We start from the raw sequence: 108392 nt of genomic DNA, 5'->3' as shown, positions 1-108392 counted from the left end.
TCCTCCGTTTTGGTGTAGCGGTTGGCCCACCAGCCTATGTAGGCCAGGAGGGCGAGGTACACCAGGAATCCGAGGAGAATTCCGCTGTTCATGCCTTACCCTCCTCCTTGAGCTGTTTTATAAGGTCCTCGTCGTAGGCCAGAATCTCGTCGTCCACGTAGTACTCCTTGCCTGTTATTCTGTCCCAGTAGCCGTAGAGCAGCATTGTCAAAATTCCAAGAAACGTTGGCACAAGCAGTGTTGCCCAGGCTTCACCACTCAATCCCATTCTAACCCACCTCAATACACCGATGTCGATTAAAGGACATCAGCTCACTAGTATGTGTTGACGAATATAAATTTATTGGTTTAATTATTCCGGATGTTAGATGTGGCGTTCTAAAATTGTGACAAAACATGCGCAATCGTTAATAATATATCCTTATGTATATTGAACGGTGCTGGAATATGAAGGTCAGCATAATGAGGCCTATATTCAGACCTGAGGACGTCTCGAATCCCAGCTTTGTGCTGTACCCGTACCACATCTTCCACCTGAAGCTCTTCTACAAGCGCCTGGGCAGAAGCGACCGCGTTCTCGATTACTTTGCCTACGTGGACCTCTACCGTCTCGGGGCGGAGAGGGGGGACGGATTCATAGACCTCTACGAGTGGGACGTGGAGGAGAGGAGCGTCATGGAGCCGCTCGTTGATTACGAGGAGGCGAGGATGAAAGCCTTTGAAAGCGCGATAACCTGGGGCAACTCAAGGGTTGTCTCGTGGTGGCTTCCGAGGATAGAGGTGGTGAGGGACGAGAGGGCCTACAAGGTTTTCTGGATCTACGAGAAAGATGGCGAAAAGCTCATCATGGACAGCCTCGACGGAAAGGAGTTCAGCCTTGAGACAATCGTCGGGAAGGACGGAAGGAAGTGTAAAGGAGCATGGTGCAGGTAAGCGAAAGACGGACGAGCTCCGCTCTCATCTTCTCCAAAAGAGCGTCGAGGTTGACGTTGGCCCGCAACGGACACCACCCGGTTTAGTATGACGTGAGAATATTTGGGGGTTTCGCTCGCTCCTTTGGACTTTGTATGGATCTTAATGTTCATTATTACCCAATTTTTTGGGCACGTTAAAAGCCCCTTGTAATGGGCTTTCTAATCTCCTCTTGGGCCATTTCAAAGCTTCCAAAACACTTAAATACTGGATTTTTTAATCTTAAAAAATGTGGTGGACGGCATGAAGCCCTTTCCAGAAACCCCGATAATTAAAATTGAGGAGCTGTATGGCAGGGAGGGGGAAGTTTCCCAGTTGCGTCGGCTCGTCCTCGAAAAGAAACGGTGGGTGGCGATCATAGGGCCAAGGGCCGTTGGGAAGACCAGCCTCGCAAGGGCGTTCGCAACCCAATATTCTTCCGCAACGGGTAAACCCGCGGTTTATTCAAACTTTGCCGGCATTCACAACTTTACCGAATTTGTTGAGAGGTTCGGGCTGGACGTAATGAATTTGGTGCACGAGAATAAACTCAAGCTCAGGAGGGTCTCTTTAGGTATTAAGTTCTTCGAAGCGGTTCTCGAAAGGGAGAAAAACATTCCCATAGCCCCTAGGAATCCCGCGGCCCTCTTTGATGAAGTCATGAGGGCTCTTCCCGAGGGGAGCCTGCTCGTATGGGATGAGATTCAGGACATGCGGAGGGAAAGAAACAAACTCCTCGCAGCACTGTGGAGGCTTCATAACGTTCTGGCGGAGAAAAGGCCCATAATAATCTTCACGGGCTCCGCCATGGGGCTCTTCAAGAAGCTTCTGAATCCCGAATACGACGATTACCTCTATGGACGTGCTCCGGTAAGGGTGGACGTTGAGCCTTGGGACGTTCAAACTGGGGTTGAGTTTTTAAAAAGAGGCCTCCTTGCGGCGGGAAACGTGGATTTTTCCATTGACGAGCTTCGGGAGGCGTCTATTAAACTGGGTGGTTTTCCAGGTTACCTATCATCTTACGGCAGAGGGAGGATTGATGGGCTGACCCACAGGAGGGCCCTTAAAAACGCCCATGAAGAAGCCGTTAAGAGGGCTATGAGTGAACTCAGGAGTTTTGTCAGATTGCGCCCACAAAGGGAGTATCAAAGGAAAGTGATAGCGCTCTTAAACGCCATGGGTGAGGGAGTTTCCAGGCCATCGTCACTTGCGAGGCTGTCTGGATTGACGGAAGTCAGCGTCGTTAACACGCTTGAGACCCTTCTGGAAATGGGGATAGTTGAAAAGGAATCCAAGAGCAAGGTGGTGAGCATCTACCGGTTCAAATACGGCTTTTATCAGGAGGCGGCCTTGAGAATCAGGGCGTAGCTAAAAAGAATCCAGAATTAACTTTATGTCCTCCCTTGCCTCCTCCAATGTGTAGTTTATCGGGACGTCCCGTTTCCTCAGCTCATAGAGAAATTCCCTCACGCTAAGGCCGGCGAACTCGGTGGCCTTTTCGAGGCTCAGCTTACCCTCCCGGTAGAGTTCTATGGCCGCGAGCAGAACCAGTTCTCTCCGGCTTTGGGCCGAGGAAGTCACGAAACGCCTCCGGTGTTACGCTCTTCATAACCTAACCTGAGTTATGTTCGCGGCGAGATATTTAGGGGTTTCGCTTTCCTGTTGTCCTGGATTCTGGGCATGTTGCCTCCCTGGAAATGTTCACTTTCAGAATCTGGGCTTTATTTGAGGCAAGAAGTATCGGTGAACAACCCTGTCCGGACCCCCTGTGTTACATGGGGCCCTGTTGTTCGGTCTTATCCTTTGGGTTTTGGTATTCTTAGCGTTATTTGTATGCTTCTCTCTGAGACCTAGGGAGAAAAGAAACCCTTACCTCGCGTGAATCTCCACTATGTCCCCGTCCTCAAGCACGTGGTCGGCCCCAACACGCTGGCCAGGGAACTTCACGCTCTTGCCCCAGACTCTAGCATAGCGGAAGTTCTTGGCGAAGTCCTTGTGGATCCTTTCCGCTAAATCCATGACGGTCGAGCCCTTCTTCAGCGGCACCGGCGGGTAGGCCGGCTCCTCACCAGGACTCTTCGTGAAGACGCGAATAATCCCGGCCAGCTCATAGAGCTCGTCCTTGAGCTTGTCCAGCTGTATCTTCCTCTTCGCAGAGACGGGGATTATTTTGAACCTGTCCCCGTAGGCCTCAACGAGCTTCTCGTAGTTCTCCCTGCTCCCGGGGGCATCACCCTTGTTGGCTATGATTATTGCCCTCCTCCAGACGAGGCTCTCGTCGAGTGCGTCGGCAAATTCTTCCAGCGTTACGGGCTCCTTAACCGTTATCTCCGCTGAGTGAATTCTCTCTTCCCTGAGCATCTTCATGACTTCGTTTATGTCCCCCTTGATGTTCTCCTGGCCGTTGATGACGATTCCGCCCATTGCTGTCCTCTTTATCTCCACCCTCGGGCGGCGCTTGTTGAGCTTTATTCCCGCCCTCTCGAACTCCTTGAGGAGGGTTTCCAGCTGCTTTACAGGATCCTGGGAGAGGTCGACCACGATGGCTATCGCATCGGCGTTTCGGATAACGCTGAGAAGCTGCGGCCCCATGCCCTTTCCGAGGGCCGCTCCTTCAACGAGGCCCGGAACCTCAACGAGCTGTATCTGGACGTCTTTGTGGTGCATCATTCCAGGGATGGGCTCGACGGTGGTGAAGGCGTAGTCCGCGACGTCGGCGTCGACGTTTGTGAGCGCCTTCATAAGGGAGCTCTTTCCAACGTTCGGGAGGCCAGCAAGGACTATCTGTGCCGCGCCCTCTTTCCTGACGCTCAGCGATGGGCCACCACCGCCCTTCTTCATCTGGCGCTGCTTCTCAAGCTCCTTCCTCAGCTCGGCGAGCTTTCGCTTTATCTGGAGTCTGAGCTTTTCAGTCCCCTTGTGCTTGGGGACGGTGGCGTACATCTTTTCGAGGGCGCGAATCTTCTCTGGAATGGTCTTGGCGTTTCTGTACTCCTCCTCCGCCGCCAGATACTCCGCTGTGACGTTCGTTGGCATCGCTGACCCTCCCAGAACTTCTAGAGGTAAAAGGTGAGCAGCGTTTTATAAAAGTATGGTTCTCCAGAATCGGCAAGTTTATATAACCTTTCGAAAATTTTTTACCGGCGGTGATGCTCATGCGAATGGGTTTGGACGATACTGACAGGAAAATCCTCGCCATCCTCCAGAAAAACAGCAGAACGCCCCTGAGAGAGATTTCCAAGGAGGTCGGGCTGGCGGAGTCGACGGTCTATGAGAGGATTAAGAAACTGAAGGACAGGGGCATAATAAAGAAGTTCACGGTCATACTTGACCCAGACTCTCTCGGTTTCCAGATTCTGGCGTTCATCCTCATAAAATCCAAGGCCGGCATGTACGCTCACGTTGCCAACGAGCTCAAGCGGCACCCCCAGATAGTCGAGATATACGAGACCACTGGCGACTACGACATGCTGGTCAAAATAAGAACCGGCGGGAGCGACGAGCTCAACGAGTTCCTCGACACCATCGGGGAAATAAACGGTGTTGAGGCCACCCATACCATGGTCGTCCTCAAGATACACAAGGAAACTACGGAGCTTCCTCTCTGACCATTTTTGTCCAGAAAGGATTATAAATGTCCTTTTCTATTTCCCTCTAAGCGTTTGGACGGAGGTGTTTGAGATGAAGGTGCTGTTTCTTAGTGCCGATGGTTTTGAAGACCTGGAGCTTATTTACCCCCTTCACAGACTCAAGGAAGAAAACCACGAGGTCTACGTGGCGAGCTTCCAGAGGGGCAAGATAACGGGCAAGCACGGCTACTCCGTCGAGGTTCAGCTGGCATTTGAAGAGGTTGACCCGGACGAGTTCGACGCTCTCGTCCTCCCTGGTGGAAAAGCTCCGGAAATAGTCAGGCTCAACGAGAAGGCAGTTGAGATAACCAGGAGAATGTTTGAAGCTGGAAAGCCGGTGGCGAGCATCTGCCACGGGCCGCAGATACTCATCTCAGCCGGCGTGCTGAGGGGCAGAAAAGGAACGAGCACCGTAACCATCAGGGACGACGTAAGGAACGCGGGGGCAGAGTGGATAGACAAGGAGGTCGTCGTTGACGGCAACTGGGTAAGCTCAAGGCACCCCGGCGACCTCTACGCCTGGATGAGGGAGTTCGTTAGGCTTTTGAAGTGAGTGCTTCTTCGTTTTTCCTTGTTTTCTCTCCTCTAACTCTCCTCGTACTTTCGGGCGTTACTGTCCCTGGGCATAACCCCTCGGGGGCGTAAAGTTTATACGGTGAATGATGAAATTTTCATCGGTGAGTATGATGCGCAGAAAGGCGGGGCTTTTGGGTGCGGTCGTGGGCGCTGTCATGGTTCTGCTCCTCGTTGGTGTAGTTGTAACTGCCCTGGCCCTTCACGGCGACATCCACATCGAGGGGATAACTCCGAGAAAAGACGCCGGCCCTCTAAGGGAGCTCGGCCGCTTTGACGCCGGAGCTGTAATTGTTAAGAACGTGGTCGGGAAGGTTCAGCTGATTTCCTCCGACGTTAGCGGGGTTGTGGTTAAAAGCAACCTCCCTGTAAATGCAACCTACCAGAACGGCCTTCTGACCGTTTACTGCCTCGTTGAAAAGAAGAGAAGCGGGTTTGGGATTAGTACTCACAACCTCTGCGAGGATTACAAAAACGGAAGGATTATCATAGAGGTTGGGAATGGATTGAGCGACGTCTGGGTTCAGAACACCGTTGGGGACGTTTTTATAGGGGCAAATGCCACGAGGGTGGTCATCGAGAACACCGTTGGAGACGTTGTGAGCAGCGCTCCAGCGGAATACAGGGTTGACGATGTGGTCGGGGATGTCAGTATCCATGCCGAGGGGGATGTCACCATAAACGACGTCGTGGGCGACATCGGGATAAGGGTGCCCCCCAACTACACCGTCAGCCTCTCCCTGGACGACGTTCTTGGAAAGGTCGAGAAGGCCCACTCCGGCGAGGGAAGGCCAATCATAATCAGGATTTCCAACGTTGTGGGCGACGTCTCCGTAGGGCAATGATTTTTAAAGCCCCCCAATCTTTTCTAACCCGGTGAGAGACATGGCTGAGAAGCTCGTGAGGTCAAAAACGGAGCGGATTTTTCTGGGCGTGCTCGGGGGCATGGCCCGGCATCTTAACGTTGACCCAACCCTTGTAAGGCTTATCTTCGTGGTCCTTCTGGTGTTCAACCCGGTTGCCATGACGCTGCTCTACTTCCTTGCGGCGCTCATAATACCCGAGGAGGGCGAAGAAACTGAGGAACCACTCTCGGACAAGCTGGAAAACCTGGTAGACGAGACCGGGGAAAGGCTGGGGGAGGTCTTTTCCGGAAACGAAAACTCGAAGGCAATCGCCCTCCTGCTGATAGTACTGGGTGCAATACTCCTAGCTGGCCCCTTCATGCCGTTCCTCGTCCCTGCTATGGACTTCAGAACGCTGCTGGCGGTTGCGTTCCTGATAGTCGGAATAATCCTCCTCACGAGGGGTGATTGAGATGCGAACCCTCGGCTGGCTATTCGTGTTTTTGGGTCTTCTCCTCCTTATGAGGGAGTTCCACCCCTCTTTCCTGGACTGGCTCAGGCCGTACGCGCCGTATATAAGGGACGCCTTCTGGGGCGTTACGCTCATAGCCTTTGGCCTCTACATGCTGACGAGAAGAGCCCTCAGGAGGGCCGTGTTAATTCTTTACCTCCTCTACCTGCTCCTGTACCTGGTGGTGTGAATGGAGCGGTGGAGAATAGTCCGAGCCTTCACCCTCGGCCCCCTCATTGAGGCGGCCGTTCCAAAACCGGGCAACGTGAACCGCTACCGGGACTTCAGCGATTTGACATTCTACCACTTCCTCTTCGCCGACACGGCCGTTACAGGGGTTTACTACGAGGCCGTGAAGACGGCGGAACTTCTGAGAAAGGGCATACTGGAACCAAAGGAAGCCGGTCTGGGCGAGCTGATAAAGCGTGCCGTTGGGGCATCGCGCGAGGCCCAGGACGCCAACCCAAACTTTGGCATCATCGCCCTATCGCTTCCCCTCATCATGGGGCTAGCAATGGGCCGCAACATGCTCGATGCGAGGAAAAAAGCGAAACTGCTGATAGAGGAATCAACCGTCAGGGACACGATGGAGCTCTACCGGGCGATAAGGATAGCCAACCCCAAGGGAATCCCGAGCGGGGTAAAGTACGATGTTTACAGTGACGATTCCTTCAGGGAGCTTTTCCAGGACGGGATAAACTTGGCTAGACTCGCCGAGATGAGCTGTGAAAGGGAACTCATCTTCTGCGAGTGGCTCGACGGATACGAGCTGAGTTACTCCACCTTTGGCAGGCTCTACGAGCTGATAAAGGAGCTCCCCCTGGAGGACGCCGTCGTGAGGGCCTTCATTGAGCTGCTTTCGACAAACATCGACACGCTGATAGTTAGAAAGGCTGGCCTTGAGGAGGCGAAGCTCGTTCGGGAAAAAGCTGGAAAGGTTCTCGCAGGGGAGCTGAGCCTTGAGGAGTTCGATGCCTTCATGCGCGAAAGGGGCGACCTGAGAAACCCTGGAAGCCTGGCGGACGTTATGGCCGTCTCTCTCAGCCTGCTCGTTCTCAGGGGATTAAGGATAGAACTGAGAAATGGGAGGGTCTGGGGGGTTATAGGACGACCTTGAAGCGCTTTGCGCCTCCCAGGCCCAGACCGATGGCCTTGCTGTCAATGACGACGGCGTCACCATCGAGCTCTTCGACCACACGTATCTTGAGCCCGGAGAGCTCGAAAACCTCCTCCTCGTCGCCAAACTCCTCGTTTATCTGCGCCCTTATGAACTCGTAGGCCTCCTTTCCAAGAAGGACCACGTCCGGCTCGTATCCGTCGAGCTTGAGCTCGTTTGCCTTCTCCTCCGCTGTGCTCAGAACACGGATCAGGTCGCCACGCATTTTCAACACCATTTAGAGAATTGGTGGGGGAAGTTTAAAAGGGTGATTGCTCAGAGGGCACTGCTGAATGCAGCCTCATAGACTTCCACGGTTTCCTCGTCCCCTGTTATCATAATAATCCTGGGCAACTTCGTCCCCTTGACCTTCTGAGAGCCTCGCCCTTCAGGGCGGGAAAGGGGTAAGCCTGGAACGCCCATGGTGTTTAACTTTTTCGAGTTGTTAAAAATGATGAAGAAGGGGATTTAGTGGGTTAAATTCCAAACGCCCCCTTGATGCCGTTTATTATCATCTGCACCGCCATGGACGTCAGTATCAGACCCATCATCCTGGTCATGACCTTTATTCCCACCCTGCCGAGCTTCCTCTGTATCCTGTTGGAGGAACAGAGGATCAGCCAGACGGTCAGGCCTATCGCGAGAATGCTCGCTATCACCGTCGCCTTTTCCGGAACGGAGGTGCTTTTGGCCATGTAGAGCATGACCGTGGTTATCGCACCCGGGCCCGAGATAAGGGGTATGGCGAGCGGGATTATGGCAACCTCCTCCAGTGTAACCACTTCCTCACTGAACTCTTCGGTTTCCTCCTTGCTTATCTTGACCGTTGAGAGTCGGCCCGAGAGCATGTCCATTGCCATCTTGAAGAGCAAAATTCCTCCGGCTATCGCGAAGGCATCGATGCTCGAGCCGAAGAACTTGAATATCCACTCCCCTATGAGGGCGAAGACGACGAGGGTCACGATAACAGTGGTGGCGGTTTTTTGTGCTATTTCCCGTCTCTGGCCCCAGGAGAGGTCGTGGGTAACCCCGAGGAAGACTGGAACCGCTCCGACCGGGTTCGTTATTGCGAACAGGCCGCCGTAGAGTATGACGAAGTGCTTGACCAGCTCTATCACGTCACCACCCGAAGGCGGGAAGAAGAGGAGGTTAAAAACCTAACCCCTGATTACCTCGAATGAATACGTAACTTCAGCGCCGCTTAGCTTCACGTGGGCCGAGGCCGAGCAGTACTTGTCCTGGCTCAGCTCTATCGCCCTCTTCGCCTTCTCCTCCTTCACGTCCCCGTATATCCTGTAGTGTAGGTGGACTTTCCTGTATATCTTCGGGTGCTCCTCCCTCCTCTCGCCTGAAATCTCGACTTCGAGACCTTCAATCGGTTCGCGCATCTTCTGGAGAATCATGACGACGTCGTAGGCGGTGCAGCCGGCAACACTCAGAAGGAGGAGCTTCATGGGGCTTATGCCGCCCTCCCCAAGTATGACGGAGCATTTGTCGCTTTCAATCCTGCCGATGAACTGGTAATCCTTGAACCACTCGACCTTTCCTTTTACGGGTTCGGTCATGAGCATCACCCCTTTCACCTCGGGCAAGGCCTTTAAAGGGGTTTCTGAAACTTGAGGTGATGTACATCAGGCCCTTCGACCCCTGGAAGGCTGAGCTCTGCACCTGTCCGTTCAAGTACACCCTCAATGTGTACACCGGCTGCGACCACGCGTGCGTTTACTGCTACATAACGAGCTACATCCCCAACGCCTTCCGCGTGAGAACGAAGGAGGGGCTTCTTCCAAAACTGGAGCGTGAGTTAAGGCGTTTTGACCGGCGCCACATAATAGCGCTCTCCTACTCCTCCGACCCGTATCCAACGATCGAGCGTGGACTGGGCATAACCAGGAGCGTTCTCAAGCTCTTCAGGCGCTACGACGTCCGCTGTCTGATCCTCACAAAGTCAAGCCTTTTTGAGCGCGACCTAGATGTTCTTAGCGAGCTTAAGTGTGCCGTCGGGGTAACCGTCACGACAGTGGACGAGAGAAAGGCCAAGCTTTTGGAACCCAACGCGCCCTCGCCCAGGGCCAGGATACGGGCCCTCAAGAAGGCCAAGAAAGCGGGGATTCCGGTTTATGCAAGGATAGACCCCATAATCCCCTTCTATACCTGGGAGGACTTCGATGAAACGCTCGACGCGCTGGATTTTGTCGACCATATAACCGTTTCAACCCTCAAGCTCCGGCCGGATTCGAAGAGGCGTATGTTCGCCAAGTTTCCGGAGCTGATGGAGAGGCTGTGGCCCCTTTACGAGAAGGGTGAGAGGATAGGGGGTTATTACTACCTGCCCCGCGAGCTGAGGTTTGAAATCCTGAGGGAGGCGGAGAGGAAGGTTCTGGGGAAAGGAATCACGTTCGGTTCGTGTCGGGAGGGCTATCGGTCGTTTCCGAGCTGTGATGGCTCTCATCTTGTTCCCCCGTGATGGATGGGGCTTCCTCGGCTTCCGCCTTCCCGAGCTTTTCCTTGAGCTCCGCCTCTATCTCGACCCTCTCAAGCTCGAGCTTCTTCGCCCGGTACTCGGCCGCGGCCCTTACAAAGGCCTCGTACAGTCTCTCCATCTCGGGCAGGTATTCGGGCTGCCACTGAACCCCCATGATAAAACCCTCGGCGCCCTCTGCACCCTCTATCGCTTCGATCAGTCCATCGACCGCGTACGCAACCGGTCGAATTCCCTCGCCCACCCTTTTGATGGCCTGGTGATGGAAGCTGTTCACCCGGAGATAGACCTCGTTGGTGCCCTCTATGTCCAGCTCGTCCTTGAGTATTCCGTAGAGCTTTGAGCTCATCTTTATCCTGACCCCGTGGACGCGCTGGCTCGGCCCTATGAGTTTGAGCTCCCAGTCGTGCTTTATTGCCTTGGGTATCTCGTTGAGGTCTTGGTAGAGGGTTCCGCCCAGGGCCACGTTTATGACCTGCATGCCCCTGCAGATACCGAGTATTGGAACCCCCCTCTCAACGGCCTTTCTCACGAGGCTTATCTCAAACTCGTCCCTGTCAACATCGACGTACTTGATGGCACCGGAAGGGTCCTCCCCGTAGAAATGTGGGTGAACGTCGGGCCCCTCTATGAGGAGTACCCCATCGACGTGCTCCAGAACCTCGTCCGGTGAGGCGGCGGTGTTGAAAACCGCGGGGATTCCGCCGGCCGCCGCGACCTTCTCGATGTGAGTTTTGTCCAGAAACAGTCTGTTCCTCGAGTGGTCAATCTGACCGATTATACCGATCAGCGGTTTCATGACTATCACCTTAACTGGGGTTCTAAGAGGGGGATAAAAAGCTTTGCGAAAGAAAAAGAAGAGTGGTCAGCCTTTAAGGGCCTTCATTTCTTCCTCTATAACCTCGGCGAGCCTCTTGACACCCTCGCGTATCTTCTCCTCGGGCACGTAGGTGAAGTTCAGGCGCATCGTGTTCTTGACGTCGCGGTGGGCGAAGAACGCCTCACCGGGGACGTAGGCGACGCCCTTGGAGACGGCCTTCTCCATCATGAGTTTGGTGTCGATGCCCTCCGGGAGGGTGACCCAGATGAACATTCCTCCCTCGGGCTTGGTCCACCTGACGCCCTCTGGCATGTACTCCTCGAGGGCCTCGAGCATCGCGTCCCTGCGCGGCTTGTAGAACTCGATTATCTTCGGTATCTGCTCGTCGAGGTAGCCCTCCTCAACGTACTTCCAGGCGATGAGCTGCGCGAGCGTGTTGGCGCAGAGGTCAACGGCCTGCTTGGCTATCTCCATCTTCCTTATGAAGTGGGGGTGTGCCGCTATCCATCCGAGCCTGAATCCTGGCGCGAGTATCTTTGAGAAGGTTCCGAGGTACATGACGCGCCCTTCGTCATCGAAGTGCTTGATCGGCGGGATGGGCTCTCCGGAGTAGCGAAGCTCACTGTACGGGCTGTCCTCAACGATGAGGAAGTCGTATTCCCTCGCGAGCTCGATGAGCCTCTTCCTCCTGTCCAGGCTCATCGTGACGCCCATCGGGTTCTGGAAGGTTGAGACCGTGTAGACGAATTTGATCTTCTTGCCCTCGGCGTTGAGCTTCCTGAGCTTCTCCTCCAGGAGGTCGACCATCATTCCGTTGTCGTCCATCGGGATGCTGATGAACTCGGGGTCGTAGTACTTGAACGCGTTGAGGGCGGCGAGGTAGGTCGGCCCCTCGACGACGATCAGGTCCCCGGGGTTGATGAAAGTCCTTCCGATGAGGTCGAGAGCCTGCTGGCTGCCGGCGACCATCATTATCTCAACCTTGCTGGTTGGAATGCCGTAGCGCTTCTCCATCCAGTCCGCGAGGGTGAGGCGGAGCGGGGTGAATCCCTTGGTGGTACCGTACTGGAGCGCCTTGTCGGCGTGGTGGGTGAGAACGTCCTGGGCTATCTCCTTGATCTTCTCAACCGGGAAGGTCTCCGGTGCGGGGAGGCCACCGGCGAGTGAGATAACATCCGAGCTCTCGACGAGTTTGAGGAGCTCCCTGATTTCTGAAGCCTTCATCCCTTTGGCCTTATCAGAGAAGTACGTTTCAAAGTCCAGTGAACCTGAACCCAGCTTGCGCATGAGTTTTTCCTCCACTTCCGTTCCCCCCATTAAATGCACACTTTTGAGCACGTCACCAATTCTATACACTTAACGATGGCGGCGATTGGTTATAAATCTTTCTGCAATGGTCGTTAGGCCCGTTTACAAATGTAAAGGGTAGTCTCCAGGTATTTTTCCTTACATCAAGGAACTAAAATCTTCACCGATGAACATAAAAAGCTCTATAAACCCTCCCGACATAATATGGGGTTACCAGTAAGGGGGGATGAAAATGCCTGTGGTGAATGAAGTGCTCGAGATTGCCCAGGAGATCAGGGACATGAGGATAAGGGGTGCAGGCAAGATAGGGCGATACGCGGCCTATGCGCTCCAGCTTCAGGCCGAGAAGAGCAAAGCAACGAACGTTGACGATTTCTGGAGCGAGATGAAGAAGGCCGCCAAGCTTCTCTATGAGACGAGGCCAACAGCTGTTTCCCTCCCCAACGCGCTCCGCTACGTCATGCACCGCGGGAAAGTGGCGTACGCCGGTGGGGCGGACCTTGAACAGCTCAAGTTCATCGTCATAAACGCCGCCAAGGAGTTCATTCACAACTCCGAGAAGGCCCTCGAGAGGATAGGAGAGATGGGGGCGAAGCGCATAGAGGACGGGGACGTCATAATGACCCACTGCCACAGCAAGGCAGCTATAAGCGTCATGAAGACCGCCTGGGAGCATGGCAAGGACATAAAGGTCATCGTCACCGAGACGAGGCCCAAGTGGCAGGGCAAGCTCACCGCCAAGGAGCTTGCTTCCTACGGCATCCCGGTAATCTACGTCGTTGACAGCGCCGCGAGGCACTACATGAAGATGACCGACAAGGTGGTCATGGGCGCGGACAGCATAACCGTGAACGGCGCGGTGATAAACAAAATTGGAACGGCTTTGATAGCTCTCACAGCTAAAGAGCACAGGGTGTGGACGATGATAGCTGCCGAGACCTACAAGTTCCACCCAGAGACGATGCTCGGCCAGCTGGTGGAGATAGAGATGCGCGACCCGACGGAGGTCATTCCGGAGGAGGAGCTCAAGACCTGGCCGAAGAACATAGAGGTCTGGAATCCAGCGTTCGACGTTACCCCGCCGGAGTACGTGGACGTCATCATAACCGAGCGCGGCATAATCCCGCCGAGTGCCGCCATCGACATACTCAAGGAGGAGTTCGGCTGGGCCCTCAAGTACACCGAGCCCTGGGAGGACTGAGGCTTTTCTCCTTGTCTCTTTATTTGCTCCTTTACTCTGCCCTGTCGATTGTGAAAAAGGGAAGGCTTTAGCCTTCGACGCTTCCCGCGGTGAAGGCTTTCGCGTAGGCTTTCACGACTTCCTCGTCGCCCATTATCATGAGGACTCTCACCAGATCCATGCCATTGACTTTGGCGAATTCCACGTAGAGGTATTCGTCGCCTCTGCGGTAGAGTTTGATACTGAGCGGATTGAAATACTCGTTCTCGGCGGGGTTTTCCTCCAGGGCGACTTCTTCAAATCCCTTCGCCTTTATTGCCTCGTCGAGCTGGGCAATTACCGCTTCAACGGGGCAGGTGCAGGCCCCGGTGAGCGTTGTTCTTCTTCTCTCCGAGATGCCGCCGCTCATCAGGAAGTCAGTCCCGTTCGAGTTCGCGAGGTTCTCCGTTACCTCCCAGGTGGCGTTCTTCACAGGTATCGCGTAGTGGGCGAAGTAAACGTTCCCCGCGGGTAGTTCAATGTCTTGCCTTTTTATCGCCCCCCTGTTTCCGGCAACTACCGGGTAGTACATTCCCCTCGCGGTGTCGTTGTTCTCGAAGAAGACTGCACTTCCAGCCAATACGCACTTCGGCCTTAACTCCATCTCGGCCGGCCAGTCCTCCGCGTGCAGGTAACCGCTGCTCTTTCCTTCACTCAGCGATACTTTTGGGACGAACTCTAAGAAGTCGGTGAACTCCACCATGCGGTTGTCTAAGAGCTCCCTGATACTCCAGCCGGTCCAGGCGTTTGCGTGGGTGAACTGGGGCTCCGTCTCGAGCGTGCAGGTTACGGTGGAGTAGTCCACTCCGTCGCTGGAGTCCTGACTTGGTAGCTGGTTCCCGGATATGTAGTAACCCAGCGCGAGAACCAAAATAAAAGAGAAAACGAGAACTATAATCCTTACATTTTTGTCCACTTCTAATCACCTCATGAGACTTTTACTGGGTTAATCATTGTAAGTGTTCTGACGCTGCCGATGCTATCTAGAAGTACCCATGCTGAGTATGGGTCATCGTAAGTTGTGTGAATGTATAAGTATTTTTCACCATTGTCGTATACACTATAGCCAACTACTGTGGTTGTATGGAGCGACCCAGACCATTCAAACCCTATGCCCCACGCTGCACTAGCTGTTAGGAGTAGTGGTCTTTTGCTTTTAATCTCCAGCTGTACATATGTGAATAGCAGTGAGTTGCTGGGATTGTCAATTGTGCTGGTCGTATATTTGTAATGAGGAGGATCAGATAATACTCCTTCATTGTACAGATATAGAGCCCTGTCATAAAATCTCTCAATTCCTGGCCCTATGTTAGAAGTGGGAGTCCAGCCGCTGGCACTGGTTCCCATTAAGTAATGCAAAATGTCTATAACAGCCTCTTTATACCAGTCTGTCTGGTACTGAGTCTCATAGTAGCCAATTACCATTGATGCTGCAATTGGAGCACAACCATCCCATTTGTCCCAAGGATCGGCATTAGGCCCAATATAATCATAACCAGCCCAAGATCCTCCAGAGGGGTCACTTTCTGTCCATCTGGGTATGTTCCATAACACCTTCTGATCTACCAAAGTGGCAGCTTGAATCGTATACTGTCCAGCAGTGTCCCAAGAACTTGCATATGCTCCAGTCTGCAAGACATATTTTTCTGGTTTTCTGTATTCTTTGCCTTTCATGTCCACAACCTTGTCTCCGGCTAAGATGCCGTAGTTCAATCCGCTGAAGTATGCGAGGCGGTAGTTCTTAACGCCTTTCTTCACCGCGAGTTCTTTCATCAGGTCGCTTGGAGTCTTCTCTCCAAAGCCTGCTTCGAGAATTGCCGGTGGCAAATTCCTGTTGGCTGATACTATGATGTAACCAATGGTTTTTCCATTCTTGACCATTCTGAATTCGTAAGCTGCCAACCTGCCGTCGGGGAAGTATAGGGGTGTTGGGCTGGTTGGGATTGCCCCGTTGAATTCCGGGAACTTGTGAAGTTCCCTGACTGCCAGTGCTTTAACTGTGGCTAAGGGCACTGCCCCCGGCTTGTCAACCGGGGCCGCCGTCACGACCCCCCCCTAACAAGAAAAGTCCAATGAGTAACACTACAGGGGCCTTCCAGTTCATGACCTGCACCTCCAATAGGAGATTGCATTACAAAATATGCCGTTGGACTATTTAACCCTTTCTATCACTAAAAGTGAAATCATGGTCAAAACCAAGTTATATTATGGCGAACCACATACAATTTTATACAGCACCCTACGTGGGGTTCTTAAAACTCTCAGGCTAACAATGCTCATTGACTTTTCTCTTTTCACAAGCCTCGGCCTTTAGGGCGGGGAGGAGGTCAGTGCCAGGGGTCTCCATGGAAGTTGATGCAAAACGAATACACGCAAGGATTTAAAACGCCTAATCCTTTTATACTTCGGAGACAAAAACTGAGAGGGTGATGATGATGAAAGCTTACATAGCGGAGAACGTCAGGGGCATCTACGCCTTTGACGAGAGCGGTAATCTCATCGATCAGAGGGTCTTCTCTGGAAGGCCGGAGGCGAGCCTTGACAGGCTTTTAAAGGGCGAGCCAAGCGACGAGCTGGTTTCTTTCCTCGACGAGCTGAGTGAAGAGGGCTACGACGAGTTCGTTGTTGAGGACTCGGAGCTTAGCAGGAAGCTCAAGGAGCTTGGCTACAACGCCACCGCCGAGTTCCCGAACCTGGCTGGCGAAAAGCTCCGCTCAAGCCCCGAGGAGTTCCTCGGCGAGAACTGGTTTGATGAGTACTTTAGCGTCGGCGTTGCCCTGACCAGGCTCCGCATACAGGAGCAGAGCGGTGCCAGGGACAAGATGATAATCCAGGCCATCGAGGCCCTTGACGACATAGACAAGGTTACTAACCTCCTCGTCTCCAGGCTGAGGGAGTGGTACGGTCTGCACTTCCCCGAGCTCGATGAGATACTCCCGAGGCACGAGCAGTACGTGGCGTTCGTCAAGACCGTTGGCTCGAGGGAGGACGTCAGCGAGGAGAAGCTCAGGAGCCTTGGTTTCCCTGATTCCAAGGTGGAGAAGATACTGAAGGCCGCGGAAACCTCGATGGGTGCTCCGCTCGGTAAGTTCGACAGCGACATCATAATGAAGCTGGCCAGCGAGATAAACGACCTCTACAGGCTCAGGAAGGAGATAGAGGACTATCTTGAGACGGCCATGGACGAGGTCGCACCGAACCTGAAAGCTTTGGTCGGTGCCAAGCTCGCCGCCCGTCTTATGAGCCTCGCTGGAGGTCTCAAGGAGCTCGCCATAATGCCCGCCTCGACGATACAGGTTCTCGGTGCCGAGAAGGCCCTCTTCAGGCACCTGAGGAGCGGTGCCAAACCTCCAAAGCACGGAGTCATCTTCCAGTATCCGGCGATAAACCGCTCACCATGGTGGCAGAGGGGTAAGATCGCGAGGGCTTTGGCAGGAAAGCTCGCCATAGCCGCTAGGGTTGACTACTTCTCCGGTGAATACATCGCCGAGGAGCTGAAGCAGGAGATAGAGCAGCGCATCCAGGAGATAAAGCAGAAGTATCCGAACCCGCCCAAGAGGAAGGCCAAGCCGGAAAAGAAGAAAAAGAAGAAGTTCAAGGGGAAGGAAAAGCGGGGCAAGGGCTTCGTCGGCAAGAAAAAGGAAAAGGCCGGAAAGGGTAAGAAGGGCGAGAAGAGCGGAAAGAAAAAGAAGAAGGGCAAGAGGTGAGGTAGATGAAGATTAAGAAGCACAGGTTCCCGGGCGTTTACGTCTTCGTTGATGAGGACGGTAGCGAGAGAATAGCCACCAAGAACCTCGTTCCCGGCCAGAAGGTCTACGGCGAGAGGCTGATAAAGTTCGAGGGTGAGGAGTACAGGGTGTGGAACCCCAGCCGCTCCAAGCTCGGCGCGGCCATACTCAACGGCCTCAAGAACTTTCCGATAAAGCCTGGCTCAAAGGTTCTCTACCTCGGCGTTGCCAGCGGAACCACCGCGAGCCACGTCAGCGACGTCGTTGGCTGGGAGGGCAGGGTATTCGGTGTGGAGTTTTCCCCGCGCGTCCTGAGGGAGCTGGTGCCCCTTGTGGAGGAACGCAGGAACCTCGTCCCCATACTCGGCGACGCCACCAAGCCGGAGGGCTACCGCGCGCTCGTGCCGAAGATCGACGTTATCTTCGAAGATGTCGCCCAGCCGACGCAGGCGAAGATACTCATAGACAACGCTAGAATCTACCTCAAGAGCGGCGGCTACGCCATGATAAGCGTTAAGAGCAGGAGCATCGACGTCACCAAAGAGCCCGAGCAGGTCTTCAGGGAGGTCGAGAAAGAGTTAGCCAGCTACTTTGAGGTCGTCGAGAGGCTTTCGCTCGAACCCTACGAGAAGGATCACGCGCTGTTTGTCGTGAGGAAACCATAAAGGCGTCTTTCGTTTTCCGTCCTTTTTTATCGCTAATCGTCGAAAAAACCTTTTACTTTTACCGAAAGACTTTTATAACTCGCCCATGAACCTTAGCCGAAGTTACGTTCAACTTTTGTAGGTGATGCCCATGAAAAAGCTCCTGAAGCCGAGGCGCGAAGTCGGCATCGTCGGCTACGGTGCCTATGTTCCAATGTATAGAATCAAGGCCGAGGAGATAGGAAGGGTCTGGGGGGTTTCCAGCTTCCCCATTGAGGAGAAAGCCGTTCCCGGTCTCGACGAGGACGCGCTCACGATAGGAATCGAAGCCGCGAGAAACGCCCTCAGGAGGGCAGGGATAGACCCGAAGCTTATCCGCGCCGTCTGGTTCGGAAGCGAGAGCAAGCCCTACGCGGTCAAACCGACTGGGACGGTCATAGCCGAGGCAATAGGGGTCACTCCCGATGTAAGCACGGCTGACTTTGAGTTCGCCTGTAAGGCGGGAACCGAGGCTCTGCAAACCGCTATCGGCTTCGTCGGCTCGGAGATGGCCGACTACGCTATGGCCATTGGTGCTGATACAGCCCAGGGAAGACCCGGCGACCACCTTGAGTTCACGGCAGGAGCCGGAGGAGCGGCATTCATAGTCGGGCCAAAGAGCTCCGAGACTCTCGCTTATTTCGAGGGCAGCTACTCCTACGTCACCGACACTCCGGACTTCTGGAGAAGGCAACACGAGCACTACCCGAGGCACGGTAACAGGTTCACCGGCGAGCCGGCCTACTTCCACCACATAGTCAACGCGGCCAACACCCTTATGGAGGAGCTCGGTTTAACGGTGGACGACTTCGACTACGCGGTCTTCCACCAGCCGAACGTCAAGTTCCCGCTCACCGTTGCCAAGATCCTCGGCATTCCGAAGGAGAAGGTTCTCCCAGGCCTGCTCACCGGAATCATCGGAAACACCTACAGCGGTGCCACGATGGTCGGAGTTTCTGCCGTTCTCGACATAGCCAAGCCCGGCGACAGGATTCTGTGGGTTTCCTTCGGTTCCGGCGCTGGAAGCGACGCCTTCAGCGTTGTCGTTCAAGATGCAATAGAGGAGAAGCGCGAGCTGGCTCCGAAGACCATGGACTACGTGAACAGGAAGAGGTACATCGACTACGCCCTCTACGCGAAGGCGAGGAGAAAGTACATAGTGTGAGGTGGTCGAGATGAGGAAGGCAGTCATAATAGGTGCCGGTATGACCCCGGTTGGCGAGCACTGGAAGCTTAGCCTTAGGGATTTGGCCGTTGAGGCTCTCCTCAGCGCGATGGACGACGCTGGAATAGACAGGGTGAATTCGCTCTACGCCGGAAACATGGTTTCCGGTCCCTTCGTGGAGCAGGAGAACCTCGGTGCGCTCATAGCCGACTGGGCCGGGCTTGGAAACATTCCAGCCGTTAAAATCGAGGCAGCCTGTGCCAGCGGTGGTGCGGCTGTGCAGGAAGGAGTCAAGGCCGTACTCAGCGGGCTGGAGGATGTGGTTGCGGTAGTTGGAGTCGAGAAGATGACCGACGCCTGGCCGAGCGACGCCACCAGATACCTCGCCTACGCGGCCGACGCCGAGTGGGAGCTCTTCCATGGGGCGAGCTTTGTTGCCTTAAACGCGCTCGTGATGCGCTACTACATGAAGACCTACGGTTACACCGAGGAGGACTTAGCTTTGTTCGCGGTAAATGCTCACGCCAACGGTGCCAAGAACCCCTATGCGATGTTCAAGCGCCCGATTAAGGTTGAGACCGTCCTCAAGAGCCCCTACGTGGCCGACCCGCTCAAGCTCTTCGATGCCTCGCCGGTATGCGATGGTGCGGCATCGGTGATAATCACCACGCCCGAGAAAGCCAAGGAGCTCGGCGTTCCGAAGGAGAAGTGGGTTGAAGTGGCTGGAATGGGGCGCGCCATAGACACCATAAGCCTCGCCAGCAGGGAGGATTTACTCACCCTCAAGGCGGCAAAGGTCGCTGCCGAGAGAGCTTATAAGATGGCCGGTGTTGAGGCCAAGGACATCGACTTCTTCGAGGTTCACGACGCGTTCACAGTCATGGCCGCTTTAAGCCTCGAAGCCCTCGGCGCCGCCAAGAAGGGAGAAGGGGCCAAGCTGGCAAAGGAGGGACAGATAGCGATTGACGCAGACTACCCGATACAGACCATGGGAGGCCTCAAGGCTCGCGGTCATCCGGTCGGAGCCACCGGCGTTTACCAGACGGTTGAGGCGGTGCTCCAGCTCCGCGGCGAGGCGCCGAGCCAGGTGCCGGATGCAGAGATCGGCCTCACCCAGAACATAGGTGGAACCGGTTCGAACATAACGGTCAACGTCTTTAGGAGGGTCTGAAATGGCGCGCCCGATGCAGGTTTCCCGCTACTGGAGGCACTTCCGTGAGAAGTACAGGCTCATAGGTGGAAAGTGCGAGAACGGTCACGTCCACTTCCCTAAGAGGCCTGTCTGCCCTGTCTGCGGCTCAAGGAACGTCGAGGAAATCGAGCTGAGCGGAAGGGGGAAGGTCATCAGCTGGACGATAGTCAGGAACCCGCCGAGCGGCTTCGAGTATTACAAGCCCTTCCCGCTGGCTCTGGTTGAGCTTGAGGAGGGGCCGGTGGTTCTGGCTCAGCTCACCGACGTTGACCCGGAGGAGATAGACTTCGGAATGGAGGTCGAGGTCGTCACCAAGAAGATAAGGGAGTTCGAGGAGGACGGAATAATCCTCTACGGCTACAAGTTCAGGCCCGTTATGAGGTGAGGTCTTTTTTCTGCTTCTTTTTCAATCGTTACCCTTATTAGCCCCGATGTCCCATCTCCCACCATGAGCATCATCCTTGGCGTAATCTTTGCACTCTCCGCGGCCCTCCTGTGGGCTGTTAGCTCGCTGCTCGCCAGGGTCTCCATGAGGGGCATCAGCTCGCTCTCCCTCAACGTTCTGAGGCTCTTCATGGGTGCCCTTCTGTACTTCGTGGTTCTGGCTATCTATGGCCTTCCACCCCTCGGAACCCGGGGTTTTTTGATCCTCGTTATCTCGGCCCTGATCGGCTTCACTCTTGGGGACTGGCTCTTTTTCGAGTCCATCAAGATACTCGGCGTCTCCAGGGCGGCCCTCCTCGTGACGCCGTATCCTATACTCACGATGCTCCTGGCTCACATCTTCCTTGGAAGGCCCTTGACCCTCCGAATCGGTGTGGGGGCCTTTCTGATAATCCTTGCGGTGACGATACTCATGGGCGAGTCGAGGGAGGGGAGGCTCGACCCCAGGGGAGTTCTCTTCAGTGCCGGCGCGCAGGTTCTCTGGGCGGCCGCGATCGTCATGACCGACTGGCTCGTCACGGGCAACAACCCCCTCGTCATAGCCGGCCTCAGGATAAGCTTCGGCGCCCTCGGTGCCCTTATCTTCGTGCCGAAGATACTGCCGGACGTCAGGGGGATGCGGCCCAGGAACTGGGGGACGGTCTTCCTCGTTGCGTTCCTGGGGACATTCCTGGGCCACTGCTTCTTTACGACGGCGATAAAAGAGGCGGGCTCAAGCGTCGCCACTCCAGCGGCCGAGTCGAGCCCAATACTCGCGGCGCTTCTGGCCGTGCTTTTCCTGAATGAACCCCTCACGAGGAGGCTCCTCTATGCCATAATTCTCACGGGCGTCGGGATAATCCTCATCTCAACGGGTTAAGTCAAGCCCTCTCGATCCTCATCCTGTCCCCGTTCTCGAACTCCATCTCCAGCTTTCCGCGCTCGGCGTTGATCTTCACCCCATCGACGACCGTCTTTATTCTCCCGTTCTGCACCTCGACGCCCAGCATCTCGGCTATTTCCTCAATGCTCTTCAGGGAGCCTTTAACGGTCGTTTCCAGGGTTTCGCCCTCGCTCTCTATGACGACCTTCAGCTTGCCTTTACCTTCACGTATGAAGCTCTCCTCTTTCAACTTCACCACCTTCTCGGGACTTGGGGGGCTTATGCAGGGCATCCACACCCCTCCACACTTCATTCGGAAGCGTTTCCCTCTTTTCTCTTCAGGTCTTTCACCATTCGCACCCATATTCCGCTCTGACCGACTTTCTTAAATCCGTAGTTCTCGTAGAATCTGATGGCACCCTCGTTTTTCTCCCCGACCCATAGCTCCACCCTGTCGGTGCGTTCCGCGAGGTACTCCAGGCACCTCTCCATAAGCTTATGTCCTATGCCGTGTCCCTGAAACTTCTTGTCGAGCACGAACTCGTGAATAGCTCCGACGGTTCTCCCCTCGTACTTGCTGTACCAGTCCGCGTCGCAGACTATGAAGCCCGCTATCTCGTCGCCGACCTTTGCAATGAAAAAGCCGTCCTTAGCCTTGTTCCAGCACCATCGGAGGTAGCGCTTCGCGTAGCTCTCCCCCTCGCCGCCGTACTCCCGCATGCCCTCGTAACCCCTCATGTATATCTCGATGAGCCTTTCCAGCGTTTCCTGATCAAGCTTGGGGAGCCGCTCTATCTTAACTTTCGCCATCGATATAAGCTCATCGTGGGGTTTAAAAAGCATGACTCCCAGCCTTAAGTGGAGCAAGAAGGTGGTTGAGATGGGGAAGGCCAAGCCAAGGTACTGTGAGGTATGTGGGGCGCCGATAAGAGGTCCCGGTCACAGGATAAGGATCGAGGGGGCGGAAGTTCTCGTCTGCGACCGCTGTTATGAGAAATACGGCGGAAAGAAGCCCGGAACCTTCAGCATAATGCCCACCGGAAGGCGGCCGGTGAGAAGGACGTACTCGCGGCCGGCCTCCAGGCCCGCTCCGAAGCCGAGGACGGAGAGGCCGCTGTACACAGAGGAGATAGTTGAGGATTACGCCGAGAGGGTTTACAGGGCGATACAGCGCTCGGGAAAGAGCTACGAGGAGCTCTCCCATGAGATCGGGCTCTCTATGAACGACCTCCGCGCCATCGCCCACGGCCACCGCGAGCCGACGATAAAGGAAGCGAAAAAGCTGGAGAAGTACTTCAAGATAACCCTCATCGAGCGCGCCGAGACCGAGATCGAGAAGAAGCCTTCAATACCCAGGGACTACGAACCGACGCTTGGGGACATAGCGAACATAAGGGTAAGAAAGAGGAAGAAGAAGTGAAGGTCTGTTGGTGTTCTAATCTGTTTTGTTTTTGTATCTTTCCAAAACGTTTTTATTGAGTTCTTCTAACTATTGTTTGTTACACCTCTGGAGGGTTATTCATGGGCTTTACAATTACCGTCTATGATGGGGCCGATACCATCGGCGGTTCTAAGATTCATATCTCCAACGGCGAAAGCGGCCTGTTCCTTGACTTTGGCATGAACTTTGCAAAGTACTCGCTCTATTACGAAGAGTTTATCAGTGAAAGACCATCCCGCGGAATCCATGACCCGTGGAGACTCGGCCTGATACCGAGGCTGAACATCTACCGCTCCGACCTTGTGCCAGATGATATTGCAGGAGAAGTCCGGAGCAGTCCCAAGATTCCAGTTAATGCGGTGCTCATAAGCCACGCTCACCTTGACCACGTTGGCAACGTTGCCATGCTGAACGAGAGCATCCCACTGGTGGGTTCCCCCGTTACAATGGTGATTCTAAAGGCCCTCCGCGACACCTCGCGGCAGAGCCATATGGGAATGGAACTGCCGTACTACTCCCCGAAAAGTCCAAGTTCCACGAACCCCTTCGTGCTTGAATCTTCAAGGGCAGTCAAACACTACCTGAGCAGGGACATAATAATGACTGGGAAGGTATCCGATGCCGTTGTGGACTTCCTGAGCTGGAGGGCAAACGTTGAGCTTGCAAAGAACCCGGGCAAGGTGAAGTCCATTCGTCCCGAAAGCATTGAAGTTCTTGGAGACGCTGACCTTGGGTTTGAGGTGAAATCTTTCCCCGTTGACCACTCAATCTACGGGGCCACAGCCTACATAATCGAGGGCGATGTTTCGGTTGCGTACACCGGCGACTTCAGGCTCCACGGGAAAAACAAACACCTGACCCGGAAGTTTGTCAGGGAGGCCAAAAACGTGAGCGTGCTCATAACTGAAGGCACCAGGGTTGGCAGGGAAGAGGACGAGAACGTATCCGAAGACGAGGTTTACAAGAATGCCCTTGGAATAGCTGAAACCGCAAAGGGTCTTATCATAGCCGATTTCTCCGCCAGGAACTTTGAGAGGCTTGAGAGTTTCTGGAGGATAGCCCGGAGAACTGGAAGGGAGCTCGTGGTAACGCCGAAGGACGCTTATTTCCTCCACGCCCTTCAGATAGCCGGCATTGAAACGCCCATAAATGAAGTTCGAATATATCAAAGCTCCAAGGTCAGGCCCGAAAAGTGGGAGGAGTGGGTGTTCCGTTCCTATCCAGATAGCGGGGTGTCCCCAGAGGAATTAAAAAAGAACGGGGAGAACTACATGCTGTGCTTCTCGTTCTACGACATGCCTCACCTGCTTGACATAATGCCCAGCGAAGGGACTTACATCTACTCCTCCAGCGAGGCCTTCGGTGAGGAGCAGGCGTTCAGCTTTCTCCGCCTGTGGAACTGGTTGAGGTATTTCGGCTTTGAGGTTCACGGCTTCGGCGTGGACGAGCATGGAAAACCTGTCTTTGAGAAGGGACTTCATGCCTCCGGACACATCTCCAGAGAAGAGCTGAGAAAAGTGATTGAAGAAATTGACCCGGACTACGTTATTCCAGTTCACACGGAAAACCCCGAATGGTTCAGGGAGAATTGGAGTGAAAAGACCGTTGTTTTAAAGAACGGGGAAAGCTGGGGGTTTTAACTGACGTGTATGGCGGAGGCGTGAGGATGAGGATAGCAGTTTACGGCACGTTGAGGAAGGGCAAACCGTTGCACGGCTATTTAAGGGAAAGTAAATTCCTTGGTGAAGACAGGATTGAGGGCTACGACCTTTACGTTGATGTTCTCCCCTACGCAGTTAAGGGCAATGGCGAGCTAAAGGTTGAGGTTTACACTGTTGATGAGGAGACCTTCGAGAGGATTAACCGTATAGAGGTAAACGCCGGCTACATACCGGTTGACGTGAATACAAAGTTTGGCAGAGCGATCCTCTGGGAGTGGGTGCATGAGCCGGGTGGGGAAAAGATAGAGAGCAGGGATTTTGATGATGTCGAATTCAAGGGGTGGTGAAGATGCGCTCAAAGCTTGAAGGCGGCCTCTGGGGAGTCCTCGTTGGAGATGCCTTTGGCTTGACCTTCCAGTTCACCAGCAGACTTGCGATGGAGCTGGACTATCCAAAACCCGAGGAAATTCCAATGCTTGACGGCCTCTGGAGCGACGACTCGTCTTTAACATTAGCGACGGCCCACGCGCTGATGGAAGGCTACAGCGTTGATAGGATTGCGGAGAACTTCCTCCGCTGGTACTATGACGGTGAGTTCACGCCGAGGGGTTACGCATTTGATGAGGGGAACACGACATCGAGGGCGATAGAGCGTATAGCCAATGGAGTTCCGCCGCTTGAGGCCGGCGGCAGGGGAGAACGGGACAACGGCAACGGCTCATTGATGAGAATCCTCCCCGCGGCGTATTACGCCTACTTCAAGCTCAACTCCCTGGAGGAGAAGCTTAAACTCATTCACGAGGTTTCAATGATTACCCACGCTCACCCCAGGGCGCTCGTTGGCTGCGGTATTTACTCCTTGATCGTGTGGAACATTCTTGACGGAATGGAGGGGCTTGAAGCCTACCGTGATGCAATAGCGACGGCGAGGGAGTTCTACTCAGCGGAGCCCTTTGCCGGAGAGCTCGCTCATTACGAGAGGGTATTAAGCGGGAGGATTCACGAGGTTGAGAGGAGCGGGATCAGGGGCAGTGGTTACGTCGTGCACACCCTTGAGGCGAGCCTCTGGGCTTTCCTGAGGAGTGAGGACTTTGCCGATGCGATAAGGAAGGTTGTTTCCCTTGGGGAAGATGCTGACACTACCGGGGCCGTTACCGGCGGCTTGGCCGGGACTTATTACGGGATCGATGCCATCCCGGAGGAGTGGCTTGAGAAGATCGAAGGGAAGGAATACGCCGGGGAGATAATAGACGATTTTATCTCAAGTCTGGTGGGGTGATGTTATGGGCGCCACTGCGTTCATCATTGTGGGCAGCCGTCCGGGGTGGGGATACGGACTTCCGAACCCTGGCTATGTGTTAATCCTCTATGAAAACGACGCTCCCTCCTGGGAGCTGAGGCCGCTCTACCCTGAGATAGAGGATGAGAACGTTGTCTGGATTTCAAGCATAGAGCACATGCTCGAAGATGCCCTCGTCATGATCGGAATCTACGTGGTCGGGGACAAGGAGCTCAGGAGAAAAGCAGAGAAGATTTTTGGTAACCTTTACAAGGAAATAACAATTGGTAGCAGAAGAGACGTTGAAGAGCTGAGGAAGCTTTCAAAGGAAGTCCTTCAAAGGTACAACATTGGCCTCGTGGTTGTCCCGCTCAAGGACAGCACAATAATGGACCAGCTCAGCGTTTTGGATGAATACGGGGATTTGTGGGTCTCTCTAAACCCTCCCGAGAAGGTCTTGGGTGAGCGCGATGAGTGGTGATGACAAACGCGTTGAAGAAATGCTGGATTACATGAAAGATGCGGTATTACATCCCGAGAGACACCCCGAGCACTGGGAGGACTGGCTTAGGGCAGGGAGGAGGGAGTTTCTCCTCCTCAACGTGATATACTACATCCAGCACTACGGCGGAAAGGAAAAAGGGGTTTCCAAGGAGGACATTAGGGCACTTTTGAACGCCCTTTTAATTGTTGATGACGAGATTTATGTCAACATCATTAAGCCGAATAGACCCCTTGAATTCACTCTTAGAGAGCTAATAGAGGATAAGCTAATATCCCAGACAAGTGATGGTAGCTTTCTCGTCAATCCCGAACGAGTTACGGAGGAGAGGCTCATGTATTGGAAACGCATCAGGGGAAAGCTTGAGAAAGCCTGGTTAATTGCAACGGGGGGTGACCATCATGTCTATGGAAGAAAAGCTTAATACTTTGCTTCATTGTTTGAAAGAGAAACACCGGGATGAATGGCAGCGCAAAGAGGGGGAGATACTCCACCGGATCAAGGAAGTTAAAGAAAGAATTGAGTCAGGAAGGTTCGATCCCGATGAGATAGCCATGACTGTCAGAAAAATTAACTCTAAAATAGGAACTGGGAGATTTTTCGATATTCCTCAGTTACAGAAGGTTCTCAAAAACAAAAGTGTCATGGCATTACTTTCTAGGTACCATGCCTTGGAGACCGTTGATTTTCTCGAACTTAAAAACGACATCACAGAAATCAGAACTAGATACCGAGGCATTGGGCTTTCGGGGATTTTCACGTATCTCGCACTGGCTAATCCTGAGGTATTTATCCCGATAGGGAAACATGTTATCGGAGAAAAAGTGAGGAAAGTCCTGTTTGGAGATAGCAGCCCTATCGTTGGTGGAAATTGGGAGATAGATAAAGCGGTGTGGCTGATTAAAGGTATAAACTCGGTCAAGGAGGGGCTTGGCATAAAATACGCCCTTGAGGCGGGGTTTTACCTTTCAAAATGCCGGGAGGAATGTTGTATGGAAAACAATGGGAATGTTAATGGAAAGATAACGCGACAGCTTGATGAACTCCTCCCCAAAAAAGGTCAGGTAATCCTCTACGGTCCACCTGGAACGGGCAAAACGTACATAGCCCGCAACTATGTCGTTGAAAAAACTGGCGAAAACAAGCCCGGAAACCGCTGGGAGTTAATAACCTTCCACCAGTCCTACAGCTACGAGGAGTTCATTGAAGGGTTCAGGCCGAAGACTGACAAGGGAGGGAATATCAGGTATGAAGTCGAGGATGGAATATTCAAGAAGATGGCAATCAAAGCTATATGGAGTGCAATTGTTCGAGATTTCGAAAATGCGTGGCATCTTTTCAAGGAGACTTACCCTGGGGGAAGTTCTCTCAAAACGAAGACTGGTAATGAATTCAGGGTTGTCAGGTTTACAGAGGGCGGTCTGTTCATAAAGCCTGAAAATGGAAACAACGAACACTATATTTCAACGAAAAACCTCCGGCTTCTTTGGGAGCATGGGGAAGTGCGGACTATTCCTGAGGTAACCTCCATCATTGGGGATACTGGCTCGGGTTCATATTATTTTGCGGTCTATCAGGCGCTACGTGGAGTACTCAACGCAGAGGATAACTATGAGGGAATCAAAAAACGTGTCGTCGAGCATATCAGGTCTAAAAAAGTCATTGACTTCTCCAACGCACCTAAATTCTACCTCATCGTCGACGAGATTAACCGCGGAAACATCAGCAAAATTCTTGGCGAACTGATAACCCTCCTCGAAAAGGACAAGCGCCTCGGCGGTGACAACCAGCTTATCGTTAGGTTACCATACTCGGGTGAACCCTTTGCGGTTCCGCCGAACCTTTACATCATCGGCACGATGAACACCGCCGACAGGAGCATCGCTTTACTCGACGTTGCCCTGAGGAGAAGGTTCGCCTTCATTGAAGTCGAGCCAGACCCTGAGAAACTAAGGACTATTGAAGGTATCAATCTCGCCGAACTGTTGAAAGCCACCAACGACCGTATTACTGCGGTCAAAGACCGCGACCACCGGATAGGCCACAGCTACTTCCTGAACGTAGAGACCGTTGAGGATCTCAAGCGAGTCTGGTACTACGAAGTGCTCCCGCTCCTCATGGAGTACTTCTACAACGACTGGGAGACAATAAAGTGGGTTCTGAATGAAGGAGGCAGAGATTCTGGGAACGTGTTCTTTGAAAAGCTTGATAATGTCACTGGACCAAATGGGGAGAAGGCATATCAGCTGAAAGTCCTTGAAGGGAATGATTTTGTCAATGCACTAAAGAGAGTAATGGACAGAGAGAACTCTTCAGATAACAACCAAGCTATGAGAGAGGCTGAGAACTCAACAGAAAGCAGTCAGCCATCAGATTGATGGAGTTGAATTCATATGCCTGGTCCTATCACAATAACGCTCTACGAACATGGGACAATGAGATACAAAGATATCAGCGGAGACAAAAAGACCATCCAGGATGCCCTCATTAAGCTGAATCTCCAGTTTAGAAAGGACTTCAAACGAATTGACAAATCCGAGGACAACTTGGATAGCGAGAATGAGATTGACGAGAGCAAAGGCGTCGTGGAGGTCTATGCCAACAAAATTAAAGCACGCCACTACGTTGGCTTTGCCGCCATCGGCAACGTTTTCATCCAGATTCTTCCAAAGGTTTTTGAGCCAAAGGAGGGCGAACAAACACGGGAGGAGACATGGAAATCTTTGCTGGCCTTTATACGAATGCTTGACAGAGCATATGGCTTAAAAATCAGGGATTACAATTTGGCCTACCTTTATGGGAGGAAGCTTCGACCAAGCCTCCACGAGGTTTTCATATATCTCTTTGCCAAAAGTCTCTGGGAGGAAGTTCAGAGGGGTTATCACAGGGAGTATGTTGAACTTCAAAGCAACGAGGATTTCCTTAGAGGAAAACTCCTGTTGAGCAGACAGATACGAAAGCTCCCACACCAGTTGAACACTTTCAGCGTTGAAGTTCATGAGCTCATCGAGGACAACCTTCTCAACAGGGTATTCCACTTCTCCATCAGGAAAGCCATGGGGACAACAACGTGGAGCATCAACAAAAAGCTGCTTGGAAATTTGATGCTTGCCTTTGAGGGAGTTACCTTAATCCATCCTACGAGGGAACATTTTGAGCGCGTTCATTTCACAAGGCTAAACGAAAGGTTCAGGAAGCCCTTTGAGCTGGCCAAACTTTTGTTCATGCCTGCAAGCGGCGAAGGGAGAAGACGGGAAGTTACTGGCTTTTTCGTCGATATGAACAGACTGTTTGAGCTGTACATTGTGAGGGTTTTATCCTGGTATGCAGAAGAGCGCGGATATAAACTCACAACCAACAAAGATTCCGAAAACAGAAGGAAGCTGTTTAATAGTAAGCCCCCAGAAGTTTCTCTTAAGAACCAGTATCCGGACTACATTCTTCATCTGGAGGATTGGTCCGTAATATTGGATGCTAAATACACGAAACTTGTCGAGACTGATAAGAATGGAAAAACAAAGATCGAAATTAAGCCAGATATCGTTCGTCAGCTCTACGTTTATTCAAGAATTTGGGGATGGCATCCTGATAATCAATGCGAGAGAGACTCAAAACCGCCAGCGGTTATTATAGTTCCCTCCAGCTCAACTTATAATCAGGGACTCTCGGACGGACCTTTGGATTTTGAGTTTTTCGATGGAAGAAAGCTCTTTGTAATCGCTTACAACATGGAATGTCTGAAAAATGGAAACGTGTCCAAAGCAGACGAGAAATTTGGAGGGGCCCTGAAGGGTGTGTTCACTATCTCCACCGGAGACTGACAAAAACTTAAATTCTCTTGTTGACATATTTTAATCAGGTGGCCAGAGTGGGAGAAATAGTCGTGAGGGTTCCCCCGGCATGGAGCGTCTCATCGAGCGAAAGATAAGGATTTTAATCGAGCGCGAGATGGGTAAAGGATTGAGAAAGGCTGTGCTCTCCAAGTACCTCGGCAGATTTGAGGGGGATATAAATGAAGGGGAATGGTACCTCCAGTGAGTTCATTTTCTTCCGTTCTGATCGAGGGCTTAAAGGGCAATCCCCTTGCAATTTCCCTCTTTGAAGAACTTCTTAAGTCCGACCTGATTCCAGTTATTAACGACATCGTGTTCAGCGAGTTTATCTTTCATTACATTGCCCTTAAGACTGGAGTATCGCCGTTTACAGTTAAGAAACAGGGTAAAATCAACAACGTCGTACTGCCTGAGGAACCAAAAGATTTTATCGAGCAGTTCCATGTACTCCCCACCGACGATGAGGTTCTTGAGTTGTCCTATGAGCTCATGCGAAGGCACAACCTACTTTCAAACGACGCAATAATACTAGCAACGTGCATTGTCTTTGAGGTCAGCAACCTTGGAACGCTGGATAACGACCTTAAAAACGCGGGAGAGAAAGAAGGACTAAATGTTCTTCCTTAAAACTCCTCGAACTCCCACTCCTCCTCTTCCCTCTCCCTCTTCTTCCTCAGTTCCTCTGCCCTGGTCCTCTTCGGCGGGTGGAAGCCTTTAAGCTTCTCAAAAGTTCTCCAGAGCCGCATTATCTCTTCCCAGACTTCGGTATCGGGGGGAATCACAAGAACGTGCGCGGGTGGATGTATTTCCATAAGCCTGCCTATTGCCTTCGCCGGCGCGAGGTCTATCTGGGCGATCACGTGGGCCCTGAAGCGCCTTCTCGGCTTCTCGCCGCTTATCTTCTCAAAGGCCCAGTCGGAGAGGGCGGGGGGAATTATCCTCGGGTCGCCGCGTATCTGCATTCCTCCGTAGCGCACCAGGTCAGCCAGAGCGATGCTGGCCTTCTGAAAGTTGTCGGTCCTTACTAAAACCATCGTGTTTCTCATGGTCTCACCACCCCCAGCTCTGCCCAACACCTTTTAAGCCTTCTTGATTTTTAGTTACCTGCACTTAAGAAATTTTCAACCCCTGCCTGAACACTTGTGTGCATTCTCCGCCCCCTGGCCATCGTGACCTAAACCTTTAAAAACTCAACTCGCCTCATTTATAAAGGGTTTTTAAACCCACCATCCGGAGGTGTAAGCCTTGGTAGACATGAGCAATGTAAAGCTCAGGATTGAGAATATTGTTGCTTCTGTGGACTTATTCACCCAGCTCAACCTTGAGAAGGTCATTGAAATCTGCCCCAACTCCAAGTACAACCCCGAGGAGTTCCCCGGCATAATCTGCCGCTTCGAGGAGCCCAAGGTTGCTCTTCTGATATTCAGTTCCGGCAAGCTCGTCGTCACCGGGGCTAAAAGCGTTGAGGATATAGAGCGCGCCGTCAACAAGCTCATCCAGATGCTCAAGAAGATAGGCGCCAAGTTCGGCCGCGCCCCGCAGATAGACATTCAGAACATGGTCTTCAGCGGCGACATAGGCATGGAGTTCAACCTCGATGCAGTTGCATTGAGCCTTCCCAACTGTGAGTACGAGCCGGAGCAGTTCCCCGGCGTCATCTACCGCGTTAAGGAGCCGAGGGCGGTAATACTGCTCTTCTCCTCCGGAAAGATAGTCTGCTCCGGTGCAAAGAGCGAGCACGACGCCTGGGAAGCCGTCAGAAAGCTCCTCCGTGAGCTGGAGAAGTACGGCCTTATCGAGGAAGAGGAGGAGTGGTGAAACCTCCTGCCTCTTGGAATCTTTTACTCCCCCTCATTTCGGGTCCATTTTGGGACACTCTGATTGATAGTAGGGTTCCTTACGTCTTCTGCATTCCTGGAACATCCCGGTTGGGACATTGGCTTGCCCCTGGGTAAGGAACTTACCCGGGGGTAAGTTGGAGGCCCTTAATGACCTCCTCAACAACCGGGTCGGGAATTACATACCCATTGGCGCTTTTATCCAAGTAGCCGTACTTCACCAGGTTCTTTAGGAGACTGGAAAACTTTGAGTCGTTTATCTTGCCCGCTTTGAATTCCAGGTACTCCTTTATATCGCTCCACCTTTCGTTGCCCATTGCAACGGCCTTAAGTATGAACCCGTACCGCTTGCTATGTGAAAGCAGGGAGGAAAGTTCATCCAATACCAGAGCCTGTGCCCTGTGGAACAGCTCATTCAAGGCATCCCTTTCCGGGAGCTTTTGGATTCCCCTGAGGTAGCCGTACATGCTCAGCCAGCCCACGATTCCGTCGAGTTTATCAACTGCTCGTTCGAGCTCTGAAGGACTTATATCGATTCCAAGCTCTTTGAAACCCGTTTCCAGGAACCCAATGCTCTGTTCCCGGCTGAATCTCTCCAGTGTTATTTCCCTGGCGTACCTGCCGAAAAGCGGTTTCTTGGGATTATCAAGGCCGAGGAAGTCGTGGAGCATTCCAACCTCCGAGCCCGTTAGAACGAAGGTTAGGTTTGGAAGGTTATCAACGGCGTAAGCTATCAGCCCATCGTACTGTATGCCTGAGAGGCGAAGGTACTGGGCTTCGTCAAACCCTATGATGACCCGTCTCCCTTCACTTCCCGCCCAGGAGTCTATCTTTTCCAGAATTTCGGCGAGGTCTGGCTTCTTCTCGAACTCCACGTGAACTCCCGAAAGACGGATTCCCCGGATTGATGAAAGTGCCTCCGTCATGCCGAGCCTGAGTTTTCCACTTGGGGGAAGGGATTCGATGAGCGAACTCAGGATTCTTTTCGCGAGGATTTCCTGCGGAATGGAGCCACGGGTGAAGTACATGGAGCGAACGTCTATTTTGGCGTAAGGATAGCTTGCTTCTGAGAGGGCCACGTTTAGGAGGGAGCTCTTTCCAAGACGTCGTATGCCCAGGAGGAGGACGAGCCTCTCTCCCAGATCTAAGGCTTCCTTGAACTCCGAAAGCTCCTTTTCCCTGTCGTATAAATCTTCTCTCTTCGTCTTTGGTTGGAGGTCAAACAGCAACTTACCCCACCGTAAGTAACTTACCCAGGGGTAAGTTATAAGGGTTTCGAAAAATAGGGGGTCAGCTGAAGCTCGCGAAGCCTATCTCGTAGAGCTGGCGGAGCATGCGGAGGACTTTTTTAGCCGTGTGTCTGAAGCGGAAGTTCTCCCTTTGGGTTTCCCAGTTTCTGAGGAGTTCCAGGACGTTCCCTCTCCTGAGCTCCCGGACGTCAAGTCCTGCGTTCTCCAAGAGACACAGCCCCAAAACGGCCTTTAGTGGTTCTTCGAGCTTCTTTCTGTTCCCGTGGAACTTGGGAAGAACCTTCATAAGAAGTGCAAGGTCGAAGATTTCGTCGTCACTCTCAAATTCAACGATTCCGTTTTCCCAACTTTCCCTGGCGCGCTGGACAAACAGTGCAATATCATCAACAACGCGGTAGCCGAAGTGCATGTCGTAGGGCTCGAGGGCTTTGTTCAGTTCAATGAGAATCCTCCAGTACTCCCCACTTTTAGCGTCCTTCAGCTCTTTAACCGCTTCGTTTATCTCCCCTTTCGAACGCGCGAGGAACTGGCCGTTCTTGCCGCTGAGATCTCTCAATATTGAGTCCCTTAGAGTGTCAACGGCTTCGTTGGGCAGTCTACTTTCCCCACTCCCCGAGGGGTATACCTCAAGCTCGACATCGTGGAACTCCACTGTGAAGGCCCTGTCGAGAACCTTGGGGCTGAAGGAATAGGTAGTCTCGTCCATGTTTACCGTCCCGATGATGTAAAGGTTGGGCGGAAGGTGGAGCTCTTTGGGAATTCCATCGAAGGTTTCAACCTCATCAACGTCGTGGAGCTTAATACCCTCCCTTGTGAACCCGTCCTCATCCCTTCCGCTCTCAAGGACGCTGAGGAAGTCGGCGAAGTAGTACTCAACGTGAGCTAAATTCATCTCGTCGAGAAGGAGGAAGTAGGGCGCTGAATTTCTTCCATTACGCTCGTAGTCCTTTCTGGCTTTGAGGATGAAGTCGAGGAGCTTTGTCCGGTGGTACTTGCCAGTTAGGGGGTTGTAATAGCCGAGGAGAGCCTTTGAATCCCTCCAATCTGGGCGGACGGAAAGGAAGAGAAAATTTTCCCCACTTGAATCAAGAAGCTTTGCAAGCTCTTGAACTATCTTTGTCTTCCCTGTTCCTGTAAGACCGGAGAGGATGACGAAACCTTTGGTTTTGAGGGCGGTGTAGAACTGGGAGACGAGGTGTTCTTGATAGAGGTAGCCCTTGGAGGCAAGGTAGTCACGTAGTGTAAGCCCCTGAGACGGGATATCTTTATTTTTGCTAGACACGACACCCAGCTCTTCTAGAACCTTTGAATCAATTTCTTTTAGATAAACTCCTTGGATACTTGTAGGGTGCGGAAGATGCTTGAGTTTAGTATACCCTATTTTCTCGGGTAGCTTTTGGAAGTCCCTGAGCTTTACCAGATAGAACTTATCATCCGGTGATTTCCTAAACCAGCCTTCAGCAAACTTTGAGTATTCTGGGTTCCAAATCCCTTCATCGGTAAATATTTTGATAATTTCATCCCTCGAAACTACTTTGGGCTTTTCTGCGACTTTGGAGTATCCTACTATCTTTCCATTAACATCATGAACTATGATGTCACCAGTGTTCAATAGCCCTATCTTTCCTTCACGGCCATCCAAGTACCTTTCATCTGCTGGAGACCAAAGGAATCTGCCGACGTGATTTTCCAGGTAGGGTTTTCCAGGAGGTTTTGTTATTTCCAAATAATAGTTTGGTTGATTAGTTTCATGACTCTCCAGTTTCCCTTTAGAGAATCTGCTTAAATAAAACGCTGCTTCAACCATATTCTCGATTCCCAGCTTTTTGTTAATTCTTTCAAGGGTTTTCAGAAAAGCTAAGTATTCTTGTATGCTCTTTTCGTTTGTTTTTCCTCCCCATATTATTTCTATTCCAATCTTCTCCCTAAGTTGTTTGGGGAGAGTTTGTGTATGCATTGGATAAAATACCTTGGAATTCATTACACAAAGCCAGGAGCTGACAGTTGAGAGTTTGGTGTGTTTTCCTTGCGTAACTTTCATGAGAAGTTCCTGAAGTTCTTCAGCCTCGGACACATCTTTGATTCTCTCCGCTTTTGAAAGAAGGGTTTTAAATTCCTGTCTGTTAAGGAACTCCTCGATTTTCGCGTCTTTACCGCCCCAAAGCCATAGGATTTCAATTCCGGTTAGGTTCTTTAACCGTTTTGTGACATTATCATGAACTGATCTCACATCCTCCGCTGTAACATAATCTTTCTTGGCCATGTCTCTTAACTTTCCTATGTTTTCAAAGACCGCTTCTTGATTCTTCCTCCATTCCTCGTGGTATTTCTCCAACCCTTTCTTTAAGACAGCTTCCAGGATATCTTCCCTCACAATTCCACCCCCGGGATCAGCCTTAAATAACCAACACCCTCCAGATTCCCCGTTAAAACATGTGTAAGTGTGAAATCGTCGGTTTTGCCCTTATTAACATCAAAAAACACACTCTTCCTCCCTGGATAGACAACCACCGCGAACCTGCACCCGAGCGCGTCCCTGTAAGTATGCATCTTATAAACATCCTCAAGCTTTGCCCACGTTTCGTATTTTCTGGATTTCTCAATTGTCTCATCAAGTTCGTCAAAGTTTTCGATCTCCGCTCTCTCGTCCACCACGTCAAGCTTGAACTTGGCGTCAAAAACCCCAATCAGCCTCGTCCCTTTCCTTGAAGGCTTGCCGCTAAACAGTGAAAAATCGGGCCTCAACGTCACCGAGTAGCTCCACCTTCTTGGAGTCAGCCGCTTGTTGTAGTAGAGCCGCCAGCCGTTGTCGAATTGGGCGTAAACGTCTCCGCTTTCAGAGAGCTCGCCCGCCGGAGTAATGTTGATTTTGAGCTCTTTCCTTCCGAGAATTGCCCCAAGCTCATCAACCAGCCTGAAGAACGCCCAGTATTCGTACAGCTTGGCAACGTCTTTGTTGTCTATCGCCCTCTGCAGTTCCTCGAAGAACGGAACGTAGGTGGTGAACTCCCTGTAAAGCTCAAGCAGGTCGCGGTAGCCGTCACCCTTCAAAAGCGTCTGTGAAGTGTACGGAAAAAGCGTCATCTCGCCGATTTCGTCCCAGAGTCCATCGCTCCCGATAAACTCAAGCTCCCTGAGGAGTTCCTCAAGGGAACCGACTTCAGCCTTATCTCTAAAGACCTCAATGACACGCTCGCCCCACTCAATAAGCAGGTTGAGAAAATACTTGACAAAGCGGTTTTCCGGTGTATCGGCGCTCTCGTACCTCCGGAAGCCCAGAACCTTCGTTGGGGTGTAGCCGTTAAGGTGCCCTGCTATCAAAACACCCTCTCCCGCGGGGGCGAGATATTCGGGGTGCTGAACAAGGGATAGGAGTGTTTCAAGCGTTACCTCATCGACCTCGTCGGGCCTCAACAATTCCTCCTCCACAACCAGCTCCTTCTTCATGCGGTGCATCACTGTTTCAAAGGCCCCGATGATTCGTTCACCCTTCGAACGGAGGTAGTGGTAGGCAAAGAGTTCGTTGATGGGCTCATCGCTTTCCAGGGTCGAGAACCCAGTGGGAGACTCTAAGTGGAAGGGGATGGTACTCGAATACCGAAGAATTTCGCCAGTTAATGCCTCTACAAAAGCGTTCTGGAGGCGTGAGAGCCTCTCAACCCGATGGCCTTCAAAGGATGAGAAAAGTTCTGGATAAATCTCCAAAACCTTGGGCGAAAGAACCTCAACGGGGACTTTTGTCTTTTTGCCATCCTCAAACAGGAGAACGAGCTCGGAAAGACCAACGAAATTTCCGAAAGATACTACAAAAAGTTCATTTTTGAGTCTTCTCGCGGGTTTGCCGTTGATTAGGACTGTTTTGAGACTGTTGTTCTCGCCTTCGACATAATAGTCTGTCCATTCCACCAGGTAGATTCTATCCTTCCCCTTAAATGCCCAGCAGCCCGCCTTAGCGGAGAATATTCTCCAGCCATTGAACGGCTCACCATCAATACACTGCATGGTTGCACCAAAAAGTTGTTTTCTATGGAAGACTAATAAGCATTTTGGGAGAGTCAACGACACAAAAGATAAAGCGGGGCATCAGAGCCCCAGCATCTCTTTTGCGGCCTGGACGCCGAGGTCAAAGGCCTTCATGTTCACATCGACGGCCTTCGGCGGGACGCTTACGCGGATGACCTCCTTGACGTGCTCCGCCGAGAGCGGGAAGCCGGGTGTCTGGGTCAGCGCGCCTATGAGGACGACGTTGGTCGTTATCACGTGGCCGGCCTTGACCGCAAGGTCCTCGGCGTCGAAGGCCATGAACTTGGCCTGGAAGTCCTCCTCGACGACCTTCTTTATCTCGTCGAGGCTCGGATAGCTGGCCAGGCCCATCGAAACCTGAACCGGCGGTATCGGCCGGGCGTTCGTGAAGACCAGCCCGCCCTTCTTGAGGTAGTTGATGTAGCGGAGCGCCTCGACCGGCTCGAAGGAGAGGATGACGTCGGCCTTCCCCTCGGGGACCATCGCGCCGTAGACCTCCTCTCCAAAGCGGACGTAAGCTATAACTGAACCAAAGCGCTGGCTCATTCCGTGGACCTCTCCCATCCTGACCTTGTAGCCGGCGCGGAGGGCGGCCCAACCGAGAAGGTTGGCGGCGGTGAGGATTCCCTGGCCGCCAACTCCGGTGATAACGATGTTGTACTCCTTCATATCTCTCCCTCCCTGACCTTCTCAAAGGCGTCGAACGGACAGACCTGGGCACAGCCGCCGCAGCCCCAGCACATGAGCTCGTCTATCTTGGCCTTTCCGGTCTCGGCGTCCCAGTAGATTGCCGGACAGCCGTAGGCGTTGATACATATCTTACAGCCGGTACACTTCTCCTCGTTGACCTGGTAGAGCGGCCACTGGATCCTGGCCCTCCTGAGCTCGCCTACCCTGTGGAGGGCACAGACGCGCCTGGTGACGACGACGCTCACTCCCTCGACATGGAGGGCCCTCTTCATGGTCTCGACGGTCGCTTTGATGTCGTACGGGTCCACGACCTCGACGAAGTCTGCGCCGAGCGCCCTGGCGACCTCCTCGATCTTTATCTGCTTGCCGGGTCCGTGCGGTGTATCACCGGTTCCCGGGTTCGGCTGGTCGCCGGTCATTGCCGTGACGAGGTTGTCAACGACGACTATAAGGACGTTGGAGCGGTTGTAGATAGCGTTGGCAAGGGCCGGAAGTCCGGTGTGGAAGAACGTCGAGTCACCTATCGTTGCCACGATGACCTTCTTCTCCTTGCCGGTCTTGTGCTCGTCCTCCGCGACGCTTCCGTTGAGGGCTATGCTGAGGCCGTGGGCAACTCCGATTGAACCGCCCATCGCGACGGTTGTGTCAACGGCCTTGAGCGGCGGGAGGACACCGAGGGTGTAACAGCCTATGTCGCTTGGGAATATGGCGCGCGGCGTTGCCGCTTTCTTTATGGCGTAGAAGGTGTTCCTGTGCGGACAGGCCGGACACAGCGAAGGAGGCCTCGGTGGAACCATGGCCTGAACCTTCTTGTACTTCTCGTCGAGCTCCTCGAAGTTTATCGGGGTCTCAAGGCCGAGGAACTTTGCTATTGCCTCGACGGCCCTCCTGGTGGTCATCTCGTAAACCCTTGGGACGAGGTCCTTTCCGTGAATCGGGATTCTAAGGCCTTTGTCGTAGGCCCAGGTCTTGACCTGCTCCTCGACGACCGGCTCGAGCTCCTCAACGATGAGGACCTTCTCGAGACCGTCGAGGAACTTCTCAAGCAGGCCGTACGGGAGGGGGAACGGGGTTCCGAGCTTGAGGACCTTTACGTTCTCGACGCCGAGCCAGTGAAGGGCCTCTTTCACGTAGGAATAGGCCAGTCCCGGGGCGATGATACCGACCTTGGCGCTCTCGTCGCCCTCTATCCAGTTGAACGGGCACTCGTTGAGCTCCTCGCGGATCTTCTCTATCTTCTCAAGAATCTGCGGGTGGAAGCGCCTCGAGTTGGCGGGTATGTCGACGAACCTGCTTGGATCCTTTTTGAAGTTTCCAAACTTCCTCTTGCCCTGCTTTATCTCCTCCGGCAGCTCCCCAAGGACGATGTCTCCCCTGGCGTGCGACGTTCTCGTGGTCGTCCTCAGGATGACGAAGTGCTTGAACTTCTCGCTCAGTTCGAAGGCGTACTTCGTCATCTCCTTGGCTTCCATTGGGTCGCTGGGCTCGAGAACAGGGACGTTGGCGAACTTCGCGTAAACGCGCGTATCCTGCTCGTTCTGGCTGCTCCACATGCTCGGGTCGTCGGCGACCATTATGACGAATCCGCCCTCAACGCCCATTCCGACGGCGCTCATGAAGGTGTCGGCTGCAACGTTCAGTCCAACGTGCTTCATGGCCGTCATGGCCCTGAGGCCGCTCCAGGCAGCGGAAAGGGCGGTTTCAAAGGCAACCTTCTCGTTGGTGGAGTACTCCATGTAGACTCCTGCCTTCTTTGCCACCATCGCCATCGTGTCGGTAAGCTCTGAACTGGGGGTTCCCGGGTAGGCCGCGTAAACCGCTATGTTGGCCTCGAGGGCACCCCTCGCTATGGCCTGGTTGCCGAGGAGTATGACCTTCTCCCCGGGCTTGTCCCACAAAACCATGTCTGTAACTTTCGCCATTCACACACCTCCAAACAGTTCCTTGTAGAATTCCTCAACATCTCTTTGGTCCAAAATATAAAACGCTTTTATACCGAGCTTTTTGGCCCTAATTACCATGTCCCTGTCCGATGAAACAAGGATTGCGCCGAACTTCTTGGCCGTTGCAATGAAGTATGAATCCGCCGCCCGCGGATGTATCCTCCGCGCTATCCCCTTGGCGTCCTCGAATATCCAGTCCTCGGAAACTTGGAGCATCTTTGCATCGATGTATGAAAGGATAACATCAACTACGTCTTCTCTTCCGGTCAGCCTTTTAACCAGGCTAACTGCTTCAACGACCCCGAGGCGGGGAATTATCATAGGGACTCCTCTGCTCTCGGCTGCTGAAATAACTCTCCTCGCTAGCTCGTTCCTTTCCTCTTTTCCCTTTACCGGGATCGTTGCATCTATAAGCGCAGAGGTATCAACCACGAGCATCTCTCATCTCCCGGAGGACTTTATGCGGGTCTTCCTTGAGTTCCCCGATTATCTCCTTGACTCTCAGGTAAACGTCATCAATGGTTGGAGGTGCTGCTTTCTTTGGAAGGAGTCCCTTTTTCCCCACCTCGCTCTGCACTGGCATCCTCATTCCTCCTTCAAAACTCCCTTCGCCTTTGCAAACTCCACGAGGGCATAAGCCGCGGCGGCAACATCTTCGGGCCTCTCGTAGCTCGGAATGCCTGCCTTCTCGAGGACCTCCTTCGCGGGCTCGCTCACGTAGCCTGCCATGAACAGACCGAGAACCGGCTTGCCGTTGTTCACCTCTCTAACGGCCCTCACGACGCCCTCCGCATGTTCGGTCGGCGTCATGCCCGCGAAGGTCGGAACGACACAGATGCTTATGAGCATGTCAACGTTGGGGTCTTCGAGGAGAAGCTTTGCTGTCTTGTAGTAGTCTTCTCCGCGGGCACTCGCGATCATATCGACCGGGTTCTTGACTGCCGCCATCGGCGGAAGGAACGAGCGAAGTCCCTCAATGGTCTCCTCCTCGAGGTCGGCGAGCTTGAGGCCGAGCCTGTCTATGGCATCCGCGGTGAGAACTCCCGGGCCACCTGCGTTGGTCATTATGGCGACGCGCTTGCCCTTCGGCAGCGGCTGGGTGAAAGCCCTCGCCATGCTGAGCATATCATCGATAGTGTCCGCGACGATTATTCCGCTCTGCTTGAATGCCGCCTCGTATATCTTGTACGAGCCTGCGAGTGAACCTGTGTGGCTCGAAGCTGCTCTCGCTCCGCTCTCGCTCTTGCCTGCCTTGAGGACTATGACCGGCTTCTTCTTGGTGACGCGCTTGGCTATCTCCATGAAGCGCCTCCCATCCTTGAGACCCTCGATGTACAGCGCGATTGCCTTGTCCTCCTCCGTGTCTGCCAAATACTCCACGAACTCGGCGAAGTCAACATCAGCCATGTTACCGATGCTGACGAACTTCGAGAAGCCTATTCCCTCCTTGACGGTCTTGTAGATGATTCCCGCTCCGAGGGCACCGCTCTGGCTTATGAATGCTATGTCTCCCTTCTTGGCGTCCATAACGAAGGTGGCGTTCATGGCGTTGTGTGTGTTCATTATGCCCACACAGTTCGGACCGACTATGCGCATGCCGTATTTGTGGGCTATCTCAACGAGCTCCCTCTCTTCTTTCTTCCCTTCCTCGCCGACCTCACCGAAGCCCGCTGTGATGAGGATTATCCCCTTGACGCCCTTTTCGCCGCAGTCCTCTATGGTGCCCTTGACGAAGCGCTTCGGAACGACGACGACCGCCAGGTCAACCTCGTCAGGAATGTCTTTCACGTTCTTGTAAGCCTTGACTCCCTGGACGACCTCGTCCTTGACGTTCACTGGATAAACCTTGCCGTCTTTGTAATCCTTAAGGTTCTTGAAGACCTCGTAGCCAAGCTTGAGCGGGTCGTTGGATGCCCCAATAACCGCTATAGCCTTTGGCTTGAAGAAGTAATCAAACGTCATCACATCACCGGCCTAAACTCGGCGGAATTCTATATAAGCTTTCCTAAAAAGGACAGCGAGGTAAATATGGGCATGGTAGGGGAAAAGTAAAGCCCTGATGGGCTAAAAAGGACATCAATGGATAAAAACAAAACTCAGGCGGTGGCGGATGCCTCCTTGGGCTTCAGGGCGTAGGTCGCTATCACGGCAATAACCGCCGTCACGATGAAGGTCATGAGCCTCGCCGAGACAACCTTCTCAAGCCCCGAGCTGATCCAGAAGATGGTGAACAGCAGTCCCGTTACAATGGTCGGCGGGACGGCCCTTCCGTGGAACCTCTTCCAGAACAGCGTCATTATGACTATGACCGAGAAGGTGTCTCCTATCCCAGCCCAGGTGTAGCCGACGATGGTGTAAATGAGTTTCGACGGCACAAGATAGGCTGTAACGAGCGCTATGACACCCAGGGCGACGGTGGTAATTCTCGAAAGCCTGAGGCTTCTCTTAGGGTCGAAGTCGTCCTTGTAGACGAAGGGCCTGAGCAAGTTTTCCGAAAGTTCGGTGGCGGAGAGGATTAGGAGTGAATCAGCCGTCGAGAGCATGGCCGCTATCGCACCGGTTATGAATATCGCCGCGAGGAAGGGCGGGAACAGCTTCAGCATAACCGAGGGCATAACGGCTTCCTGGTCCTCGAGGCCGGTCGGGCCGAAGATGGCTATTCCAATCCATCCTATGAGGAGGGCACCGATGTAGGCCAGAACCGTCCAGCTGACTCCGACGTTCCTGGCGAGTCTGGCGTTCTTCTCGTCCTTGATTGCCATGAACCTGATGCTGAGCTGGGGCATTCCACCGAGATAGCCAAAGAACCAGGAGAACTCGGCTATGACGAAGACGAACGCCGCGCCGCCGACGAGGCCGCCGAGGATTGTAGAGTACTCGGGCCCGGACATCTCCAGGGCGCTGGAGACCGAGTGGGCGAAAACATCCGGATGGTTGGCGATGTAGACGAGACCGACTATTGGCGCTATGGTGAGAGTGAGTATCATGACTATCGCCTGGACGGTGTCGGTATAGGCGACGCTCTTGAGGCCTCCTAGGACGGTATAGGGCAGGATTATCACCGCGGTTATCAGCATTCCGATCTTTGGATCAACGCCGAAGAGAGCGTTCAAAGTCTTTCCGCCGCCGAGGAACTGGGCACCGACGTAGAAGAAAAAGAAGAACACCACGGTAACGCTACCGAGGATCCTTATCCACTTCTCGGCGTCGGAGTGGCGCTTTGCGATGTAATCAATAAACGTTGTCGCGTCGTACTTCTCGGCCTCCCTCCTGAGTCTTCCAGCGAACACAGTCCACGCCACGATGATACCGGCCACACATCCAACCGCAACCCATATTGCTGAGAGGCCGGCGGCGTAGGCAAAACCGGGGAGTCCCAGGAGTGCCCACGCCGACTCACCGGTGGCGCGCTCTGAGAGAGCTGCTATCCAGCCCGGAAGCTGCCTGCCAGCTATCGCGAAGTCCTTGCCGCTCTTTGCCTTTCTTCCCTGATAAACTCCGAACCCTATCAAAAACAAAAGGTACAGAACCAGAACAAGCAGTATTTGAGTCTGGCCCTCCACTATTGAATCACCGCTCATATTCAACACTGTTCATGTTTATAAATCTTGTCCTTTTTTGTACAGGAATGCATTTTTATGTTCTACTAAAGCGCGTTCCGTTACATTGTACCTGGTTTACTACAGGAATTCTTGTACTCTATTGTCTTCGTAATTCGAACTATCGGGGGGTGGCCGTACCGCTTGGTGATGGCCGCCGAAGCCTCCAACCCGAAAGACTTAAGTTAGCTCAGGTTATTATATCCGCGGGGGTGGTTTCATGGTGAAGGTGAAGTTTCTGGGCCACGCTGCCTTTCTGATAGAGGGAAGCAAGAGGATCCTGATAGACCCCTTCCTGACCGGCAATCCTGCCGCGGCCATTAAGGCCGAAGAGGTTGAGGCGGACCTGATACTCGTTACACACGCCCACGGCGATCACATCGGCGACGCCGCCGCGATAGCCAGGAGAACCGGGGCGAAGATAGTTGCCATGTACGATATAGCCAACTACCTCGTTGAGAGCGAGAGCGGCATAACGACCATCGGCATGAACTACGGCCCGACTGAAATAGACGGCGTTAAGATCGTCCAGGTTCCTGCCTGGCACTCCAGCAGCGACGGCAAGTACAGCATAGGAAATGCCAGCGGTTACATAATCGAGCTCGACGGCGTCAGGATTTACCACGCCGGCGACACCTTTGTCTTCAGGGACATGGAACTCTTCGCCGAGCTCTACGGGCCTATTGATCTGGCCCTGCTGCCGATAGGCGGTCACTTCACGATGGGCGTTAAAGAGGCTGCTAAAGCGGTGGAGTTCCTCAAGCCAAAGAAGGTCGTGCCGATGCACTACAACACCTGGCCGCCGATTTCAGCTGACCCCGAGGAGTTCAGAAGGCTGGTCGGGGACAAGGCGGAGGTCGTAATCCTCGAACCCGGCGAAACCCTGGAGCTTTGAAAAACCTTTTAAGGGCCTTTTCTTACCCTTTTTCCAGGTGATGGAATGGTTAAAAGGGCCGTTGCTCTGACGCTCATTATGCTGGTGTTCTCATCCTTCGTGCTTCCCCTCTCCTCCGCACAGGATGCGAAGGAGGGGCCAAAGTACGACCTTATAATCGTGAGAAACGATGATTTAATCGATTACATCATCGCTCTCCCCTACGCCAAGATGCTGGATGTCCCGATACTGCCCGTGAACCGGGAGGAACTTGATCCCGGAACAATCGCCCAGCTTCAGAGCTACGCCCAGTTCGGCTGGAACCACGTCCTTATAATCGGGGACTCCCAGGCCATCAGCGACAGGGTTCAGGATGAGCTCCTTGAGATGGGCTTCATAGTCGAGAGGATAGGCGGTGCGGTTAGGACGGAAACGGCGGCAAAGCTGGCACTGCACTTCTATCCCAACGGACACGACACGGTCGTCGTCGCCAGCTCCAGCGACTATGGCTCAGCTTTGGCCGCCGCGAGGTGGGCCATGATATACGGATACCCCTTTCTCCTGACCCAGGAGGACGCCCTCTCCGACTCAACCGCCGATGCCATACGGAAGCTCCACCCGGATCTCGTCGAGCTCATGGGCGCCGGCATGTCCAAGGACGTCCAGAGGAAGATAGAGGCGATGGGATACCAGACCTACTGGGTCCGTGAGAACCTTGAGATAGAGATACCCGCCCAGCCCAAGGAGACAAACTGGGTGATGATAGCGGCCGCGGTGCTGCTCTCACTTGCAATCGCGGTCCCGGTTTCGCTCTACTACGCCAAGAAGAAGTGGTCCGCCAACAGGGTGCCCATCGAGGTGCTGACCGAGAAGGAGCGCATAGTTGTGAACGCCATACTCGAGAAGGGCGGTACGGTGAAGCAGGAGGAACTGCCGGAGCTGACGGGCTACTCGAGGCCGACTATAAGCAGAATTATCCAGGAGCTGGAGAAAAAGCAGCTGGTTGAGAGGGAGAAGGTTGGGAAGACCTTCATCGTGAAGCTCACGAAGGAAATAATAATCAGGGACTAACGGTCGGAAAGCCCTTCCGCTCATCACTTTTTTCAGCCCTGGCCGTTCTCCTCATCCCGCGGAATGTCAAAGAACCGAAACCGAGAAAATGGCGGGAGAATAGTGGATCACTTCCGGAACAGGTGCCCGTGGGCCCTGTTCACGTGCCTGGTGTAGTCCTTGGATGTTCTGAAGAGTCTTCCACAGCGCGGGCAGTGGTAGTAGCGGGTGCCGTCGCGGTCATAGAATATAACCGCCTTCAGCTCCGCCACTTCCACCACCTCCGGCGTTAGGTGAGAAAAGCCCTTTTAAAATTTTACGGATGAGGAAAGCGGGAAAGGGAAATCAAACCCATATCCTGTTGCCCTTCACCTTCAGGTAGCCGAGGCTCTGGAGCTCCTTGAGAAAATCCTCTATGGCATCTTCGTCGAAGTATATGTTCACCCTCTCGCGCTCGCCTTCAACGACTATAGGTTCCCTCTCCATTATGGCCTCCATCAGCTCGTTCTTGCGCCTGTGCCTCTCGGCCAGCTCAAGTATAACGTCCGCCAGAACCGAGCGGGCTATACCATCGAACATCGCCTCGACCACGCTCTCCTCCGTGGCGTACTCACCCGCTATCTCAAGAGCCGCCTCGACGAGGTCTCTATCCACCTCCATAACCTCCACGAAGTACCTCTTTTCGAGGGTGTACTCCGTGACCATGCCCGTTTTAAAGCGCTCCTCTATGTCCTCCAGGTACTCTTCAATATCGTCTATGGGGAAGCGCAGCTCCACCTTGAGGACGTCCAGGGGCACGGTTTCGTTCAGAACGAGCGTTCCATCTTCCTCGGCAACTGCCCCTGCCTCCATAAGGGCCGTGACCACTATCAGCTTTCCGAGGTCTGACTCGTCAAAGAGCCTCTCCAGGCCCTTTTTCTCCCCCACTTTCCAGTCTCGGGTTATCTCTTCATACGCAAATCTGAGCTCATCCAGGGCCGTCTCAACGGGTTCTATCCCCTCTGCTTTCTCGAGGAGCTCGGCGTAAGTTCCTTCTATGACGACGTAGTGCGATATCTGGGGGGAAACCTCCTCCTTCGTTCGGTTCATTATCCCCGCCCTGCTCAGCTCTCTGGAGAGGGCGTTCATATCCTCCCTGCTAAGGACTTCCAGCCTCAATCGCCTCACCGAAAAAAGAACGGCGAAATGGTTATAACCTTTAGCCCTCGTTTCCATCCACCAGTCCGGAGAGCAGGGCTTTCAGGGTTTTGTTGCTGAGCCTTCCCACCGTCTCCCTAACCTCCTCCACCAGCTCCGGGGAGTAGTTTGAATAGAGGTAGAGTGCGTAGGCCATGAGCTTAGGCTCGCCCTCGGCCATCTCCTCAACTGAACCAGCAAGAACCGGGTTGTTCAGCAGCTCCTCGGCAATGGCCCGCATCATCTCCCGATCATCCTTTTCGACGGCCTCCCTCAGCGGCCGGTAGAACAGCGTTAGAACGTCTCTTGCGAGCCGTGCCCTCTCCTCGAACTCCTCCATCGGGGTTTTCGGCTTCTCTCTCCCGCTCCAGAGCAGGTACACCGCGGGCGCGGCCAGGAGGACCAGGGCGATGACGATGTAGGGTAGCAGGGGGACGTTGAAGGAGTATGGGAGGCGGTTCCTCATGAGGAGCAGGGCCAGTGTGCCGATGAGAATCCAGACCCCCATGAAGAGGAGGTAGTAGGCCGTGTAGTCCTTCCTCTGGAGGGCGCGGTACCTCACGGGAGCGCCTATCTCCTCCAGGTACTTAATCCTGTCCTCTGCCATTTGAATTTCCGCTTCGAGGCGCTTTATGCGCCTGTCTATCTCGGCGAGGACTTTTTCCTTCCCCATTATCATTCACCCACCAGCAGGCGGGCTATCTTCTCGCTCACAACGCTCAAAATCGCCTCGCCCTTCTCGGCCGTCGCAAGGGATGGGTCGTCGTTCACTCCATCCGGAAACAGCTCCTTCCCGATGTCCTTCCGGATTACCCTTACCCTTGAGCTCCTCCTCCCCCCACGGGCGTTTTCCATCTTCACGAGTTCGGGCCTTACCGCGAGCATCACTGACGTCTCGTCCTGACCGGCGTGACCCTGGCTGGAGCATATGCTCAGGATGTCCTCTCTGAAGTCTATCCACCAATTTATGAGCCAGATTTCGACCCCTGGGAACTCCTCCGAGACCTCTTCCGCCGCCAGAACCAGCGGCGGGTAGTTGCCGCCGTGTCCATTGAGGAGAACTATCCTCCGAAAGCCCTCGGCGGCGAACTCTCGCATTATCTCGCGTACGTAGGCCTTGAATGCGTCCCCACTCACGTTTATGGTTCCGGGATATACGTCGAGAACGAATGTATGCCCGTACCACACGGGTGGGGCCGTGAGAACTTCAACGCCCCGCCGGCGGAGCCTCTCCTCGACCCGTCTTGCTATCTCCACTGGGGCAAAGACATCTGTTCCGAGGGGCAAATGCTTGCCGTGGGCTTCAACGCTCCCAACGGGAATAACAACTGTACCAACCCGTCGTTTAACCTCCTCAAAATCCGGCCAGGTGAGTTCTTCGAGCCTCATTTTCATCCCCTACAGGTTTTGCATCACGTTCTCATAAGCCTTTTCTATGCCCTCGGTGACCTTTTTCCATGAGTAGCGCTCCTCGACGGCCCTTCTGCCGTTGCTTCCAAACCATCTTCTGAGTTCCTCGTCAAGGAGGAGCTTTTGAATCGCGTTTCTCAGCTCGAGCTCGTTGCCCGGGGAAACCAAAAGCCCGCTCTCGCTGTTCCTGATTATCTCAGGGATTCCTCCAACGTCCGTGGCGACCACGGGAACCCCCGCGGCCATGGCCTCGAGGATGACTATCCCGAACGCCTCCGCCGTGGTGGAGGGGAGGACGAAAACATCTGCCATACCGAAGAGCCTCGGAAGGAGGGAGCCATCGACGTAGCCCAGGAAGCGAACTCTATCCTCTATCCCCAGAAACTTCGCCTGTGCCCTCAGGAACGGGAGCATCTCTCCGGAGCCCGCCATGACGAGCGTCGCGTTGTCTATTCCCGAGAAGGCGTTTAGGAGAACGTGGGGGCCCTTTCTCGGCGACATCCTGCTCACGTAGAGGACAGCGTCTCCCTCGATGCCGAGCTCCTCCTTAAGGCGCTCCTTTTCACCCTCGCTCAGGGGACTGAAAAGGTCGTCGTCCACACCGTTTGGAATGACCCTCACGGGAGCGTCCGTGAAGTGCCTTATGAACGCCTCCGCCGCCCTGCTGACGGCTATTATCTCGTGGGGGTACTTCAGGTACCTGCTGAAGAGTGGGAACGTCAGGCCGAGAGCCTGCCAGAGGCGGGACTCGTGGGAAAATGAGATGCTGTGGGTTGTGAGCAAAGTCGCCTTCCCCAGCTCCCTGCCCGCCTTCGCGGCCTTCAGGGCCAGCGGTGTGAACGCGTGGTGGGAGTGAATAACGTCGAAGCCCTCCAGGAACTCGTTGAGCTCCCCTGTGGATTTCAGGCTGTATGAGAGGTTCACCTCAAGGACCGGGCTGATGACTCCAGGGATTTTTACGAGCTCGATTCCTTTCGCCTTCAGCTCTTCTTCCTTCCCCGTTCTCCTGTCGTTGGTAACAATGGCAACATCGTGTCCCCTCTCCCTGAGCTTTAGGGCCAGGTGGTGCATGTGACTCGCAACGCCGCCTATCTTGGGGTAGTACCAGTCGCTCACCAGTGCTATCCTCACTCAAACCACCCCTGATGCCCTGAGGAGCAGGATTGCAACCATCGCGGTGTCAATGAGCCTGTAATTGGTGCGGAGACCGTAGATGGTGATTCCAAGGAGACCCAGGCTGGGCTGTGCCCCCGCGAGGGCTAAACCTACAGCCCCCGCCGAAAAGACGGCAACGAGGGTCTCAGAGAGCTTCCTGCCGATAACTATCGGCGTCGTCCTGAGACCAGCTTTAAGGTCGCTTTCGTAGTCCTCCAGGTGGTTCCTGAGCTCGAGGGCCAGGGAGTAGAGGAACACCGCGGCGGCGATGCTCCACTCCTCCGTTGTGACCGAGCCGTCGAGGTAGGCCCCGTAGAGGAAGGGCAGGACTCCAAAGAAGACCCCGTGAGAGAGAATATCCATCACCGGCCGCGCCTTGAGCCTCGGCGGGGCCGAATAGACAGTCGCCAGTAAAATCATCGATGCGTACACGGCCAGCTCCCCTGTTCCGAGGACGCTGGCCAGCATCAGCCCGAGCAGTGCCATAGCTATGGAAGAGGCAGCCCCCGCCCTGAAGCTCAGCTCACCGCTGGCTATGGGGTTTTTCTTCCTCTTCCTCGGGTTTATTGAGTCGGTATCCGCGTCGAAGCAGTTGTTTATCGCGAAGGCATAGGCCACGTAGAGGACGAGTGAAATCAGGAACACGGGCACACGAGTGACATCGGAGAGGTTTTTAACACTGAACGCGAGACCCAGGAGTCCCATGCCTATGAATGCCCTCCCATCGAGGATTCGAGCGTTTCTGATAACCGCACGGAGCATGGCAGTACCTCCAAAAAGTTTTAGAAAAGCCGTCAGGCCCTCTCGAGGAGGTCCCTGACGTATTTGGGCATCTGGAAGAGGGTCTCGTGCCTCTCCGGGTCGTAGTAGTAGAGCTCGAGCTCCCTTCCCCTCTCGACGTCGACCTTCCTGAAATCGATGTCCCCCTTCACGCCGACCAGGAAGCTCCAGGGCGATGCGTAGCCTATCACCGGGAAGCTGAAGTAGTAAACCCTGTCAAAGACCCTCTTCATCGCCCTGTAAGCGTCGAGGAGCTCGTTCGTGAAGAGGTAGACACTTCCCGCCTGGGTGATGTAGAGGCCCCTCTCGTTGAGCTTCTCGTAGGCGCTTCTGTAGAACTCCTCGCTGAATAGAAGCTTCGCTGGGCCGACGGGGTCTGTGGAGTCAACTATTATGACGTCGAAACGCTCGTCGGTCTCCTTCAGGTACCTCACCCCGTCGCCTATGATGAGCTCTCCCCTGGGCTCCTCCTTCTTTATGAGTTTGTCCAGGAGCTCAGAGGCAACGTCAAGGTAGAGGTAGGATGCCTCGACGACGCCCTCATCTATCTCCACCATCGTGGCCTTCTCAACCGTTTTGTGCCTGAGGACTTCCCTCAACGTGCCGCCGTCGCCTCCCCCTATGACGAGCACTCTCCTCGGGTTCGGGTGGGCGAGCATGACCGGGTGGACGAGGGTCTCGTGGTAGCTCTCCTCCCCGACCTCGACGAGCTGGACCGTACCGTCGAGGACGAGCAGCTTGCCGAAACCCTCTGTTTCATAAATTTCGAGGCGCTGGTACTCCGTCTGCGTCTCAAAGAGTCTCTCCTTGACCTTGAAGCCAACGCCATAACCGCGAGGGTACCATTCGATGAAAGCCCTTTCCTTCTCGTTGTATCCCATGAGTCTCACCGCCCTTAGGTAGGGCACGGGGTTTTAAAGCTTAAGGTTCTTCCCCACCGAAGAAATTTTTATAAGAGCCCACCTGGAGACTACGGGTGATGAATCCGAGAATAAGACGCGAGCTGGCTCGAAAGCTCGAGCTGGCGAGGGATGAAATCGGGGATGGACTCAGATACGGCGTTCCCCACTTAGTGGGTGAGATAAGGAACGCCCACAATGACAACAGTGGTTCCCCCGATTTGAGCCTCTCCGTGGTGGTCTTTGAGAACGCGAGGCACAGCTTCGCCATCCGGGAGGACGGGAGCACCTTCTTCATGTATCCCGCCGAAAATTCGAACCACCGGAGGCTGTTCTTCAACCTATGGCGCTTCCTGGATGGTAAAAGCCACAGTGAGGATCGCTTTGAGCCGGGAATGCACATCAGGGGAATACTGAGAAGTGCCGTTCAGAGGGCGGGGTTTGAGGTTCTATGGATAAACGTTCGCCCGGCCGGCAGGGGGGAGTACATCGACGTCTGGGCCACAAAGGATGGAGCCAGATACAACATGCTTTTCGAGAAAATATCCTCCGGGGAGTACGTCCTCCTGGAAATTGAGAAAGTATGAAAAAAGCTCAGTAGGGGAACATCACCACGACTGCCAAGGCCGCGGCGGGCTTGTCCTTAACGGTTATGCTCGCGCTTGCGACCTTGAACTCCGCCAGCTTCCAGCCCCTCCGCTCAAAGCCCTCCTCGACCATCTTCCTGACCATCTCCTCGGCCTCTTCCTTCGTGCAGTAGCCGGAGTACTCATAGATTAGGCCGCCCTCGTTGTTCTCACTGATGCCGATTCCCAGGGCCGCGCTTATGGTCATTCCCGGTTCGTCGCTCTCGATGTGTGCATAAACTGTCGGGAGGAGCATGCCTATCGGCACGTCGTGAACCTCGTCGATCCACTCTATGTGCGCCGGAATGACGCTGCTGAGCTTGACCAGATTGACGTTCCCTATGCCCAGCTTGAGGAGCGCGTTATCAAATGCGTTCAGCTTGGTTCCGCCCTCTGCGGCGGCGGCACCTATAAAAGCCCTCTTGGGGGTTGTCCAGCTCATCTCAGCTTCCTCCTTTCTTCTCTCACTTATGTAGCGATTATACGGCAAAGCAGCGGTTCACTTACTCGCTACTCTGCGGGCGGCTTAAAAACGTTTCGCTATATCTGAAAGGACCTCTGATGGCCCGCCTCGCGGCCAGACCTCAGAGGTGAAGCAGGATTGAGCACTATGCGGCACTGCTGGACCTCTTCTTCTGATGGTGGTTCATGATCCTCCCCAGGGTTGCGGAGGCGAATATGCCAAGCACGCTGGCGAGGGATGCCATGGCGTACATGTGCTCGCTTAGAACTCCCGAGACGAAGCCAATCTCACCCATTAGGAGGCCGAGAACGCCGAAGCTCGCTATTCCGGCACCTCTGACGAGGTTTGTGGGGAGATCTGTCTCTCTTACGGCCAGAGCAGACAGCGTTAGCCTTACCACGTATATCACGGCGAAGAACTCTATCACCACGAAGGACAGTTCCGTCTCGAAGTTCAATCCACGCCAGGCGAAGAATATCGGGGCGAAGATTCCGTAGGTAACGCCGCTCACTATCGTGGTCAACCTGTCGTACTGCTTGGTACCGACGAGGTCGCTGTGCATCATCAAACCGGCGAGGAAGCCGCCTATGCTGAAGTGCATTCCTATCTCCTCGCTGATGAATGCGAGGGATGTGGAGAACACCATGAAGAGCCCAAAGACCGCCTCATCGCTCTTGAGCCTGCGGAGGAAGCGTATTATGCGGACCTTCTGCTTTATGCCCAGGAGGTAGTTGATGTAGAGCAGGATCCCCACGAAGGCGAGGTCCTTCAGCACGCTCGACAGTATCGGCCCGTAGTCGCCGGGGTTCTCGTTAAACCTTATGACCATATAAACGAGGAACAGCCCGAATATCTCGCTTATCACCGCGTAGGAGAGGGCCACGTGGAGGAAGTCGCTCCCGAAGAACCTCTTGAGCCTGAGCACTATCGGGGCCGATGCTATGGACAGTATTGCCGCGGTTATGACGTTGTCCGGGCCGACGCGTCCCCCGGTGAATGGAATCGTCGTGAGGAACATCACCCCGTACGTGAGGATATAGAGGGGCAGGGTTCTCCTCCCCGCGTAGTGGAGCTCCTCTGGGGTAACCTCCAGGCCGGCTGAAATCATGAGGAAGAACAGGCCCAGCTCCGCCAGCAGGGCCATCTGGTCCCTGGGCATGTCTATCAGGATCGCGCTCAGGATCATTCCCGCGGTGATTTCGCCGAGAAACCCCGGGTAGCCCAGCCTCTCGAATCCCTCAGCCAAAAGCCTCGCGAAGGCTATGATTACGAAGACGTACCCTATGATTTCCATGGCGTCCATTACGTGCGGGATGTTAATAATTTTTCTGCCGGCAACCCTTTTATTCCCACGTGGAGAGTTCTAATCATGAGACACTATGAGATAGTCAGGATCAAGGAGAACGGCAAGGTTGAGCTGCCCCGGGATTACGCCTACGAGCTTGGCGTGGTGGAGGGCGCGTATTTTCTCCTCGAGATAGACACCGACCTCAAAGAGGTTCACCTGGAAAGGGTGGCCCTGCCTGGAAAGAAGCTCGTGGAGGTTGAGCTCGTTGTGGAGGACCGTCCTGGGGTTCTGGCCAGGATCAGCGGTCTCTTCGGCAGGCACGGTGTGAACATACTCTTCAGCGAGTCGGAGGAGCTCGGCGCCCTGGGGCTGGCCGGCATCGTCGCGGTCGTGGATGTGAGCAGGATAAGCACGAACCTGGACGATCTGAGGGATGAGCTCGCCTCCCTGTCCGAGGTGAAGGAGGTTCATCTAAAACCCTTGGAGTAGGATCATGGCTATGGCCACCATCACGAAGACCGCGGTGAGGATGTTCACATCCCTCCCGATTTCCCCGGGGCCGGCCCTTGGGCTCCTGCTGAGAACCCCGAGCCACTTCAGGAGCGCGAAGAGGAGGAGCGCGGAGGATAGATACAGGACGTCCCTGGGATTCATGCCTGCCTCGAGGTAAACGCCGGTTAGGAGGGCCGCCAGCGCCAGGCCGAGCGACGACAGCTTCCATGCCGCGGGCATTCCCGGGGATTCGCTCCGTCTTAGGTAATGGTTCAGTTTTGCGAAGGAAGTGAGTGTCCCGACGCTCCCCAGCGGAACGGCGAGCTTCCACAGTCCTGGCAGGCTTTTGTAGAGCAGTTCCTTGCCGTACGCCCCTACCAGTGGCCCTATTCCCCCTATAGCGAGGCTGAGGGTGAGGACTGAAACGGCCATAACGGGCGCGTTCCTGTAGCCGAACTCCCCAAGCTTTCTGCTCTCCCTTCCGAGCGAACCCACCGCAAGGAACAGGCCTCCCTTGAATATGGAGTGTGCCATCGCGTAGTACGCCGCGCCGAGGAAGTTGAGGCTCGCTGTTCCGAGGAGGACGTAGCCCATCTGGGAGACGGTGTGGTATGCGAGCAGCCTCTTTGCATCCCTCTGGAAGAGCGCCCCCGCGATGCCAAAGAATATGGAAGCAACCGCCAGCCCCATCGCCGCTGTCCTGAAGGTTTCCCCGGAGGGGAGGGTGGAGAGGAGGAGTATCATTCCGTAGGCCGGGACCTTAACAACTGCACCGCTCAGAACCGCGCTCACGGGAGTCGGCGCGCTCGAGTGGGCGTCCGGGAGCCAGGAATGGAGCGGGAAGATGCCTGCCTTGAGGAGAAGCGAGGTGAAGGCAAGCGCCAGGGCGGTGTTCAGCTCCCTGGATGGCCCGGCGCTCTCCCTGACGAGATCGACGTTGAGATAGCCGGTCTCCATGTAGATTATGCCGACCGCAAAGACGAAGAGGTACGATGCCAGCAGGGACATTATGAGGTACCTGAACGCGGCCCTCTTGGAGCCCTTTTCGTCCGATAAGGTCACGAGTGCAAAGGCCGATACGGATGCTATCTCGGAATATATGTAGAAGTTGAAGAGGTCCCGCGCTATGAACGCCCCCATTAGCCCCGTGTGGAGGAGCAGAAGGAGCGCGAGAACCTTCGGCGTCTTTTTGTCCCTGAAATCGAAGTAGTAGAGGGAGTACAGGGCGACGAAGATGAAGAGCACAAGCTCACCCGCGATAAATGGCAGGTTCGTCCGCGTCAGGGCGACCTCTATTCCCGCCTCCTGCGCCCAGCCCCCGACGATCTCCGAACCGATCCCATTTAAGAGAACGACCGGAACCGGCAGGAGGGCTCCGAGCAGAAAAACTCCCTTGATTACGGTCCGTTTGACCTTCAGCACATCGAGGAGCGTGAGTATGAAAGCAGCCAGCAGGGGCAGCGCGGCCAGAAGGGGTATCATTCGCCGTCACCCCCCATCCGCATTATAACCGCGAGAGCGAGGGAGGTTATCGCGACATCAACGACGAGTGTGGTGAGCATGAGCGTTGCCGGGAGGGGGTCAACGGGGTCCGTTGGCATTATCGGCACGTCCTTTTCTGGAGAGTACGCGAGACCTATGAAGAACAGGACAAGCCCGAGGGAGACGATGTTTATCGAGAGGACCAGCTTTATCGGCTCCCTTTTGGCCATCAGACCGTAGATTCCAACGAGCATTATAAGGATTCCAGCCTGCTCCGGACTAATCACTTTCGACCCACCTCAGCAGGATGTAGAAGACGAACGTGAAAGCCGCGCCGACCTCCAGCCCCACGATCACGTTGAAAGGCAGGATTATCCCTCCCTCAGTCGGCAGGAAGTTTGAATAGAACGCCCCCAGCCCGAGGCCTGCAATTCCGAGGAGCACCAGCAGCACACCAGCGGAGCTTTCTATCAGGCTGGCCCAGTTGAAGTGGAACTTCCTCCTGACTTTGACATAGCCGTGCGAGGTGATGAGCAGTATCACCGCCACCGCCAGGATAACCCCTCCCTGGAAGCCACCGCCGGGACTTATGTGGCCGTAGAGCATCAGATAGGCCGCGTAGGTGACGAGGAACGGGCTCACCATCTTGGTCGTCGTCCTCACAACGGTGCTCATCTTCACTTTTTCTTCCCTCCGAGGATGACGTAAAAGCCGATGACGGCCGTGAAGAGCAGACTCGCCTCGCCGAGGCTGTCGTAGGCCCTCCAGCCGGCTAGGATGGCCGACACGAGGTTGGGAACGTTTATCTCCGTCCAGTGGGTGACGTAGTACGTGTAACTCCCTCCGTAGGGCGACGAGTAGCTCAGCGAGAGGAGCAGAACGCCCAGTGCGAGCGTCAGCAGCAGAGCTATAGCCCTCACCGCGTCACCCCCTTTATTGTGAAGAGGAACACTCCTATGACTATTGCCCCCACCACTATTGCGGAGAGGGCCACGTCGGGGGCGTTCAGCTCGAAGAGTGCCAGGATGAAGAGCAGGCTTAGGAGGGAGTATTTAACGACCGCACTGACCAGGTTCCTCTCCTCAACCACCGCAACGGCAAGGATTATCATCGCGAGGAAGACCACATCAAGGATTGTCCCAAGCATACATGTCCACCACGACTTTTGGCTTGACCCCGTAGCGGTAGGCGCCCCTCGCGAGGGCATGGCTCACCATGGGGTTCATCATGGCTATGAGGAAGGCCAGGACGAGGAGTTTGGCCCTCACCAGGGCTGGGGCGTCCATAGTGATTATGAGGTAGAGGATTATGCTCATCGCCCCGCCGGTGTCGCATTTTGTGGCCGCGTGGAGTCTGGTGTAAACATCGGGAAATCTGAGTATCCCGAGGGCCCCGAAGAGCATCACAGCTTCCCCGAAGAGGAGGAGCAGAACCTCAAGCACGGCTCATCCTCTCCATGTACTTCGCTAAGATAAGCCCCCCGACCGAGTTCACCATGAGCAGGACTATCGCGAGGTCTATCAGGTAGTACTCGCCCCTCATGACGGAGACCAGTGCTATTATCACCACCACCTTCGTCGTTATGGTGTTCAGGCCCACTATCCTGTCGGGGAGGGTCGGTCCCCTGAGCACGCGGTATGTTATCAGCACTGCCGTGAAGACGAGCAGATAGAATGCGCTCACCAGAAGACCTTCTTGAGCCATTCCTCTATGTCCCCCTTTATTTTTTCCCCGGCCTTCTCCCGGTTGAGGGTCTCCAGGTCTATCCAGTGGACGTAAAGGTAGGTCTCGTCGAGCTTCTTCTTGACGTCCAGTGTAAGGGTGCCGGGCGTCAGGGTTATGGAGTTCGCGAGTATCGTTACTCCCGTGTTGGAATGCAGATCGGTCCTTATCTTGACGATGCCCGGGTTGATGTCCATGAATATCACGTTCCTGGCCACCTTCAGGTTGCTCTCCAGCAGGCGGAAGGCCATTATCACCAGATACTGGGGCAGGTAGATGAGGGCAAAGTAGAGGATTTTCTCGACTACGTGGCCGCTCCTCCTCACGTCCCCGGTCAGGAGGTCGCGCATGAAGAGCGACACAAGGAGGGTAACGGCGGCGCCGGCGATTAGGTCTCCCGGCTCCACGCTGGAGGTTATGACGATCCAGAACGCCATCAGGGCGAGCCATGTTAATGCCACCCTTTCCCAGGGCGGCAGGCCGGACGCCCCGGAGGTTTCGTGGAGAACCCTCTCGTTTAGGGTTTTCAGCCTCTCCTTTAGGTAGAAGGGGACGCGGCTCATGTGGTAGTGTAGGATACGGAGGGTTATAACGCTTTTGCAATTGGCCAGGGAATTGTCCAGATCTATGAAATTCGTTCGAAGTTCATCGGGAAACACCGAAACTTTGTACGGCCGAAGTGAAAACGGCGAATGCAGAATCCTTCACTCATGGAAAGGTTTAAATCTCTGCTCCTCCTACGAGAACCGGTGATGTTCATGATTGAAGTCGGAGAATACCGGGTTAAGGAGGGCCTCTACTACACGAAGGACCACGAGTGGGTCCAGGTTCTTGAGGACGGGACGGTCCTCATCGGAATAAGCGACTACGCCCAGAAGGAGCTCGGCGATTTAGCTTACGTCGAACTGCCCGAGGTCGGAAAAGAGCTTAACAAGGGCGACGTTCTCTGCGAGCTTGAGAGCGTCAAGGCCGTTTCCGAGGTTTATGCCCCGGTCAGCGGCGAGGTCGCTGAGGTCAACGCCGAGCTTGAGGACAGCCCGGAGCTCATCAACGAGGATCCCTACGAGAACTGGATAGTCAAGCTCAAGCCGAGCAACCTCGACGAGGAGCTCAAAGAGCTTATGGACGCCAAAGCCTACGCCGAGTACCTTGAGAGCCTCTGAGCGTTCCCTCTCGCTTTTCTCTCTATAATGGCAGTTTTGGAAGAATAGAGGGTTGAGCTCAGTTTCTGACCCTCATCATTTTGCCGCGTGAAGCGCGGTCTCAGATACCCTAGAGGTCTTCATCGCTCGGTATTAAGTTTCTGGGGAAAGTTAAAAATCCACCGGCTCGGCCAGTATGCCCCTCGTCACCCTTCGGCTATCGTGAGGCTCCTCATCGCCTGGATAACTTGGTGTTCCATTTAATAATCCCTCGAAACCCTTATAACTTCTGCCCCAGTAGTTAACTACTGGGGTGGTAGTTGTGTACTTCGACACCCGCCCAAAGAGGAAGCGAGAGGATTTGTACGACAGGGAAAAGGAACTGGGCGAGTTTGAGAGGTCCCTAAAATCCAAAAACCCACTAACGGTCATCACTGGGATAAGAAGACTCGGAAAGACATCTCTCCTTCTTGTCGGCCTCAACGAGCTTTCTCTTCCCCACGTTCTCGTGGACTTCTGGGGGGTCAATCCAAACTCCCGCATGGACGTCTACAAGAGGATAGAGAGCGCCGTCAACGCCTTCTTCCGTGAGAACCGCGAAATATGGGACGGACTCAAGGAAAGCCTCAAGAGCATTTCCGGCCTAAGACTGCTGAGCTTTGGAGTGGGCTTCTCCTGGAAGGACGAGAAGACCGACCTAGTGGCCCTTTTCAGGGAGCTTGAGAGATACAACGTCGTCTTAGCCTTCGACGAGGTTCAGTACCTCAGGGGGCCGGTTGGTAGCGAGTTCGCGGGCTTGATAGCCCACCTCTACGACTACTCGGACCTTAGAATAGTCATGACGGGTTCAGAGGCGGGCCTGCTTCACGATTATCTCGGCCTCGATGATCCGAAGGCTCCCCTTTATGGTAGATACTTCCAGGAGATTATTCTGTCGAGGTTCGCGCCAGAGCAGAGCAGGGACTTCCTCATAAGGGGGTTCGAGCAGGTAGGCATAACTCCACCGGAAAAGCTCATAGAAGATGCCGTTGAAAGGCTCGACGGCATAGTTGGCTGGCTCGTCCTTTTCGGGAGGAAGGCCATGGAGAAAGGACCTTCAGATAAACTCGTAGACGAGGTATTTGAAGAGGCCAAGGCGCTCGCTATGAGCGAGTTCGAGAACTTTCTGGTGAAGAGAGTTGCGGCGAGAGGGCGATACATCGAGATAATGCGGGCCATAGCGGGTGGAAAGAGGACGTGGGAGGAGATAAAGGAACACCTTGAGAGAAAGGAGGGGAGGAGCATAGCGGACAGCGTCCTGGCGAGGCTCCTTAAGGGGCTTGTGGATTCATCTTTCCTTGAGAAAAGAATCGAAGGGAGGAACGTTCACTACGTGATTCCCGACCCAATACTGGAGGCGTGCTTCAAAGAAAAATGAAGAAGTTCAGGCGTTGCCTTCCCTCTTCTTCGTGAGGTACTCGTGTATGGCCTTTGCGGCCATCCTTCCGTCCCCCATGGCGAGGATAACCGTTGCCTCTCCCCTTATCGCGTCTCCACCGGCGAAGACGCCGGGGATGCTGGTCATGAGGTTCTCGTCGACGACTATCCTTCCGCGCTCGACCTTGAGGCCCGGCGTGTTGATGATGAGCCTGTTGGGGTGCTTTCCGATGGCTATTATGACGGTGTCGGCTTCGAGAGTCACGTATTCCCCGGTTCCGACTATCTTCCTCTTGCCCCTGCTGTCCCTCTCGTCGAGGGCCTTCATCTTCTCGAACTTAACCGCCTTAATCTTCCCATTCTCCCCAAGGAACTCGACCGGGTTGATGTAGAACTCGAACTTTATGCCCTCCTCCTTGGCGTGGTGGACCTCCTCCACCCTGGCGGAGACGTCCTCCGGGCCGCGGCGGTAGGCTATGGTGACCTCGGCTCCGAAGCGCCTCGCTGAGCGAGCCGCGTCCATGGCGGTGTTTCCGGCGCCTATGACGACGACCTTCTTGCCGACCTTGACCGGCGTATCGTACTCGGGGAACAGGTAGGCCTTCATGAGGTTCACGCGCGTGAGGAACTCATTGGCGGTGTAGATTCCGTTGAGGTTTATTCCAGGGGCGTTGATGAGCCTCGGTGTTCCCGCTCCTGAGCCTATGAAGACGGCGTCGTACTCCTCCAGGAGCTCCTCGATGGTGACGGTTCTTCCAACGACGTGGTCGGTGAGTATCTTAACGCCGAGCTTCTTGAGCTTGTCAATCTCGCTCTCGACGATGCTCTTGGGCAGCCTGAACTCGGGAATGCCGTACATCAGCACTCCGCCCGCCTCGTGAAGGGCCTCGTAGATGGTAACGTCGTAGCCGAGTTTGGCGAGCTCGCCGGCGGCGGTGAGTCCTGCCGGCCCGGCTCCAATGATGGCCACACTCTGACCCTTCTTCTCGATCTTCGGGACTATCTCGAAGAGGAGCTCCTCGTCTATGCCCTTCTCACGGGCGTAATCTGCAACAAACCTCTCGAGCTTTCCGATGTTTATCTTGTCACCGACCTTGCCCATGACACAGTTCATCTCACACTGGTCCTCCTGCGGGCAGACCCTTCCGGTGGTCGCTGGCAGGGAGTTACAGGCCCAGATGACGTTTAAGGCTTCTTTAACGGCCCTGTCAGGATCGTCGCGGTACTGGACGAGCTTGCTTATGAAGCCCGGAATGTCTATGTGGACCGGACAGCCCTTAATACAGGGCGCGTAGTTGTAAGGGCACTGCAAACAGCGCTCAGCCTCCTTAACGGCAAGCTCGAAGGTGTAGCCGAGGTTTACCTCCGCAAAGCTCTTAATACGCTCCTCCGCCGGCATCTCAGGCGTCGGAACGCGCTCCTTGATGATCTTCCTTTTAACCGCCATTACTGCTCACCCCCCTGGAGGGCCTGCTCGAAGAGTTTCATGTACTCCTGCATGGCCCTCTGCTCCATATCCGTGTAGTAGCCGCTCCTCGCTATGAGTTCGTCCCAGTTAACCTTGTAGGCGTCGAACTCCGGCCCGTCTATGCAGGCGAACTTAACCTCGCCGTCGACGGTGACACGGCAGGCGCCGCACATTCCGGTTCCGTCCACCATTATCGGGTGGAGGTCGGACTTCATGGGAATACCGAACTCCTTGACCACGTTGAAAACGGCCCTCTGGTCCCCGGCGGGGCCGACCATGAAGACCATGTCGTACTCATCATTCTCGAGGAGCTCCCTGACCTTCTCGACGAGCCTCCTGGTGACGTTCTTCATGTTGGTCGGGAAGTCGAGGTTCGGGTCTATCGGGACGGTCTCGAGTATGTGCCTGCCGACGGCTTCCTCGAGCTCGTCCTTGAGGACGACCATCGGCTCGAAGGTGACGTGGAGCGTGGTTACCTCGTTTCCGAGCTCCTGCCAGGCCTTGGCTATGGGGTAAACCTCGACTATTCCGGTGTAGGCACCGATGGCCAGTATCTTCCCGAACTTCTCCATCTCGGCCGGGTTTCCGAGCGGGCCGGCAATGTTCAGTATCTCATCGCCCGGCTTCAGCTCGTTGGCCATCCTCATGGTGGTCTTTCCCCTGATGAACGTTATGAGCACTATCCAGCCCTCATCCCTGTCCCACATAACTGGTGTGAGCGGGATCCTCTCCCCGTTTTTGAAGGCCCTGACTATAACAAACTGTCCCGGCTGGACCTTCTTGGCCACGTGGGGTGCGTGGATCCTGTACCATATGTTCCTCATGGCGATCTCTTTCTTTTCAAGTATCTTGTATGGCACAATGAACACCTCCGTACACAGGTTCAAACTTGGTCATCTAAAGGTTTGCAACCTGTGGTGTTTATAAAGATGTTGTTAACCAAAGGTTTGCCGAACGGAAGGATCCTCGGGCGTGCTGGGAAAAGATTAAAAAACGTTCGCAAAAAGGGCCCTTGGGGGTAACGCTATGAAGCGGCTCGTTTATTACGTATCAACACTGCTGGCGGCGGTAGCCCTCTTCTGGCCGGTGATCTACGGCAACGTTCCGGCCCTGAGGGTGCTCCCTGGAAACCCTGTGGTTCAGGGCATTGTGGGGCTCGTGCTCTTTGGAGGACTCGCCTACGTGACTTTCGACGAGACTGTAGAAGAGACCGGCGGGGTTGAAGAAAAGGAAGAGTTCACAGCTTCCTGATGAAGGTTATGTATCCCGTATGGGCCAGCATGGTCGTCTTCGGCCTCATGCACTCCTTCTTTACCTCATGCTCCCTGACGAGGACCTCGACGACCCTCGGTTTGTAGAAGTGCTCCCTGTACTCCTGAAACGCCTGGAAGAAGCGGTGGACCTGGTTCGTGCACGGGGTGTAGGCCACGAAGTAGCCGCCGGGTCTGAGAACCTCAACGGCGTGGGGGAGGACGTTCTCCGGCTGGGGCAGGTCGAGGACTATGTGGTTGGCGTACTCTTCATCTATGCCCTCGTAGATGTCCTTGAGCTTTATGGTTACCCTGTCCGAGAATCCGGCCAGCTCGATGTTCTTCTGGGCTATCCTCGCGAAGTCCTCGCGGCGTTCGTAGCTGATAACCCTCCCGTTTGGCCCTACTGCGTTTGCGAGGAATATCGTGAGCGCGCCGCTCCCAACGCCCGCCTCTATCACCGTGTCGCCGGGCGAGATGCCAGCGTAGGCGAGTATTATACCGGCGTCCTTGGGGTGGACTATCTGCGGTCCGCGTTTCATCTTGGCTATTATGTCGTTTATGTCCGGTTTGAGAACCCTGAACTCCTCGTTTCGGTGGCTGGTTATCCTGCTTCCGTACTCCTTCCCTATGAGCTCGCCGAGCTTGAGTATTCCCAGATCGGTGTGGAACTCCCTCTCCGATACCGTCACCAGGTAGCGCTTGCCCCTCCTGTCGATGAGCAGAACCTTATCCCCTTCCCTGATCAACCGTTCCACCTTCCTTTTTTACTTTCAGACCGTCCTGCGATATGTGGAACACCATCGAGGCGATTTCCTCGAGCATCGCCAGGTGTTCACTTCTCAGAACCCCCGCGTTTATAAAGTGTATCCCCACCCAGTCTTCAAGGGGTATCGTGCTGATGCCGGTTAGTATGGCCCTTATCGCCTCGTCCCCGCCGAAGTGTATGTAGTGGCCGAGCCCGAAGGTGACGAAGTACTCGGGCTTTGTGGGGGAATGGCTTATCCTGCTGACGATGGTGTAGTAGTTCTTCAGGAACGTGTGTGAATCGTAGACCGGAACAACTTCCTCTATTACCTCTCCATAGCTGGCCGAGCCGGGGCCGATCTTTACGACCTTTATCTTCTTAATGAGCTCTAGCACCCTTGAGTACTCCTTTCCGGAGACCTTTCGGGTGTAGTTCCTGAAGAGAATTCCCCCAATCCCGAAGAAGTCCGTCACGACGACCCCGTCCCTCTCAAGGAGCGAAGGTATGAGGACTCCCCACGAGAACTCTTCCACGGGATACGTGGGGTCGTACTCGAGCAGAATAACGTCTCCCCGGTTGGCCTTGCCAAAGAGGTACTTCTCGAAGATGGGGGTGTCCATTGGACTCACCAAAAGGGTTTTTAATGGCACTTCTTTTAAACCTTGTTAGGTGGGAAGATGAGAAAGTTCGTGGTGTGGCCCAGCGAGCTCGACGCAAGGCTCAGCAGGCGCTACGGAAGGGCCGTGGGCAGGGAGTTCGCAGTGGATAGGCCGAAGATACATGAGATAGCCGATGCCGCGCTGGCCCTCGGGATGAAGGTAATAGAGCTCGATGAGGAGAAACTCAACCCCCGGCTGGCAGGTCTCGACGATGAGTACAGGCTTAGGGGAATGCTCCGAATTGAGAGCAGGCATCCGAAGGGTAAGTCCCTGAGGATGCTCGGACAGAAGATCAGGGAAATCAGAAAGACCCAGGCCAAGTCCCAGGGCAAGAAGAAACGCAAATCCGGGAAGAAAAAGAGGTGATCACTCCTCTTCTTCCATTTCTACGACTATGGCGGTAGTGGTGTCTATAACGCCGTCGATGTTGTGTATGTCGTGGAGTATTCTCCTGGTGAGCTCACCGAGGTCCTTCGCCTCGATGTGGACTATAGCGTCGTAGGGGCCGGTGACGGCGTCGGCCTTGGTGACGCCCGGAATCTGTTTGAGCGCCTCTATGACGCTCTCAACTTTTCCAATCTCAACGGTCAGTAAAACGTACGACCTAACCATTTTTCATCACCGCGGAAAGGCTTTACGTCTCTATCTAGCCCTCTAACTCATTTAAGCTTTTCGTAGTTTTTTCGGGTATCCCCTGAAGGTTGCACTCTGAGAACGCTGCCGATAAGTAACCAATAGTGCGCGTAAAAGACCTTTGTAGTACTGTTGGTGGTATCGAAAGGTTTATTACCTCATCCGCCATATTGTTCATGCCCTTAATGTACAGGGGTGGGTATTAATGAAGGCCAAAGGTTCAATAGCCCTGTTGGTAGTTTTTTTGGTGGTTTTTTCTGTTGCAGCCAGCGGCTGTATAAGCGGAGGCGGCGGTGAGACAACCACCATTTCGCAGAGCACCACCGCAAGTCCGAGTGGTACCCAGACCACGTCCTCTCAGGCGACTTCTGGAAGTACCACCACGACATCGAGCCAGTCGGCCACCCAGACGCAGACTCCCGCGGAGGTAAAACCGGGGATACTGGAGATGGGTGACGTCTACGTTGTCGTCACCGACAAGAGCGTCGTGATCGTCGGCCCGAAGGGTGCCAGCCCGACCGTCGAGATTCCGAGCGACAGGAAGGTTATAAAGGTCGAATACGAGGTTGACAGCGCCAACACTCCGGACGTCAAGACCCTCATGGAGAAGGGTCAGGGATTCGGTGCCATCGATCCGGCCTTCTTCCGCGATGAGCACGTCGATGCCCTCGTTGTGGCCGCCAGACGCCAGACCGATCCGACCATAAGAACCGAGCTCTTCAAGGCCATCTACATGCTCGGAAACAAGCTCGTCCCGGAGGTTATCCTCGGTCAGAACAGGCAGCTCCGCGTTTACTGGGACTGGGTTAAGGGACGCTACTACCACCCAACCCTTGCGGAGCGCTATGACCTCCTGAGGGAGGACCAGAACGCCCCCTCCGTCAAGATCGGTATTAAGGACTACAAGAACGACGCCGATACCTACACCATAGCAACCATTGGCTGGCCGGAGAGCTTTGACCCGGCCATGACCTACGAGACCTTTGGATGGGAGGTCTGGCACGAGATAGGCGACACCCTCGTCACCTACTGGAAGGAGGAGACCGAGGAGGTTAGCCCCGATCTGGCCGTTGCCTGGGCCCACAACAAGGACGGTACCGAGTGGTACTTCCTCATTCGCGGCGGTGTCCAGGCCTACGATCCGTGGGACGACAAGACCTATCCGATCGACGCCACCGACGTGGCCTTCACGTTCCTCCGCGTTGAGAGGCTCGGCCACAGCGTCAGCTGGATGGTCGATTCCTTCATGGACGTGAACGCCTCCCAGGCCCTCACCGAGGATGAGTTCGACCAGTACCTCAAGGAGCACCCGCTCATAGCCGAGTTCAACGGCAAGAGCACCGAGGTCAAGAGCCTCGACGAGCTCAAGCAGTTCTTCGGCTACAGCGGTGACACCGCTGGAGTCTTCAAGCTCGTTCTCCCGGCCCCATACGCCCCGGTTCTGGGAGTACTCGCCGACCCGTTCCTCAGCGTCGTCCCGATGGAGTATCTCCTCGGCGACAAGTACCAGGAGGCCCTCCAGGCGAGCGACAACGGCCATAACCCGAGCGCCTGGTGGAGCTACCTGAGCGAGGGTAAGAGCGACCCGACTCACCAGCTCATGCACAACAAGCCCGTTGGAACCGGACCGTTCTACGTTGCGGACTACCAGAAGGACGCCTACATAGTCCTCGAGTACAACCCGCACTACTGGAACGCCACCGCCAACCCCGGACACAAGAGGGTTATCTACGTCATCAACAGCGACGCCATGGCCAGGATCAACCTGTTCAAGACCGGCACCGCCGATGTCGTTGCCATACCGCCCGAGAAGATGGACACGGTCAAGGGCCTCGAGCTCCAGGGCTTCAAGTCCGTCGTTAAGACCGACATCCTCCAGCCGATACTGACCTTCCTCGTCTTCAACACCCAGAAGGAGCCCTTCAACGACCCGCTCGTCAGGGAGGCCATGGCCTACGCCGTTCCGTACGACCAGATCTCCCAGGTCGTTTACCAGGGACTCCTCGCCAGGAACTACGGTCCGATACCGAAGCCGTGGCCGGGCTACACCGAGGAGGGCATAACCAAGTACAAGTACAACCTCGCCAAGGCCAAGCAGCTCCTCAACAAAGCCGGCGTTGACCCGACCAAGTACAAGATCGAGCTCATCTACAACGAGGGCAACTCAGCACGTGAGAAGATCATGACCCTCCTGCAGAACGTCTGGAGCCAGCTCGGATTCCAGGTCACCATCAACAGCTACAACTGGCCGACCTACCTTGACAAGACCGAGCACGGCGAGTACGATGTCTACGTCGTCGGTTGGGTCCCTGACTACCTCGACTCCGACAACTGGGTTGGCCCGTTCCTCTACGGTGCCACCGAGTTCACGAGCGTCGAGGTAAGCGTTAGCTGATTCTGACCTTTCTTTTTTTCTGTTCGTGTTTTTGACCGAACTCTAGAGGATAAATCAAGGACACAGGGGGGAATCGGATTGGCGAACCTGAAGAAGTTCCTAATAAGAAGGCTCCTCACGTTTATCCCTACCCTCATCGGAGTCACCCTCATAGTCTTTCTGATCGCCTACGTCATCCCTGCGGATGTTGCCAGGGCCTGGGCCGGTGGTGAGAAGGCCAGCCAGGCGTACATGGAGCAGATAAAGAAGGAGTACCACCTTGACGAGCCCTGGTACGACCAGTACTGGTTCCTTGTGAGCGGGCTTGCAAGGAACAGCATAATCGACCCCAGGACTTCCAACTACGTCCTTGACGATATACGTGATCGTTTCCCAATAACGTTTGAGCTGGCCCTGGTGGCGTTCTTCTTTATCCTGATAATAGGCATACCCCTCGGTATAATCTCGGCCCTCAAGCGCAACACGTGGGTGGACACGGTCATCAGGTTCTTCGCCCTCACTGGCGTTTCGATGCCGGTCTTCTGGCTGGGCTACCTTCTCATATACGTGTTCTTTGTTAAGGTTCACTGGATAACACTCGCTGGCTTCCCGGCTCCGCCCGAGCACCAGATAACCCACATCCCGATGATAGACGCCCTCATCACCGGGGACTTTTCAACCTTCAGCCAGCACCTCCACAGGCTCTGGCTCCCTGGCTTCACGCTGGGATTCATGGGTGCGGGTGTACTCGCCAGATTCGTCAGGAACAGCTTCCTTGAGGCAATAGGCAGCGACTACGTCGGGTTCCTCAAGGCCAAGGGCGTTCCCAAGAGGGGAATCTACCGCCACGCCCTCAAGAACGCCATGGTGCCGATAGTTACCGTTCTCGGCCTCCAGTTCGGCGGCCTCCTCGGCGGAACTCCGATCACCGAGACGGTGTTCGGCCTTCCGGGAATGGGTTCCTACGTCATCGACTCAATCAGGAACCTCGACTTCCCCGCGGTCGTCGCCATAACCATGATCTTCGCCCTGATATTCCTCATAACCAACCTCGTCGTGGACATACTCTACGCCCTGATAGACCCGAGGGTGAGGTATTAGCAGGGGTGATAAAATGGGCAGGGAAGAGTACAAATCAAACGTTCTTGACAGGCTCTCCGACAAGCTCGTCGAGGGATTTGGAAGCTTCATAAGCCTGTTCAAGAAGGACTGGAAGAAGAAAAACCGCTCCAAGATGGAAGAATGGAAGCTCATGCTCTACGCCCTCAACCGCTCCCCGCCGGGCCTCATAGGACTTGCGCTCGTGCTGATGTTCGTGCTCCTCGGCATATTCGGCCCCAGCCTCGCCACGTGGAACTACAGGTTCTTCCCGACCAACTACAACATGAGCACCTATCTCGCCCCGCCCGGCTCGACGTACTTCCTGAACGTTACCGAGCTTAGGGGGGACAACATCATCCAGTACACCACGAACATCCACTACACTCTCGGTGCGGACAACTTCGGTAGGGACCTCGTCAGCCTCATCCTCTACGGAGCCAGGGTCTCGCTGGTGATATCCATAATCGTCATAGTCCTCGGCGTGCCCCTGGGCATCATTCTGGGCCTCATAGCGGGCTACTACGGCGGTAAGGTTGACGAGCTGGTCATGCGCATCACCGATGTGTTCCTGGCCTTTCCGGCGCTCATCCTCGCCATGGCCTTCTCCGCCGTGCTCCCGCAGAGGCTTCAGAACTTCATCTCCACCCATGAGTCCGTCCAGAGCTTCGTGCTGTGGCTCTTCGCGCTTGAACCTCAGGACGCAGGCAACCTCGGAAAGCTCCTCGCCGTCATACTGGCGATGATAATCGTCTGGTGGCCTGCCTACGCCAGGATAACACGCGGTTCAACCCTCACCGAGAGGGAGAACCTCTACGTCGAAGCCGCTCGCGCCATAGGACTCGGCTCCAGGACGATAATGTTCAAGCATATACTCCCCAACATCATCGGCCCGATACTGGTCTACATCACCCTCGACTTCGGTGGTGTGATTTTGATGGAGGCCGGCCTGAGCTTCCTGGGCCTCGGTGCCACTCCCCCGATAGCCGACTGGGGCAGGATAGTCTACGACGGCTCCCAGTACTTCCCAGAGAAGTGGTGGCTGGTCACCTTCTCCGGCCTGATGATCATGCTCGTTGCCCTCGGCTGGAACCTCCTCGGAGACACGATGAGGGACATCCTCGACCCGAAGACGAGGAGGAGCATAGAGTTCAAGGTCAAGAAGAGCAAGGAGGGTGAGAGCAATGCCTGAGCCAATCCTTGAGGTTCGCGACCTGACCGTCCACTTTTACACCTACGCTGGAATAGTCAAGGCCATTGAGAGGGTCTCCTTCGACGTTTACCGCGGTGAGACCTTTGCTCTCGTCGGGGAAACAGGCTGTGGAAAGAGCGTCACCTCGCGCGCCCTCACCCAGCTCATCGAGAGCCCCGGAAAGATCGTGGAGGGCAGCGTGATTTACCACAGAGAGGATGGTTCAACCGTCGATCTCCTAAAGCTGGGCGCTGAGGAGATAAGGGACATAAGGGGCAAGGAGATAGCTTACATCTTCCAGGACCCCCATGCCTCTCTCGACCCGCTCTACACGGTGGGGTACCAGATAGCCGAGGGAATGGTGGTTCACAACACGGTCAAGGATTGGAAGGAGGGCTTTAAGAAGGCCGTTGATATTCTCCACCGTGTTCTCATCCCCGACCCGGAGAACAGGGTGAAGAACTACCCCCATGAGATGAGCGGAGGAATGAAACAGCGTGTCGTCATCGGAACGGGCGTCGCCAACAACCCCAAGATACTCATCGCCGACGAGCCTACTACAGCTCTCGACGTCACGGTCCAGGCCCAGATACTCGAGCTGATGAACAAGCTCAAGCGCGAGTACAGCACCACCGTGATACTCATCACCCACAACATGGGTGTCGTCGCGGAAATGGCCGACCGCGTTGCCGTCATGTACGCGGGTAAAATAGTCGAGATAGGCTCCGTTGACCAGATATTCAAGAACCCGCTCCACCCGTACACGCAGGGTCTCCTCAGGGCAGTTCCCAACCCGCTGGCCAAGATAGAGCGGCTCGAGACCATCCCGGGAACGGTTCCCAACCTGATAGAGCCGCCCGGAGGATGCCGCTTCCACCCGAGGTGCCCGAGGGTTATGGGCGTCTGCAAGGATAGGGTCCCCGAGCTGAAGGAGATAGAGCCCGGTCACTTCGTAGCGTGCCACCTTTACTGAGGTGATACCATGAGCGAGCCGATACTTGAAGTTAAAAACCTCAAGAAGTATTTCCCCATCAGGGGCCTTTTCAGAACCGAGGGCTACGTCAAGGCCGTTGACGACGTCAGCTTCAGGATAAACCGGGGTGAAACCTTCGGTCTCGTCGGAGAGAGTGGCTGTGGAAAAACAACCACCGGAAGGACCATCCTCCGCCTCATCGAACCCACCAGCGGTCAAATCATCTTCCAGGGCAGGGACGTCACGAAGCTCAAGGGCGAGGAGATGAAGTGGTTCAGGCGGAAGGCCCAGATCATGTTCCAGGACCCCTACTCCTCACTCAACCCCAGGCAGACGGTCTTCGAGGTCATCATGGAGCCCGTCCGCTTCCACGGCATAGAGGTTGATGATCCCGAGGAGTTCGTGATAAGGCTCCTGGAGAGCGTCGGCCTCAACGAGATGCACCTCTACCGCTATCCGCATGAGTTCAGCGGCGGTCAGAGGCAGAGAATAGCCCTCGCCAGACTGCTGGCCCTCAGGCCGGAGTTCATAGTCCTCGACGAGCCCACCTCGGCCCTCGACGTTTCGGTTCAGGCCAATATCCTCAACACCCTCAAGGACCTCCAGAGGGAGTTCGGCTTCACGTACCTGTTCATCAGCCACGACCTCGGCGTCGTCAAGTACATGAGCCACAGGATGGGCGTTATGTACCTTGGAAAGCTCGTTGAGGTCGGGCCGGCGGAAGAGATCTTCGAAAATCCCCTCCATCCGTACACCAAGTTCCTGCTGTCCGCCATACCCGTTCCCGACCCGGAGCTGTCGAGGGAACTCAAGGCGAAGCGCATGAAGGTAGAAGGAGAGCCGCCGAGCCCGATAAACCCGCCCGCTGGATGCCGCTTCCACCCGAGATGTCCGTTTGCCAAGGCGGGACTCTGCGACAGGAAAGAGCCCCCGCTGGTGGAGGTCGAGAACGGCCACTACGTCGCCTGCTGGCTCTACGGAAAGGCGTGATTTTTCTATTCCCTCTTTTCCCTTCTCAGCCACTGGAGTGCCATTCCTGCGTTGGAGTCTATTTTGAACAGTTCCCTGTAAACGGGGTCGCCCACTTCCCCACCGTTCACCTCGAACTCGAGGACTGCATAGCCCCTGGGTTTCACCACGGTTTCCTCCAGCTCCGCGGGACTCTTTATCCCGAGAACCTTCCTCATTATCGCCAGGGCCAGCAGGGCTTCCCTGTTCTTCCGAGCCAGCTCCTCGTCCCTGTCCACGTGCCGCTGGTGGCCGGTTGGTATGCCGATGATTCTCCAGATGTTCCAGCGCCTCATGTGTCTGGCTCTTTCGTTGAACCTCTCGCCGCTGAGGTCGTAGAGGGTCACGAAGAGGGAAGTCAGGTAGTTCCTCAGGGAGTCCTCTTCCAGCAGGGCCCCTCGAGGTCTGGCCTCGAGCCGCTGGAGGTCTTCGGCCTTTCTTATCAGCGTTGCACGCCTCTCGGGTTTCTCTACCCTCAGCGAAAAGTAAGCATCCACACCGTACCTCCCGGTCCTTGTCTCGAAGAGCACGTAGGGAACCCTCAGCCTCATACTTCCCCCCCGTTTAGTACGTGGGATAAGCATATAAAACCGCCGGAGGAATAGTCCCGGAGCTGAGGGCTATGAGGGTTGAGGAGCTTCCAGTGGATGAGAGGATAAAGAGGATAATCCGTGAGAGGGGAATAGAGGAGCTGTACCCGCCGCAGGCAGAAGCTTTGAAGAGCGGCGTCCTGGAGGGAAAAAACCTCGTTCTGGCTATCCCCACGGCGAGCGGGAAGACCCTCGTGAGCGAGATAGTCATGGTCAACAAGCTTCTCCGGGAGGGGGGTAAGGCGGTCTATCTCGTCCCCCTGAAGGCTCTTGCGGAGGAGAAGTACCGCGAGTTCAAGGAATGGGAGGTTCTGGGCCTCCGCGTGGCCGCAACGACCGGCGACTACGACTCCACCGACGAGTGGCTCGGGCGCTACGATGTAATAATCGCCACCGCTGAGAAGTTCGACTCCCTCCTGAGGCATGGCTCCAACTGGATTGAGGACGTCAAACTGGTCGTTGCCGACGAGGTCCACCTCATAGGCTCCTACGACCGCGGTGCTACCCTCGAGATGATACTCAGCCACATGCTTGGAAAGGCCCAGATTTTAGCTTTAAGCGCCACCGTTGGAAACGCCGAGGAGCTGGCAGAGTGGCTCGATGCCGCGCTGGTTATGAGCGACTGGCGCCCGGTTCAGCTCAGGAGAGGGGTATTCCACATCGGCCAGCTCTTCTGGGAGGACGGCAAAATAGACCGCTACCCTGAGAACTGGGAGAGTTTGGTCATTGACGCTGTCGGGAGGGGCAAACAGGCGCTGGTGTTCGTCAACACCCGTCGCTCGGCTGAGAAGGAAGCCGTCTCCCTGTCTTCAAAGATATCAAAACTTCTGACCAAGCCTGAAACGAGGCAGCTTAAGGAGCTTGCGGATTCCCTTGAGGAGAACCCGACCAACGAGAAGCTTAAGAGGGCCATTCGCAGTGGAGTGGCCTTTCACCACGCAGGGCTGAGCAGGGTTGAGAGGACCATGATAGAAGATGCCTTCCGTGAGGGCTTGATTAAGGTGATAACGGCCACTCCGACCCTTTCTGCCGGAATAAACCTCCCGGCGTTCCGCGTTATCATAAGGGACACCAAGCGCTATGCCGGCTTCGGCTGGACGGATATACCGGTCCTCGAGATACAGCAGATGATGGGAAGGGCAGGAAGGCCAAAGTACGACAGAGTCGGAGAGGCAATAATCGTCGCAAGGACCGAGGAGCCGAGAAAGCTGGTGGAGAGATACATCCACGGTAAGCCCGAGAAGCTCTTCTCGATGCTCGCCAACGAGCAGGCTTTCAGAAGCCAGGTTCTGGCGCTCGTGACCAACTTCGGAATAGGCAACTTCCGGGAGCTGGTTTCTTTCCTTGAGAGGACTTTCTACGCCCACCAGCGGGGGGATATAGCCTCGCTTGAGTACAAGGCCAAAAACGTCGTCTACTTCCTCATTGAGAACGGGTTCATCGACATGGACATGAACGACCGCTTCATGCCCCTGCCCTTTGGAAAACGCACCTCCCAGCTTTACATAGACCCCTTCACGGCGAAGAAATTCAAGGACGCCTTTCCGGCAATTGAGAACAACCCAAATCCCTTCGGAATCTTCCAGCTGATGGCCTCGACGCCGGACATGGCCACGCTGAACGCCCGGAGGAGGGAGATGGAGGACTACCTTGACCTGGCCTATGAGATGGAGGATAAGCTTTACACAAACATCCCCTACTACGAGGACTCGCGTTTCCAGGGCTTCCTCAGCCAGGTGAAGACGGCTAAAGTTCTCCTCGACTGGATAAACGAGGTTCCGGAGGCGAGGATATACGAGACCTACAGCATAGACCCTGGAGACCTCTACAGAATTCTGGAGCTCGCGGACTGGCTGATGTATTCCCTGATAGAGCTCTACAAGCTCTTTGAGCCAAACGAAGACGTGCTGAACTATCTGAGAGACCTGCACCTCCGCCTGCGCCACGGAGTTCGTGAGGAGCTCCTCGAGCTGGTTAAACTGCCCAACATCGGAAGGAAGAGAGCTAGAGCACTCTACAACGCCGGCTTCAGGAGCCAGGAGGACATAATGCACGCCAAGGTGAGGGACCTCCTGGAGGTTGAGGGCATTGGAATGAAGGTGGTTGAAGGTTTGTTCCGGTACTTCGGCGTGGAAATACCGAAGGGTGCTAAAAAGGACCTCAAAAAGGTGGAAAAAGCCCGGAAGGGAACCCTCGATGCTTTCCTGAAGTGAGGGCCAATCTTTTTAAATCCCCCTATTTTACTCGGGCGTGGGCACTATGATAATCATCGTGACCGGAATGCCTGGTTCGGGAAAGAGCAGGATCGTCAAGGAATTCGAGAGGAGAGGCTTTCCGAGCGTTTCTATGGGGGACGTCGTGAGGGAGGAGACCGTAAAGCGCGGTCTAGAACTTACCAAGGAGAACGTTGCCAAGGTCAGCATACGGTTGAGGCAGGAGCTGGGTCAGAACGCGGTGGCAAAGCTTACCGTTGAGAAGGTGAGGCGCCTCCTTGAGGGCAGCAGGGTCGTCGTTATAGACGGCGTTCGCTCCCTCGACGAGGTTGGAACCTTCAGGAGCGCTTTTCCGGACGAGGAGATAGTAATACTAGCCGTCCACACGCCACCGCACACCCGCTTCGAGAGGCTCAAAGCTCGTGGAAGGCACGACGACCCGAGAACGTGGGAGGACTTCGAGGAGCGCGACTGGAAGGAGCTTAAGTTCGGCATAGGGAACGTCATCGCGATGGCCGACCACATGGTAGTGAACGACTGCAGCAGAGAGGAGTACGAAAAAAGGGTGAGGGAGCTCGTTGACAGGATTTTAGCCGAGCATTGAGTCGAGGAACAGCATCACGTAGAAGCCCAGGAAGAACCCCAGGGTTATCAGCGTGTCGCCCTTTTCTCCCCTGTATATCTCGGGTATCATCTCCTTTACTGTCACGTAGAGCATCGCCCCTCCTGCTAAACCGAGGCCGTACGGCAAAAGCCAGGCAAAGAGGCTGAAGAAATACGCCCCGACCAGAACCATCGCCATCTCGGCGAAGCCGCTCAGCACGCCCATCGCTATCGGCTGGAGGCGCTTCTTCTGTATCGTCGCGAGGGGCAGTGAGACGACCGTTCCCTCCGGAAAGTCCTGGATTCCAATGGCTATGGTGGTCACCAGACCGACCTCAAGGTTGTAGACGAGGGACGTCCCAACGGCGAGTCCCTCCGGCAGATTGTGGATTATCACCGCTATAACGAGAAGCCAGACCTTCCTCAGCTTGTCTTTCATGGATTTGGGTCCCTCGTAGCCTTTAACAAGGTGCTCGTGTGGGAGAAAGCGGTCTATGGCGTAGATGAGCAGCACCCCAAGGGCTATCCCGATTCCGGCCGGCATGAAGGAGCCTGTGATATCTATCGCCGGCAGAATGAGGCTCGTGAAGGCCGCCACTATCATCACGCCTGCGGCGAAGCTGAGGGCAAAGTCAACGCCGCCCTCGGGGAGGCTCTTGGCGAATATCGCCACCATAGCTCCGAAAGATGTCATGAGGGCGACGAAAAGTCCAGCGTAGAACGCAACCCACATGATTTCGCCGTTTGAGATGCTCAGTATCCACTCCGCAAGATTGGCCACGAAGTTCTCTAACACTATTAGGCCACCCTAACTACTTGGGCGGTTGGGTTTATAAGCCTTCCCGCGAGCTTCTTCTGGGTGAGAAGATGGAACTCTTCGAGGAAGTCGAGGTTGAGGCTTACGTTTACCCGACAGAGGACATCGAGAAGGTCAAGAAAGCCATGCTGAACCTTGTCCCTGACCTGGAATTCGAGGCGTTTGACAGGGGCGGCTACATCATTCTGACCGGTAAAACGGGGAGCAGAAAGGCCCTCAGCAGGCTCTACGAACTCTTCCGCGGCCAGGCGATACTGGACACCGCGCGCTCCTTCTTGGAGGAGGGCTACTTCGGCGAGGAAATCATCGTGAAGGTAAACAAGCAGGCGGCCTACGCTGGCGTGGTGAACTTCAACGAGGAATCCCCGCTGGGCCCGATAACGATAATCATCAGAACCAAAGACCCGCAAAGGCTCATGAAGTGGCTCGCGCCGAGGACGAAGGACGGCGTCCCGATAGAGTAGCATCACGATGGGAGCCCTTAACTTCTGCTTTTGTTGTTTTTTAGATTTGTTCTGGACAATTGAAGCCTTAATTTTGCCCGGGAAATCGATTTTCGCTCTTTCATTATTATCACTTTTTGTTCCATTTTCTCGGATATTATGTAACGAAATTTTTTCGAAGTTTGGAATATGGCCGTGGTCTGGCTCCTTTCAGTTTAAACCCTATCAAAACTGTTTCTTCCTGACTTTAGCTGGCTTACAGGCCATTTTTCGGGTTTTAAAGGTCTTCTAAGTCCAGGGAAATCCCGTGAGCACCTGTGTTCATCAAGTTTTTTGGGCCCTGTAGTCTTGGCTTGGGTCCCTTAAAGCGTTCCAGGGGTTCTGTTTTGGACGCCCTGATAGCTTCTTTTACAGCGGTTTCCAGAAAAGCTTAAATATTGGAAGTGTTTTAGGGCTTTATTGAGCAAATGGGAGGAAATTCCCGCCTGTTGCAATAAGACTCTAGGAGAATTGAAACGACGAAGACAACCCAATCGTTCGTGCCGTCGCCAGTCACGTGTTGCAATAAGACTCTAGGAGAATTGAAACAAGCCAGCGCGGGATGACGTACCTATATGACCCCCTGGTTGCAATAAGACTCTAGGAGAATTGAAACGTACAAGACATACCAGGATTTCGTCATAAAGACAGGGTTGCAATAAGACTCTAGGAGAATTGAAACCGCTAAATCTAAAGAGATGACGCTTAAGGAGTTCATCGTTGCAATAAGACTCTAGGAGAATTGAAACTTGAGGTCTTTGGCCGGCTCATTCGAAACGAAGTTCTGTTGCAATAAGACTCTAGGAGAATTGAAACGTTTGGGAACGAGGAGGAGGTCTACAGCGGCAACGTCTTCGGAAAGTTGCAATAAGACTCTAGGAGAATTGAAACCCGTCCTAACGAAACCCGGACACTATACCTTTATTATGTTGCAATAAGACTCTAGGAGAATTGAAACACCGCCGCCGCGGGGCTTTTCATATGCAACCGGCCACAGTTGCAATAAGACTCTAGGAGAATTGAAACGCGCCCACTCGTCAGGGTTGTCGGTGTACGGCGCCATGAAGTTGCAATAAGACTCTAGGAGAATTGAAACTAGGTCGAAACTCTCTTCCTCCGGCTCCGGGTACGCCCACCAGGTTGCAATAAGACTCTAGGAGAATTGAAACTTGGGACAGTTTGGGACACCGGGACATTTGGGACATTTGTCCGTTGCAATAAGACTCTAGGAGAATTGAAACTGTGCTCTGCCCGTGGTCAAGGCGGGGCCCCACCCCCGTTGCAATAAGACTCTAGGAGAATTGAAACCGCCATAACTCAAAGCCTCGGCAACTCTCTTGAGTGAGTTGCAATAAGACTCTAGGAGAATTGAAACTAACAAGAACAAGACAGTCCTGCTTAAGCCTGGACAGGGTTGCAATAAGACTCTAGGAGAATTGAAACGCCCACTATGCCGATGTGGGTCGCTCCCCTGACGAGGTTGCAATAAGACTCTAGGAGAATTGAAACACGGTAAAAAGGGCGGTGGGAAGATGGGAAGCGGTGAGGTTGCAATAAGACTCTAGGAGAATTGAAACCGAAGGATCTGCTGAAGGAGAAAGTTTTCGGAATCCGTTGCAATAAGACTCTAGGAGAATTGAAACCAAGCAAAAGCGAGCAGAGCTACATCGAGAAGGCGAAGAGTTGCAATAAGACTCTAGGAGAATTGAAACTATTGTAGTGTTATACGATGATTATAATCGGATTAGGGTTGCAATAAGACTCTAGGAGAATTGAAACTCAGCATTTCTGATTCAAGCGGTTTCAGCCTCTTTGGGTTGCAATAAGACTCTAGGAGAATTGAAACCTGATGTGGCTGATTTTATCCAGGGCCGCGCGAGCGAGTTGCAATAAGACTCTAGGAGAATTGAAACTAGGGGCGGAAAGTTCGGGAAGGCGAAAGACATAGCGTTGCAATAAGACTCTAGGAGAATTGAAACCGCGCAGAACCCTCACGAGCAACGACGCAGATATCTTGTGTTGCAATAAGACTCTAGGAGAATTGAAACAGCATTAGTACGACAAAAGCGAAAATTCCGAGCCCGAACGCGTTGCAATAAGACTCTAGGAGAATTGAAACGAATTGGTCAGGGTCTTAACCTCGACAGTCATCTTAGTTGCAATAAGACTCTAGGAGAATTGAAACTGTTCCTCGGACAATATAAAGGAGGTCGGCATAGATGAACGTTGCAATAAGACTCTAGGAGAATTGAAACGGAGGATGGCGCCCATGGCATACGCATTCTCAGCACGGTTGCAATAAGACTCTAGGAGAATTGAAACGTGTATTCTATTGTGGGGGGGTCGGTGCTTATGACTGTTGCAATAAGACTCTAGGAGAATTGAAACGCGCTCTTCGGTGGTGTCGATAGCTCCAACTATGCCCAGGTTGCAATAAGACTCTAGGAGAATTGAAACCTGTGGCCTGGAAGCGCCAGCGTGACTATTGCCTCGTGTTGCAATAAGACTCTAGGAGAATTGAAACATGTGGTTGACTTCGAAGGCGCTGGCGTGGATGAGTGTTGCAATAAGACTCTAGGAGAATTGAAACGCACGTCCCCTCTGAAGACAGGAGGGATACTGTGATATACGTTGCAATAAGACTCTAGGAGAATTGAAACTTATGACTTTCCAAGGAGCCTCACCAGAGTATATTCTGTTGCAATAAGACTCTAGGAGAATTTTGGGGTTTCTCATGCGTTTAAGTCCGAGGGGGTGTGGGGGACGGAACGTCCCCCCGCAATAAGGCTCTAGGAGAATTGAAACTGTTACGACGATTGGCGATGTTGAGAAGTTTCTGACAGCAGTTCTTGTCTTGATTGCGTTAGGGTTTTATAATCTGCTGTAGAGATTAAGACGGGGGAGCTTATGGCGTCCGATGTGAGAGCCATTGAGATTATGCTGAAAACCGATGAGAACGCCAGGCGTTCTATTAGTGCGTGGATTGTTCAGATTGCTAAAAAGATTCACGAGAAGCCAGAGGATGTAGTGTGGTTTTTTGAGATGAGACAGCTCATGGACGAGGTTGAAAGGCTTGCAGAGACTACCACTGATGAGGAACTCGAGGAGTGGGAGAGGGAACTGGAAGCAGAACAGAGTGGGATAGACCGCCCCCTTGAGGAGCTTTTAGAGATGGGTAGAAGGAGCTTTAAGAAATTTAAGAGGATAGAAGTGAAGCTAAGGGAACTTGGGGTCGTTTAGCATGGCACAGAGGATTAAGGTTGTTCTGGATACTTCAGTCCTCATAAGCGCACTGAAGTCCAAGGACCTTTCCAAGTCTCCGGCATGGAAAATCATAAAGGCGTTGCAGGAGGGAGAAATTGTAAACTTCGTCTCGAATGAGATTATCGAGGAGATGCAGACCCAGGTTCTGGGAATCGGGCTTGAAACTGGACTCACGAGACGTGCGTTGCGAATTCTAACGATAGTTCTCAAGAACAGTATCACGGTCCGTCCACGGAAAAAGCTCTCTCACGACATTGATTTCATTAAGAAACTGAAAGACCCAAACGACGCCAAGTTCTTCGACGTTGCTTATGCCAAGAAGGTGGACTACATTATCTCAGAAAACACGAAGCACATTCTCCAAATGCGTGATGAGAGAACCAAAACTTATCGTTTTGACGGTAGAAATGTCAAAATTTTGAGGGCCGGGGAATTCGTGAGAGAGGCTTTAAAGTGAGGGAGCCATATGCGAGCAAAGAGTAAGGTTAGAAAAATTGCGAGAGAGCTGTACGAACTTCTCTCGGAGGAGGAGCTTGATGAAATCGAGAGGGAGGTCTCAAAAAAGAGGCTCTCATTCAGAGAATCCGAGGATATTGATTGACACGAGCGTTCTGATTGAACTCTACAAGGTCAAAAGGCTCGAGGACTATGCAGGCTCGGCCATCTCAATGGTCACTCTCTTTGAGTTCGTGAGGGGAATCCGCAGTGAACGAAAGAGGGTGGTGTCCTGAAACGGCTGGAAAAGCTGTTCAAGGTCGAGCCGTTGGACAATGTGATAATCCTTACGGCCTCAAGATCTATAGACGCTTGAAGGATAATGGTGAGCTGATAGAGGACGCTGATATCCTCATCGGTGCCACGGCGATAGTCAAAGGCTACCAGGTTTGGACGAAAAATACACGACATTTTGAGAGACTGAGGGATTTTGGCGTGAGACTTTACAAACCTCGGAAGAGGTGAGGCCTGTGGGTGAGTATCTCTACAATAAGGCGAAGCGGGAGAGCTCTTTCTGATTCTATAGTCCAGTTTTTCGTAACTATCGAGTGTCTTATTCTCTGCAGAAGTCTCTCTACCTCAGAGCAAGAAAGGTGGGAGCAAGAAAGGTGGGAGCAAGATGGACTAGAAGAAACCTTTACACGCAATTCCTAAAGAGAATTAATGGAATTTTCTTGTGTTGCATGTGGTAATATTGGGAGTTCCTCATCTGCTATGAGTACGGTTCGACCATATTATTTAAACTACGTCAGAGTTTTATATCCTGCGAGGGATTGGAATGAGGGATGTGATTATGCGGAGAAAGAAAACCGAAAAAAGGAATGACAGGAAGATCGACCCTGCTGCGCGAGACCTGGTTGAACTTGCTGGAGAGGGAGAGATAGATTTTGGTGAAATTAAGCGACCGACACGGTTCAAGAGGTTTAGGATTAATTATCAATAGCAGTCACAGGCTGAAATGAAAGTACGGTATTTTGACTTCCCCAACAAAAGAAAAATCATGGACAATAACAAACAAAAAAAGAACATCACTCCACAGTCTTTTTCTTCCTTCTGCCCCAGCTGACCCCTGCCGTGAGGATTCTCTCCGTTGAGAACAGCCATGCCGTGGCGTAGAGTATGACGACCGCCACCACCGTTAGGTAAGCCATGCTTATCGCTATCGGCGTGTAGCTGCTGAGGAGGACGTAGCGGTAGTCCACCACAGGGTGTGTGAAGGGCACCGCCAGCAGAATATATTTGACGACCGCGGGAAGGTCGTTTATGTCGGTGTACATCAGCAGGAAGGCCGGAAACGCCAGGGGCAGGATAACCGCGCTGACCAGCGTTGTGGCGCTCTGGACGTCCTCTGCAAAGGTCGCCACTATCATGGCTAAGCTGAGGGCGATTATTATCGTCAGGAACACAACCAGGGCAAACATCAGCGCCCCCGTGGGGGTGACGACCAGACCCAGGTCTTCGAGGCTCACCCCGCTCGAACCCAGCCCAAAGGAGCTCATGTAGTAGCGCATGCCTATCATGTATGCTATCGCGGCAACAAGGCCCATCATGGCCGTTCCGAATATCTTCGCCGCGACTATCTTCGTCCTCGCCACGGGGAGGGTGAGGAGTGTCTCCAGCGTCTTGTTCTCCTTCTCGCTCGCTATGGCTCCAGCCGCCATCTGGGAGGTTATCATGACCATCATGAAGACTATGAGCGGTATCGTGAAAGCCTGGGCCGCTATAACGCTCGAAACCGCGGTTGGAGACACGTTTACGACATTGTTGTTTATGACGGACTTGCTCTCGATCCTTATCGGCTGCAGTATGGCATCGGGATTGCCCGCGCCGAGGTTCTTCACCTTTATCCTGGCTATTTCGTCGCTGAGTATCCCGAGAACGGCGTTTATCCTGCCTTCGCTGACGCTCTCTTTTATCCCTGTGCTTATCGTCGTGAAGATGCCGTATATCTCCACCGTGGCCGTCTCGTTGGCCTGGAGCTTGGCCGTGAAGTCTGGAGGGATGACCACGAGAACGTTTTGCTCGTTCTGTACCGCCTGTTGAATGGCCCCCTCTAGAGATGTGGCATTCACCACCGTCACCGTCACGTTCGGGGCCACTTCTAGGGCCTTTATAAGAAGCGCACCGTACTTCCCATCGTCGAAGTTCACTATCGCCACGTGGGTCTCTCCCTGGGCCTGCTCCATGCCGATGTTCACGGCTTTTCCCATCACAGGAAGCAGTATCAGCGGGACGACCACGAGGCCAAAGACGAGCTTCTTGTCCCTGAAGAGGTTCCAGAGTTCTTTCTTGGCCATGACCCAGAAGTCGCTCAAGCCCCTTCACCCCCTATTGGCTCGTCGATGTTCACTCCGACAGCGCGCATGAAGACCTCCTCGAGGTTCTCTGCCTCGTACTTCTCCTTCAGCTCCTTTGGCGTTCCCACTTCTACTATCTGTCCCTTGTTTATCAAAGCAACGCGGTGGCAGAGAAACTCCACTTCAAGCATGTTGTGGCTCGATAGAAGGAACGTTACGCCTTCTTTTCTCGCGAAGCGCCTTATTGTCTGCCGTATCGAGTATGCGTTCACGATGTCAAGCCCGCTCGCAGGCTCGTCCAGTATTGCCAGCTTTGGCCGCACCATTAGGGCCCTCGCTATGAGGAGCTTCCTCGTCATTCCCTTTGAGTACGTAGAAACCTTGTCGTTGAGCCTTTCCCCCAAACCGGAAAGCTTGACGCCGAGCTTGAGCATCTTTCTAGCTTTCCCCTCGTCCTTGGCGTACAGCTTCGCCATGAACCCGAGGTATTCGTAGCCGGTGAGGTTCTTATAGGCACCGGCCTCCTCTGGCAGGTAGCTGATGATTTCCCTGACCCTGTCGGCCTCCTTCACCACGTCGTGGCCCGCTATTTCTGCCCTCCCGCCGGTCGGTTTGAGGAGCGTGGCGAGAATCTTCAGCGTCGTGCTCTTCCCGGCACCGTTGGGCCCTATTAGGCCAAATATTTCGCCCTCGTTGATGGAGAAGCTTATCCCCTTGAGGGCCTTCACCTTTCCGTAGTCCTTCTCTAGGTTCAGAACCTCAACGAGCATGCCCAGCCCTCCCAACTTTGTAAACGAGCAGTCCAATGGTCGCGAGCGCAACTCCAAAGAGGAGCAGCTCTGTTATTCTGGCATAACCCCCGATTATGGCAAATCCAAGGCCCGTTGAAACGCCGAGCCAGCCGTTTAATTCTTGGTCGTTTTTAAAGCCGTGGTCGAGCCCCAGGAGCAGCGCCCCAACAGCGACCAGCCCGAGCTCGATAAGGAGCAGGGGCGTGTTTACCCCCGTGCAGACCTCTCCGCTCGGCACTTTCATGCAGGCCAGCCGTTCAACCGGCGGCTTTGCTATGCCAAGCCCTATGCCGAGGAGATAAACCATCAGCCCGACCACCTTCTTACCGTTCATCCCCATCACCCTCGTAAAGGAATATATCCTCGATTTTAACACCGAAAAAGCGCGCTATCCTAAAAGCTAATCTCAGCGATGGGTCGTATTTACCCTTCTCAATCGCTATCACCGTCTGCCTCGTTACTCCCAAGGCCTTCGCCAGCTCCTCCTGGGTTAGGCCTCTGCTCTCCCTCAGTTCGCGAAGGCGATTTTTCATAGGCTCACATCCTCCTCGCATAATAGGCTCTAAAGATCAGGTTGCCGAAAAATATAGTGGCGAATATCAGAACGGCGAGGTTGGTGCACCGCTCGTCCTTGAGAACCAGCCACGAGTAGTAGAGCGCCGCCACTGTGACGAGAAGGACAAGCTCCAGCGTTCTCGCCGCTGAGAGTTTGGTTATCTCAAAGGCCCTCTCGTCTGGAGGAAGACCGATATCCCTCACTATCGTCCGGGTCATGAAATGGCCCAGGAGTCCGCCCCCAATCAAGGCAACCAGCGAAATCAGGGCGAGCTCGTTCACTCACATCACCCGCTCATAATGCGCCTTCAGGACTGCAGCGGCCAGAACACCCGCCAACGTCGGCAACAGGAGCCACTTCGAAAGCAGAACCACCGTTTCATAATCGTGGCCAGCGAGCCAGATCAGTTCGTAGCCAAGAACGATGAAACCGACTCCTATGCCTCGGTAAAAACTCTTCATGGTTATCAGTTCGGTCCTTTCGTCTCTGAGGGGCCCTACTTCCTTCTCGTAGGTCTTCGTGAGGGCCCAGGTTCCGAGCCAGACGAGGGTGAAGAAGAACCAGCTTAGGTATGTGCTGGTTCGCGAGTAATAACTCATCAGGAAAATTGCCATGAAGAGAAAGACGAAGTGAATGACCCCGAACCTCATTCACATCACCCGCTTGTAATGATAGTGAGAAATCAGGAGCACGGCCGCACCAAGGGCAAGAGGAATTATAAGCTTCGTCGCCACCACAACGTTTCCTCTGCTGTACTCCCATAGATATTCAGCGAAGAGGAAAAAGCTCATCACAGCATAGCCATTCCTCGCGCTCTTCGCACTTATGAGCCTGCTCCTCTCGTCCTCAATCCTCTCAACCTTTGAGTTGTAGTACCAAGCCAGCAGATAGCTGAGTAAAAAGCCCGCCACAAAAATTCCCACAGCCAGAAGGGCTTTTCCGGACTTTGTTGAGTAAGCCAGCCCGATTATCATGCCCGTGATGAGAATCCCGAGCAGGCCTTCGTACTTCATTCACATCACCCTTGAATAGTGGTGCTTCAAATACAGTTTGAGAGTCGAGGTTAAGACCATCAAACTGATGGCCAGGTAATAGGCGCTCCTCGGGCTTGGGTCGTTCTCGGAGAGAATGGAAAGCGCCACGACCGCAAAGGCTAAAGCCAACACTAGGACCTGAAGGGTTCTCCGTGAGGCCATCTCCTCGATGCGGAGCGTTCTCTCGTCGCTTATAATCTCCCCTCGTTTTTTGAGCCAGTCAGCGTAGAGGAACGAAACCGCGATTGCCGTCACTAAAACTCCAAAAGCCATTTCCATGTTCTCCATCCACAAGGCAACGGCCAGTAGAGAGGCCGTTGCTATGGTGATTGTGTAACCTACAATCCTCCATCTCTCCATGCTCCCACCATGTAAAGTTTCCTTTACGTAAAGCTTCCTTTACATCCTTATAAGCCTTTCCCCTCAAAGTTTTTAAAGCACCGGGAAGAAGTTCAATCCGCGCGGGGGTTGCCGAGCCTGGCCAAAGGCGCGGGATTTAGGGTCCCGTCCCGCAGGGGTTCGCGGGTTCAAATCCCGTCCCCCGCACCATTACAAACTTTTGCTCCGCAAAAGTTTGATCAAAAGTGTGTGATTCTTCTCCCAACTGGGATTCTGAGAGCGTTTGCACTTTCCAACGGCTATTTTCTCAGGGAAATTCTCTTTAGGGGGTTATTAAACGAGGTTTCCTCTAAAAAGAGCTCCTTCGGAGCACGCGAAAGTGTGAACCTAATGGTAACGGCTCTTAACTTTGAGGAATTTCACACATCCAAAGGGGCTATTGGAAAGTGCAAACACTCACCAAAAAGCTTCCTACCACAGGAATCACGAACTTTGATGAAACTTTGCCCCGCAAAGTTTCTTTGGTCAAGCTTTGCGCAAGCAAAGTTTCCTCACGGCATCTTGAGCTCAGTCCTCACTTCCTCGTCCATCAGGACGAAAAGAATCAGCGCCGAGAGGAGTGTCAGCGTTATTGCCGGAATTGAAAGGCCAACCATCACCCAGAGGAGTCCAAAGAGAAGGTCGAGGAGGGCTATGTACGCCGAGAGGTCCACGAGTGTCTCGTGCCCCACCCAAATCCCGTGGGCGAAGAGCAGGTGCACGCTCCCAACGAGGATGTAGCCAAAAAACGTGTACCTCTCCCCAAAACTCATCGCGGCTATGCCGTAGAAGAAAACCGCGAGTAATGTAAAGAAAGAAACGACGAAGGGCTTAGGCCGCATCGCCGAGCTCCTCCACTGGGAGCTTCATCCTTGCCGAGGCAAGGAGAAGAAGGATTCCGAGGATTGCCATGCTGAGATATATCAGCATCCCCGTGGTCACGCCGTGGACGAGGACGAACATTACGTTGGGGGCCACTGCGTTGGCGGAATTGGAGATGAGGCCGAGGGCGAAGCTGGCCTCCGGATAGATTTTCTTCGGGTACGTTGCCGGTGCCGTCGTCCAGAAGGCCGGTCCCGTTCCCTGGACTATTCCGGTAATCGCGATTCCTATGAGTGCCAGCCTGTAGTCGTTCGCCGAGATCGCCTTCCAGACAATGAAAATTCCCGCGAAGGTCACCGCGTAGGAGAGCGTCATGACGCTTACTATGGCCTTAAAGAGACCGCGGTTGCTGGTGTTCTTGACTGAAAGGCGGTAGCCGAGATAGCCCATTATTATTGACCACAGTGCCATTGAGACCTCGAGCGTCATAACAAGGTTCGCAACCTGGGCATCGCTGAATTTGACGTTGTGGAGCGTGAATGAACCGAGGGTGAAGATTATCCAGAGCGCGGGGAAGAACGTAAAGCCGAAGACCCAGGTGAATGGCATCTTCCAGACGTTTGAGCCTGAGGAGTGCTTTTCCTTTGGAATCTCGAAATCTTCAATGAAGAGCCACCAGAGGGCAAGCACAGCGTACATTACAGCGGCCGAAACGAGGAACGCAACCTTGACGGCTCCCCAATCGGAGTAGTTGTGGGAGGCCCATTTGGCGAGGTTTATACCGTAGATTCCGCCCCAGAATATGCCTGAGAGGATTATGCCCTTGGCAAAGGGCCTCTCTGCGACGAAGAGCCTTCCAATCTGGTTGCTGAAGACAGCTATGAGTGCGACTATGAAACCCTGGAAGAAGCGGAGCGCTACAACCCCGCCCCAGCTCGGCATGAACGGAATCAGCAACTGCGGTATCGCCGCGAAGCTGATTATGAGGGCAACGCTCCTCTTGAAGGAGCCCTTAAACAGGCTCGTTCCACCGAGGAGGAACGCGACGAACAGACCGACGACGTAAGCGGTCTGCTGGTAGCCCATGGCCGCTTCGGTTATACCGTAGTGGTCTATCACAATCCCCGCGAACTTTTCAAGCATGTGCATGGTTCCAAAGCCCGCCGCGACGACGAGCGTGTTTAGAAGCACGGTAATCCATCTTTTCTCCATGAGTCTCCCTCCTTATAGCTTTCCGAACAGCATTAGGATGCCAAATACTATGAAGAGCGCCCCTGCGAACCTGTGGACCAGTTCGAGGGGAATGAAGTCGCCGAGCCTGTCGCCGAGAACCGCGCCGATGAGGTTTACCGCTGCGAGGCCAAGAATGGCCCCCATAAACGCTACCTTCCATCCGTATCTGGACGCGAAGGCCATAGTTGCCAGCTGGGTCTTGTCTCCGAGCTCGGCTAGAAAAATGGCGAAGAAGATGGCCAGAACGCCGTCCATCCCTTTCCCCCGCTAGAGCTTTGACAGTGCCTCGTTCATTCTCTGCATTGCCTCTGTGAGCTGGCTCTTCTTTGTGGCATAGCTTATCCTTATCCATCCCTCTCCGGCCTTGCCGAAGGCTGTTCCGGGTATGACGACAACGCCGGCATTCTCGAGGAGCCAGTCTGCGAAATCCTCGCTGCTCATCCCGAGCTCCGGGTCGATCTTGGCCCAGAGGTAGAAGGCGCCCTTCGGTCTGAACGGTGTGATGTGGGGCATCTTGTTGAGGTGGTGGAGAACCAGCTTCCTCCTCTCCGCGTAGGTCTGCCGCATGGCCTCAAGAGCCTCCCAGCTGCGCTTGTCGCGGAGGGCGGTGATTCCGGCTATCTGAATGAATGACGTGACGTTTCCGATGACGTAGGCGTGGAGCTTTATCATGTCCCTGATAACCTGGGTTGGGGCTATGGTGAAGCCGAGGCGCCAGCCGGTCATGGCGAAGGTCTTGGAGAAGCTGTTTGCCAGAATCGTGTTGTCCGGGGCGTATTTGATCATCGGGTAGTGCTTCGCCCCCTCGTAGAGGAAGTGCTCGTAGGGTTCGTCGCTGAGAATGTAGAGGTTGTAGTCCTCCGCTATGTCAGCTATTGCCTTCACAGTCCTCTTTTTGAGAACTGCGCCTGTTGGGTTGTTTGGATAGTTGATAACGAGCATTCTCGTTCTCTTGGTTATGGCCTCAACAAGCTCATCGGGGTCGATCTGGAACTCGTTCTCTTCGCGGAGGGGTATCCTCAGGATGCCGGCCTCGGCGATTTTTGCGTCCTCAACATAGCAGACGAAGGCCGGGTCTGGAATGATAACGTCATCGTCCTGCTCCAGAAGGGTCTGGAACGCGAGGTAGGTGGCCTCGTAGGCGCCGGCGGTGACGATTATATCATCCGGGGATATATCAACCTTGTAGTGGGTCTTGTAGTACTCGGCTATCGCTTCACGGAACTCGGGGATGCCCGCGTTGGGGGTGTAGTGGGTGTACCCTTCATCTATCGCCCTCTTAGCGGCCTCCTTTATGACCTGTGGAGTGTCGAAATCAGGCTCACCGATGCCGAGGGATATAACGTCGTCCATCTTCTTTGCCTTTTCGAAGAGCTCCCTAATCTTTGAGCGCTGGATGAGGTTTATTCTGCCCGCAAGGAAGTATTTGCGTTTTTTATATCTCATGAAGACATCACCCCAGGCAGTCGGGAATGATGAGGGGATTTTATAAACCTATCCACCATAAAGCACATGAATGGCCATGGGCTGCCTATAAAACTTCAACGAGAGCCGCCTTTTCAAAAAATCTTTTCGATTTTTCTGCCCCGCAGTCGGTCATGGGCAGCTCCTCCAGGTTCAGCTTCGCAAGAATCTCTCCGACCCTATTGCGGCTCCCAAAGACCACAAGATAATTCTCCCCCTCCCTGACACCGTGCTTTGCTATCGCATCTTTTATCTGGAGTGTTCCGGCAAGGCGTAGGAGGAGCTCGCCGCCGGGGGTTCTGGCGTGGTTGGTGTCCCTCTCAAATGAACGGAGCACCAAAAGCGCCGCAAACGCCACTTCTTCCCAGCATTCGGCACTAACTATCTGAAAGTCGCCGCCTATCAAGGGTATGATTTCTCCGGCATCTTTGACGAATACTTTCGTGATGTGAAGATTTTCCGTAATTTCTTTCATCGGGCCACCCCATCCCCGGTGGATTCTTCGACGTTAAAACCCTTTCTGAGTCCCGTTGATTTGATTACTTGTTAATTTTTTGTAAATTGGCAATTTTTTAAAAATTTTTTGAAAATTATATTATCACAATAATATTAAGCAAGCGCAAAGTATTTAACTAATTAAATCACTATTTATTTCAGCGGCTTGCTGAACTGGGTGGTGCAGGGATGGCCAAAATGCGGATCATCAGTGTACAGCTTCCCCAGGGACTTATCAACGCTATGGATCAGCTCGTTAGAAAGGGGGTATACCCCAACAGAAGCGAGATAATCAGAGAAGCTATCCGCGAGCTTTTGAAGAAGGAGCTCTATCAACTGGAGACTGAGGAACGTTCAACGCCTGAGTACGTCCTGAAATAAGCCGCTGAAATCAACGTTAAAATCAAAGTCATTTAATAGTCGAACCTGAATTGGGGGTTGGGGCGATGGTATTTAAACTCTTAGAACAGGCCGGAATAAAACTCGATCTGGACGACGAGCCGAGGGTAGCGCAGGTTGATGGGTTCTCCGACGAGAACCTTGAGGACCTCATAAAGATCGTCATCGTCGGTGTTGGTGGTTCTGGAAACAACACCATAACCAGGCTCTACGAGCTTGGCGTTCAGGGCGCGGAGCTCATAGCCATGAACACCGACGCCCAGCACCTTGCCAGGACGAAGGCGCACAGGAAGCTTCTCCTCGGCAAGGAGATAACGCAGGGCAAGGGTTCCGGTGGAAACCCCGAGATAGGCTATCGCGCCGCCGAGGCGAGCGCCCATGAGATTGCCGAGACCATAGGTGACGCCGATCTTGTGTTCATAACCGCTGGTATGGGTAACGGCACCGGTACGGGCGCTGCTCCCGTTGTTGCCAAGGTCATAAAGGAGCGTGCCAGGCACAACGGAAGGTTTAGGGAACCGCTCGTCGTCAGCGTTGTGACCTATCCGTTCAAGAACGAGGGTAAGATAAGGATTGAGAAGGCCAAAGCGGGAATAAAGGCCCTCATGTACTACTCCGACACCGTCATCATAATCGAAAACGACAAGCTCCTCAAGCTCGTTCCGAAGCTTCCCATCAATGCCGCCTTCCGCTTCGCCGATGAGATAATAGCCAGGATGGTCAAGGGCATCACCGAGACCATAAAGCTTCCGTCCATGGTGAACATTGACTTCGCCGACGTTTACAGCGTCATGCACAACGGAGGTGCCGCTCTGATAGGAATCGGCGAGAGCGACTCCAGCAACAGAGCGGTTGATGCCGTCAAGAACGCCCTTGAGAACAAGATGCTTGAGGTCGAGTACGGCAGCGGCGATAGGGCACTGGTTCACTTCACCGTTGGTCCAGACGTGAGCCTCGGCGAGATAAACGACGCAATGAACATCGTTTACGAGAAGCTCGGCGAGAAGAGCGAGATCAAGTGGGGCGCCAGGATAGACGAGGATATGGGCAAGGTCGTCAGGGCAATGGTCATCATGACCGGCGTTAAAAGCCCGCACATCCTGGGTGGAGAGCACGCCCTCCAGGTCGGCTCGTCGATGAAGGACAACATAATAGCTCCCGAGCCGGTCAAGCCGTTCAAGTCCAAAGAGGGAGATTTCGACAGGATATTCAATATGATATCGGGCAGGCCTGAGAAGAAGGGGAAGGAGCTTCCGCCCTACGCGAAGAGGGTTCTCGACGACTTCCTGGATATTGCTTGAATTTCTTCCTTCATCATTTGGACACAGGTGGTTCTATGGCAGTGGTTATTAGCGTAGCCAATCAGAAGGGTGGGGTCGGAAAGACTACCCTGACGATGAACCTCGCCTACGCTCTCTCCGCGATGGGCAGAAGGGTTCTTGTGGTGGACATAGACCCCCAGTTTAACCTTACATTTGGTCTTATAGGCATGGACGTCCTTCAGCACGGTGACAGCAACGTAGGGACGCTGATGACGAGGGAAAGCGACATCGAGGGCACCATAGTGGAAGTTCGAGAGAACCTCCATCTGATACCCAGCCACCTCAACCTCTCGGCCAAGGAAATTGAGATCATCAACACCTACAACCGTGAGAGGAGGCTTGAAAAGGCCCTCCTTCCTGTTCTGCCGGACTACGACTACGTTCTCATTGACAACCCACCGAGCATGGGCATCTTCCTGGTCAACTCCCTGACGGCCTCGGATTACGTCCTCATACCTCTGGAGCTCAGCTATTTTGGCGTCATAGGAATGCAGCTGATGTTCAACCTGATGCGCATGATACGTCAGGAGACCAACGAGAACCTTAAACTCCTTGGTCTGGTTCCCAACAAGTTCACCCGCCAGACGAAGGTTCCAAAGATGCGCCTCAAGGAACTCAAGGAGACCTACCCCGATGCTCCGATTCTGACGACCATCCCGAAGGCCATAGCCCTGGAGAAGGCTCAGAGCCAGGGGGTTAGCATATTCGAGTTCGAGGGTGATGGAAGGGCTGCAAAGGCCTTTTCAAAGCTTGCCCGCGAGGTGGTTGAGCTTGTCGAAGGATAAAATTCCCAAGCTTTTTGACGGTTCCGTTAACGAGCTCACGAGGCCTTCCAGGCCGAGGAAGAAGGATGAAAAGGGTACCCTGAAATCCAAGGACATGAAGAAGGAGAAGATGCAGAAGACCCTCTACATAAGCAGGGACATGAACCGGAAGCTCATTGAGCTGTACGGCGAGGAGGGAAGGAGGCAGAGCATAATCGTGGAAGATGCGGTGAACCTCTACTACTACCTTAGAATGGCACTGGGTGAGAAGAAGTTCGAGGAGCTTCTGAGCGCTGTGAGGAGGGAAGACCCGGAGTTCCTGCGGGATTACATGGGCAGGTTCAAACTTTAACGTTAACCCAGATGCCTAGATTCACCCGTTGAATAAGCCCGCTTAAATCATGCCCCAACTCCCGGTGGATGGACATCGAGCGGCAACCATGGAATAATCTGCTCGAACCAGGCTCTGGAATAACCCCCTGAAATCAGTCGCAGTACGCCTCCACTATCCTCTGAATTATTTTGCTCGTCTTTGCCCTGTCGCTCCTGTAGAGGTAAGGGATCCGTATGACCTCCGCCTCTATTCCGTGGTTCCTCAGCGCGTCCCGGAGGCGCTCGCAGTTGAAGTCCTGGTCCGGGCCTATCGCGACGATGTCCGGGTCTATCCTGCGCACCAGCTCGTAGTCTATACCTCCAGGGGAGCCGATGTAGACTTCGTCCACCATCTTCAGTGCCCTCAGAAGTTCCGCCCTGTCCTCCGCCGTGTTCACGGGCTCCCTGCGCTTCCGTTTTCTCACCGTTTCGTCGTGGGCAACTATAACCACCAGCTCGTCCCCCAGGGCCTTGGCCTGGCTTAAAAAGTGAATATGACCGATGTGCAGGAGGTCAAAAACCCCGCCGACGAGGACGCGGATTTTTCTCCTCCCCTCCGTTTCCCCGCCCATATCAACCCACCGTCAGTTCCCAGATCCTGTCCTTGGCGTGGTGGATGTTCTTCACGGCCTTCCCCTTGGGCTTCTCCTTCATGGCCTTTCCGTCCATCAGGGCTATGCCTATCGCCAGGGGCCTTCCGTAGTCCTCCTCCACCACGAAGACGAAATCGCCCTCCTTTATGCTCTCATCGGCGTCCGTTATCCCCGCGGCCATGACGTCTGCACCTTTGAGGACGAACGGGACGGCGCCGGCATCGACCACGACGCGCCTGGGCCACTCCCTCAGATTCTCCTCATTGGATAGCTCGTAGAGCGCTATAACAAGCGGGAAGATGAGTCCCTTCCTTCTTATGAAGAATGGCTTCCCGTTAACCAGGAGTATCTCCGTCGTCTTATCGAATTCCGCGACCTCGACCCTGTCCTTCCTGTTCAGCATCTTCCCCGCTATCTCCTCTCCGAAAGTCTCGCTCATCTCCCGGATTATCTCCTTCACTTCCTTCTTGCTGAGCGGGTGCTTGACCTTCAGTTCCATTCTCACACCCCCAACGTCTCCGCGTACAGCATTCTGGCGCTTTTCCTCGGGTTCTCGCTCGCGTAGATTGAGCGGCCGACTATTATGTAGTCCGCCCCGGCCTTTAAAACATCACCCGCTCTGCCGCCCTGGGCACCGACACCCGGGGTGAGGATTTTGATTCCCGGCTTCAGCTTCGAGCGTATGTACGAAACGCGCTCGGGCCTGGTGGCGGGGGCTATAACGCCGAAGGGCTCAAGTTCGTTGGCCAGTTCGATGAGTTTGTCCGTGGCTGGCTGGATGAACTCCTTCGCACCCGGGTGACTCATCTCGACGACTATTATGGTCTTCCCAAGCCCCATTACGGCATCAACACTGTCGCTCCCGACGAAGCCGTGCGCTATTATGTAGTCTGCTCCTGCCTCGAAAACCTTGCTCGCTATCAGCCGGTTGGTGTTCGGTATGTCCGCCAGTTTGAGGTCGGCTATTATCGGCAGTCCCGTAACCTGCTTGAGTTCGGTGATTATTTCCAACCCTGAGCCGATTATCAGCGGCCAGTTAACCTTCACCGCCCACAGATAATCGGCGGTGCACTCGGCTATCTCAAGCGCCCTCTCCCGTTCGTACACGTCAAGGGCCAGGATTAGCCTGCGGTCTTCACTCCCGCTCATTTCGTCACCTCACGAGGGACTTTATCTCCTCCGGAAGAACCTCCTCCTTCAGGGAGAGTGCCACGTGGTAGGCGCTCTTCATGGCGTCCGCTTCCTTCTCTGCCCAGGTTACCACGACGAGGTCGCCGTCCTCCAGCCTGAACGCTCCCTTAACCTTCTCCGCCAGTTCGGGCATGGTCTCGCTCAGCGGTCTCCCATCCTCCGGAAAGATCGGCTCCCCGTTCCTCACTACCAGTATCATCGCACCCTTTGCGAAGAACCGTATCGCCTCGTCCCGGAGCTCGATGCTCTTGAACTTCCCTGGCTCTCTCACGGTCAGTGCGAATGCGGGGTGGCCCTCAATCTCCCCTACGCGGCGGACTTCTGAGAAATGCCTGGAAATCCCCTCAAGAAGCTCCATTCCTCTCCCGTTGAGCGAGTGTCCGCGCTGGGTTGAGCGTATAAGGCCCTGCCACAAAAGCTTCCTCAAGAGGGTCCTGACACTGCCCTCTCCAAGGTCCAATGCCTCGGATACGGCCTTTCTTCCCGTCGGGTTCTGGAGCATGAAAAGAACCGCAACTGCATCCTCAAGCGTGAACTCAGGATAGGCTCCCCTCTTCCAGCTCATCGGCTTCCCTCCGGAAGAAATAGGATTGATGGGATTAAAAGGTTTGTTGGAAGAAGAGGGGAATCAGAGCCATTTCGGCTCCAGACCCGCCCACATCCTCATCTTCTCGTGGGCTATGATGCGCGGTATGTTCGGCCTGTCTCTCGGTCCCGGGTTCTTCATGTAGAAGGCGTTGACCTCGTAAACGGCTCCAAAGGCCTTCTTCTCGACCGCTATCTTTCCAAGTCTGGCGAGGTCAACGAGAAGGCCCGCTAAAGCTGGACTGTCGTTTATCCTGCCGGTGATGACCAGCTCATCGTGGGCACCGTTGAAGCTGACGTACTCGATGTGCATCGCTATGAACTTCTTGTCGCCGAGAGGCTCCAGGAATCCAGTGGGCTTGATGTAGTGGGGAGCGTCGTAGCCGAGGAGCTCCTTGACGACCGAGCTCTTGGTGAACTCCTTGCTCTTGTTCCTCTCCTTGTCGGTCAAAGCCAGGAAGTCGTTGTTTCCGCCGATGTTGAACTGGGCTATGTCAAGCACATACCTGTTCCTCTGGGCGAGGTGGCTGAGCACATCGGCGGTGAGCGGAGTGGCTCCGGTGGCACCGTCGTCACCGAAGATGGCCATGTTGTTCTCCTTGGCAAGCTCGACAAATGCTGGATCGTTGGCTATAAGCGTTGGAATCGCGTTGACGAAGGCAGCCCCGCCAACCTCCCTGGCGTACTGGGCTATCGCGTAGGCGTAAACCTGGGTGGCGGTGAGTCTGTCCCTGTTGTCTTCAGCGATGGCCTTCTCAAGCTCCTCCCTGCTTCCGAAGGGAACGAAGGCCTCGGTGGTGCAGACGTTTATGAAGACCTCCGCTTTGAGTTCCTTCCACTCGTTCACGAGGTGCTCTACCGCTTCGCTGAGGGTCATCTCGTCCTCAAGGCCGGTGGCCTCGAGCGGAAGGTTCCTGAGGCTCCTCAGGTGGATTCCCTTCCTGACGGTGATGCCCTTGAGGGTCTCCGGCGCCTCCGGATCGTAGACCTTGACGACATCGTAGAGGCTCCTGCCGACCTTGTTTGCATCGACGTCGTAGGAACCAACTATCTCAACGTCCTTAATCTTGATTGGAAGCTCATCGGCAAGGGGGACTCCGTACGGCTCCATCTTTCCGGCCTTTATCTTCTCAAGGCCGCTCGCGAAGATGCTGGCAACGTAGCCCTGTCCGAGTATGACAACCTTCACCATTTCATCCACCTCCTCAGTTGCTCTAAGATATTTTACAACAGTTAAATAGTTTTCGGCTGCAAAACTTTCCTAGAAATTAAATACGCCGTTGCCGCCACCCGCAGGTGCGTGATTATTGCGAGAAGGAGGAAGAGTGCCTTAACCGAAGCCCCGACCGGATACAGAAGGAAGAGCATGGTGGTGAAGATTCTCTCGTCCCTCTTGCCGGGGAGCTTTCTGAGGGCGGGAATCGAGCCGTAGGCGTCCTCACCGTAGGCGGCCTTGAACCTCTCGGTCGAGTAGCTCACCATCACCGAGCCGAGGAGTGCCAAGAGGGCGATTAGATACCAGAGAGACTCGGTAAGGGTCGAATAGGCCAGGAGGGCCAGAAACGCGCCGTCAACGTAGCGGTCGAGGATGGAATCAATGTAGCCCCCGAACCTGCTCGTCATCATCTGGGCTCTCGCCAGCTCGCCGTCAACGCCGTCGAGGATTGAGCTAATCTGATAAAGTATTCCCGCCAGCGGAAGGCTGACGAGCGTCAGAAAGGCCGAAATCACTCCGAGGGCAAATGTAATGAGGGTCATCTGGTTCGGGGTGACCTTCTCGGCGAGGAGGCAGCTTATCTCGGTTGAAACTTTCCTGTTGAGGTGCCTGCTGATGAAGCCGTCGCCCGTTCCCTTCACCGCGGTCTTGACGAGCATCCTCTTGGCCATCTTAAGGTCAGAGGGCGTGTCAACATCAATCCAGGGGAGGCCGTCGAGGAAGGTAACTGGCAGTTCGGCCCTCTTAACAATCTCGCTTAAGGGGTAGTCTCCTCCTCTCTCCCTCTCCAGCGCATCTGTTATCTCGAATATTGTGTCATCGAGGACAAAGAAGCCCGTATCGACCGCGTCCCATCCCTCAAGCTTCTTCCCTATCTCCGTCACCCTGCCGTTTTCAACCTTGAGCTTCGTCGCCTCGCCCACGTCCGTCCATCTCGGTTTTCTATCGGCTATCAGGCCGCTTCCCCTAAGGGCTTCCCTGATGAATTCCTCACCGTAAACGTGGTCGCCCATCACCAGAACGAATCTTCCTGAGACGTGGTTTTTGACCAGGTGGAGGGAGTGCCCGTTGCCCTTTTCCGGCTCGGAGTTGATTACCAGCTCGGCGTTGAAGCCGTGCCTCTCCAAGAACTCACGGTAAAGTCTTGCATAGCGTTCGTTGGTGACTATTATGAACCTCTCAACGCCGTTTTGTCCGAGGAGGGTAAGCGTCCGGTACAGGATCTCCCTCCGGGCGACTTTCAGGAGCCCCTTGGGTTTCTCTCCCATCCTCGTGCCGAGACCTGCCGCCAAAATAACCGCCGTTTCTGGCGCCATCGACATCACCTTTTTAAAGCCCCCGCCGAGCCTCTCTCAAGTGATGGTTATCCGACCAATGATTTGAAGCTTTCGGGTGAGAGAGATGCGCGTTGCCGTGCTGTATTCGGGCGGGAAGGACTCTAACTACGCCCTCTACTGGGCGCTTAGGCAGGGATTTGAGGTCAGGTACCTCGTCTCGATGGTGAGCGAGAGCGACGAGAGCTACATGTACCACGTGCCGAACATCCACCTCACAGAGCTCCAGGCGAAGGCGATAGGAATTCCCCTCGTCAAGGGCTTCACCAGCGGTGAGAAGGAGAAGGAAGTTGAGGAGATGAAGGCCGTCCTTGAGGGGCTTAAGATAGACGGCGTCGTTGCCGGTGCTCTGGCCAGTGAGTACCAGAAGAAGCGCGTTGACAGGGTAGCAAAGGAGCTCGGCATAGAGAGCTTCGCCCCGGCCTGGCACCGCGACCCAATCGAGTATATGTGCGAGATAATCAGCATCTTTGACGTTGTCATGGTCGGCACGGCAGCCTATGGCCTCGACGAGAGCTGGCTCGGAAGGAGGATTGACGAGAAAGCTTTGGAGGAACTTGTGAAGCTCCATGAGAAGTACAAAATTCACGTCGCCGGTGAGGGCGGTGAGTTCGAGACCTTTGTGAGAGATGCCCCCTTCTTCAGGGCGAGGATAGTCTTCGATGAGGTCGAGAAGAAGTGGAGCGAATGCAGCTATTCGGGCGTGCTTGAGGTGAGGAAGGCGCATTTGGAGTGGAAGTAGGCTATATTCATAACTCTTGTTTATCCTAAACCTCTAGGAGATTCCAAAAAGCTCTTATATTCTGACTTCGCCATATGGATAGGTGACTTTAGTGAGTGATAGAGAGGTTTACATAAGAGAAAGTTCCAAGCTCCAGAGGGCATTAGTAAGCGCCTTTAATGATTACATTGGTTCGGGAATGTATTTTGGACCACCCGATGGAAAATTTCGAAGGATTCTCCTGGACAACGAGGTTCCCATGAGAAACCTCTACGACTGGGGTCACGCTCTTATTCACGACGATTATCGTCTTGGAGACGTACTGTTGGGGATGGTTAAATCTCAGGGTGTCATTGGTTATCAAAAGGACGTCAAGCAAATCTCAAGGGCACGGAGGGTATCGGACATACCCTCACCCCGATCGGAATTCCTAATCCTGTGGGGAAAGCTATCAAATAATGGGGAAGGCATCCCAGTAGGATTGCTCGTGAACGGCGAGAGTTCGGAAGAGGTTATTGGGACCTACTATCGGGAGGTTCTGAGGGATGCCTTTGATTCAGAGGTGTTCAACAAGCTGTGGGAATCTCTAATGGACTATCTCACCTACAACTTCAACCCTTCCACAGGTCACCAGAAGTACAGGGACGTCCTGAAGACTCTCCCCAGCAAGAGTTCGGAGAAATTAATGAGACTGAACTACGAGGGCAAGAGTTTTCCGTCTTTTCCAGGGATAATAAGAACCGTCCGTCTGGCAGTTTTCCCAAACTCCGGGAAGTTCTACTCTGTCCCCCTCTTTGGGGAGGGCTGGAACGAGAATAGGAGTGTTCTAAGAATCCTCCTAAAGCATAAGGACAACCCACAGGTTGTTGAGTTTCTAAGGCATTACGGGATTGAGTGGTTGGAACCGGAGGAACTGAAGATCCTCTTTGCCCTCAGGGAGAAGGTTTTTCCCAGAGTCCGAGGAAGGCTTGTTCAAATCTCACAAAAGCGTAAGCTCGGAGGGCTTGACGCAATTCCTCTCTACGTGCGCCCCACAGGAACGGTTAGAATAGGCTCAATTCGACCCACAAAGGTGGATAAGGTCACCAAAACAACATACCTCGTGAGTTTCTTCAAGAACAAAACAGGAACACCGAAGGTCAAGAACATCCAGGAACTTCTCACGGTGATGATGGCCAACTCCTATTACCTACCAGAAACCATCGAAGTCCTCCAGCAGAATCTTGAGTTAGTCTCAGGAAAAAGGTCAAAAGAAGTGGAGGAATGGACGAGCGTCATCAAGGCAACCTTTGATTCAGTCCTTCTCTACGCGCTCTTGAGAAACGCCGTTAGAATTGAGGGGCTGGAGTTCTCAAAGGGCCACGTTGTTTTTCTGAATTTCCTCAACACGAGGGACAGGAACACGGTCGTTCACGACTACTATTACCACCTGCTGGATGGAGTAGAGAACATGGATCTGCTCCATGGTACTGGGGAGAGGGCAAGGGTAAACGTTCAGAACTTTGGCCACGACGTCTATCCTTATGGACCAATTGGAGATGAGGAGGCGCTCAACCTCTGGGAAAAGGTACCGTCGAAAAAACGAAACGAAGTCGTTCCCTATCGCCTGTACGAATTTGAAGACGGTACTGGAGGGGTGGTCTACCTGCTTAATCCTTCGAAGAGAGGAAAACAGCCGTCCACGGCCTGGTACGTCGGAGCATCAAAGCTAAAGGCGTACGAGGACAATCTTGACAGGCACTGGGTCTGGGGTAGGATTTCCCAGCACAGGGAAGAGTACTACGCCGCCATGTCCCTCAGAAACACCTCCACCGCGGGATACCTTCTCTCAATTGACGGGAGGGACGTTGCGACTCACATCAAGATTTACGCTCACGGGGTATTTGCGAGGTCCCTTTATAGAGTGGGGGATTCAACGAGTAGCTCAAACTACTACGTCAGGCTCTTGAAGACTTCCACTTACGGGCTTTTGGACGGAAAGCGCGTCAGGCTCCTTCCAGAGAGGATAATATACAGGAGAGACAACCCGAGGAAAGCTCTCGATAGCCATCCCAAGATATTTGAAGACATAAAAAATGCTGTTGAAGACGATGGGGTTCATCTTGTGCATGTGCAGAGTCTCAGAAACGTTGAACTTGGAGAAACTCTCAGTGAGTTACCCGCTTCAGCTATATTCGTGGACTGGGATGGACTGGTTCTATCAAAAGAAGAGTTCGACAGAGCCATGGGCATCAAAAAGCATTACCGGTCGTGGCTGGCGGTGCTTGAGGTTGGGGGACATAACGCCCGGGTTTTTGTAACAAAGGACCCCCAGGAGAATTCCGAGTCCCGCATCTACAGGCATCCCCTGATGATGCTATTTTCGGAGGGCGTTCTCTCAGACGAGGAGATGCTGTTTACATTGGGATTGGCCGATGAAAAGGGAGGGGTTAGCTTGGCCGGAACGAAGCGTCTGTTCTATGCCCCTTATCCGGACGTTTCGAGAAAGGTCATTCGGCCGTCCTTGCTCCTGGGAGGGGTTGTGGAATGAAGGAGAATCCTTTAACGGTACTTTATGGGGAGGCATTTGAGCTTGGAGTAAAAGCGGGTCTTGCTTCAAAGGCCTACCAACTACCCGACGGTTACGACGTGGAGGATTTTGAAGACGCCCTCCTTGAAGGAGACGATACCCTCTTAGAAATGGCGAGGGAGATTGCGGGGGAATCACTGCCCCTGTACAACTACGTTCTCGAAAAGGGCCTGGATAGGGATGCAAGAATTTCCAGAATCGTTGAAGTATTTAGGAAGAAACAGGTCAAGAGGGCCCTCAAGTTCTCCATAGACGGGTCCCTCCTAGCAAACACGGATGTTGCCAACATTTTGTCTCTCCTTCAGATGGGATACAGAACGGGAAAGATTTTAGGGGAGCGGTACGAAACGTTCCTTTTAGAGGCCCCTGTTGGATATTCCCTTGGTTATCTGTATCCAGATTTTATAGCTTTCAATGGAAGAACCCCAGTTGCCATTGGGGACTTCAAGGTGCTGTTCGGCTACTTTGACGCAGACTTGACCAACGTTGCCTGGAGCGTTAGTTTTGAGACGTATTCAATGGAAGAACTTCTGACGAGGGTGAAGAGGATTAGTGGATACAGTTTCAAAACCCTCTATAACGCCGCGGGCAAGTATGCAAAGGTTCTCAACTATGCGCGGAAATTCGACAGATTTCCAATTGAGGCCGTCGTTGTATTCCCGCTTGGGATTTCAATACTAGAACTCGGCTCCTTCTCTGCCATAGGCGAATACTACTCCAAGCTACTTGAACTGCTGGAAAAGATGATGCCTGAGTCTTTCATGGAGCATGCCAGGGAAATTCTCGACGGTTTCTACACCGGAAATGCATTCATAAAGTACGACGAGACAAGCGGGACCTTTTACTTCCACAAGAAAAGCAAGGATAAGGGGATCCAGCTCAGGTGGGACAAAAGACCAATACAGCAAAACATGGGGCACATTAAAACGCCGAGGCCATTCTATATCGGAGTTATGAAGAGAAGACTCAGGCATGAAAAGGACCTAATGAAGTATCTAGAGGAATTCGACCTCATCATCGATGCGTCAGACCAGGGGGCTGGTAAGAACTATGTGTTTTTGAGGTATGCTTCAGATGTCGTTAGTAACGGTGGGAAGGTGCTCTTTATATCACCCCGCCTGCACATTCTAAGCGAAACCAAGAGAAAACTAGAAAGAAACGGAATAAAAACTCTCCTTGTATCATCAAGTGCCCGAAGGAAGCTGAAAAAGAGAAAAACCTATGTTGAGACCCTTGAAGCACCGAAAACAGGGACTTATCAGGCATCGAGGAAACTTCTAGGGTCTCTTCGCACTGAAGAACCGGGGGTTGTCCTTGCAACTTCCCAAGCGTTCCAGTATCTAAATCCAGGGAGCTGGAAAAGTGTGCTCAAGTATACCGACCTAGTGGTATTCGACGAGTTCACCAACTCAGGAGCCGGGGCCGTTGAGAGCACGCTCAGTTTTCTTAGAACATTCTCCCGAAACCCTCGCGGGACTAAGGTAGCCATTCTCGACGCTTCCATGACGCACCCAGGCCTATACGTGGATACCTTTAAGAAACATCTCTCGAGCAGAGGAATGGTTTACACGCCCCTTGAGGTCCTCGTGTCCAGGGTTGAGGAAGACCCCGCAGTTAGAGAGTTCAAAGTGAACTCGATAAGGGCTGTTTACTACCGCATCCATCTCGACTTCCCCCTCGAATACTACGCGATGGGTCTGGGTGTCCATTCCCAAATTCCGGACTGGAACGCAGTCATAGCTGGTGCCAGCGAACTTCTGGGGGAGAGGGAAGTAAATCTTGAAAACTTGTTAAAAGACGGGAAAGTCGTGTTCTACGTGGACAACCGTCTTTACGTCGATGACTTAACAGAGTTCCTCGTGGAAAGAGGGTACCCCACAACACCAGTCCACTCAGAGATTGGTCTTTCCAACGAGGAACTCGGAGGCAACGTTGTTGGAACATCAAGCCTGGCCTTTGGTGTGAACCTCGAAAACCACGACGTTCTCGTGTTTATCTCTCCCTACCCCGGCTACAGGCACGACAACAACGCATATGGGATAGAACTGTATCGTCAGGTGATAAAACGACTCAGAGGGTATGAGGGAGGAAAGAAGCACGTAATCTTTGTTGGACTGACGGGAAACGACGAAAACTACTCAGAGGGGGTGGCTTACCTTTCACTCGTAGGGTTCATCAGAAACCTGCTTCTGAACAGGGATTTTCACATCAGGCTGCCTATGTTCTCAGGGGGTGGGCGTTTCTTCAAGCCTTCTGGAGGGAACATGAAGCCGGGAGAGAGCAGGGAGGTTTCATTCGAGGCTTTCATGAGGGACTACTATCCGTCCCTTAAACGTCTATTTATGGCCTCCGGATTTTCCCTTAGGCCGGTTTTCAAGTTTGAATTTGCCCTGAGTGAGGATTGGGAGCTTCCGGTTCCCTTCAGGGTCCACAGGATAACCGGAGAATACGTGGCCAACAATTTCACCCTCGAAGTGCTACCCCTGAGGGTCCAGTTTGACCACGTTGAACGCTTCCAGGAGGTTCTTGCGGACCGAAAGTACAGGAGAAGTGCAGAACTCCTCCGAAACTTAGTTCCCAAGATTGACGAGTATCTGTCTTCGGTGAAAAACGAGCACGAGCTTGCTAGAAAGCTCGAAAAAGCTCTTCGTCCTAGCTACATTCTCGCGGGCTACTCATCACTCCTGCTTGTGCCATTCCTGTATCCCCTCCACGTCGATGAAATACCCCACGGAATAGATTCCCCCCTGAAGAGACTCTTCTTTGGAGAATCAAGATACACAGAGATTCCCGTTAAGGTTGTGGAAAAGGATAAGGGAGTCGAAAACTTCGGCATACTGGCTATACATCCGGTTTTCGGAATGACAACGGGCAGAAGAGACGTTCCAGTTCAAGAAAAGTTAAGAATGGCGATGGTTGAGGAACGGCTGAGGAAAAACCGCTTCTACCTCCCCAACGTGTGGAAGGGACATGACTGGAGGAAATAAAAGAGACTAACCCTCCTCGACGTCCGCCCACAGACTGACCCGTGAGCAGCCTCCGGAAACGCCGCAGACGTTGAAGCTCAGACCAAAGGCCTTGGTCGGGATCGCCGAATCTTGCTCCCAGTCGAAGTATTCGCCATCGAAGAGCAGGGTTATCCCCACGTTCCCCATGGGGTCGTCGTCGTTGCCCCACTTTCCTGAATCCTCTTCCCAGCCGGAGTACTCCATGTACAGGAAGGGGACGTCGGCCCTGTCTTTCTTCAGGAGTTCCTTGTGGAGGAAGAGGGATTCCTTTGATATTGCCCCGTGCTCCAGCTTTCCCGAGGGCATGCATGCGTCAACGTCGTAGGTCAGCTCGCCGCCCTGCGTTCTAAGTTTGGGGTAGGAGTAGGCACTTCCCACAGGTGCCATTGACGTTATCTCAAGCTTATGGAAGTCCTGGGGAACGTTCACGCCGCTCGCCTCGGTAAACCCGGCACAGGAACGGGCGTAGATGTAGTATTCATCCGGCCCTATCTCGGTGTCCTTCGTGAAGTCCACTGAATGGAGCTGGGAGCTGAGCGATGCGTACCTGAGCGTCCTCGGCACCTCGACCGTGTAGAGGAGGTACGTGACGAGCATGTTTCCGTCCTCTGACGGGACCTTCACGAGGGCCCCCTTCCTGAACTCGGCGGAGTTCGGCGGTAAAGCGTAGGAAGAAACTCCAATCATGTCCGGCTCGGACCCAACGAGCCAGTTAAAAACCTCTCCCCAGACGTCCGTGGCGCTCTTTCCGCTTATGAGCTGGTTAGTCCACATGCCCCCCGTGTAGGCGTATTTGAGGGCGGTGCTTATCTCACCAGTCGCGAAACCTATGGCGGTATCTATGAGGAATCCGGCGCCCATGCTCACGTAGTCACCGGGCTCGTCCCTGTCCCACGCGGCCGTTTTGAATGCTATCAGCCTGTACTTTTCCGCCTCCTCCAAGGGCATCGCCAGGACTGGATAGCCGTTTACAAAGGCGTAGTCCAGGCTGATAGCCTTGTCATCGTGGTAGAGCAACCTGCTCCTGTCCTCCGCTTCAACCCAATGGGCAACCGGGTAGCCGAAGGTGTATATCGGACTGTAGTTGATGGGCAGAACCTTGCCCTCCGGCCAGTCAACGCCATAGGCCCACGAGACGAGCTGTATCTCACCCTCCGCCTGGTCTTTGTTGCCCTTTATGTAGACGTCCTCGACCACTATCACCAGATATCTCTCAACGTCCTTCTCCACCGAGAACCCCTCGGTCGCGTTGAACCAGAGGTTTGCCTTCGCGGGGAAGCGGTAGTCCATGTTGCCGAACCAGCCCCGGAAGTACCTCCAGGGGATCAGGCTGAAGAGGTTCTCCAGGGTGACGTTGAGGACGTTGCCGTCCGCAAAGGCTTTTCCCTCGCGATAGACGTTTCCGGTTGAGTCCTTCAGGAGGTAGTGGTCGGCATAGATGTATGCAATCCAGTCGGCCCTTCCGTTGTCGGTGCTGTCGATGTAGAATAACACCGGTAATTTTCGTAGTTCCTCCTCACTCTCGAAGTAGAGGCTCAGGCTCAGGTCGTAGGAGTGGGCCTTTGCGTGGAGGCTGAACTTTCCTCCGGGCTCTCCGTAGTAGGAGGAGCTGGTGTAGTCTATCCATCCCCTCTCGTATTCGATGGTAAAGACACCGTTGCCTGGGTAGTGCACTATCTCGCCATCCCCCATCGGGACGGCCTTGGCTCTCATGTAGACCCTCCTTGGAAAAACATCCCTGAAGTTCTCGATGGTGAAGCTCACCGATGAACCCCTGACGTCCACGTTTCCGCTGGAGAGCTCAATCAGTCCGTTTTCACCCACCTCATAGAGGGTGAAGCCACCGCTGTAAAGATGCAGTTCCCACATCCTTCCGAACTCACTCCCCTCATCGAAGTATAGAACGGTCGGTTCGTAGGTTATCTTCCTGTTGTGGATTACGTCGTAAAAGACCTCCGCGTGGATGTAGGTTTCCGCCAGTTCTTCGTCCGCGAACTTTATTGTGAAGACGAAGTTTTTACCCGGGTCTCTGCTCGATGTCAATACGCTTATCCAGTCGATAACGTCCCTTTCTCCCGGAGAGAAGGCCATCGAGCTTATCGGCCCGGCGTAGCTGAAGTTGGCCTTAACCATCGTCACCGGCACTATTACTGGAGTTAGGCTCACGTTGAAGTCGAAGTTGAGCGAGAACCCGGGCCCTGTTCCGTTCCCGTTGGTCTCTCCGGCTTCACAGCCAAGGTCAGGGTCTTCACCTTCGCAGAGGACGTTTCCGTCCTCGTCGTAGCTTAGGCTTTCATTGGGTGGTGTTTCGGTTGGAGTTTCAGTGCCTGTATCTGTGGATGTTTGGGTCTCGGTTACAGTTTCAGTTGTTCCCGTCTCGGTTGTTGAGCTTTCCATCGTTGAGGCAGTCCCACCGCCATCTTCCTCCGAATTTCCAGTCATTGTGCCCGTGGAAGAGGGGGTGTTCCCGATACACCCGCCCACGAGCACAATGACACTCAATAAAATGAACAGCAAAAGCGTGGTACCTCTCCTCATGATACCGCCTCCAAACTCAAACCTGCGGGCAAGAAACGAAATTGGGACCCGTACAGAGGCTTGGGTTTTACCCACTTATGTACCTTATTCTATTTAAGAGTTCCTCTTATGAAGAGTCATTCAAGGGATAACGTTTATTAAGGCCTCCCCGTTATTACCATCGGTGGTGGAATGATAGAGATCGAAGGCCTCGTCAAGAGGTTCGGTTCTAACGTGGCACTCAAAGGGATAACCTTCACGGTCAAAGACGGCGAAATTTACGGCCTTCTCGGCCCCAACGGGAGCGGAAAGAGCACGACGATGAAAATCCTGGCCGGAATAATTCCCCCAAGCGGAGGAAAGGCCATCGTCAACGGGATAGACGTTTCCAAGGACCCCCTCCGGGTGAAGAGGATAGTCGGCTACGTCCCGGAAACACCGGTTCTCTACGAGAGCCTCACCCCTGTTGAGTTTTTCAACTTCATCGGAAGCGTGAGGGGAATTCCAGCGGAAGAGCTCCAGGAGCGCGTTGAGACCTTCGTGAGGGCGTTCGGAATAGAAAAATATCTCGGCGAGATGATAGGTTCTCTGAGCTTTGGCACAAGGCAGAAAATCTCACTCATCTCCGCCATGCTCCACGACCCGAGGGTTCTCATCCTCGATGAGGCCATGAACGGTCTCGACCCCAAGAGCGCCCGAATCCTGCGGGAACTCTTACTCCAGTTCAGGGAGGAGGGCAGGAGCATAGTCTTCTCCACCCACGTTCTGGCTCTGGCCGAGACTATATGCGACCGCGTTGGTGTCATATACAACGGTGAGATAATCGCTGAAGGAACTGTGGAGCAGCTCAAAAGCTTTGCACACGAGGAGAGCCTTGAAGATGTGTTCCTCAAGCTCACCGAGAGTCAGGAAGAGGTGGCCGGAATAGTCATGGCCCTTAAGGAGGCCCTTTAGGGTGGGAGCATGTTCGAGATAGTCAGAATCCTCTACAGGGAGCTTCACTACAGGCGCCTTAAGAGCAACCCCCAGATAGCGGCCGACCCGGAGAAGTTCAGGAAGCAGCTCAGGAACTCCGGGGACATGAAGAGGGGCATAGCCCTCCAGTCCGTTGCCTTTCTCTTCTTCGGGATCATGATGGCTGGAGGTATCGCCGGAGCGGAGGACGAGACGAGGGCGTCCGTTATGTTCGCGACCTACGCGCTCCTGCCCTTCGTGATGGCCCTCTACACGACGACGGTAAACGCTTCCTACGCCGTCTCGATGGGAATCTTTGAGCCTCTCAAGCCTCTGCCGATAAGGACCGGCTCAAAGTATCTCAGCGTTCTCCTGGCGATAGACAACGTTCCCGCCGTTATAGCCCTCCTGCCGGCTGTCATTGCTATGGCCACAAAATACGGACTTTCTGGGGTACTCGGCCTTCTCTGGATCCTTACGGGGGCGTTCCTCGGCCACGTCCTTGGACTGATCGTTTTCACATTCTTCGGTTCGGCGAGCGTCGGCGGCAGGTTCTCAAAGCTCAGAACCCTCGCCAGAACCGTTGGGGTTATACTCTTCATCAGCATGTTCTATGCCCTCAACTACCTTCAGAGCTACATCAACGAGCACTACGAGGAGATACTGCCCTTCTTTGCCAGGTACTCGATAGCCTATCCGTTCTCGGTTGCATCGATAGCCGATCCCCTCCACTCTCTCCTTCTGGTTCTTGGCTATCTCACCGTTCTAGTTCCGCTCTACCTGTTTATCCTTGGACGGCTCTGGGGAAGGCTTGAGGAGGGGGTGGAGGTTTCCCGCTCCAGAAACGTCCGCTTCAAGGCCGAAACCCACCATCCGGTTCTGGCCATTGCCCTCAAGGATCTGAGGATAGCCTTCAGGAAGAGCGCCCTCCTCGTGGGTTTGATTTTCCCCCTCTTCATAATCCTGCCGAGTGCAGTCAATCTTCTCATTTCCGGCTCCGTGAGAGAATGGGCCGTTGCGTCTGTCCTCCTCATGATAGCGTGGGTTGCATCAATCAGCATTGACACTGTGCTCAAAATAGACGGGAAGGAATTCGAGTTCCTTAGGAGTCTGCCCATAACGGTGGGCCAGTTCGTCAGGGGGAAGCTCCTCGTCATGAACGCCCTTCCGGTCACTGCTGGAGCGGGACTTGTCCTTGCGGTTTCTTACCTCGACCCAAGGAAGATAGTTCTCCTGCCCGCTGCCGTGGTGCTTCCCCTCCTAACATCTTCCGTGGCGATGGCCTTCTTTTACTGGAACGAAAAGGAACTCTCTATTCCTGAGACCAACTTCGGCCATGTGTTGGTTTTGATGCTCCTCAACGGAATCGCCCTCGGAACCGTTGCCGGGATCTGGTACTTTTTCGGCTACGCCTATGCACTAACCGCGGCAACTTTGGGGGTTCTCCTTGTCCAGAGATTCCTCAGCAGGTGACGTGGAAAATCGCGAGAACTCTCTTCTTTTTGTGCAGTTCGTTGAATAGATTTACCGCCTCGCTTGTGGGAAGCTCATAGACCTCTTTCCCCTCTACGAGCGACCTGCTCTCCGGCAAAAGTGACAGCCTTTCCCAGGCGCCGGTTCCTACTATCAAAACGTCGAACTCCTCCTTCAGGTACTCCCTCAGCTCATCCGGGTCGAGCCTATGGCTTGTCCCGTGCTTTTCCTTGCTGAGCCACTTTTTTCGCCTCTCGATTTTTCCGCTTGGATAGATCACGATGTCGTGGTCGTAGACCTTTCCATCGACGACTATCTTCCCGAAGGCGGGATATTCAACCTTCATAGCGACCCTCCGTTATCGTATGTCCAAATTTTTCGAGGTTGGATACTATCTCTTCAACAATTTTTTGATCAAGACTGCGTTTTTCCTCAAGGATGAACTTTTTCAACGTGTCCGGGGTCAGGATGGGAACAGTTGACTTTCCTATGACAGTTCCAGAACCGGTAAACACTATCACCGGTTTAACAAAAATCTTTTGTCCAGTAGAGCGTTCTATGAATCTTGATAGCTCAAGGGCCTGCGCTTTTGTTGCTTTGCTAATGCTTTTTATTTTTGCCCAGCCAGCAGACTTGTGTATCCACCAGTTATCCCCGTCCACCATGACATCCGTGTTATAGTTCTTTACTTCGATTGCGAACACTCCCCTCTCCGAAATAAAGACATGGTCAATATTTCTTCCATCATGCAGGACGACATCTGAGACAGTATATCCGTTTATACCTTCCAGAACCTCAAGGACGCGGACTTCCCCGATGTACCCTTTTAGAAACC

Annotated in this window: 128 protein-coding genes, 1 tRNA gene and 1 CRISPR repeat array (2 of these 130 only partly in view); of the genes, 59 read left to right on the top strand and 70 right to left on the bottom strand. The window is 53.9% G+C overall.

The annotated features are described in order from the left end of the window. Both TIRI35C_RS09015 and TIRI35C_RS09010 read right to left on the bottom strand, forming a co-directional pair. Nucleotides 1-92, bottom strand: the start of a protein-coding gene (locus TIRI35C_RS09015) for a sodium/proline symporter (RefSeq protein WP_188202583.1). Its footprint begins 1525 nt before the window's first position; the window shows 92 of its 1617 coding nt (coding positions 1-92); the start codon lies at nucleotides 90-92; the stop codon falls past the left edge of the window. Then, the gene (locus tag TIRI35C_RS09010; RefSeq protein WP_188202582.1) at nucleotides 89-268 is read right to left on the bottom strand and encodes a hypothetical protein; all 180 of its coding nucleotides are present in this window, start codon (nucleotides 266-268) and stop codon (nucleotides 89-91) included. The genes TIRI35C_RS09015 and TIRI35C_RS09010 overlap by 4 nt, the downstream gene beginning before the upstream one ends. 179 nt (nucleotides 269-447) lie before the next feature. Here TIRI35C_RS09010 and TIRI35C_RS09005 point away from each other — a divergent pair, with 179 nt between their 5' ends. After that, nucleotides 448-933 carry a hypothetical protein gene (locus TIRI35C_RS09005; RefSeq protein WP_188202581.1) on the top strand — a complete coding sequence of 162 codons (486 nt, stop codon included), beginning with the start codon at nucleotides 448-450 and terminating at the stop codon, nucleotides 931-933. A gap of 282 nt (nucleotides 934-1215) precedes the next feature. Further along, on the top strand, nucleotides 1216-2319 hold the full coding sequence (locus tag TIRI35C_RS09000; RefSeq protein ID WP_246454793.1) for an AAA family ATPase: 1104 nt from the start codon (nucleotides 1216-1218) through the stop codon (nucleotides 2317-2319). Here TIRI35C_RS09000 and TIRI35C_RS08995 read toward each other — a convergent pair whose 3' ends face one another. Together TIRI35C_RS08995 and TIRI35C_RS08990 are read right to left on the bottom strand one after the other, a co-directional pair. Beyond that, complete coding sequence (locus tag TIRI35C_RS08995; protein WP_246454741.1) at nucleotides 2320-2532, bottom strand: UPF0175 family protein; 213 nt, start codon at nucleotides 2530-2532, stop codon at nucleotides 2320-2322. It abuts the gene before it with no gap. A 288-nt stretch (nucleotides 2533-2820) separates the two neighbouring features. Beyond that, entirely contained in the window at nucleotides 2821-3987 is a 1167-nt protein-coding gene (locus tag TIRI35C_RS08990) for an OBG GTPase family GTP-binding protein (RefSeq protein WP_188202579.1), read from the bottom strand. Between the two features lie 119 nt (nucleotides 3988-4106). Between TIRI35C_RS08990 and TIRI35C_RS08985 the strand changes: the two genes are divergently transcribed. From TIRI35C_RS08985 to TIRI35C_RS08960, 6 genes are all read left to right on the top strand, one after another. Then, a complete protein-coding gene (locus TIRI35C_RS08985) occupies nucleotides 4107-4559 on the top strand; it encodes an Lrp/AsnC family transcriptional regulator (protein WP_188203177.1) in 453 nt (150 codons plus the stop codon). Nucleotides 4560-4632: 73 nt separating this feature from the next. After that, complete coding sequence (pfpI, locus tag TIRI35C_RS08980) at nucleotides 4633-5133, top strand: deglycase PfpI (protein WP_188202578.1); 501 nt, start codon at nucleotides 4633-4635, stop codon at nucleotides 5131-5133. A gap of 124 nt (nucleotides 5134-5257) precedes the next feature. Then, entirely contained in the window at nucleotides 5258-5998 is a 741-nt protein-coding gene (locus TIRI35C_RS08975; RefSeq protein WP_188202577.1) for a hypothetical protein, read from the top strand. Between the two features lie 40 nt (nucleotides 5999-6038). Continuing rightward, nucleotides 6039-6470 (top strand): PspC domain-containing protein, encoded by a 432-nt coding sequence (locus tag TIRI35C_RS08970; protein ID WP_188203176.1) that lies wholly within the window; start codon nucleotides 6039-6041, stop codon nucleotides 6468-6470. Between the two features lies 1 nt (nucleotide 6471). Further along, a complete protein-coding gene (locus tag TIRI35C_RS08965; RefSeq protein WP_188202576.1) occupies nucleotides 6472-6699 on the top strand; it encodes a hypothetical protein in 228 nt (75 codons plus the stop codon). Beyond that, the gene (locus TIRI35C_RS08960; RefSeq protein WP_188202575.1) at nucleotides 6700-7626 is read left to right on the top strand and encodes a triphosphoribosyl-dephospho-CoA synthase; all 927 of its coding nucleotides are present in this window, start codon (nucleotides 6700-6702) and stop codon (nucleotides 7624-7626) included. On the opposite strand, the gene TIRI35C_RS08955 is transcribed toward TIRI35C_RS08960, so the two are convergent. The 4 genes from TIRI35C_RS08955 to TIRI35C_RS08940 are packed head-to-tail and all read right to left on the bottom strand — an operon-like array spanning nucleotide 7610 to nucleotide 9230. Continuing rightward, nucleotides 7610-7891, bottom strand: a complete 282-nt coding sequence (locus tag TIRI35C_RS08955; RefSeq protein ID WP_188203175.1) for a family 4A encapsulin nanocompartment shell protein — start codon at nucleotides 7889-7891, stop codon at nucleotides 7610-7612. The genes TIRI35C_RS08960 and TIRI35C_RS08955 overlap by 17 nt on opposite strands. A gap of 50 nt (nucleotides 7892-7941) precedes the next feature. Continuing rightward, entirely contained in the window at nucleotides 7942-8088 is a 147-nt protein-coding gene (locus TIRI35C_RS08950) for a hypothetical protein (protein ID WP_188202574.1), read from the bottom strand. Nucleotides 8089-8141: 53 nt separating this feature from the next. Continuing rightward, nucleotides 8142-8783 (bottom strand): neutral amino acid NAAT transporter SnatA, encoded by a 642-nt coding sequence (snatA, locus tag TIRI35C_RS08945; protein WP_188202573.1) that lies wholly within the window; start codon nucleotides 8781-8783, stop codon nucleotides 8142-8144. A gap of 39 nt (nucleotides 8784-8822) precedes the next feature. Continuing rightward, nucleotides 8823-9230, bottom strand: coding sequence for an OsmC family protein (locus TIRI35C_RS08940; protein WP_188203174.1), 408 nt, complete (start codon nucleotides 9228-9230; stop codon nucleotides 8823-8825). Between the two features lie 59 nt (nucleotides 9231-9289). Between TIRI35C_RS08940 and TIRI35C_RS08935 the strand changes: the two genes are divergently transcribed. After that, nucleotides 9290-10132 carry an SPL family radical SAM protein gene (locus TIRI35C_RS08935; RefSeq protein WP_188202572.1) on the top strand — a complete coding sequence of 281 codons (843 nt, stop codon included), beginning with the start codon at nucleotides 9290-9292 and terminating at the stop codon, nucleotides 10130-10132. Here the strand turns inward: TIRI35C_RS08935 and TIRI35C_RS08930 are convergent. Further along, nucleotides 10059-10946: a gamma-glutamyl-gamma-aminobutyrate hydrolase family protein gene (locus tag TIRI35C_RS08930; RefSeq protein WP_188203173.1), complete on the bottom strand. Its 888-nt coding sequence runs from the start codon at nucleotides 10944-10946 to the stop codon at nucleotides 10059-10061. The two genes, TIRI35C_RS08935 and TIRI35C_RS08930, sit on opposite strands and share 74 nt — an antisense overlap. A gap of 66 nt (nucleotides 10947-11012) precedes the next feature. After that, nucleotides 11013-12269, bottom strand: coding sequence for an aminotransferase-like domain-containing protein (locus TIRI35C_RS08925; protein WP_188202571.1), 1257 nt, complete (start codon nucleotides 12267-12269; stop codon nucleotides 11013-11015). A 238-nt stretch (nucleotides 12270-12507) separates the two neighbouring features. Here TIRI35C_RS08925 and TIRI35C_RS08920 point away from each other — a divergent pair, with 238 nt between their 5' ends. Beyond that, nucleotides 12508-13476, top strand: coding sequence for a ribose 1,5-bisphosphate isomerase (locus tag TIRI35C_RS08920; RefSeq protein ID WP_188203172.1), 969 nt, complete (start codon nucleotides 12508-12510; stop codon nucleotides 13474-13476). A 67-nt stretch (nucleotides 13477-13543) separates the two neighbouring features. Here TIRI35C_RS08920 and TIRI35C_RS08915 read toward each other — a convergent pair whose 3' ends face one another. Next, nucleotides 13544-14410: a hypothetical protein gene (locus tag TIRI35C_RS08915; RefSeq protein WP_188202570.1), complete on the bottom strand. Its 867-nt coding sequence runs from the start codon at nucleotides 14408-14410 to the stop codon at nucleotides 13544-13546. Between the two features lie 11 nt (nucleotides 14411-14421). Next, nucleotides 14422-15540, bottom strand: a complete 1119-nt coding sequence (locus TIRI35C_RS08910; RefSeq protein WP_188202569.1) for a cysteine peptidase family C39 domain-containing protein — start codon at nucleotides 15538-15540, stop codon at nucleotides 14422-14424. 389 nt (nucleotides 15541-15929) lie between these two features. On the opposite strand from TIRI35C_RS08910, the gene TIRI35C_RS08905 reads away from it, so the two are divergent. The 6 genes from TIRI35C_RS08905 (at nucleotide 15930) to TIRI35C_RS08880 (ending at nucleotide 21565) form a co-directional block, all read left to right on the top strand. Then, the gene (locus TIRI35C_RS08905; RefSeq protein ID WP_188203171.1) at nucleotides 15930-17201 is read left to right on the top strand and encodes a C/D box methylation guide ribonucleoprotein complex aNOP56 subunit; all 1272 of its coding nucleotides are present in this window, start codon (nucleotides 15930-15932) and stop codon (nucleotides 17199-17201) included. Between the two features lie 5 nt (nucleotides 17202-17206). Then, entirely contained in the window at nucleotides 17207-17887 is a 681-nt protein-coding gene (locus TIRI35C_RS08900) for a fibrillarin-like rRNA/tRNA 2'-O-methyltransferase (protein ID WP_188202568.1), read from the top strand. 130 nt (nucleotides 17888-18017) lie between these two features. Beyond that, entirely contained in the window at nucleotides 18018-19070 is a 1053-nt protein-coding gene (locus TIRI35C_RS08895; RefSeq protein ID WP_188203170.1) for a hydroxymethylglutaryl-CoA synthase, read from the top strand. Nucleotides 19071-19080: 10 nt separating this feature from the next. Further along, nucleotides 19081-20241: a thiolase domain-containing protein gene (locus TIRI35C_RS08890; RefSeq protein ID WP_188202567.1), complete on the top strand. Its 1161-nt coding sequence runs from the start codon at nucleotides 19081-19083 to the stop codon at nucleotides 20239-20241. A gap of 1 nt (nucleotide 20242) precedes the next feature. Further along, nucleotides 20243-20647, top strand: coding sequence for a Zn-ribbon domain-containing OB-fold protein (locus tag TIRI35C_RS08885; RefSeq protein ID WP_188202566.1), 405 nt, complete (start codon nucleotides 20243-20245; stop codon nucleotides 20645-20647). A gap of 63 nt (nucleotides 20648-20710) precedes the next feature. Further along, on the top strand, nucleotides 20711-21565 hold the full coding sequence (locus TIRI35C_RS08880) for a DMT family transporter (protein WP_188202565.1): 855 nt from the start codon (nucleotides 20711-20713) through the stop codon (nucleotides 21563-21565). 1 nt (nucleotide 21566) lies between these two features. Here the strand turns inward: TIRI35C_RS08880 and TIRI35C_RS08875 are convergent, their stop codons facing one another. Beyond that, a complete protein-coding gene (locus TIRI35C_RS08875) occupies nucleotides 21567-21824 on the bottom strand; it encodes a hypothetical protein (RefSeq protein WP_343044043.1) in 258 nt (85 codons plus the stop codon). Nucleotides 21825-21877: 53 nt separating this feature from the next. Next, on the bottom strand, nucleotides 21878-22378 hold the full coding sequence (locus TIRI35C_RS08870; protein ID WP_188202563.1) for a GNAT family N-acetyltransferase: 501 nt from the start codon (nucleotides 22376-22378) through the stop codon (nucleotides 21878-21880). Nucleotides 22379-22448: 70 nt separating this feature from the next. On the opposite strand from TIRI35C_RS08870, the gene TIRI35C_RS08865 reads away from it, so the two are divergent. From TIRI35C_RS08865 to TIRI35C_RS08820, 10 genes are all read left to right on the top strand, one after another. Beyond that, nucleotides 22449-22988: a multiprotein bridging factor aMBF1 gene (locus TIRI35C_RS08865; RefSeq protein ID WP_188203169.1), complete on the top strand. Its 540-nt coding sequence runs from the start codon at nucleotides 22449-22451 to the stop codon at nucleotides 22986-22988. Nucleotides 22989-23089: 101 nt separating this feature from the next. After that, complete coding sequence (locus TIRI35C_RS08860) at nucleotides 23090-24649, top strand: MBL fold metallo-hydrolase (protein WP_188202562.1); 1560 nt, start codon at nucleotides 23090-23092, stop codon at nucleotides 24647-24649. 26 nt (nucleotides 24650-24675) lie between these two features. Continuing rightward, a complete protein-coding gene (locus tag TIRI35C_RS08855; RefSeq protein WP_188202561.1) occupies nucleotides 24676-25017 on the top strand; it encodes a gamma-glutamylcyclotransferase family protein in 342 nt (113 codons plus the stop codon). A gap of 2 nt (nucleotides 25018-25019) precedes the next feature. Beyond that, nucleotides 25020-25949 (top strand): ADP-ribosylglycohydrolase family protein, encoded by a 930-nt coding sequence (locus TIRI35C_RS08850; protein WP_188203168.1) that lies wholly within the window; start codon nucleotides 25020-25022, stop codon nucleotides 25947-25949. A gap of 4 nt (nucleotides 25950-25953) precedes the next feature. Then, complete coding sequence (locus tag TIRI35C_RS08845) at nucleotides 25954-26430, top strand: hypothetical protein (RefSeq protein ID WP_188202560.1); 477 nt, start codon at nucleotides 25954-25956, stop codon at nucleotides 26428-26430. Then, nucleotides 26420-26875 carry a hypothetical protein gene (locus tag TIRI35C_RS08840; RefSeq protein WP_188202559.1) on the top strand — a complete coding sequence of 152 codons (456 nt, stop codon included), beginning with the start codon at nucleotides 26420-26422 and terminating at the stop codon, nucleotides 26873-26875. Before TIRI35C_RS08845 ends, TIRI35C_RS08840 begins: the two co-directional genes overlap by 11 nt. After that, nucleotides 26853-28829, top strand: coding sequence for an McrB family protein (locus TIRI35C_RS11175; protein WP_188202558.1), 1977 nt, complete (start codon nucleotides 26853-26855; stop codon nucleotides 28827-28829). The genes TIRI35C_RS08840 and TIRI35C_RS11175 overlap by 23 nt, the downstream gene beginning before the upstream one ends. Nucleotides 28830-28844: 15 nt before the next feature. Beyond that, nucleotides 28845-30272, top strand: coding sequence for an McrC family protein (locus TIRI35C_RS08830; RefSeq protein ID WP_188202557.1), 1428 nt, complete (start codon nucleotides 28845-28847; stop codon nucleotides 30270-30272). A gap of 79 nt (nucleotides 30273-30351) precedes the next feature. Continuing rightward, the gene (locus TIRI35C_RS08825) at nucleotides 30352-30489 is read left to right on the top strand and encodes a hypothetical protein (protein WP_188203269.1); all 138 of its coding nucleotides are present in this window, start codon (nucleotides 30352-30354) and stop codon (nucleotides 30487-30489) included. Then, nucleotides 30474-30911, top strand: coding sequence for a type II toxin-antitoxin system VapC family toxin (locus TIRI35C_RS08820; RefSeq protein WP_188202556.1), 438 nt, complete (start codon nucleotides 30474-30476; stop codon nucleotides 30909-30911). Before TIRI35C_RS08825 ends, TIRI35C_RS08820 begins: the two co-directional genes overlap by 16 nt. On the opposite strand, the gene TIRI35C_RS08815 is transcribed toward TIRI35C_RS08820, so the two are convergent. After that, entirely contained in the window at nucleotides 30908-31330 is a 423-nt protein-coding gene (locus TIRI35C_RS08815; protein WP_188202555.1) for a DUF356 domain-containing protein, read from the bottom strand. The genes TIRI35C_RS08820 and TIRI35C_RS08815 overlap by 4 nt on opposite strands. A 199-nt stretch (nucleotides 31331-31529) precedes the next feature. Here TIRI35C_RS08815 and TIRI35C_RS08810 point away from each other — a divergent pair, with 199 nt between their 5' ends. Then, nucleotides 31530-32102 carry a TATA-box-binding protein gene (locus tag TIRI35C_RS08810; RefSeq protein ID WP_048152114.1) on the top strand — a complete coding sequence of 191 codons (573 nt, stop codon included), beginning with the start codon at nucleotides 31530-31532 and terminating at the stop codon, nucleotides 32100-32102. A 142-nt stretch (nucleotides 32103-32244) separates the two neighbouring features. Here the strand turns inward: TIRI35C_RS08810 and TIRI35C_RS08805 are convergent, their stop codons facing one another. From TIRI35C_RS08805 to TIRI35C_RS08765, 9 genes are all read right to left on the bottom strand, one after another. After that, on the bottom strand, nucleotides 32245-33351 hold the full coding sequence (locus TIRI35C_RS08805) for an AAA family ATPase (protein ID WP_188202554.1): 1107 nt from the start codon (nucleotides 33349-33351) through the stop codon (nucleotides 32245-32247). Between the two features lie 61 nt (nucleotides 33352-33412). After that, complete coding sequence (locus TIRI35C_RS11170) at nucleotides 33413-35746, bottom strand: McrB family protein (RefSeq protein WP_246454740.1); 2334 nt, start codon at nucleotides 35744-35746, stop codon at nucleotides 33413-33415. After that, nucleotides 35743-37374 carry a DUF2357 domain-containing protein gene (locus tag TIRI35C_RS08795; RefSeq protein ID WP_188202553.1) on the bottom strand — a complete coding sequence of 544 codons (1632 nt, stop codon included), beginning with the start codon at nucleotides 37372-37374 and terminating at the stop codon, nucleotides 35743-35745. The genes TIRI35C_RS11170 and TIRI35C_RS08795 overlap by 4 nt, the downstream gene beginning before the upstream one ends. 81 nt (nucleotides 37375-37455) lie before the next feature. After that, nucleotides 37456-38064 carry an indolepyruvate oxidoreductase subunit beta gene (locus TIRI35C_RS08790; RefSeq protein WP_188202552.1) on the bottom strand — a complete coding sequence of 203 codons (609 nt, stop codon included), beginning with the start codon at nucleotides 38062-38064 and terminating at the stop codon, nucleotides 37456-37458. Then, nucleotides 38061-40007 (bottom strand): indolepyruvate ferredoxin oxidoreductase subunit alpha, encoded by a 1947-nt coding sequence (iorA, locus tag TIRI35C_RS08785; protein WP_188202551.1) that lies wholly within the window; start codon nucleotides 40005-40007, stop codon nucleotides 38061-38063. The genes TIRI35C_RS08790 and iorA overlap by 4 nt, the downstream gene beginning before the upstream one ends. Continuing rightward, complete coding sequence (locus TIRI35C_RS08780) at nucleotides 40008-40466, bottom strand: type II toxin-antitoxin system VapC family toxin (RefSeq protein WP_188202550.1); 459 nt, start codon at nucleotides 40464-40466, stop codon at nucleotides 40008-40010. It lies immediately after the preceding gene. After that, nucleotides 40453-40617, bottom strand: a complete 165-nt coding sequence (locus TIRI35C_RS08775) for a hypothetical protein (RefSeq protein ID WP_188203268.1) — start codon at nucleotides 40615-40617, stop codon at nucleotides 40453-40455. Before TIRI35C_RS08775 ends, TIRI35C_RS08780 begins: the two co-directional genes overlap by 14 nt. Next, a complete protein-coding gene (locus TIRI35C_RS08770) occupies nucleotides 40614-41990 on the bottom strand; it encodes an acetate--CoA ligase family protein (protein WP_188203166.1) in 1377 nt (458 codons plus the stop codon). The genes TIRI35C_RS08775 and TIRI35C_RS08770 overlap by 4 nt, the downstream gene beginning before the upstream one ends. A 134-nt stretch (nucleotides 41991-42124) precedes the next feature. Further along, a complete protein-coding gene (locus TIRI35C_RS08765) occupies nucleotides 42125-43609 on the bottom strand; it encodes a sodium/proline symporter (protein ID WP_246454739.1) in 1485 nt (494 codons plus the stop codon). 238 nt (nucleotides 43610-43847) lie between these two features. Here TIRI35C_RS08765 and TIRI35C_RS08760 point away from each other — a divergent pair, with 238 nt between their 5' ends. Further along, entirely contained in the window at nucleotides 43848-44522 is a 675-nt protein-coding gene (locus TIRI35C_RS08760; RefSeq protein WP_188202549.1) for a metal-dependent hydrolase, read from the top strand. A 45-nt stretch (nucleotides 44523-44567) separates the two neighbouring features. Continuing rightward, the gene (locus tag TIRI35C_RS08755; protein WP_188202548.1) at nucleotides 44568-45572 is read left to right on the top strand and encodes a cell wall-binding repeat-containing protein; all 1005 of its coding nucleotides are present in this window, start codon (nucleotides 44568-44570) and stop codon (nucleotides 45570-45572) included. A gap of 107 nt (nucleotides 45573-45679) precedes the next feature. On the opposite strand, the gene TIRI35C_RS08750 is transcribed toward TIRI35C_RS08755, so the two are convergent. The 7 genes from TIRI35C_RS08750 to speE all read right to left on the bottom strand — a co-directional run bounded on the left by TIRI35C_RS08750 (nucleotide 45680) and on the right by speE (nucleotide 50953). Further along, nucleotides 45680-45832 carry a nucleotide-binding protein gene (locus TIRI35C_RS08750; RefSeq protein WP_246454738.1) on the bottom strand — a complete coding sequence of 51 codons (153 nt, stop codon included), beginning with the start codon at nucleotides 45830-45832 and terminating at the stop codon, nucleotides 45680-45682. 64 nt (nucleotides 45833-45896) lie between these two features. Continuing rightward, nucleotides 45897-46709, bottom strand: a complete 813-nt coding sequence (locus tag TIRI35C_RS08745; RefSeq protein WP_188203163.1) for a hypothetical protein — start codon at nucleotides 46707-46709, stop codon at nucleotides 45897-45899. Nucleotides 46710-46749: 40 nt separating this feature from the next. After that, complete coding sequence (locus TIRI35C_RS08740; protein WP_188202547.1) at nucleotides 46750-47406, bottom strand: hypothetical protein; 657 nt, start codon at nucleotides 47404-47406, stop codon at nucleotides 46750-46752. Then, complete coding sequence (locus tag TIRI35C_RS08735; RefSeq protein WP_188203162.1) at nucleotides 47403-48116, bottom strand: creatininase family protein; 714 nt, start codon at nucleotides 48114-48116, stop codon at nucleotides 47403-47405. Before TIRI35C_RS08735 ends, TIRI35C_RS08740 begins: the two co-directional genes overlap by 4 nt. A 9-nt stretch (nucleotides 48117-48125) precedes the next feature. Continuing rightward, the gene (locus TIRI35C_RS08730; RefSeq protein WP_188202546.1) at nucleotides 48126-49268 is read right to left on the bottom strand and encodes a glycosyltransferase family 4 protein; all 1143 of its coding nucleotides are present in this window, start codon (nucleotides 49266-49268) and stop codon (nucleotides 48126-48128) included. Continuing rightward, complete coding sequence (locus TIRI35C_RS08725; RefSeq protein ID WP_188202545.1) at nucleotides 49269-50054, bottom strand: UbiA prenyltransferase family protein; 786 nt, start codon at nucleotides 50052-50054, stop codon at nucleotides 49269-49271. Nucleotides 50055-50086: 32 nt separating this feature from the next. Then, a complete protein-coding gene (gene speE / locus TIRI35C_RS08720) occupies nucleotides 50087-50953 on the bottom strand; it encodes a polyamine aminopropyltransferase (RefSeq protein WP_188203161.1) in 867 nt (288 codons plus the stop codon). Nucleotides 50954-51051: 98 nt separating this feature from the next. On the opposite strand from speE, the gene TIRI35C_RS08715 reads away from it, so the two are divergent. Further along, the gene (locus TIRI35C_RS08715; protein ID WP_188202544.1) at nucleotides 51052-51558 is read left to right on the top strand and encodes a hypothetical protein; all 507 of its coding nucleotides are present in this window, start codon (nucleotides 51052-51054) and stop codon (nucleotides 51556-51558) included. 7 nt (nucleotides 51559-51565) lie between these two features. Here the strand turns inward: TIRI35C_RS08715 and TIRI35C_RS08710 are convergent, their stop codons facing one another. Together TIRI35C_RS08710 and TIRI35C_RS08705 are read right to left on the bottom strand one after the other, a co-directional pair. Next, entirely contained in the window at nucleotides 51566-52039 is a 474-nt protein-coding gene (locus TIRI35C_RS08710; RefSeq protein ID WP_188202543.1) for a pyruvoyl-dependent arginine decarboxylase, read from the bottom strand. 166 nt (nucleotides 52040-52205) lie between these two features. Beyond that, nucleotides 52206-53354, bottom strand: a complete 1149-nt coding sequence (locus TIRI35C_RS08705; protein WP_188202542.1) for a cation:proton antiporter — start codon at nucleotides 53352-53354, stop codon at nucleotides 52206-52208. A gap of 75 nt (nucleotides 53355-53429) precedes the next feature. Here TIRI35C_RS08705 and TIRI35C_RS08700 point away from each other — a divergent pair, with 75 nt between their 5' ends. Beyond that, the gene (locus TIRI35C_RS08700; RefSeq protein WP_188202541.1) at nucleotides 53430-53837 is read left to right on the top strand and encodes an ACT domain-containing protein; all 408 of its coding nucleotides are present in this window, start codon (nucleotides 53430-53432) and stop codon (nucleotides 53835-53837) included. Here TIRI35C_RS08700 and TIRI35C_RS08695 read toward each other — a convergent pair. From TIRI35C_RS08695 to TIRI35C_RS08660, 8 genes are read right to left on the bottom strand one after another with little or no spacing between them, the layout of a single operon-like run. Next, nucleotides 53820-55322 carry a proton-conducting transporter transmembrane domain-containing protein gene (locus tag TIRI35C_RS08695; RefSeq protein ID WP_188202540.1) on the bottom strand — a complete coding sequence of 501 codons (1503 nt, stop codon included), beginning with the start codon at nucleotides 55320-55322 and terminating at the stop codon, nucleotides 53820-53822. The two genes, TIRI35C_RS08700 and TIRI35C_RS08695, sit on opposite strands and share 18 nt — an antisense overlap. Then, entirely contained in the window at nucleotides 55319-55609 is a 291-nt protein-coding gene (locus TIRI35C_RS08690) for a cation:proton antiporter subunit C (protein ID WP_188202539.1), read from the bottom strand. The genes TIRI35C_RS08695 and TIRI35C_RS08690 overlap by 4 nt, the downstream gene beginning before the upstream one ends. Next, nucleotides 55602-56003 carry a Na(+)/H(+) antiporter subunit B gene (locus tag TIRI35C_RS08685; protein ID WP_188202538.1) on the bottom strand — a complete coding sequence of 134 codons (402 nt, stop codon included), beginning with the start codon at nucleotides 56001-56003 and terminating at the stop codon, nucleotides 55602-55604. The genes TIRI35C_RS08690 and TIRI35C_RS08685 overlap by 8 nt, the downstream gene beginning before the upstream one ends. Continuing rightward, on the bottom strand, nucleotides 56000-56242 hold the full coding sequence (locus TIRI35C_RS08680) for a hypothetical protein (RefSeq protein ID WP_188202537.1): 243 nt from the start codon (nucleotides 56240-56242) through the stop codon (nucleotides 56000-56002). Before TIRI35C_RS08680 ends, TIRI35C_RS08685 begins: the two co-directional genes overlap by 4 nt. After that, nucleotides 56239-56469: a hydrogenase subunit MbhD domain-containing protein gene (locus tag TIRI35C_RS08675; protein ID WP_188202536.1), complete on the bottom strand. Its 231-nt coding sequence runs from the start codon at nucleotides 56467-56469 to the stop codon at nucleotides 56239-56241. Before TIRI35C_RS08675 ends, TIRI35C_RS08680 begins: the two co-directional genes overlap by 4 nt. Then, nucleotides 56450-56764 (bottom strand): monovalent cation/H(+) antiporter subunit G, encoded by a 315-nt coding sequence (gene mnhG, locus TIRI35C_RS08670; RefSeq protein ID WP_014013413.1) that lies wholly within the window; start codon nucleotides 56762-56764, stop codon nucleotides 56450-56452. The genes TIRI35C_RS08675 and mnhG overlap by 20 nt, the downstream gene beginning before the upstream one ends. Further along, nucleotides 56757-57026: a monovalent cation/H+ antiporter complex subunit F gene (locus TIRI35C_RS08665; protein ID WP_139681342.1), complete on the bottom strand. Its 270-nt coding sequence runs from the start codon at nucleotides 57024-57026 to the stop codon at nucleotides 56757-56759. Before TIRI35C_RS08665 ends, mnhG begins: the two co-directional genes overlap by 8 nt. Continuing rightward, complete coding sequence (locus TIRI35C_RS08660; RefSeq protein WP_188202535.1) at nucleotides 57002-57607, bottom strand: Na+/H+ antiporter subunit E; 606 nt, start codon at nucleotides 57605-57607, stop codon at nucleotides 57002-57004. The genes TIRI35C_RS08665 and TIRI35C_RS08660 overlap by 25 nt, the downstream gene beginning before the upstream one ends. A gap of 195 nt (nucleotides 57608-57802) precedes the next feature. Between TIRI35C_RS08660 and gcvH the strand changes: the two genes are divergently transcribed. After that, nucleotides 57803-58207 (top strand): glycine cleavage system protein GcvH, encoded by a 405-nt coding sequence (gene gcvH, locus TIRI35C_RS08655; RefSeq protein ID WP_188203160.1) that lies wholly within the window; start codon nucleotides 57803-57805, stop codon nucleotides 58205-58207. 292 nt (nucleotides 58208-58499) lie between these two features. Then, the gene (locus tag TIRI35C_RS08650) at nucleotides 58500-59603 is read left to right on the top strand and encodes an AAA family ATPase (protein WP_343044041.1); all 1104 of its coding nucleotides are present in this window, start codon (nucleotides 58500-58502) and stop codon (nucleotides 59601-59603) included. 6 nt (nucleotides 59604-59609) lie between these two features. Here the strand turns inward: TIRI35C_RS08650 and gltA are convergent, their stop codons facing one another. Then, on the bottom strand, nucleotides 59610-61049 hold the full coding sequence (gltA, locus tag TIRI35C_RS08645) for an NADPH-dependent glutamate synthase (protein WP_188202534.1): 1440 nt from the start codon (nucleotides 61047-61049) through the stop codon (nucleotides 59610-59612). After that, on the bottom strand, nucleotides 61049-61930 hold the full coding sequence (locus tag TIRI35C_RS08640; RefSeq protein WP_188202533.1) for a sulfide/dihydroorotate dehydrogenase-like FAD/NAD-binding protein: 882 nt from the start codon (nucleotides 61928-61930) through the stop codon (nucleotides 61049-61051). The genes gltA and TIRI35C_RS08640 overlap by 1 nt, the downstream gene beginning before the upstream one ends. 166 nt (nucleotides 61931-62096) lie before the next feature. On the opposite strand from TIRI35C_RS08640, the gene TIRI35C_RS08635 reads away from it, so the two are divergent. Beyond that, entirely contained in the window at nucleotides 62097-62321 is a 225-nt protein-coding gene (locus TIRI35C_RS08635; protein ID WP_188202532.1) for a hypothetical protein, read from the top strand. Here TIRI35C_RS08635 and TIRI35C_RS08630 read toward each other — a convergent pair. Both TIRI35C_RS08630 and TIRI35C_RS08625 read right to left on the bottom strand, forming a co-directional pair. Further along, nucleotides 62308-63069 carry a tRNA (adenine-N1)-methyltransferase gene (locus TIRI35C_RS08630; protein ID WP_188202531.1) on the bottom strand — a complete coding sequence of 254 codons (762 nt, stop codon included), beginning with the start codon at nucleotides 63067-63069 and terminating at the stop codon, nucleotides 62308-62310. The two genes, TIRI35C_RS08635 and TIRI35C_RS08630, sit on opposite strands and share 14 nt — an antisense overlap. Continuing rightward, nucleotides 63050-63688: a DUF257 family protein gene (locus tag TIRI35C_RS08625; protein ID WP_188203158.1), complete on the bottom strand. Its 639-nt coding sequence runs from the start codon at nucleotides 63686-63688 to the stop codon at nucleotides 63050-63052. Before TIRI35C_RS08625 ends, TIRI35C_RS08630 begins: the two co-directional genes overlap by 20 nt. Before the next feature lie 57 nt (nucleotides 63689-63745). On the opposite strand from TIRI35C_RS08625, the gene TIRI35C_RS08620 reads away from it, so the two are divergent. After that, on the top strand, nucleotides 63746-64093 hold the full coding sequence (locus TIRI35C_RS08620; RefSeq protein WP_188202530.1) for a signal recognition particle protein Srp19: 348 nt from the start codon (nucleotides 63746-63748) through the stop codon (nucleotides 64091-64093). On the opposite strand, the gene TIRI35C_RS08615 is transcribed toward TIRI35C_RS08620, so the two are convergent. Continuing rightward, complete coding sequence (locus TIRI35C_RS08615; RefSeq protein WP_012572304.1) at nucleotides 64094-64339, bottom strand: Lrp/AsnC family transcriptional regulator; 246 nt, start codon at nucleotides 64337-64339, stop codon at nucleotides 64094-64096. It lies immediately after the preceding gene. 226 nt (nucleotides 64340-64565) lie between these two features. Here TIRI35C_RS08615 and TIRI35C_RS08610 point away from each other — a divergent pair, with 226 nt between their 5' ends. The 5 genes from TIRI35C_RS08610 (at nucleotide 64566) to TIRI35C_RS08590 (ending at nucleotide 70987) form a co-directional block, all read left to right on the top strand. Then, nucleotides 64566-66755 carry an ABC transporter substrate-binding protein gene (locus TIRI35C_RS08610; RefSeq protein WP_188202529.1) on the top strand — a complete coding sequence of 730 codons (2190 nt, stop codon included), beginning with the start codon at nucleotides 64566-64568 and terminating at the stop codon, nucleotides 66753-66755. Nucleotides 66756-66833: 78 nt separating this feature from the next. Continuing rightward, nucleotides 66834-67835, top strand: coding sequence for an ABC transporter permease (locus TIRI35C_RS08605; protein ID WP_188202528.1), 1002 nt, complete (start codon nucleotides 66834-66836; stop codon nucleotides 67833-67835). A gap of 13 nt (nucleotides 67836-67848) precedes the next feature. Further along, nucleotides 67849-69024 carry an ABC transporter permease gene (locus tag TIRI35C_RS08600; protein WP_188202527.1) on the top strand — a complete coding sequence of 392 codons (1176 nt, stop codon included), beginning with the start codon at nucleotides 67849-67851 and terminating at the stop codon, nucleotides 69022-69024. Then, nucleotides 69017-69997 (top strand): ABC transporter ATP-binding protein, encoded by a 981-nt coding sequence (locus tag TIRI35C_RS08595; RefSeq protein WP_188202526.1) that lies wholly within the window; start codon nucleotides 69017-69019, stop codon nucleotides 69995-69997. Before TIRI35C_RS08600 ends, TIRI35C_RS08595 begins: the two co-directional genes overlap by 8 nt. A gap of 9 nt (nucleotides 69998-70006) precedes the next feature. Then, on the top strand, nucleotides 70007-70987 hold the full coding sequence (locus tag TIRI35C_RS08590; RefSeq protein WP_188202525.1) for an ABC transporter ATP-binding protein: 981 nt from the start codon (nucleotides 70007-70009) through the stop codon (nucleotides 70985-70987). A 5-nt stretch (nucleotides 70988-70992) separates the two neighbouring features. On the opposite strand, the gene TIRI35C_RS08585 is transcribed toward TIRI35C_RS08590, so the two are convergent. Continuing rightward, nucleotides 70993-71556 (bottom strand): globin family protein, encoded by a 564-nt coding sequence (locus tag TIRI35C_RS08585; protein ID WP_188202524.1) that lies wholly within the window; start codon nucleotides 71554-71556, stop codon nucleotides 70993-70995. A gap of 71 nt (nucleotides 71557-71627) precedes the next feature. On the opposite strand from TIRI35C_RS08585, the gene TIRI35C_RS08580 reads away from it, so the two are divergent. Both TIRI35C_RS08580 and TIRI35C_RS08575 read left to right on the top strand, forming a co-directional pair. Next, the gene (locus TIRI35C_RS08580; RefSeq protein ID WP_188202523.1) at nucleotides 71628-73808 is read left to right on the top strand and encodes an ATP-dependent DNA helicase; all 2181 of its coding nucleotides are present in this window, start codon (nucleotides 71628-71630) and stop codon (nucleotides 73806-73808) included. A gap of 46 nt (nucleotides 73809-73854) precedes the next feature. Beyond that, complete coding sequence (locus TIRI35C_RS08575; RefSeq protein ID WP_188203157.1) at nucleotides 73855-74412, top strand: dephospho-CoA kinase; 558 nt, start codon at nucleotides 73855-73857, stop codon at nucleotides 74410-74412. On the opposite strand, the gene TIRI35C_RS08570 is transcribed toward TIRI35C_RS08575, so the two are convergent. Next, nucleotides 74398-75207: a ZIP family metal transporter gene (locus TIRI35C_RS08570; RefSeq protein ID WP_188202522.1), complete on the bottom strand. Its 810-nt coding sequence runs from the start codon at nucleotides 75205-75207 to the stop codon at nucleotides 74398-74400. The two genes, TIRI35C_RS08575 and TIRI35C_RS08570, sit on opposite strands and share 15 nt — an antisense overlap. A 71-nt stretch (nucleotides 75208-75278) precedes the next feature. Here TIRI35C_RS08570 and TIRI35C_RS08565 point away from each other — a divergent pair, with 71 nt between their 5' ends. From TIRI35C_RS08565 to TIRI35C_RS08545, 7 genes are all read left to right on the top strand, one after another. Further along, nucleotides 75279-75692 carry an RNA-binding domain-containing protein gene (locus TIRI35C_RS08565; RefSeq protein ID WP_188202521.1) on the top strand — a complete coding sequence of 138 codons (414 nt, stop codon included), beginning with the start codon at nucleotides 75279-75281 and terminating at the stop codon, nucleotides 75690-75692. 466 nt (nucleotides 75693-76158) lie between these two features. Further along, nucleotides 76159-78515: direct repeats of the CRISPR family, unit length 30 nt; unit sequence GTTGCAATAAGACTCTAGGAGAATTGAAAC. A gap of 102 nt (nucleotides 78516-78617) precedes the next feature. Further along, the gene (locus TIRI35C_RS08560) at nucleotides 78618-78950 is read left to right on the top strand and encodes a hypothetical protein (RefSeq protein ID WP_188202520.1); all 333 of its coding nucleotides are present in this window, start codon (nucleotides 78618-78620) and stop codon (nucleotides 78948-78950) included. A 1-nt stretch (nucleotide 78951) separates the two neighbouring features. Next, complete coding sequence (locus TIRI35C_RS08555) at nucleotides 78952-79431, top strand: putative toxin-antitoxin system toxin component, PIN family (protein WP_188202519.1); 480 nt, start codon at nucleotides 78952-78954, stop codon at nucleotides 79429-79431. A 9-nt stretch (nucleotides 79432-79440) separates the two neighbouring features. Continuing rightward, on the top strand, nucleotides 79441-79575 hold the full coding sequence (locus TIRI35C_RS11215) for a hypothetical protein (RefSeq protein WP_281400554.1): 135 nt from the start codon (nucleotides 79441-79443) through the stop codon (nucleotides 79573-79575). Continuing rightward, on the top strand, nucleotides 79568-79705 hold the full coding sequence (locus tag TIRI35C_RS11165) for a PIN domain-containing protein (RefSeq protein WP_246454737.1): 138 nt from the start codon (nucleotides 79568-79570) through the stop codon (nucleotides 79703-79705). The genes TIRI35C_RS11215 and TIRI35C_RS11165 overlap by 8 nt, the downstream gene beginning before the upstream one ends. A 76-nt stretch (nucleotides 79706-79781) precedes the next feature. Further along, on the top strand, nucleotides 79782-79934 hold the full coding sequence (locus TIRI35C_RS11160; protein ID WP_246454736.1) for a PIN domain-containing protein: 153 nt from the start codon (nucleotides 79782-79784) through the stop codon (nucleotides 79932-79934). 313 nt (nucleotides 79935-80247) lie between these two features. Then, the gene (locus tag TIRI35C_RS08545) at nucleotides 80248-80412 is read left to right on the top strand and encodes a hypothetical protein (RefSeq protein WP_188202518.1); all 165 of its coding nucleotides are present in this window, start codon (nucleotides 80248-80250) and stop codon (nucleotides 80410-80412) included. An 85-nt stretch (nucleotides 80413-80497) separates the two neighbouring features. Here the strand turns inward: TIRI35C_RS08545 and TIRI35C_RS08540 are convergent, their stop codons facing one another. From TIRI35C_RS08540 to TIRI35C_RS08505, 8 genes are read right to left on the bottom strand one after another with little or no spacing between them, the layout of a single operon-like run. After that, the gene (locus TIRI35C_RS08540) at nucleotides 80498-81784 is read right to left on the bottom strand and encodes an ABC transporter permease (RefSeq protein WP_188202517.1); all 1287 of its coding nucleotides are present in this window, start codon (nucleotides 81782-81784) and stop codon (nucleotides 80498-80500) included. Further along, nucleotides 81781-82536, bottom strand: a complete 756-nt coding sequence (locus TIRI35C_RS08535; protein ID WP_188202516.1) for an ABC transporter ATP-binding protein — start codon at nucleotides 82534-82536, stop codon at nucleotides 81781-81783. Before TIRI35C_RS08535 ends, TIRI35C_RS08540 begins: the two co-directional genes overlap by 4 nt. Further along, nucleotides 82526-82891: a hypothetical protein gene (locus TIRI35C_RS08530; RefSeq protein ID WP_188202515.1), complete on the bottom strand. Its 366-nt coding sequence runs from the start codon at nucleotides 82889-82891 to the stop codon at nucleotides 82526-82528. The genes TIRI35C_RS08535 and TIRI35C_RS08530 overlap by 11 nt, the downstream gene beginning before the upstream one ends. Continuing rightward, nucleotides 82881-83090 (bottom strand): helix-turn-helix transcriptional regulator, encoded by a 210-nt coding sequence (locus TIRI35C_RS08525; protein WP_188202514.1) that lies wholly within the window; start codon nucleotides 83088-83090, stop codon nucleotides 82881-82883. Before TIRI35C_RS08525 ends, TIRI35C_RS08530 begins: the two co-directional genes overlap by 11 nt. A 4-nt stretch (nucleotides 83091-83094) precedes the next feature. Next, nucleotides 83095-83394, bottom strand: a complete 300-nt coding sequence (locus TIRI35C_RS08520; protein WP_188202513.1) for a DUF2178 domain-containing protein — start codon at nucleotides 83392-83394, stop codon at nucleotides 83095-83097. Next, complete coding sequence (locus tag TIRI35C_RS08515; RefSeq protein ID WP_188202512.1) at nucleotides 83395-83763, bottom strand: hypothetical protein; 369 nt, start codon at nucleotides 83761-83763, stop codon at nucleotides 83395-83397. It lies immediately after the preceding gene. Then, entirely contained in the window at nucleotides 83764-84126 is a 363-nt protein-coding gene (locus TIRI35C_RS08510) for a DUF2178 domain-containing protein (RefSeq protein ID WP_188202511.1), read from the bottom strand. Continuing rightward, entirely contained in the window at nucleotides 84127-84507 is a 381-nt protein-coding gene (locus TIRI35C_RS08505; RefSeq protein WP_188202510.1) for a DUF2178 domain-containing protein, read from the bottom strand. A 101-nt stretch (nucleotides 84508-84608) separates the two neighbouring features. Here TIRI35C_RS08505 and TIRI35C_RS08500 point away from each other — a divergent pair. Then, nucleotides 84609-84696, top strand: a tRNA-Leu gene (locus TIRI35C_RS08500). A gap of 341 nt (nucleotides 84697-85037) precedes the next feature. Here the strand turns inward: TIRI35C_RS08500 and TIRI35C_RS08495 are convergent. From TIRI35C_RS08495 to cgi121, 5 genes are all read right to left on the bottom strand, one after another. Next, nucleotides 85038-85367 carry a hypothetical protein gene (locus tag TIRI35C_RS08495; protein WP_188202509.1) on the bottom strand — a complete coding sequence of 110 codons (330 nt, stop codon included), beginning with the start codon at nucleotides 85365-85367 and terminating at the stop codon, nucleotides 85038-85040. Further along, nucleotides 85357-86559: an MFS transporter gene (locus tag TIRI35C_RS08490; protein ID WP_188202508.1), complete on the bottom strand. Its 1203-nt coding sequence runs from the start codon at nucleotides 86557-86559 to the stop codon at nucleotides 85357-85359. Before TIRI35C_RS08490 ends, TIRI35C_RS08495 begins: the two co-directional genes overlap by 11 nt. Nucleotides 86560-86571: 12 nt before the next feature. Then, nucleotides 86572-86835 carry a TMEM165/GDT1 family protein gene (locus TIRI35C_RS08485; protein ID WP_188202507.1) on the bottom strand — a complete coding sequence of 88 codons (264 nt, stop codon included), beginning with the start codon at nucleotides 86833-86835 and terminating at the stop codon, nucleotides 86572-86574. A 12-nt stretch (nucleotides 86836-86847) separates the two neighbouring features. Beyond that, on the bottom strand, nucleotides 86848-88026 hold the full coding sequence (locus TIRI35C_RS08480; protein WP_188202506.1) for a pyridoxal phosphate-dependent aminotransferase: 1179 nt from the start codon (nucleotides 88024-88026) through the stop codon (nucleotides 86848-86850). A gap of 85 nt (nucleotides 88027-88111) precedes the next feature. Next, nucleotides 88112-88519: a KEOPS complex subunit Cgi121 gene (gene cgi121 / locus TIRI35C_RS08475; RefSeq protein WP_188202505.1), complete on the bottom strand. Its 408-nt coding sequence runs from the start codon at nucleotides 88517-88519 to the stop codon at nucleotides 88112-88114. Nucleotides 88520-88728: 209 nt separating this feature from the next. Between cgi121 and TIRI35C_RS08470 the strand changes: the two genes are divergently transcribed. From TIRI35C_RS08470 to TIRI35C_RS08455, 4 genes are all read left to right on the top strand, one after another. Then, a complete protein-coding gene (locus TIRI35C_RS08470) occupies nucleotides 88729-88920 on the top strand; it encodes a ribbon-helix-helix domain-containing protein (RefSeq protein WP_167889617.1) in 192 nt (63 codons plus the stop codon). Between the two features lie 65 nt (nucleotides 88921-88985). Beyond that, nucleotides 88986-90239 carry a cell division protein FtsZ gene (ftsZ, locus tag TIRI35C_RS08465; RefSeq protein WP_188202504.1) on the top strand — a complete coding sequence of 418 codons (1254 nt, stop codon included), beginning with the start codon at nucleotides 88986-88988 and terminating at the stop codon, nucleotides 90237-90239. Nucleotides 90240-90274: 35 nt separating this feature from the next. Further along, nucleotides 90275-91045: a ParA family protein gene (locus tag TIRI35C_RS08460; RefSeq protein ID WP_188202503.1), complete on the top strand. Its 771-nt coding sequence runs from the start codon at nucleotides 90275-90277 to the stop codon at nucleotides 91043-91045. Beyond that, complete coding sequence (locus TIRI35C_RS08455) at nucleotides 91032-91376, top strand: P-loop NTPase family protein (RefSeq protein WP_188202502.1); 345 nt, start codon at nucleotides 91032-91034, stop codon at nucleotides 91374-91376. The genes TIRI35C_RS08460 and TIRI35C_RS08455 overlap by 14 nt, the downstream gene beginning before the upstream one ends. Nucleotides 91377-91509: 133 nt before the next feature. Here TIRI35C_RS08455 and TIRI35C_RS08450 read toward each other — a convergent pair whose 3' ends face one another. The 6 genes from TIRI35C_RS08450 to TIRI35C_RS08425 all read right to left on the bottom strand — a co-directional run bounded on the left by TIRI35C_RS08450 (nucleotide 91510) and on the right by TIRI35C_RS08425 (nucleotide 96297). Beyond that, nucleotides 91510-91968, bottom strand: a complete 459-nt coding sequence (locus TIRI35C_RS08450) for an adenylyltransferase/cytidyltransferase family protein (RefSeq protein WP_188202501.1) — start codon at nucleotides 91966-91968, stop codon at nucleotides 91510-91512. 1 nt (nucleotide 91969) lies between these two features. Beyond that, nucleotides 91970-92488 carry an RNA-binding protein gene (locus tag TIRI35C_RS08445; RefSeq protein WP_188202500.1) on the bottom strand — a complete coding sequence of 173 codons (519 nt, stop codon included), beginning with the start codon at nucleotides 92486-92488 and terminating at the stop codon, nucleotides 91970-91972. A 2-nt stretch (nucleotides 92489-92490) separates the two neighbouring features. After that, nucleotides 92491-93138, bottom strand: coding sequence for an orotidine-5'-phosphate decarboxylase (gene pyrF / locus TIRI35C_RS08440; protein WP_188202499.1), 648 nt, complete (start codon nucleotides 93136-93138; stop codon nucleotides 92491-92493). A gap of 4 nt (nucleotides 93139-93142) precedes the next feature. Continuing rightward, nucleotides 93143-93745, bottom strand: coding sequence for a DUF4443 domain-containing protein (locus TIRI35C_RS08435; protein ID WP_188202498.1), 603 nt, complete (start codon nucleotides 93743-93745; stop codon nucleotides 93143-93145). A 63-nt stretch (nucleotides 93746-93808) separates the two neighbouring features. Further along, complete coding sequence (locus TIRI35C_RS08430; RefSeq protein ID WP_188202497.1) at nucleotides 93809-94957, bottom strand: inositol-3-phosphate synthase; 1149 nt, start codon at nucleotides 94955-94957, stop codon at nucleotides 93809-93811. 41 nt (nucleotides 94958-94998) lie between these two features. Next, the gene (locus TIRI35C_RS08425) at nucleotides 94999-96297 is read right to left on the bottom strand and encodes a bifunctional L-myo-inositol-1-phosphate cytidylyltransferase/CDP-L-myo-inositol myo-inositolphosphotransferase (RefSeq protein ID WP_188202496.1); all 1299 of its coding nucleotides are present in this window, start codon (nucleotides 96295-96297) and stop codon (nucleotides 94999-95001) included. An 85-nt stretch (nucleotides 96298-96382) separates the two neighbouring features. Here TIRI35C_RS08425 and TIRI35C_RS08420 point away from each other — a divergent pair, with 85 nt between their 5' ends. The 3 genes from TIRI35C_RS08420 to TIRI35C_RS08410 all read left to right on the top strand — a co-directional run bounded on the left by TIRI35C_RS08420 (nucleotide 96383) and on the right by TIRI35C_RS08410 (nucleotide 102592). Continuing rightward, on the top strand, nucleotides 96383-97057 hold the full coding sequence (locus TIRI35C_RS08420; RefSeq protein ID WP_188202495.1) for a diphthine--ammonia ligase: 675 nt from the start codon (nucleotides 96383-96385) through the stop codon (nucleotides 97055-97057). A 91-nt stretch (nucleotides 97058-97148) separates the two neighbouring features. Continuing rightward, nucleotides 97149-99566 carry a hypothetical protein gene (locus TIRI35C_RS08415; protein ID WP_188202494.1) on the top strand — a complete coding sequence of 806 codons (2418 nt, stop codon included), beginning with the start codon at nucleotides 97149-97151 and terminating at the stop codon, nucleotides 99564-99566. Beyond that, nucleotides 99563-102592 carry a hypothetical protein gene (locus tag TIRI35C_RS08410; protein ID WP_188202493.1) on the top strand — a complete coding sequence of 1010 codons (3030 nt, stop codon included), beginning with the start codon at nucleotides 99563-99565 and terminating at the stop codon, nucleotides 102590-102592. The genes TIRI35C_RS08415 and TIRI35C_RS08410 overlap by 4 nt, the downstream gene beginning before the upstream one ends. A 6-nt stretch (nucleotides 102593-102598) precedes the next feature. Here the strand turns inward: TIRI35C_RS08410 and TIRI35C_RS08405 are convergent, their stop codons facing one another. Beyond that, nucleotides 102599-105010: a hypothetical protein gene (locus TIRI35C_RS08405; protein ID WP_246454735.1), complete on the bottom strand. Its 2412-nt coding sequence runs from the start codon at nucleotides 105008-105010 to the stop codon at nucleotides 102599-102601. 312 nt (nucleotides 105011-105322) lie between these two features. On the opposite strand from TIRI35C_RS08405, the gene TIRI35C_RS08400 reads away from it, so the two are divergent. Next, nucleotides 105323-106084: an ABC transporter ATP-binding protein gene (locus TIRI35C_RS08400; RefSeq protein WP_188202491.1), complete on the top strand. Its 762-nt coding sequence runs from the start codon at nucleotides 105323-105325 to the stop codon at nucleotides 106082-106084. Between the two features lie 9 nt (nucleotides 106085-106093). After that, the gene (locus TIRI35C_RS08395) at nucleotides 106094-107557 is read left to right on the top strand and encodes a hypothetical protein (RefSeq protein ID WP_188202490.1); all 1464 of its coding nucleotides are present in this window, start codon (nucleotides 106094-106096) and stop codon (nucleotides 107555-107557) included. Here the strand turns inward: TIRI35C_RS08395 and TIRI35C_RS08390 are convergent. After that, nucleotides 107547-107903 carry an Mth938-like domain-containing protein gene (locus TIRI35C_RS08390; RefSeq protein ID WP_188202489.1) on the bottom strand — a complete coding sequence of 119 codons (357 nt, stop codon included), beginning with the start codon at nucleotides 107901-107903 and terminating at the stop codon, nucleotides 107547-107549. The two genes, TIRI35C_RS08395 and TIRI35C_RS08390, sit on opposite strands and share 11 nt — an antisense overlap. Beyond that, a protein-coding gene (locus tag TIRI35C_RS08385) for a nuclease-related domain-containing protein (RefSeq protein WP_188202488.1) crosses the window boundary here: on the bottom strand, nucleotides 107893-108392 show its 3' portion. It continues 175 nt past the right edge of the window; the window shows 500 of its 675 coding nt (coding positions 176-675); its start codon lies off the right edge, out of view; its stop codon occupies nucleotides 107893-107895. The genes TIRI35C_RS08390 and TIRI35C_RS08385 overlap by 11 nt, the downstream gene beginning before the upstream one ends.

It is taken from the genome of Thermococcus camini, from assembly GCF_904067545.1.
In the GTDB taxonomy this organism is placed as follows: domain Archaea; phylum Methanobacteriota_B; class Thermococci; order Thermococcales; family Thermococcaceae; genus Thermococcus; species Thermococcus camini.
This window is presented reverse-complemented; position numbering and strand designations above follow the sequence as displayed.

Bases quoted from the DNA above. Each gene is read 5' to 3' on its own strand.
- TIRI35C_RS09010 (WP_188202582.1), bottom strand. From the start codon at position 268: ATGGGATTGAGTGGTGAAGCCTGGGCAACACTGCTTGTGCCAACGTTT.
- TIRI35C_RS09005 (WP_188202581.1), top strand. From the start codon at position 448: ATGAAGGTCAGCATAATGAGGCCTATATTCAGACCTGAGGACGTCTCG.
- TIRI35C_RS09000 (WP_246454793.1), top strand. From the start codon at position 1,216: ATGAAGCCCTTTCCAGAAACCCCGATAATTAAAATTGAGGAGCTGTAT.
- TIRI35C_RS08990 (WP_188202579.1), bottom strand. From the start codon at position 3,987: ATGCCAACGAACGTCACAGCGGAGTATCTGGCGGCGGAGGAGGAGTAC.
- TIRI35C_RS08985 (WP_188203177.1), top strand. From the start codon at position 4,107: ATGCGAATGGGTTTGGACGATACTGACAGGAAAATCCTCGCCATCCTC.
- pfpI (WP_188202578.1), top strand. From the start codon at position 4,633: ATGAAGGTGCTGTTTCTTAGTGCCGATGGTTTTGAAGACCTGGAGCTT.
- TIRI35C_RS08970 (WP_188203176.1), top strand. From the start codon at position 6,039: ATGGCTGAGAAGCTCGTGAGGTCAAAAACGGAGCGGATTTTTCTGGGC.
- TIRI35C_RS08965 (WP_188202576.1), top strand. From the start codon at position 6,472: ATGCGAACCCTCGGCTGGCTATTCGTGTTTTTGGGTCTTCTCCTCCTT.
- TIRI35C_RS08960 (WP_188202575.1), top strand. From the start codon at position 6,700: ATGGAGCGGTGGAGAATAGTCCGAGCCTTCACCCTCGGCCCCCTCATT.
- TIRI35C_RS08955 (WP_188203175.1), bottom strand. From the start codon at position 7,891: ATGCGTGGCGACCTGATCCGTGTTCTGAGCACAGCGGAGGAGAAGGCA.
- TIRI35C_RS08950 (WP_188202574.1), bottom strand. From the start codon at position 8,088: ATGGGCGTTCCAGGCTTACCCCTTTCCCGCCCTGAAGGGCGAGGCTCT.
- TIRI35C_RS08940 (WP_188203174.1), bottom strand. From the start codon at position 9,230: ATGACCGAACCCGTAAAAGGAAAGGTCGAGTGGTTCAAGGATTACCAG.
- TIRI35C_RS08935 (WP_188202572.1), top strand. From the start codon at position 9,290: ATGTACATCAGGCCCTTCGACCCCTGGAAGGCTGAGCTCTGCACCTGT.
- TIRI35C_RS08930 (WP_188203173.1), bottom strand. From the start codon at position 10,946: ATGAAACCGCTGATCGGTATAATCGGTCAGATTGACCACTCGAGGAAC.
- TIRI35C_RS08920 (WP_188203172.1), top strand. From the start codon at position 12,508: ATGCCTGTGGTGAATGAAGTGCTCGAGATTGCCCAGGAGATCAGGGAC.
- TIRI35C_RS08905 (WP_188203171.1), top strand. From the start codon at position 15,930: ATGAAAGCTTACATAGCGGAGAACGTCAGGGGCATCTACGCCTTTGAC.
- TIRI35C_RS08900 (WP_188202568.1), top strand. From the start codon at position 17,207: ATGAAGATTAAGAAGCACAGGTTCCCGGGCGTTTACGTCTTCGTTGAT.
- TIRI35C_RS08895 (WP_188203170.1), top strand. From the start codon at position 18,018: ATGAAAAAGCTCCTGAAGCCGAGGCGCGAAGTCGGCATCGTCGGCTAC.
- TIRI35C_RS08890 (WP_188202567.1), top strand. From the start codon at position 19,081: ATGAGGAAGGCAGTCATAATAGGTGCCGGTATGACCCCGGTTGGCGAG.
- TIRI35C_RS08885 (WP_188202566.1), top strand. From the start codon at position 20,243: ATGGCGCGCCCGATGCAGGTTTCCCGCTACTGGAGGCACTTCCGTGAG.
- TIRI35C_RS08880 (WP_188202565.1), top strand. From the start codon at position 20,711: ATGAGCATCATCCTTGGCGTAATCTTTGCACTCTCCGCGGCCCTCCTG.
- TIRI35C_RS08870 (WP_188202563.1), bottom strand. From the start codon at position 22,378: ATGGCGAAAGTTAAGATAGAGCGGCTCCCCAAGCTTGATCAGGAAACG.
- TIRI35C_RS08865 (WP_188203169.1), top strand. From the start codon at position 22,449: ATGGGGAAGGCCAAGCCAAGGTACTGTGAGGTATGTGGGGCGCCGATA.
- TIRI35C_RS08860 (WP_188202562.1), top strand. From the start codon at position 23,090: ATGGGCTTTACAATTACCGTCTATGATGGGGCCGATACCATCGGCGGT.
- TIRI35C_RS08855 (WP_188202561.1), top strand. From the start codon at position 24,676: ATGAGGATAGCAGTTTACGGCACGTTGAGGAAGGGCAAACCGTTGCAC.
- TIRI35C_RS08850 (WP_188203168.1), top strand. From the start codon at position 25,020: ATGCGCTCAAAGCTTGAAGGCGGCCTCTGGGGAGTCCTCGTTGGAGAT.
- TIRI35C_RS08845 (WP_188202560.1), top strand. From the start codon at position 25,954: ATGGGCGCCACTGCGTTCATCATTGTGGGCAGCCGTCCGGGGTGGGGA.
- TIRI35C_RS08840 (WP_188202559.1), top strand. From the start codon at position 26,420: ATGAGTGGTGATGACAAACGCGTTGAAGAAATGCTGGATTACATGAAA.
- TIRI35C_RS11175 (WP_188202558.1), top strand. From the start codon at position 26,853: ATGTCTATGGAAGAAAAGCTTAATACTTTGCTTCATTGTTTGAAAGAG.
- TIRI35C_RS08830 (WP_188202557.1), top strand. From the start codon at position 28,845: ATGCCTGGTCCTATCACAATAACGCTCTACGAACATGGGACAATGAGA.
- TIRI35C_RS08825 (WP_188203269.1), top strand. From the start codon at position 30,352: ATGGAGCGTCTCATCGAGCGAAAGATAAGGATTTTAATCGAGCGCGAG.
- TIRI35C_RS08820 (WP_188202556.1), top strand. From the start codon at position 30,474: ATGGTACCTCCAGTGAGTTCATTTTCTTCCGTTCTGATCGAGGGCTTA.
- TIRI35C_RS08815 (WP_188202555.1), bottom strand. From the start codon at position 31,330: ATGAGAAACACGATGGTTTTAGTAAGGACCGACAACTTTCAGAAGGCC.
- TIRI35C_RS08795 (WP_188202553.1), bottom strand. From the start codon at position 37,374: ATGCAGTGTATTGATGGTGAGCCGTTCAATGGCTGGAGAATATTCTCC.
- TIRI35C_RS08790 (WP_188202552.1), bottom strand. From the start codon at position 38,064: ATGAAGGAGTACAACATCGTTATCACCGGAGTTGGCGGCCAGGGAATC.
- iorA (WP_188202551.1), bottom strand. From the start codon at position 40,007: ATGGCGAAAGTTACAGACATGGTTTTGTGGGACAAGCCCGGGGAGAAG.
- TIRI35C_RS08780 (WP_188202550.1), bottom strand. From the start codon at position 40,466: ATGCTCGTGGTTGATACCTCTGCGCTTATAGATGCAACGATCCCGGTA.
- TIRI35C_RS08775 (WP_188203268.1), bottom strand. From the start codon at position 40,617: ATGAGGATGCCAGTGCAGAGCGAGGTGGGGAAAAAGGGACTCCTTCCA.
- TIRI35C_RS08770 (WP_188203166.1), bottom strand. From the start codon at position 41,990: ATGACGTTTGATTACTTCTTCAAGCCAAAGGCTATAGCGGTTATTGGG.
- TIRI35C_RS08765 (WP_246454739.1), bottom strand. From the start codon at position 43,609: ATGAGCGGTGATTCAATAGTGGAGGGCCAGACTCAAATACTGCTTGTT.
- TIRI35C_RS08760 (WP_188202549.1), top strand. From the start codon at position 43,848: ATGGTGAAGGTGAAGTTTCTGGGCCACGCTGCCTTTCTGATAGAGGGA.
- TIRI35C_RS08755 (WP_188202548.1), top strand. From the start codon at position 44,568: ATGGTTAAAAGGGCCGTTGCTCTGACGCTCATTATGCTGGTGTTCTCA.
- TIRI35C_RS08740 (WP_188202547.1), bottom strand. From the start codon at position 47,406: ATGATAATGGGGAAGGAAAAAGTCCTCGCCGAGATAGACAGGCGCATA.
- TIRI35C_RS08735 (WP_188203162.1), bottom strand. From the start codon at position 48,116: ATGAGGCTCGAAGAACTCACCTGGCCGGATTTTGAGGAGGTTAAACGA.
- TIRI35C_RS08725 (WP_188202545.1), bottom strand. From the start codon at position 50,054: ATGCTCCGTGCGGTTATCAGAAACGCTCGAATCCTCGATGGGAGGGCA.
- speE (WP_188203161.1), bottom strand. From the start codon at position 50,953: ATGGGATACAACGAGAAGGAAAGGGCTTTCATCGAATGGTACCCTCGC.
- TIRI35C_RS08715 (WP_188202544.1), top strand. From the start codon at position 51,052: ATGAATCCGAGAATAAGACGCGAGCTGGCTCGAAAGCTCGAGCTGGCG.
- TIRI35C_RS08710 (WP_188202543.1), bottom strand. From the start codon at position 52,039: ATGAGCTGGACAACCCCCAAGAGGGCTTTTATAGGTGCCGCCGCCGCA.
- TIRI35C_RS08705 (WP_188202542.1), bottom strand. From the start codon at position 53,354: ATGGAAATCATAGGGTACGTCTTCGTAATCATAGCCTTCGCGAGGCTT.
- TIRI35C_RS08700 (WP_188202541.1), top strand. From the start codon at position 53,430: ATGAGACACTATGAGATAGTCAGGATCAAGGAGAACGGCAAGGTTGAG.
- TIRI35C_RS08695 (WP_188202540.1), bottom strand. From the start codon at position 55,322: ATGATACCCCTTCTGGCCGCGCTGCCCCTGCTGGCTGCTTTCATACTC.
- TIRI35C_RS08675 (WP_188202536.1), bottom strand. From the start codon at position 56,469: ATGCTTGGGACAATCCTTGATGTGGTCTTCCTCGCGATGATAATCCTT.
- TIRI35C_RS08665 (WP_139681342.1), bottom strand. From the start codon at position 57,026: ATGGCTCAAGAAGGTCTTCTGGTGAGCGCATTCTATCTGCTCGTCTTC.
- TIRI35C_RS08660 (WP_188202535.1), bottom strand. From the start codon at position 57,607: ATGAGCCGCGTCCCCTTCTACCTAAAGGAGAGGCTGAAAACCCTAAAC.
- gcvH (WP_188203160.1), top strand. From the start codon at position 57,803: ATGATTGAAGTCGGAGAATACCGGGTTAAGGAGGGCCTCTACTACACG.
- gltA (WP_188202534.1), bottom strand. From the start codon at position 61,049: ATGGCGGTTAAAAGGAAGATCATCAAGGAGCGCGTTCCGACGCCTGAG.
- TIRI35C_RS08635 (WP_188202532.1), top strand. From the start codon at position 62,097: ATGAAGCGGCTCGTTTATTACGTATCAACACTGCTGGCGGCGGTAGCC.
- TIRI35C_RS08625 (WP_188203158.1), bottom strand. From the start codon at position 63,688: ATGGACACCCCCATCTTCGAGAAGTACCTCTTTGGCAAGGCCAACCGG.
- TIRI35C_RS08620 (WP_188202530.1), top strand. From the start codon at position 63,746: ATGAGAAAGTTCGTGGTGTGGCCCAGCGAGCTCGACGCAAGGCTCAGC.
- TIRI35C_RS08615 (WP_012572304.1), bottom strand. From the start codon at position 64,339: ATGGTTAGGTCGTACGTTTTACTGACCGTTGAGATTGGAAAAGTTGAG.
- TIRI35C_RS08610 (WP_188202529.1), top strand. From the start codon at position 64,566: ATGAAGGCCAAAGGTTCAATAGCCCTGTTGGTAGTTTTTTTGGTGGTT.
- TIRI35C_RS08600 (WP_188202527.1), top strand. From the start codon at position 67,849: ATGGGCAGGGAAGAGTACAAATCAAACGTTCTTGACAGGCTCTCCGAC.
- TIRI35C_RS08595 (WP_188202526.1), top strand. From the start codon at position 69,017: ATGCCTGAGCCAATCCTTGAGGTTCGCGACCTGACCGTCCACTTTTAC.
- TIRI35C_RS08590 (WP_188202525.1), top strand. From the start codon at position 70,007: ATGAGCGAGCCGATACTTGAAGTTAAAAACCTCAAGAAGTATTTCCCC.
- TIRI35C_RS08585 (WP_188202524.1), bottom strand. From the start codon at position 71,556: ATGAGGCTGAGGGTTCCCTACGTGCTCTTCGAGACAAGGACCGGGAGG.
- TIRI35C_RS08580 (WP_188202523.1), top strand. From the start codon at position 71,628: ATGAGGGTTGAGGAGCTTCCAGTGGATGAGAGGATAAAGAGGATAATC.
- TIRI35C_RS08575 (WP_188203157.1), top strand. From the start codon at position 73,855: ATGATAATCATCGTGACCGGAATGCCTGGTTCGGGAAAGAGCAGGATC.
- TIRI35C_RS08565 (WP_188202521.1), top strand. From the start codon at position 75,279: ATGGAACTCTTCGAGGAAGTCGAGGTTGAGGCTTACGTTTACCCGACA.
- TIRI35C_RS08560 (WP_188202520.1), top strand. From the start codon at position 78,618: ATGGCGTCCGATGTGAGAGCCATTGAGATTATGCTGAAAACCGATGAG.
- TIRI35C_RS08555 (WP_188202519.1), top strand. From the start codon at position 78,952: ATGGCACAGAGGATTAAGGTTGTTCTGGATACTTCAGTCCTCATAAGC.
- TIRI35C_RS11215 (WP_281400554.1), top strand. From the start codon at position 79,441: ATGCGAGCAAAGAGTAAGGTTAGAAAAATTGCGAGAGAGCTGTACGAA.
- TIRI35C_RS08545 (WP_188202518.1), top strand. From the start codon at position 80,248: ATGAGGGATGTGATTATGCGGAGAAAGAAAACCGAAAAAAGGAATGAC.
- TIRI35C_RS08535 (WP_188202516.1), bottom strand. From the start codon at position 82,536: ATGCTCGTTGAGGTTCTGAACCTAGAGAAGGACTACGGAAAGGTGAAG.
- TIRI35C_RS08530 (WP_188202515.1), bottom strand. From the start codon at position 82,891: ATGAACGGTAAGAAGGTGGTCGGGCTGATGGTTTATCTCCTCGGCATA.
- TIRI35C_RS08525 (WP_188202514.1), bottom strand. From the start codon at position 83,090: ATGAAAAATCGCCTTCGCGAACTGAGGGAGAGCAGAGGCCTAACCCAG.
- TIRI35C_RS08515 (WP_188202512.1), bottom strand. From the start codon at position 83,763: ATGAGGTTCGGGGTCATTCACTTCGTCTTTCTCTTCATGGCAATTTTC.
- TIRI35C_RS08510 (WP_188202511.1), bottom strand. From the start codon at position 84,126: ATGAAGTACGAAGGCCTGCTCGGGATTCTCATCACGGGCATGATAATC.
- TIRI35C_RS08505 (WP_188202510.1), bottom strand. From the start codon at position 84,507: ATGGAGAGATGGAGGATTGTAGGTTACACAATCACCATAGCAACGGCC.
- TIRI35C_RS08495 (WP_188202509.1), bottom strand. From the start codon at position 85,367: ATGCGGCCTAAGCCCTTCGTCGTTTCTTTCTTTACATTACTCGCGGTT.
- TIRI35C_RS08490 (WP_188202508.1), bottom strand. From the start codon at position 86,559: ATGGAGAAAAGATGGATTACCGTGCTTCTAAACACGCTCGTCGTCGCG.
- TIRI35C_RS08485 (WP_188202507.1), bottom strand. From the start codon at position 86,835: ATGGACGGCGTTCTGGCCATCTTCTTCGCCATTTTTCTAGCCGAGCTC.
- TIRI35C_RS08480 (WP_188202506.1), bottom strand. From the start codon at position 88,026: ATGAGATATAAAAAACGCAAATACTTCCTTGCGGGCAGAATAAACCTC.
- cgi121 (WP_188202505.1), bottom strand. From the start codon at position 88,519: ATGAAAGAAATTACGGAAAATCTTCACATCACGAAAGTATTCGTCAAA.
- TIRI35C_RS08470 (WP_167889617.1), top strand. From the start codon at position 88,729: ATGGCCAAAATGCGGATCATCAGTGTACAGCTTCCCCAGGGACTTATC.
- ftsZ (WP_188202504.1), top strand. From the start codon at position 88,986: ATGGTATTTAAACTCTTAGAACAGGCCGGAATAAAACTCGATCTGGAC.
- TIRI35C_RS08460 (WP_188202503.1), top strand. From the start codon at position 90,275: ATGGCAGTGGTTATTAGCGTAGCCAATCAGAAGGGTGGGGTCGGAAAG.
- TIRI35C_RS08450 (WP_188202501.1), bottom strand. From the start codon at position 91,968: ATGGGCGGGGAAACGGAGGGGAGGAGAAAAATCCGCGTCCTCGTCGGC.
- TIRI35C_RS08445 (WP_188202500.1), bottom strand. From the start codon at position 92,488: ATGGAACTGAAGGTCAAGCACCCGCTCAGCAAGAAGGAAGTGAAGGAG.
- pyrF (WP_188202499.1), bottom strand. From the start codon at position 93,138: ATGAGCGGGAGTGAAGACCGCAGGCTAATCCTGGCCCTTGACGTGTAC.
- TIRI35C_RS08435 (WP_188202498.1), bottom strand. From the start codon at position 93,745: ATGAGCTGGAAGAGGGGAGCCTATCCTGAGTTCACGCTTGAGGATGCA.
- TIRI35C_RS08430 (WP_188202497.1), bottom strand. From the start codon at position 94,957: ATGGTGAAGGTTGTCATACTCGGACAGGGCTACGTTGCCAGCATCTTC.
- TIRI35C_RS08425 (WP_188202496.1), bottom strand. From the start codon at position 96,297: ATGGCGCCAGAAACGGCGGTTATTTTGGCGGCAGGTCTCGGCACGAGG.
- TIRI35C_RS08420 (WP_188202495.1), top strand. From the start codon at position 96,383: ATGCGCGTTGCCGTGCTGTATTCGGGCGGGAAGGACTCTAACTACGCC.
- TIRI35C_RS08410 (WP_188202493.1), top strand. From the start codon at position 99,563: ATGAAGGAGAATCCTTTAACGGTACTTTATGGGGAGGCATTTGAGCTT.
- TIRI35C_RS08405 (WP_246454735.1), bottom strand. From the start codon at position 105,010: ATGGAAAGCTCAACAACCGAGACGGGAACAACTGAAACTGTAACCGAG.
- TIRI35C_RS08400 (WP_188202491.1), top strand. From the start codon at position 105,323: ATGATAGAGATCGAAGGCCTCGTCAAGAGGTTCGGTTCTAACGTGGCA.
- TIRI35C_RS08395 (WP_188202490.1), top strand. From the start codon at position 106,094: ATGTTCGAGATAGTCAGAATCCTCTACAGGGAGCTTCACTACAGGCGC.
- TIRI35C_RS08390 (WP_188202489.1), bottom strand. From the start codon at position 107,903: ATGAAGGTTGAATATCCCGCCTTCGGGAAGATAGTCGTCGATGGAAAG.